At 43.8% G+C, this 115,343-nt stretch carries 89 protein-coding genes, 5 pseudogenes and 1 riboswitch (2 of these 95 cut by a window edge); of the genes and pseudogenes, 39 read left to right on the forward strand and 55 right to left on the reverse strand.

What is annotated here, in order from left to right:
* The 9 genes and pseudogenes from V5G28_RS27235 to V5G28_RS27275 all read right to left on the reverse strand — a co-directional run.
* On the reverse strand, positions 1 to 485 hold the 5' portion of the coding sequence (locus V5G28_RS27235; RefSeq protein ID WP_332996380.1) for a glycosyltransferase. 463 nt of this gene lie to the left of the window's left edge; the window shows 485 of its 948 coding nt (coding positions 1-485); the start codon lies at positions 483 to 485; its stop codon lies off the left edge, out of view.
* 87 nt (positions 486 to 572) lie between these two features.
* The gene (locus V5G28_RS27240; RefSeq protein WP_332996382.1) at positions 573 to 1,229 is read right to left on the reverse strand and encodes a class I SAM-dependent methyltransferase; all 657 of its coding nucleotides are present in this window, start codon (positions 1,227 to 1,229) and stop codon (positions 573 to 575) included.
* A gap of 29 nt (positions 1,230 to 1,258) precedes the next feature.
* Entirely contained in the window at positions 1,259 to 2,314 is a 1,056-nt protein-coding gene (locus tag V5G28_RS27245; RefSeq protein ID WP_332996384.1) for a glycosyltransferase, read from the reverse strand.
* A 19-nt stretch (positions 2,315 to 2,333) separates the two neighbouring features.
* Positions 2,334 to 5,642, reverse strand: a complete 3,309-nt coding sequence (locus tag V5G28_RS27250) for a methyltransferase domain-containing protein (protein WP_332996386.1) — start codon at positions 5,640 to 5,642, stop codon at positions 2,334 to 2,336.
* Positions 5,643 to 5,679: 37 nt separating this feature from the next.
* Entirely contained in the window at positions 5,680 to 6,381 is a 702-nt protein-coding gene (locus tag V5G28_RS27255) for a CmcI family methyltransferase (RefSeq protein WP_332996388.1), read from the reverse strand.
* A 72-nt stretch (positions 6,382 to 6,453) separates the two neighbouring features.
* Complete coding sequence (locus tag V5G28_RS27260; protein ID WP_332996390.1) at positions 6,454 to 7,791, reverse strand: ABC transporter ATP-binding protein; 1,338 nt, start codon at positions 7,789 to 7,791, stop codon at positions 6,454 to 6,456.
* Positions 7,792 to 8,059: 268 nt separating this feature from the next.
* Positions 8,060 to 8,905, reverse strand: coding sequence for an ABC transporter permease (locus V5G28_RS27265; protein WP_096562888.1), 846 nt, complete (start codon positions 8,903 to 8,905; stop codon positions 8,060 to 8,062).
* A gap of 327 nt (positions 8,906 to 9,232) precedes the next feature.
* Positions 9,233 to 10,053, reverse strand: a pseudogene (locus tag V5G28_RS27270) (Uma2 family endonuclease).
* Positions 10,054 to 10,095: 42 nt separating this feature from the next.
* Positions 10,096 to 10,863 carry a Uma2 family endonuclease gene (locus V5G28_RS27275; RefSeq protein WP_332996394.1) on the reverse strand — a complete coding sequence of 256 codons (768 nt, stop codon included), beginning with the start codon at positions 10,861 to 10,863 and terminating at the stop codon, positions 10,096 to 10,098.
* 217 nt (positions 10,864 to 11,080) lie between these two features.
* Between V5G28_RS27275 and petP the strand changes: the two genes are divergently transcribed.
* The 4 genes from petP (at position 11,081) to V5G28_RS27295 (ending at position 14,365) form a co-directional block, all read left to right on the forward strand.
* Positions 11,081 to 11,275, forward strand: a complete 195-nt coding sequence (gene petP, locus V5G28_RS27280; RefSeq protein ID WP_096562892.1) for a cytochrome b6f subunit PetP — start codon at positions 11,081 to 11,083, stop codon at positions 11,273 to 11,275.
* Between the two features lie 74 nt (positions 11,276 to 11,349).
* Positions 11,350 to 12,450 (forward strand): Get3/ArsA fold putative tail anchor-mediating ATPase NosAFP, encoded by a 1,101-nt coding sequence (locus tag V5G28_RS27285; RefSeq protein WP_332996397.1) that lies wholly within the window; start codon positions 11,350 to 11,352, stop codon positions 12,448 to 12,450.
* Between the two features lie 158 nt (positions 12,451 to 12,608).
* Entirely contained in the window at positions 12,609 to 13,649 is a 1,041-nt protein-coding gene (gene chlG / locus V5G28_RS27290) for a chlorophyll synthase ChlG (RefSeq protein ID WP_332996399.1), read from the forward strand.
* 431 nt (positions 13,650 to 14,080) lie between these two features.
* Positions 14,081 to 14,365, forward strand: a complete 285-nt coding sequence (locus V5G28_RS27295; RefSeq protein WP_442994296.1) for a hypothetical protein — start codon at positions 14,081 to 14,083, stop codon at positions 14,363 to 14,365.
* A gap of 82 nt (positions 14,366 to 14,447) precedes the next feature.
* Here the strand turns inward: V5G28_RS27295 and V5G28_RS27300 are convergent, their stop codons facing one another.
* The gene (locus V5G28_RS27300) at positions 14,448 to 15,404 is read right to left on the reverse strand and encodes an MDR/zinc-dependent alcohol dehydrogenase-like family protein (protein WP_332996400.1); all 957 of its coding nucleotides are present in this window, start codon (positions 15,402 to 15,404) and stop codon (positions 14,448 to 14,450) included.
* Between the two features lie 67 nt (positions 15,405 to 15,471).
* Between V5G28_RS27300 and V5G28_RS27305 the strand changes: the two genes are divergently transcribed.
* The 3 genes from V5G28_RS27305 (at position 15,472) to V5G28_RS27315 (ending at position 19,512) form a co-directional block, all read left to right on the forward strand.
* Positions 15,472 to 16,560: a ChaN family lipoprotein gene (locus V5G28_RS27305; RefSeq protein WP_332996403.1), complete on the forward strand. Its 1,089-nt coding sequence runs from the start codon at positions 15,472 to 15,474 to the stop codon at positions 16,558 to 16,560.
* A 569-nt stretch (positions 16,561 to 17,129) separates the two neighbouring features.
* On the forward strand, positions 17,130 to 18,503 hold the full coding sequence (locus V5G28_RS27310; protein WP_332996405.1) for a sulfatase-like hydrolase/transferase: 1,374 nt from the start codon (positions 17,130 to 17,132) through the stop codon (positions 18,501 to 18,503).
* A gap of 10 nt (positions 18,504 to 18,513) precedes the next feature.
* Positions 18,514 to 19,512 (forward strand): formylglycine-generating enzyme family protein, encoded by a 999-nt coding sequence (locus V5G28_RS27315; RefSeq protein ID WP_332996407.1) that lies wholly within the window; start codon positions 18,514 to 18,516, stop codon positions 19,510 to 19,512.
* A 319-nt stretch (positions 19,513 to 19,831) separates the two neighbouring features.
* Here the strand turns inward: V5G28_RS27315 and V5G28_RS27320 are convergent, their stop codons facing one another.
* Positions 19,832 to 20,527 carry a PD-(D/E)XK nuclease family protein gene (locus V5G28_RS27320; protein WP_332996409.1) on the reverse strand — a complete coding sequence of 232 codons (696 nt, stop codon included), beginning with the start codon at positions 20,525 to 20,527 and terminating at the stop codon, positions 19,832 to 19,834.
* Positions 20,528 to 20,890: 363 nt separating this feature from the next.
* Between V5G28_RS27320 and V5G28_RS27325 the strand changes: the two genes are divergently transcribed.
* From V5G28_RS27325 to V5G28_RS36885, 4 genes and pseudogenes are all read left to right on the forward strand, one after another.
* Positions 20,891 to 21,307 carry a hypothetical protein gene (locus V5G28_RS27325; protein WP_096562902.1) on the forward strand — a complete coding sequence of 139 codons (417 nt, stop codon included), beginning with the start codon at positions 20,891 to 20,893 and terminating at the stop codon, positions 21,305 to 21,307.
* A gap of 269 nt (positions 21,308 to 21,576) precedes the next feature.
* Positions 21,577 to 22,929 (forward strand): histidine phosphatase family protein, encoded by a 1,353-nt coding sequence (locus tag V5G28_RS27330; RefSeq protein WP_332996412.1) that lies wholly within the window; start codon positions 21,577 to 21,579, stop codon positions 22,927 to 22,929.
* A gap of 126 nt (positions 22,930 to 23,055) precedes the next feature.
* Positions 23,056 to 24,390, forward strand: coding sequence for a dihydroorotase (locus V5G28_RS27335; protein ID WP_332996414.1), 1,335 nt, complete (start codon positions 23,056 to 23,058; stop codon positions 24,388 to 24,390).
* 244 nt (positions 24,391 to 24,634) lie between these two features.
* Positions 24,635 to 24,757 (forward strand): annotated as a pseudogene (locus V5G28_RS36885) (restriction endonuclease subunit R); the annotation flags it as partial.
* Between the two features lie 34 nt (positions 24,758 to 24,791).
* Here the strand turns inward: V5G28_RS36885 and V5G28_RS27340 are convergent.
* Positions 24,792 to 26,054, reverse strand: coding sequence for an RNA-guided endonuclease InsQ/TnpB family protein (locus tag V5G28_RS27340; protein WP_332996416.1), 1,263 nt, complete (start codon positions 26,052 to 26,054; stop codon positions 24,792 to 24,794).
* A gap of 130 nt (positions 26,055 to 26,184) precedes the next feature.
* Between V5G28_RS27340 and V5G28_RS27345 the strand changes: the two genes are divergently transcribed.
* Positions 26,185 to 26,391 (forward strand): hypothetical protein, encoded by a 207-nt coding sequence (locus tag V5G28_RS27345; RefSeq protein WP_332996418.1) that lies wholly within the window; start codon positions 26,185 to 26,187, stop codon positions 26,389 to 26,391.
* Here V5G28_RS27345 and V5G28_RS27350 read toward each other — a convergent pair.
* Positions 26,386 to 27,876 carry a phytoene desaturase family protein gene (locus tag V5G28_RS27350; protein WP_332996550.1) on the reverse strand — a complete coding sequence of 497 codons (1,491 nt, stop codon included), beginning with the start codon at positions 27,874 to 27,876 and terminating at the stop codon, positions 26,386 to 26,388. The genes V5G28_RS27345 and V5G28_RS27350 overlap by 6 nt on opposite strands.
* A 122-nt stretch (positions 27,877 to 27,998) precedes the next feature.
* Here V5G28_RS27350 and V5G28_RS27355 point away from each other — a divergent pair, with 122 nt between their 5' ends.
* From V5G28_RS27355 to V5G28_RS27365, 3 genes and pseudogenes are all read left to right on the forward strand, one after another.
* Positions 27,999 to 28,781 (forward strand): ABC transporter ATP-binding protein, encoded by a 783-nt coding sequence (locus V5G28_RS27355; protein WP_332996420.1) that lies wholly within the window; start codon positions 27,999 to 28,001, stop codon positions 28,779 to 28,781.
* 412 nt (positions 28,782 to 29,193) lie between these two features.
* A pseudogene (locus V5G28_RS27360) lies at positions 29,194 to 30,845 on the forward strand (MlaD family protein).
* Positions 30,846 to 31,006: 161 nt separating this feature from the next.
* On the forward strand, positions 31,007 to 31,645 hold the full coding sequence (locus V5G28_RS27365) for a type I restriction endonuclease subunit R (RefSeq protein ID WP_336231377.1): 639 nt from the start codon (positions 31,007 to 31,009) through the stop codon (positions 31,643 to 31,645).
* A 25-nt stretch (positions 31,646 to 31,670) separates the two neighbouring features.
* Here V5G28_RS27365 and V5G28_RS27370 read toward each other — a convergent pair whose 3' ends face one another.
* A complete protein-coding gene (locus V5G28_RS27370) occupies positions 31,671 to 31,961 on the reverse strand; it encodes a DUF3288 family protein (RefSeq protein WP_332996426.1) in 291 nt (96 codons plus the stop codon).
* A 405-nt stretch (positions 31,962 to 32,366) separates the two neighbouring features.
* Between V5G28_RS27370 and V5G28_RS27375 the strand changes: the two genes are divergently transcribed.
* The 3 genes from V5G28_RS27375 (at position 32,367) to V5G28_RS27385 (ending at position 36,405) form a co-directional block, all read left to right on the forward strand.
* Positions 32,367 to 34,823: an ATP-dependent Clp protease ATP-binding subunit gene (locus V5G28_RS27375; protein ID WP_332996428.1), complete on the forward strand. Its 2,457-nt coding sequence runs from the start codon at positions 32,367 to 32,369 to the stop codon at positions 34,821 to 34,823.
* A gap of 364 nt (positions 34,824 to 35,187) precedes the next feature.
* On the forward strand, positions 35,188 to 36,237 hold the full coding sequence (locus tag V5G28_RS27380; protein WP_332996430.1) for a calcium-binding protein: 1,050 nt from the start codon (positions 35,188 to 35,190) through the stop codon (positions 36,235 to 36,237).
* 24 nt (positions 36,238 to 36,261) lie between these two features.
* Complete coding sequence (locus tag V5G28_RS27385) at positions 36,262 to 36,405, forward strand: hypothetical protein (protein WP_332996432.1); 144 nt, start codon at positions 36,262 to 36,264, stop codon at positions 36,403 to 36,405.
* Here the strand turns inward: V5G28_RS27385 and V5G28_RS27390 are convergent.
* The 3 genes from V5G28_RS27390 to V5G28_RS27400 form a co-directional block, all read right to left on the reverse strand.
* Positions 36,392 to 37,969: a rhomboid family intramembrane serine protease gene (locus V5G28_RS27390; protein ID WP_336231378.1), complete on the reverse strand. Its 1,578-nt coding sequence runs from the start codon at positions 37,967 to 37,969 to the stop codon at positions 36,392 to 36,394. The two genes, V5G28_RS27385 and V5G28_RS27390, sit on opposite strands and share 14 nt — an antisense overlap.
* Positions 37,970 to 38,270: 301 nt before the next feature.
* Complete coding sequence (locus V5G28_RS27395) at positions 38,271 to 39,368, reverse strand: AI-2E family transporter (protein WP_332996435.1); 1,098 nt, start codon at positions 39,366 to 39,368, stop codon at positions 38,271 to 38,273.
* 303 nt (positions 39,369 to 39,671) lie between these two features.
* Entirely contained in the window at positions 39,672 to 41,153 is a 1,482-nt protein-coding gene (locus tag V5G28_RS27400; RefSeq protein ID WP_332996437.1) for an RNA-guided endonuclease InsQ/TnpB family protein, read from the reverse strand.
* Positions 41,154 to 41,301: 148 nt separating this feature from the next.
* Between V5G28_RS27400 and tnpA the strand changes: the two genes are divergently transcribed.
* A complete protein-coding gene (gene tnpA, locus V5G28_RS27405) occupies positions 41,302 to 41,697 on the forward strand; it encodes an IS200/IS605 family transposase (protein WP_332996439.1) in 396 nt (131 codons plus the stop codon).
* A 181-nt stretch (positions 41,698 to 41,878) separates the two neighbouring features.
* Here tnpA and V5G28_RS27410 read toward each other — a convergent pair whose 3' ends face one another.
* The gene (locus tag V5G28_RS27410; protein WP_332996441.1) at positions 41,879 to 44,344 is read right to left on the reverse strand and encodes a transglycosylase domain-containing protein; all 2,466 of its coding nucleotides are present in this window, start codon (positions 44,342 to 44,344) and stop codon (positions 41,879 to 41,881) included.
* Positions 44,345 to 45,067: 723 nt separating this feature from the next.
* On the opposite strand from V5G28_RS27410, the gene folK reads away from it, so the two are divergent.
* The 6 genes from folK to V5G28_RS27440 all read left to right on the forward strand — a co-directional run bounded on the left by folK (position 45,068) and on the right by V5G28_RS27440 (position 48,944).
* Positions 45,068 to 45,571 carry a 2-amino-4-hydroxy-6-hydroxymethyldihydropteridine diphosphokinase gene (folK, locus tag V5G28_RS27415; RefSeq protein ID WP_332996443.1) on the forward strand — a complete coding sequence of 168 codons (504 nt, stop codon included), beginning with the start codon at positions 45,068 to 45,070 and terminating at the stop codon, positions 45,569 to 45,571.
* 72 nt (positions 45,572 to 45,643) lie between these two features.
* Positions 45,644 to 46,216, forward strand: coding sequence for an NUDIX hydrolase (locus tag V5G28_RS27420; RefSeq protein ID WP_332996445.1), 573 nt, complete (start codon positions 45,644 to 45,646; stop codon positions 46,214 to 46,216).
* Between the two features lie 124 nt (positions 46,217 to 46,340).
* Positions 46,341 to 46,514, forward strand: a complete 174-nt coding sequence (locus V5G28_RS27425) for a hypothetical protein (protein WP_332996447.1) — start codon at positions 46,341 to 46,343, stop codon at positions 46,512 to 46,514.
* A 35-nt stretch (positions 46,515 to 46,549) separates the two neighbouring features.
* Positions 46,550 to 47,479 (forward strand): alpha/beta fold hydrolase, encoded by a 930-nt coding sequence (locus V5G28_RS27430; RefSeq protein ID WP_336231379.1) that lies wholly within the window; start codon positions 46,550 to 46,552, stop codon positions 47,477 to 47,479.
* Positions 47,480 to 47,628: 149 nt separating this feature from the next.
* Positions 47,629 to 48,690: an L-histidine N(alpha)-methyltransferase gene (locus tag V5G28_RS27435; RefSeq protein WP_332996451.1), complete on the forward strand. Its 1,062-nt coding sequence runs from the start codon at positions 47,629 to 47,631 to the stop codon at positions 48,688 to 48,690.
* Between the two features lie 101 nt (positions 48,691 to 48,791).
* Positions 48,792 to 48,944 carry a hypothetical protein gene (locus V5G28_RS27440; RefSeq protein ID WP_332996453.1) on the forward strand — a complete coding sequence of 51 codons (153 nt, stop codon included), beginning with the start codon at positions 48,792 to 48,794 and terminating at the stop codon, positions 48,942 to 48,944.
* 168 nt (positions 48,945 to 49,112) lie between these two features.
* Here V5G28_RS27440 and V5G28_RS27445 read toward each other — a convergent pair whose 3' ends face one another.
* The 5 genes from V5G28_RS27445 to V5G28_RS27465 all read right to left on the reverse strand — a co-directional run bounded on the left by V5G28_RS27445 (position 49,113) and on the right by V5G28_RS27465 (position 58,058).
* Positions 49,113 to 50,312 (reverse strand): ABC transporter permease, encoded by a 1,200-nt coding sequence (locus tag V5G28_RS27445; protein ID WP_332996455.1) that lies wholly within the window; start codon positions 50,310 to 50,312, stop codon positions 49,113 to 49,115.
* A gap of 198 nt (positions 50,313 to 50,510) precedes the next feature.
* Positions 50,511 to 52,013 carry an efflux RND transporter periplasmic adaptor subunit gene (locus V5G28_RS27450; protein WP_332996457.1) on the reverse strand — a complete coding sequence of 501 codons (1,503 nt, stop codon included), beginning with the start codon at positions 52,011 to 52,013 and terminating at the stop codon, positions 50,511 to 50,513.
* A 287-nt stretch (positions 52,014 to 52,300) separates the two neighbouring features.
* On the reverse strand, positions 52,301 to 53,995 hold the full coding sequence (gene lnt / locus V5G28_RS27455; RefSeq protein WP_442994294.1) for an apolipoprotein N-acyltransferase: 1,695 nt from the start codon (positions 53,993 to 53,995) through the stop codon (positions 52,301 to 52,303).
* Positions 53,976 to 56,558, reverse strand: a complete 2,583-nt coding sequence (gene gyrA, locus V5G28_RS27460) for a DNA topoisomerase (ATP-hydrolyzing) subunit A (protein WP_332996458.1) — start codon at positions 56,556 to 56,558, stop codon at positions 53,976 to 53,978. Before gyrA ends, lnt begins: the two co-directional genes overlap by 20 nt.
* Before the next feature lie 195 nt (positions 56,559 to 56,753).
* Positions 56,754 to 58,058, reverse strand: coding sequence for a chloride channel protein (locus tag V5G28_RS27465; RefSeq protein WP_332996460.1), 1,305 nt, complete (start codon positions 58,056 to 58,058; stop codon positions 56,754 to 56,756).
* A 184-nt stretch (positions 58,059 to 58,242) separates the two neighbouring features.
* Between V5G28_RS27465 and V5G28_RS27470 the strand changes: the two genes are divergently transcribed.
* Complete coding sequence (locus tag V5G28_RS27470; protein WP_332996462.1) at positions 58,243 to 58,461, forward strand: hypothetical protein; 219 nt, start codon at positions 58,243 to 58,245, stop codon at positions 58,459 to 58,461.
* Between the two features lie 48 nt (positions 58,462 to 58,509).
* Positions 58,510 to 59,427, forward strand: a complete 918-nt coding sequence (locus V5G28_RS27475; protein WP_332996464.1) for a histone deacetylase family protein — start codon at positions 58,510 to 58,512, stop codon at positions 59,425 to 59,427.
* A gap of 172 nt (positions 59,428 to 59,599) precedes the next feature.
* On the opposite strand, the gene V5G28_RS27480 is transcribed toward V5G28_RS27475, so the two are convergent.
* Together V5G28_RS27480 and V5G28_RS27485 are read right to left on the reverse strand one after the other, a co-directional pair.
* Positions 59,600 to 60,223 (reverse strand): superoxide dismutase family protein, encoded by a 624-nt coding sequence (locus V5G28_RS27480; protein ID WP_332996467.1) that lies wholly within the window; start codon positions 60,221 to 60,223, stop codon positions 59,600 to 59,602.
* 342 nt (positions 60,224 to 60,565) lie between these two features.
* Positions 60,566 to 61,045: a hypothetical protein gene (locus tag V5G28_RS27485; protein WP_332996469.1), complete on the reverse strand. Its 480-nt coding sequence runs from the start codon at positions 61,043 to 61,045 to the stop codon at positions 60,566 to 60,568.
* A gap of 308 nt (positions 61,046 to 61,353) precedes the next feature.
* Here V5G28_RS27485 and V5G28_RS27490 point away from each other — a divergent pair, with 308 nt between their 5' ends.
* Positions 61,354 to 62,640: a hypothetical protein gene (locus V5G28_RS27490; protein WP_332996471.1), complete on the forward strand. Its 1,287-nt coding sequence runs from the start codon at positions 61,354 to 61,356 to the stop codon at positions 62,638 to 62,640.
* 69 nt (positions 62,641 to 62,709) lie between these two features.
* Here the strand turns inward: V5G28_RS27490 and V5G28_RS27495 are convergent, their stop codons facing one another.
* Complete coding sequence (locus tag V5G28_RS27495) at positions 62,710 to 63,855, reverse strand: SpoIID/LytB domain-containing protein (protein WP_332996472.1); 1,146 nt, start codon at positions 63,853 to 63,855, stop codon at positions 62,710 to 62,712.
* Between the two features lie 1,044 nt (positions 63,856 to 64,899).
* On the opposite strand from V5G28_RS27495, the gene V5G28_RS27500 reads away from it, so the two are divergent.
* Positions 64,900 to 67,680: an AMP-binding protein gene (locus V5G28_RS27500; RefSeq protein WP_332996473.1), complete on the forward strand. Its 2,781-nt coding sequence runs from the start codon at positions 64,900 to 64,902 to the stop codon at positions 67,678 to 67,680.
* Between the two features lie 9 nt (positions 67,681 to 67,689).
* Here the strand turns inward: V5G28_RS27500 and V5G28_RS27505 are convergent, their stop codons facing one another.
* The 7 genes and pseudogenes from V5G28_RS27505 to V5G28_RS27535 form a co-directional block, all read right to left on the reverse strand.
* Entirely contained in the window at positions 67,690 to 68,514 is an 825-nt protein-coding gene (locus V5G28_RS27505) for a DUF928 domain-containing protein (RefSeq protein ID WP_332996475.1), read from the reverse strand.
* A 269-nt stretch (positions 68,515 to 68,783) separates the two neighbouring features.
* Positions 68,784 to 71,135 (reverse strand): CHASE2 domain-containing protein, encoded by a 2,352-nt coding sequence (locus tag V5G28_RS27510; RefSeq protein ID WP_332996477.1) that lies wholly within the window; start codon positions 71,133 to 71,135, stop codon positions 68,784 to 68,786.
* An 84-nt stretch (positions 71,136 to 71,219) separates the two neighbouring features.
* Positions 71,220 to 72,188 (reverse strand): annotated as a pseudogene (locus V5G28_RS27515) (DUF1822 family protein).
* A 472-nt stretch (positions 72,189 to 72,660) separates the two neighbouring features.
* Entirely contained in the window at positions 72,661 to 75,270 is a 2,610-nt protein-coding gene (locus V5G28_RS27520; RefSeq protein ID WP_332996479.1) for a CHAT domain-containing protein, read from the reverse strand.
* 321 nt (positions 75,271 to 75,591) lie between these two features.
* Entirely contained in the window at positions 75,592 to 77,373 is a 1,782-nt protein-coding gene (locus V5G28_RS27525; protein ID WP_332996481.1) for a ShlB/FhaC/HecB family hemolysin secretion/activation protein, read from the reverse strand.
* Positions 77,363 to 77,557, reverse strand: a complete 195-nt coding sequence (locus tag V5G28_RS27530) for a hypothetical protein (protein ID WP_332996483.1) — start codon at positions 77,555 to 77,557, stop codon at positions 77,363 to 77,365. Before V5G28_RS27530 ends, V5G28_RS27525 begins: the two co-directional genes overlap by 11 nt.
* 56 nt (positions 77,558 to 77,613) lie before the next feature.
* Positions 77,614 to 78,420 carry a prohibitin family protein gene (locus V5G28_RS27535; protein WP_332996485.1) on the reverse strand — a complete coding sequence of 269 codons (807 nt, stop codon included), beginning with the start codon at positions 78,418 to 78,420 and terminating at the stop codon, positions 77,614 to 77,616.
* Positions 78,421 to 79,446: 1,026 nt separating this feature from the next.
* Here V5G28_RS27535 and V5G28_RS27540 point away from each other — a divergent pair.
* Positions 79,447 to 79,887, forward strand: coding sequence for an RrF2 family transcriptional regulator (locus V5G28_RS27540; RefSeq protein WP_332996487.1), 441 nt, complete (start codon positions 79,447 to 79,449; stop codon positions 79,885 to 79,887).
* A 395-nt stretch (positions 79,888 to 80,282) separates the two neighbouring features.
* Positions 80,283 to 81,421, forward strand: a pseudogene (locus tag V5G28_RS27545) (ISAs1 family transposase).
* Between the two features lie 213 nt (positions 81,422 to 81,634).
* Here the strand turns inward: V5G28_RS27545 and V5G28_RS27550 are convergent.
* The 8 genes from V5G28_RS27550 to V5G28_RS27585 form a co-directional block, all read right to left on the reverse strand.
* The gene (locus V5G28_RS27550; protein ID WP_336231380.1) at positions 81,635 to 83,347 is read right to left on the reverse strand and encodes a hypothetical protein; all 1,713 of its coding nucleotides are present in this window, start codon (positions 83,345 to 83,347) and stop codon (positions 81,635 to 81,637) included.
* The gene (locus V5G28_RS27555; protein WP_442994297.1) at positions 83,344 to 84,045 is read right to left on the reverse strand and encodes a hypothetical protein; all 702 of its coding nucleotides are present in this window, start codon (positions 84,043 to 84,045) and stop codon (positions 83,344 to 83,346) included. Before V5G28_RS27555 ends, V5G28_RS27550 begins: the two co-directional genes overlap by 4 nt.
* 10 nt (positions 84,046 to 84,055) lie before the next feature.
* Entirely contained in the window at positions 84,056 to 84,880 is an 825-nt protein-coding gene (locus tag V5G28_RS27560) for a hypothetical protein (protein ID WP_332996496.1), read from the reverse strand.
* Between the two features lie 964 nt (positions 84,881 to 85,844).
* The gene (locus tag V5G28_RS27565; protein ID WP_332996498.1) at positions 85,845 to 86,903 is read right to left on the reverse strand and encodes a hypothetical protein; all 1,059 of its coding nucleotides are present in this window, start codon (positions 86,901 to 86,903) and stop codon (positions 85,845 to 85,847) included.
* Positions 86,840 to 87,820, reverse strand: a complete 981-nt coding sequence (locus V5G28_RS27570) for a hypothetical protein (RefSeq protein ID WP_336231381.1) — start codon at positions 87,818 to 87,820, stop codon at positions 86,840 to 86,842. Before V5G28_RS27570 ends, V5G28_RS27565 begins: the two co-directional genes overlap by 64 nt.
* A 513-nt stretch (positions 87,821 to 88,333) precedes the next feature.
* The gene (locus V5G28_RS27575; RefSeq protein ID WP_332996503.1) at positions 88,334 to 91,081 is read right to left on the reverse strand and encodes a hypothetical protein; all 2,748 of its coding nucleotides are present in this window, start codon (positions 91,079 to 91,081) and stop codon (positions 88,334 to 88,336) included.
* Entirely contained in the window at positions 91,029 to 91,406 is a 378-nt protein-coding gene (locus V5G28_RS27580) for a hypothetical protein (RefSeq protein WP_096562943.1), read from the reverse strand. The genes V5G28_RS27575 and V5G28_RS27580 overlap by 53 nt, the downstream gene beginning before the upstream one ends.
* A gap of 14 nt (positions 91,407 to 91,420) precedes the next feature.
* Entirely contained in the window at positions 91,421 to 91,978 is a 558-nt protein-coding gene (locus V5G28_RS27585) for a hypothetical protein (RefSeq protein ID WP_332996505.1), read from the reverse strand.
* Between the two features lie 1,190 nt (positions 91,979 to 93,168).
* Between V5G28_RS27585 and V5G28_RS27590 the strand changes: the two genes are divergently transcribed.
* Complete coding sequence (locus V5G28_RS27590; RefSeq protein WP_096562945.1) at positions 93,169 to 93,504, forward strand: DUF4870 domain-containing protein; 336 nt, start codon at positions 93,169 to 93,171, stop codon at positions 93,502 to 93,504.
* Positions 93,505 to 93,537: 33 nt separating this feature from the next.
* Here V5G28_RS27590 and V5G28_RS27595 read toward each other — a convergent pair whose 3' ends face one another.
* A complete protein-coding gene (locus V5G28_RS27595) occupies positions 93,538 to 94,221 on the reverse strand; it encodes a Uma2 family endonuclease (RefSeq protein WP_332996508.1) in 684 nt (227 codons plus the stop codon).
* A gap of 544 nt (positions 94,222 to 94,765) precedes the next feature.
* On the opposite strand from V5G28_RS27595, the gene V5G28_RS27600 reads away from it, so the two are divergent.
* The 3 genes from V5G28_RS27600 to V5G28_RS27610 all read left to right on the forward strand — a co-directional run bounded on the left by V5G28_RS27600 (position 94,766) and on the right by V5G28_RS27610 (position 98,849).
* Positions 94,766 to 96,352 carry an alkaline phosphatase D family protein gene (locus tag V5G28_RS27600; protein ID WP_332996510.1) on the forward strand — a complete coding sequence of 529 codons (1,587 nt, stop codon included), beginning with the start codon at positions 94,766 to 94,768 and terminating at the stop codon, positions 96,350 to 96,352.
* Positions 96,353 to 96,553: 201 nt separating this feature from the next.
* Positions 96,554 to 98,104, forward strand: coding sequence for a GMC oxidoreductase (locus tag V5G28_RS27605; protein ID WP_332996511.1), 1,551 nt, complete (start codon positions 96,554 to 96,556; stop codon positions 98,102 to 98,104).
* A gap of 172 nt (positions 98,105 to 98,276) precedes the next feature.
* The gene (locus V5G28_RS27610; RefSeq protein WP_332996513.1) at positions 98,277 to 98,849 is read left to right on the forward strand and encodes a nucleotidyltransferase family protein; all 573 of its coding nucleotides are present in this window, start codon (positions 98,277 to 98,279) and stop codon (positions 98,847 to 98,849) included.
* A gap of 409 nt (positions 98,850 to 99,258) precedes the next feature.
* Here the strand turns inward: V5G28_RS27610 and V5G28_RS27615 are convergent, their stop codons facing one another.
* From V5G28_RS27615 to V5G28_RS27635, 5 genes are all read right to left on the reverse strand, one after another.
* Entirely contained in the window at positions 99,259 to 101,319 is a 2,061-nt protein-coding gene (locus V5G28_RS27615) for a ribonuclease catalytic domain-containing protein (protein WP_332996515.1), read from the reverse strand.
* A gap of 109 nt (positions 101,320 to 101,428) precedes the next feature.
* Complete coding sequence (gene rpsR, locus V5G28_RS27620) at positions 101,429 to 101,644, reverse strand: 30S ribosomal protein S18 (RefSeq protein ID WP_041038502.1); 216 nt, start codon at positions 101,642 to 101,644, stop codon at positions 101,429 to 101,431.
* 2 nt (positions 101,645 to 101,646) lie between these two features.
* Entirely contained in the window at positions 101,647 to 101,841 is a 195-nt protein-coding gene (rpmG, locus tag V5G28_RS27625) for a 50S ribosomal protein L33 (protein ID WP_071838423.1), read from the reverse strand.
* A 43-nt stretch (positions 101,842 to 101,884) separates the two neighbouring features.
* The gene (locus V5G28_RS27630; protein ID WP_332996519.1) at positions 101,885 to 102,427 is read right to left on the reverse strand and encodes an RDD family protein; all 543 of its coding nucleotides are present in this window, start codon (positions 102,425 to 102,427) and stop codon (positions 101,885 to 101,887) included.
* Between the two features lie 273 nt (positions 102,428 to 102,700).
* Positions 102,701 to 104,236, reverse strand: coding sequence for a hybrid sensor histidine kinase/response regulator (locus tag V5G28_RS27635; protein ID WP_332996520.1), 1,536 nt, complete (start codon positions 104,234 to 104,236; stop codon positions 102,701 to 102,703).
* A gap of 527 nt (positions 104,237 to 104,763) precedes the next feature.
* Between V5G28_RS27635 and V5G28_RS27640 the strand changes: the two genes are divergently transcribed.
* Entirely contained in the window at positions 104,764 to 106,005 is a 1,242-nt protein-coding gene (locus V5G28_RS27640; protein WP_332996554.1) for a molybdopterin molybdotransferase MoeA, read from the forward strand.
* Between the two features lie 146 nt (positions 106,006 to 106,151).
* Positions 106,152 to 106,245: riboswitch (Glutamine riboswitch) on the forward strand.
* Positions 106,246 to 106,295: 50 nt separating this feature from the next.
* Positions 106,296 to 106,694 (forward strand): arginine synthesis PII-interacting regulator PirA, encoded by a 399-nt coding sequence (gene pirA / locus V5G28_RS27645; protein WP_332996556.1) that lies wholly within the window; start codon positions 106,296 to 106,298, stop codon positions 106,692 to 106,694.
* Between the two features lie 42 nt (positions 106,695 to 106,736).
* On the opposite strand, the gene V5G28_RS27650 is transcribed toward pirA, so the two are convergent.
* The 6 genes from V5G28_RS27650 to V5G28_RS27675 form a co-directional block, all read right to left on the reverse strand.
* The gene (locus V5G28_RS27650; protein WP_096562956.1) at positions 106,737 to 107,387 is read right to left on the reverse strand and encodes an HAD-IA family hydrolase; all 651 of its coding nucleotides are present in this window, start codon (positions 107,385 to 107,387) and stop codon (positions 106,737 to 106,739) included.
* A 103-nt stretch (positions 107,388 to 107,490) separates the two neighbouring features.
* Entirely contained in the window at positions 107,491 to 108,684 is a 1,194-nt protein-coding gene (locus tag V5G28_RS27655; protein WP_332996524.1) for an NAD(P)/FAD-dependent oxidoreductase, read from the reverse strand.
* Positions 108,685 to 108,718: 34 nt separating this feature from the next.
* On the reverse strand, positions 108,719 to 109,297 hold the full coding sequence (locus V5G28_RS27660; RefSeq protein ID WP_332996526.1) for a GNAT family N-acetyltransferase: 579 nt from the start codon (positions 109,295 to 109,297) through the stop codon (positions 108,719 to 108,721).
* Positions 109,298 to 109,449: 152 nt separating this feature from the next.
* Complete coding sequence (locus tag V5G28_RS27665; protein WP_073634025.1) at positions 109,450 to 109,686, reverse strand: ChaB family protein; 237 nt, start codon at positions 109,684 to 109,686, stop codon at positions 109,450 to 109,452.
* A 149-nt stretch (positions 109,687 to 109,835) separates the two neighbouring features.
* The gene (locus V5G28_RS27670) at positions 109,836 to 110,462 is read right to left on the reverse strand and encodes a DUF1345 domain-containing protein (protein ID WP_336231382.1); all 627 of its coding nucleotides are present in this window, start codon (positions 110,460 to 110,462) and stop codon (positions 109,836 to 109,838) included.
* Positions 110,463 to 110,894: 432 nt separating this feature from the next.
* Positions 110,895 to 112,268 (reverse strand): phospholipase D-like domain-containing protein, encoded by a 1,374-nt coding sequence (locus tag V5G28_RS27675; protein WP_332996531.1) that lies wholly within the window; start codon positions 112,266 to 112,268, stop codon positions 110,895 to 110,897.
* Between the two features lie 478 nt (positions 112,269 to 112,746).
* On the opposite strand from V5G28_RS27675, the gene V5G28_RS27680 reads away from it, so the two are divergent.
* Together V5G28_RS27680 and V5G28_RS27685 are read left to right on the forward strand one after the other, a co-directional pair.
* On the forward strand, positions 112,747 to 113,916 hold the full coding sequence (locus tag V5G28_RS27680; RefSeq protein ID WP_332996533.1) for a cysteine desulfurase family protein: 1,170 nt from the start codon (positions 112,747 to 112,749) through the stop codon (positions 113,914 to 113,916).
* Positions 113,917 to 114,072: 156 nt separating this feature from the next.
* The gene (locus V5G28_RS27685) at positions 114,073 to 114,804 is read left to right on the forward strand and encodes a DUF1995 family protein (RefSeq protein WP_332996535.1); all 732 of its coding nucleotides are present in this window, start codon (positions 114,073 to 114,075) and stop codon (positions 114,802 to 114,804) included.
* A 76-nt stretch (positions 114,805 to 114,880) separates the two neighbouring features.
* Here V5G28_RS27685 and V5G28_RS27690 read toward each other — a convergent pair whose 3' ends face one another.
* The gene (locus V5G28_RS27690; protein WP_332996537.1) at positions 114,881 to 115,024 is read right to left on the reverse strand and encodes a hypothetical protein; all 144 of its coding nucleotides are present in this window, start codon (positions 115,022 to 115,024) and stop codon (positions 114,881 to 114,883) included.
* A gap of 46 nt (positions 115,025 to 115,070) precedes the next feature.
* Positions 115,071 to 115,343: the 3' end of a zinc-dependent metalloprotease gene (locus V5G28_RS27695; RefSeq protein WP_332996539.1), read on the reverse strand. Its footprint extends 2,862 nt past the window's final position; the window shows 273 of its 3,135 coding nt (coding positions 2,863-3,135); its start codon lies beyond the right edge, outside the window — the gene reads right to left on this strand; it ends in the stop codon at positions 115,071 to 115,073.

Here is a 115,343-nt window from a genome sequence, read left to right on the forward strand (position 1 = left end):
TCATAGGGCTGTGTTGTATCAAGTTTATATCCAGTGAAGTGATCATCAACAAAGACAGCACCCTCAACAATCTGATCATTTCTTAGATCAATAGCCGTAGGAGCAATTATTCCTATTAAGTAAGTATGATTATTAATAGTATGATAATGATACAAAAGCTTATTTAAGCAGTCCTTTTTTACAACACTATCTTGATCAAAAGCCCATAAAAAATCATATTCTTGTTCTATAGCCCACTTAATAGCTATATTTAGCCCTCCAGAAATACCTATATTTTCTGGATAAAATTCAACAATGACATTTTCAACGTCTATCAGAAATTTATCAATTGATTTTTTAATTGAATTATCTACAATGAGAATTGTAGTCACTGGAACTAATTGTGTTTTAATAGCTTGAACACATTGCAGAACTGCTTTTGGATCTTCATAAGCAGTAATGTAAGCAGCTACTTTATATTTTTGTAAAGAGTATATATTATTCATTGCGGCAATAGTAGCTTTCTAATAATCGGCTACTGCCAAAGTAGACTATGATTTTAAAAGCGTAAACAAAGTCCAGGATAAACCACATTACTGCTGTGCTGACAACCACTCAATTGCTTCGTTAAGCTCATTTTCTTTTATGTTTTTGCTGTTTTTTGATGGTATCAGATATCTTTCTGCAAACCGCTGCACAGCAAAGAATTTTTTAGGTTGAATAGTTTCGCCTTTATATCCACGTTTTACTTCAATATTTACACAGAATTCTTTAACAACCCCTTTGTAGTACCTAATTGCCTTATCTAAGCTGATTTTACTTTGATAAAGCTCTACTAGAATATCCGCCTCAACAATATATGTAAATTCTTTAAGTAACCATCTAGCATTGAGAATCTTTTCCCAAAAATCGACAAACCAGACGCACATATGAAGATAATGATCTTCGTTAAAAAAAAGCTTGTGATCAATAATGAATGCTGAATTTTCCCAAGTATAAGGCGTCCAAATTTCTAGCTTTGCCCCATCAACACAAACACGACTTATCTCGGCAAAAAGTTTTGTAGGATTGGTCAGGTGTTCTAAACAGTGAGACGAGTAAACATAGTCAACACTTTGATCTGGAAAAGGTAACGGTTCTGTTTCGAGGTTTAAAACATAATCAACACCCGGTTGAGCAAAAATATCAAGACCAATCGTGCCTTCTTTCTTACAAGAGCCGCAGCCTAAGTCAATCTTTAAGTAAGTCATACTTTTTTAGATGTACTCTATTTAGTTTATCAGTTCATGATTGACACAATAGCGTCTTGCCAGTTCTTCGCACAATGCTTTAAAGTTCTAGTTGAAAGGACATACTCTTGAGCCTGCTTAGCTAGTTTTTGCCGTAATGTATCATCATTGAGCAAGCACTCGAAAGCTTCTACCCAACCTCCTGTATTGTTGGAGGCTAAATATCCTGTTTCTAAATGGCGAACACTTTCTTCATAAGGAAGCACCTTACTATAGATACCAGGTATGCCTAAAATACTATAGTCAAGAAATTTGATGTCTGACTTACAGCGGGTAAAGGGATTATCTTCTAATGGGGCGATCGCCAGATCCCACTTGACAGTTTTACTCATCCAAGGCATGAAATCTGGATATTCGCCATTGTTGCCAACTTCTAATACCTTGATTGGTAAGCTATTAAAAGTTTGCATAGTAGCTTGATCGGCGATACCTCGTATGAATTGCATTTCTAGAGTCCCGATATTTTTCCGTAATATTTCACGCAAAGCTTGAAGGATCATCATCAGATCGGCATCATGAGTGTAACTTCCCATGTAACCAATCACCTTGTGTCCATTATTGACGGTGGCAGAATTTTGACTGACCACTGTGTTTCCAATCAAACGTTCATCCAAAGCATTTGGCACTACAACAATCTTTTTATTAAATCGAGTGAGACGCTCCTTGAGGCAATTGGTTGAAACAATAATGCCATCTGCCTCTCTAGCAAAATAGCGTATTGCCATGAGTTGCTCTGTCTTGAATCCTTGTCGAATCGGTTCTTCTGGCTTAAGATCCAAAAGATTGTCATCTATCGTATAAATTAGGCAAGCTTTGTCTTTGCGGATGTGTTTAATCAAATCCTCGGCTAATTTCAGCGAAATATCGCTTCTCCACAACCGTTCGACAATTACTACATCGGCACGGGTATATCTTGTTCCATAGCTTAGAATGAAAGCCCCAGTGTTAGCAGGGTGTGTTAGGGGACGTAGTAAGCGGATATGGGAACAACCGTGAGGACGCAAGTCAGGACTGTGTTCAAACAAGACATGAACTTTAAGCACCATTTGCAGATTCTCAATAAAATTAAGCGCTAAAGAGAGAATTGAGGATATTGTACGCTGCTTGCTCCGGAAAATACTGGCAAATATCAGCGATTGCCTGCCTTTGTATTTGAGTCCGCAGAGGTTCATCCATAACTAAGCGATTCAAGGTAGTCAAGCACGCTGCTACATTGCTGCTGTCTACAATCAAACTATTTTCTTCATGTCTAGCGAAGCTTTTAGAACCGCCTTCTTCAGGAACTATAACTGCAACCCCACAAGCCATCGCTTCCATAGCAGTTAAACCCATAGCTTGAAACGATGAAAAATCAACAAAAATATCTATTTCATTCAGGAGAAATGCAAGTTGGGGTCGAGTTAGAATTCCTGCATTACGCCAAGGAAAGTCATGCGGTAGCGCTTGGAAATCAGGATCGTTTGTGTCGCATCCGAAAATGATAATTTCAATGTTATCTCCGTGCGTCCGATAAATTTTCTCTAAAACTTCCATAGTCAGCTCTGGACTGCGGCGGGGACTACTAGGACGAACCATAGCAGCGATACGCAATGGTCTTTGAGGCCAACTAGGATCTCGTCGTCGGCGGGGGCAAAATAAATCTATGTTGATACTCGATCCGACGACGGCACAATCAACTCCTATCTGCTGTTTTACTATATTGCTATTCCACTCAGTCTTAGTAATGCGCACTAAGTCCCGATAGCGAGTATATGAATTCCAAGCAGTTTTATAATCCAGAGAATTTTTTGAGAAGAAATAAGGCTCAAAATCTTGGACATAGTATCCTCTGACTGGCAGTTTTGTATCTGGAGTCAATGGTTCGAGCCAATCAACAGATTTATACAAAGTAGCAATGACTGCATCATACTCTGCCAATATTTCAGTAATGTCCTGCCCTTTTTCCACATATATAACTGGTAAATCATGTTCTGGGTAACTGCGCTCAAATGTTGCTTTATGGAGATTGAGATTGGCAATCCTCACATCTGTCCCCATCTTTTGCATCGCTGCGGCTTCCTGAAACACTACGTTTCCACCACCACCAGGTTCGATAATAGGAAGAATGAACAAAACACGTTTACCCTCCCAGCGCGATTTCCCGTTTTCAATTAATTTTTGGCGTATTGCCATAACGCGGCTACGAGCACGAATTCCCTCTATCACTCTGCCAAAGCGACACACAGCGACGCCATCGCTGATGATTGGCTGACCATGCTTAGCTACTAAAGCTTGATCCGCTCGTTGGCACAAAAGCTTTCTACGTTCGTTGGAGTAGCTTCGAGATTGGCTGTGAAACACATAGGCATCATCTGCAATGGCAAGCTGCCAGCCAGCCTTACCAGCACGCAGGCAGAAATCATTTTCCTCACCATAGCCTGCTCCAAACGTAGCCTCGTCAAAGTAGCCAATTTCTTCAATGAGCCTACGTTTAATCATTAAACAAAAACCATTGAGGAATGGGATACGCGGGTAGACGCGCTCAGAGTATTCAGCTAAAAGCCTACCCATGTCAGCCACTGTCATGTCCTCGGGCAATTTATTTTGTGCCCAATCTCCTTGGTGAGCTATCTCTGGAATAGATTGCCATGAAGCCGTATTAGAAAGCGGTCCTACTATTCCAATTTGCGGATCGGATTCTCCACAAGCAATCATCCGGTCTAGCCAATTTGGTGTAACTATCGTATCGCTATTAAGCAAGATTGCATAATCTGCTACAGACAGTTGGAGTCCTTGATTAGCGGCAAACGTGTAACCTTTAGCGACCTCATTCCTAATTAGGATAGCTCCTTGGTAACGGGCGAAGTCTTTGAGATATTGGCATGTTTCTTCGTTACTGCCATCGTCTACTAAAATTAGTGAGTATGGCATACGTGAGTAACGAACTACCGATTCCAGGCAACGCTTAACGTCATCAAGAGCATTGTGGACGCAAACAATAATGTCTACACTTACAGAATGCTTGACTAAAGGTTTCTTAGACAAGACTTCTCCCACAACAATGTCAGCAGTAGTGAACTGGCTTCTGCTCTGACGAAAAGAGGATTTCTGTAACTTTAGAACAACTTTATTATTTAAGCTAAAAAAAAACTTGATAATCGGCTCTTTGAGCTTGAACCACAATGTTCGCAGTTTCCAGAACTTACTGGTGTGCATTGCAGCAATTGTAGTATTTGATTGCTCAAGCTCCGCCTGTTTTTGTTGCAGTTGTAGTTGTGTTTGTTGCAGTTGTAGTTGTGTTTGTTGCAGTTGTAGTTGTGTTTGCTCAAGCCCCACTTTTGTTTTCTGTAGCTGGGATTGTGAGCGCTCAACTTCTACCTGAGTTTGTTGTAATTGTAACTGCGAATGCTCTAATTCTGACTGTTTTTGCTGAATTTGAGCCTGCGAATGCTCTAATTCTGACTGTTTTTGTTGAATTTGAGCCTGCGATCGCTCTAATTCTGACTGTTTTTGTTGAATTTGAGCCTGCGATCGCTCCAATTCAATTTCTTTCTCTTTCAGTTGAATTTGCGCTTGCTCAAACTCTGATTTATTTTGCTGTAATTGAATATCGAAAGACTTCATCTCTTCAACCAGCCTCAAATATTTTGCATTTAGGGCTGCATACTTACCTGCTAAAGATAAAGGGAAGGCTCTAATAACAAATTGTAATGTATCTGCATCTTTATCTTGTTCAATTTGCTCAATAATTTTAATATCAAAACTATTCTTATCAATAGGTGGTACTAAATTAGAAGCGGAAAATATTGGTAATTTTGTCCGTTCTACCACATCTATGATGTATCCTGCTTGCTCAAATAATTCTTCTACTGTTTTGCTTGTAAAAAATCTGAGATGTGTGTTATCTAAAATACCTACTTCTGCATATTCAAACTGTCCCTGCAAAAAAGCCAAACGAATAGCTCCATGAGCAATGTTCGGAATTGAAGCAACCACATATCCTTCAGGTTTTAATAACCGTCGCGTTTGTTCCAGTACTCTCCATGGATCACGCAGATGTTCTAAAACATCTCCAAACACGGCTACATCAAATGCTTGCTCTGGTAGAATATCGCATAAAGACACAAAATCTAGATCGGCAACGATAACTTGTTCGCAATATTGTTCAGCTATTTTCCCTGCCTTTGAATTCACCTCAACTCCTGTAACGCGGCAGCCTTTTTTAGTAAGTAACTGAGCCAAATAACCTGTAGCACAACCAAAGTCTATAACTAGCTTGTTTTCTCCTACTAACCTAGACACTTTCTTGATGCTGTTGTTGTCATCCAAATCTGATTCCGACAGATTCGATACTAAAATATAATCTTTTTCCCAATTACTTGGCAGATTTTGCATATATTTTTCCCAACTATTACAAAGTTTATTGCTCAATTTAAAGTCGCTTCAAGTACCCATTTGGGTTGAAGGTTGATAAAAATTTATGGCAGTCTTTATCAATATAAAAATCTAAGTTAACTTTCAAAAAATCTTCTACTGCCTCCATTGGACCAGGACCAAAATCCTGATAAACAGGATGACCGTTAATATTAGTATCTTCTACTATTAAATACCCACCTGAAATAACTAACTTGCTATAATTTTCTAATTCTTGAAAAACATGATCTTTTGTATGATTTGAGTCAAGAATCACCAAGACATTTTTTCCATATGTCATCTCAAAAACTTGATTTACAACATCTGCACTAACCGAATTACCTTGAATTAGATGGATATTGTTGGAACTACTCAAGTTTTGCCTTGTTTGCTCTGTTATCTCAATATCTATACCGATTATCTCGCCTTTTCCAACTAATTTGCATATATCTGCCAGAAATGCTGTAGTTCCCCCAAAAGCAACCCCACACTCAACAATAAAATCTGGTTTCTGCCTATTAATAACCTCCTGGTACAACCATAAGTCCAAAGGACACTTTAAGGCTGGTATACCCATCCAATAGGTATTTTCCCAACTTGGTTTGCCATTAAGTACAGGAATGTGATAATAAATATGTGAGAATCTTTCAATTTCGTGGCTTAAACCCGCTACCTCATCGTTAATTGGTAATTGTTTTTTCAAATTTTCCCAACTTTGCACACTTGCCTCCAAGAAAGTAAAACCATAGTATAACTTGAATAATTTCAAGCAAAAACACTCAGGTTAATGCATCTATTTAATATCAGGTTGCAATGCTAAGTCTTGTTGATGGAAGACTTTCACATCTATTGGTTGTTGAACTAACGCACTAATTCGCTTACCTGTATCGGGAGGCAACACCTGAAGAATCATTGCATTATCAATCCAATCAAAGGTCATCGCTGTATAGTTTTCTGCACCCGCTACCGTCAAACTATAGGAACCAGGACGTAATGGTAAATTAAATTTGTATTCAATGTGCAGTTTTGTTCCTGGTTCTAACTTGCCAATCGGACAGTTTTCTTCAAGTGTGTTGCTTCCAATCAGTTCGTTGCCGTTTTTATCACAGATAAAATAGCCAACTATACAGCTTTGTAGAGGTTCATACACTTGGACATCGACTAGCAATGTTACTTTTTCATTAAACGCAAAAATGCCAACTTCTCCATCGGTATCCTCTCCTAAGTGGTTGAGCAACTTGATATTTTCAATGACTGCCTTGCGGCTGCCTCTACGAGTAGCTTTAACTTTAACTAAATTTTGCTGATGGGATTTCTGTGGTGTAGCAGTGTTGTCATGCTCTTTGTAATTATTTATTATTCTTTCTTCCTCTTCAGGAGGTGCTAATCCTAACTCTGCTTCGGTGATAAGCTTCATGTATTTTATGATGACATCATTGGGAGAACCGGAAGCGTAAATTTTGCCTTGATTAATCATCACTGCTGAATTACACAAAGTCTTAATTGACCCTGAATCATGGGAAACAAATAGAGTCGTTACCCCAGAATCCATTAAGTTTCGCATCCGCCGCATACAGCGATGTTGAAACACTATATCTCCTACTGCTAGTGCTTCATCAACAATTAAAATTTCTGGATCAACATTGACTGCTACGGCAAAAGCTAAACGGACAAACATACCACTTGAGTATGTTTTTACAGGTTGGTCAATAAAATCTCCAATATCGGCAAAACCAGCAATTTCGTCAAACTTATCTTCAATTTCCTTTTGGCTTAACCCCAACAACCGCCCATTAAAAAACACATTCTGCCGTCCGGTGAACTCCACATTAAACCCACTACCAAGTTCCAGCAGTGCCGACACCCTACCCTTAACTTGTACTTCTCCAGTTGTTGGTGTCAGTGTTCCAGCAATAATTTGTAATAGCGTACTTTTTCCAGAACCATTACGTCCAACAATTCCTACCGTTTTTCCCTTGGGAATTTCTAGATTGATATCCCGCAACGCCCAAAATTCATCAGCTCTGCTATGCCCTGGTAACAAAAGTTCTTTCAACCGCTCTACAGGATGAGCATACCGCTTAAAGCATTTCGAGACATTTTTTAGAGAAATTGCAATTTCTTCTCCCATGCTTGTGCTGTCAATATTCAAAACTCCCACACCAAAATTGAATTGTACTGTTTGAAGCTGACCTAAGGTATTGCTTCCATTTTGCCAGCAATTACCATATAAATATATAGCATTCCATATAGCATTACGATATAATTTGTGAGATTTTGCGTCCGGGTCGTCCTTTGTCCTTAAGACAATATGTTTACCTATACATATAGGAATGTCTGGGTACTCAGAAGTTCCCCTTATTAAGGTGATATTGTCTCATGTCTGAGGGCAAGGAGCTTTACAATACATCCGCAAAAGCAGGACGCAAACGTCGATAACACCACAATCCCCCGGAAAAAACGACAACTGCAATCATTGAAGCAACTCCCCACTCGCCCCAGTGTTTAACCTCTCCTCCTAAAACTAAATCACGATAAACCTCAACGATCGCTGTCATGGGATTTAACCAAAACACCCAATTCCGCCATTCCTGTGGAATTGCTGATGCTGGATAAATAATAGGTGTCAAATACATCCAAATATTTAAAAGAACTCCCAAACTTTGCGGAATATCTCGCAAAAACACTGTTAGTCCCGCAGCCAAGTAACCTAATCCCGCTGTTAGCAATAACTGCGGTATCCAAACCAAAGGTAACAGCGCTAAAGTTGTATGCAAAGTATGGGAAAACATTGCTACAAAAAAAATCAACGCCATTAAACCAAAAGAACTCTCAATGAAAGCTGATAATATTGGCACCAGTGGTAATAAAGCAAGGGGAAATACTACTTTTTTCACTAAATTCGGTTGTACGACTACCGAACTAGCCGCTTGAACCAAACCACCACTAAACGCAATCCAAGGCAGTAATCCTCCAAATATCCATAAACCAAAGGTAAAGTTGTTTTCTGGTAAACCTCTAAGGCTCAGCTTTACCTTCAGCACAATCGAGAACACATAAGTATAAATCAGTAACTGCGATAGCTGATTCACCAAGGGCCACAAATTCCCTAAAATAGAACCCTTATACCGCGCCTCTAAATCGCGTCGCACTAAAGTTCTTAGTAAATCGAACTTTGCCCACCAATTTTCGTTAATTGGTAGAATGCGCTTCAGCATCCCTGCCTTTCGGACAACTCCTCGCATTGTTTGCAACAATTCCAGCTTCCTCGCTCACTACCTACACACCAAATTTGTCTCAATGAAGCCTAACAGCTATGAAAGTTCCCATCGTACTTCTATTGCAAGAATAAGTTTTTTTTGTAAAATTGCGCTTAAATTACCTTGTAGATTATACGATTAATTGGATATTTTGCTGCATATTTTCTCTGCAATTTTTGCTAAGAGCGAACTAAGTCAAACTCTCAAAGATTAATTTCTCACAATCGTAACTGTTGAGCCAACTGTTGCCAAACAAACAGGTGCTTGTTCGCAAATTTCTGTGTTAAGTATCAAATAAGTATTGCTTCACGTTTAAAGCAAGTTATCCGGATCAATTCCCTGATTACGCAAATATTCCGCCAGTCTTTCAGCCCGTTGACGTTCTTGTTCAGCTCGTTGACGTTCTTGTTCAGCTCGTTGGCGTTCTTGTTCAGCTCGCTGGCGTTCTTGTTCAGCTCGTTGCCGTTCTTGTTCAACTTGCTGTGCAGGTGTTGGTATCCATTGATGACTCGCATCGTACCAACGCAGCCATAAACCTGTGTATTCTCGTAGGAACCTTGCCAAACTCCCAAGCCTAGCTTTACTTCTTCAAGCCACAAACGTTGGTCGGGTAAAGACAATTCCTGATAACGTGTTCCCTCTAAGCGAAAACCTCGTAGTCGATTGCTGTATCGGTCAAACACAACATAATAGGGAATACGTAAAATTTGCTCATAAACCTGCCACTTGGTTGGCGGCTGGTTGACTTCTCTGAGAGTCTGTCCTAAGTCTTCCTGTTCTGTACCAGGTGAAAGCAATTCAACAACTAAAAATGGATCAACTCCCTCTTGCCAAATCACATAACTCAAGCGCAAATCTTGTTGTTGTTGGGCACGAGGAACCCCTAAGACTAGGTACCAATCAGGGCGTTTGTACCACAGTGGATGACGGGGATCGTAGTAAAGATTTAAGTCGGTAGCAATTAAAATTTCCTCAGACGGATAGTTAGAAGGTTGGCAGGTTTCGCTGAGTAGTCTCGGTTGAAAAATATGAAATTCATCTGGCAATCCAGGTTCTCCCACTAATTCACTAGGCAAATCATACATCGTGGGTAGGACTTCCTGGGGTGGACGGGGTGGATCAGTTTGATACATAAGTGCTACCTCTACTTTCAATGCATGGACTAAGTTAAACTTTCACAGATCAATAGCCAACGATCGCAACTGCTGTGCCAACAACTGCGATCGCCCCTCAGGGCACTGCGCTTTGCGCAATCGCATTCGTTCTTGTTCCAAAAGTAATTCTGCATCCGTTGCCCGTTGCTGTGCTTCCGTTGCCCGTTGCTCTTGCTCAATAGCCGCTTGTTGTGCAACTCTCGCCGCCTCTTCTGGTGTCGGCACTAAATCCCCTTCTGATGTGAAGTATCTTAGTTTACCTGCTTCCACACCCAAATACAGACCAAGCACCTGACTCCAACGCCATCCCCGCGAATTCGGTACAATTTCTTGATATTCATTACCTACCAACTCAAAGCCGACAAACTCTAAATTCTCTGGAGAAAACCAAAAATATTCAGGAGTGCGAAATCGATTTTGATAGAGGTTTTTCTTCAAGTTCCTGTCAACATGAGCTGTACTCTCGGAAAGTAATTCAATAATCAAGTCTGGATAACGACCATCTTCCTCCCAAACGACCCAGGAATTACGAGGTCTTTTCTCAGTGTCCTTTACTAAGAAAAAGTCTGATCCTCTAAAATCCCGATTCCGCAACTGCTGGGGACTAAAATATATAGTAAGATTCGCGCCGATAAACAAATCATTCCGCTCTCGCCACAGCCACTCCAAACAAGTTACTAGCAGGAATAGCTGCATATAATGCAAAGAACTTTCCATTTCTGGCTCATCACTTAACAACCGACTTGCATCGGGCATCTGTTGTTCTAGCTGTTGCGCTGTGACAAACATTTGCTTACACCTGCTTACCTATTGATTTCATTCTAGTCAGTCGTCATTAGTCATTAGTCATTTGTAGAGACGCGCCATGGCGAGTCTCTACATCTTCATTAATCAAAAATTATTCTCCCTCATCCCCCTCATCCCCCTCATCTTCCCCATCCCCCACTCCCTCTCATGTCCCACATTCAGCTACACTGAGTCTTGGTTTGTTGTGTAGTAAGTGGGCATGGAAATCGGACAAAAAGTTAAAATCGTTCGTCTGCGCGATCGCGTATCTGCTCCTGTTGTGAAAAAGCTAGGACAAGTCGGCACCATCGAAGGCTTCAAAATGACCGATAGTAGCGGTGTTGGCGTAGTGGTCAAGTTTGAGGATAATTTTGCCACTTGGTTTTTTGAAGATGAACTCAAAGTCGTGCAGTAGGGGAGAAGCTACTAAAACAAGCCGAGTGCTAAGTTGGAGTTGAAGAAACCAGCGGTAAACATAGGAATCAAGTAATGGCCCTGATACTGACATTTTTGGGCAAAGGCGGCAGCGATCGCACGAAAATTGCGATCGCCGCAGCCAAATTATTGGCAAGTCAAGGTAAGCGTGTTCTCCTGGCTGGACAAGCAGAACCAGCATTGTCAATCCTGCTGGGAGCAACTCTTGGTCCTGATCCCCAAGAAATTGGTCCGAATCTACAAGTTGTGCAGTTCCAAACAGCAGTGCTGCTAGAACGCAGCTGGGAGGAAGTGAAAAAACTTGAGAGTCAATACCTCCGCACGCCTATCCTCAAAGAGATTTATGGTCAAGAATTGGCAGTCCTGCCCGGGATGGACACCGCCCTTGCTTTGAATGCTATTCGAGAGTACGACGAAAGCGGCAAATATGACGCGATCGTCTATGATGGCTCAGGCGACTCTTCCACCGTGCGGATGTTGGGAATGCCAGAGTCTCTCAGTTGGTATGTGCGGCGGTTTTACCAATTGTTTATCAATTCCGACTTAGGAAAAACAATTTCCGAATCGCCCTTGGTTCAACCGCTGATTAGCACCTTTTTCAACGTCAACTGGACATCAGATAACTTCTCCCAACCCACCAACAAAATTAATAATATTTTGGACAAGGGAAAAGCCGCCCTTGCTGATCCCAAACACATTGCTGCTTTCCTAGTCACTACCAATGATCCTGTGGAAGTGGCTACAACCCGCTATCTTTGGGGCGGTGCTCAACAAGTTGGTCTCACTGTTGGCGGCGTTATCCTTGTGTCTTCTGACACAACTGTTGATCTAGGCGAAGAATTTACTCCCTTGCCAGTGAGTGTTGTTCCACACGCAAAAGTGGGTGACTGGCAACCCCTGATCGATGCCCTACCTAACTTTGTGGCGCAAGCGGTTCAAGCTCCCAAGCCTATAGAAGTAGACGTTCAGACGCGTCAGGTACGCCTATTTTTGCCTGGATTTGACAAAAAGCAGGTCAAACTGACTCAGTATGGTCCAGAAGTCACTGTGGAAGCAGGAGACCAACGGCGTAATATCTTCCTACCTCCTGCCTTAAGTGGCAGATCTATCACTGGAGCAAAGTTTCAAAATAATTATTTGATAATCTCCTTTTAGGTATTACGAAAGGAATAGGCTATAGGGAAAGGTTAATAGTTAATGGTGAGTGGCACTTTTTGACAAACAACTAATGTACCAGACGTGCTATGGCACGTCTGGTACAACTAACAATTCCCTATTCCTTATTCCCAATGACCAATTAACGTGTACTCCTTATGTCTGAATCAACTCCGATTACGCCAGATCCAAATTCACCTGAAGCACTAGACTCGGTAACACCAACAGAGCCCGTCAAAGCTGCTATGACTCGTGGTGCCAAAACTAGGCAACTCCTAGGAATGAAAGGTGCAGCACCAGGGGAAACCGCAATTTGGAAAATCCGCCTGCAACTGATGAAGCCCATTACCTGGATTCCTCTAATATGGGGGGTAGTTTGCGGTGCGGCTTCCTCTGGTGAGTACACATGGACGCTGGAAAATGTATTGAAGGCAGCAACTTGTATGTTGCTGTCGGGACCATTGCTGGCGGGTTACACGCAAACCCTGAATGAATACTATGATCGCGAAATTGACGCCATCAACGAACCTTATCGCCCAATTCCCTCTGGAGCTATTCCCTTACCCCAGGTAATTACGCAGATTTGGGTATTACTTGTTGCTGGTATTGTCCTAGCATTTGTTCTAGATGTTTGGGCAGGTCATGACTTCCCCACCATTACGGTAACCGCCTTGCTAGGTTCCTTCATAGCATACATCTATTCGGCACCACCTCTGAAGCTAAAACAGAACGGTTGGTTCAGCAGCTATGCCCTTGGTGCTAGCTACATCGCCTTGCCTTGGTGTACTGGTCATGCTTTGTTTGGGGAACTCAATTGGAAAATTGTGGTTTTTACCGTGGTTTATAGTTTGGCTGGTTTGGGTATTGCCATTGTCAATGACTTCAAGAGTGTAGAAGGCGATCGCAAGTTCGGATTAAAGTCATTACCTGTGATGTTTGGTGTCACCACTGCGGCATGGATTTGTGTGGTGATGATAGATGTGTTTCAAGTGGCGATCGCTGCTTATCTCATCTACATCCACGAGAATTTGTACGCAGCAATTCTCTTACTACTCGTCATCCCGCAAATCACCTTCCAAGATATGTATTTCCTGCGTGATCCCTTAAAAAATGACGTCAAATACCAAGCAAGCGCCCAACCATTCCTAGTCATAGGAATGCTCATTGCTGGTTTAGCAATTGGTCATGCTGGTATTTAAACCCGAAAGAAGAAGATGGAAGAAAGAAGGAAGAAGGCAATTAGTGGGGGATTTAAACCACAGACACAATTCTAGAGTTTCTGGGGACTGGGGACTGGGGACTGGGAAGATGTTCAAAATTCCTTTGCATAGTCCGTCACTACCCCAATCCCGAATCCCTAATCCCTAATGCCAGTTTAGTCAGAACGAAGAAGACCTTCTTCCTTTTTCCTCTTAACCTCTTCGTTGTTAACTTATACCTCTAAAGTGAGAAGTTAGGAGTAAAGAAAAAAGTAACAGTTAAGAGTATGTAGTAAGACCAGTGCTGCGGCAGGGTTTACCGACCTAAACAACTGGTTCCATTGGGTGAGGAGTCAAAATGAAAAGCTCCTAACTCCTAACTTAAAAATTAAGACTCGTAACTTTTGTCAGGACTTACCGTGTTACAACTACTGTATTCTCTGTTTCATTTCATTCATTTTATTCAGCCTTTGATAATCCCTATTTGCTTTTTCTCTGCTTGGGCACTCATTATTATCGTTGCCTGGAGTATGTGGACAGCAGCACGAGATAGTCTCAGTACAGCGCAGCAAATGCATCAAATACCTTGTACAGGCTGCCAGTATTTTACCAATGATTACCATCTTAAATGTACCGTTCGTCCCTGTATTGCCAATACAGAAGAAGCGATAAATTGTATGGATTATCAACCAAAGACGAATTCTTTACTTTACTAGGAATTGTTACTATAGCAGTCTTAAATGATTTGTGAGCAAACAAGCTCCCCGACTTCTTAAAGAAGTCGGGGAGCTGAAGAAGTCAAGAACCAATTTCTAACAATACCTTTAAAACCCCCTTTGTTTGAGCGCGTTCAAAAGCAGCAAGCCCATCAGCGAGAGGATAGCGGGCATTAATCAGGGATTTTACATCCACCTTTTCTTGTTGTAGCAGATCTAGTGCAGGCGGAAAGGGACCACAACGGGAGCCAATGAGAGTAATTTCATCCACCACTAGAGAGGAAGCATCAAGGCTGAGGTTGCCAGCGTAGGTACTTTTAAGTACTAGAGTACCGCGTGCACGCAAGGCACGGCGAGCAAGTGCAAAGCCTTCTGAGTTACCAGTACACTCTACGGAAATATCAAAAGCTCTATCTGTCACTGTATCAGCAAAGCCAGTTTTGATACCTCGTGCCTCTAAATGAGCGAGTTTGTCTCGATGACGCCCCACGACCAAAAGGTCGCAGCCTGTTAAAGCTATTGTTTGCGCTACCAGTATTCCCAGCTTACCATCCCCAACAACAAGCACCCGGTCATCTGGATGCAACTTAACCTGCTGCTGAATTTCCAGCGCCGCTGCTAAAGGTTCGGTAAAAGTTGCGACTTCTGTGGGAATATTGTTAGGTACAGGATGCAAATTCTCTATTGGCAAACAGAGATATTCAGCAAAAGCTCCGTTACGGTTGACAATGCCAAGGACAGTGCGATTTTCGCAATGAGTTGGTTGTCCGCTACGACAGAACCTACATCGCCCGCAAACAGCATTGATTTCTCCAACAACTCGCTGGTTAACTAGGTGTTCTGGTCCTTGTTCGACAACACCGACAAACTCATGTCCTAAAATGCCAGCATATGGATAATAACCTCTCTTCAGTTCTAAGTCAGTGTTACAGATACCAGCACAGAGAACACGCACCAAAGCTTCTCCTGGTGGCGGTTCAGGAATCGCAATGTCGGTACGTAGTTGCAGTTGATTGTTTTCGAGCCAGAGTCCTTGCATATTACATCTTCGGTGTGGTGCAATCTGATGTTTATTATTATCCTTAAAGCCAGCGTGACACAGAAAAATGACAAGTTATATACGGCATCTGGTTTCGTTGCAATACACCCAAAACCCCACCCCGGCTTTGGCTAATGCCAAAACCTCCCCTCCCCTTGCCAAGGGGAGGGGTAAGGGGTGGGGTCAAAAAGAACAAAAAAGGAAAAAACTATTTTTTTGTTTTTTGCCTGTTACCTTTTACTTTCTCCTATGTACCTTGCCTGCTTATGCCGAAACAATAAACAATGCTTGTCCAGCTAAATTGGTTTTCACCACTCCTAGTAATAGAGATTTTACCTTTAAAGACTGGGATAAAACTTGTGGAGACCCTAAAAATTATATATCTACCTTTGAACAGATGCTTTTGGAATTCAAACCAGTAAATGTTGTCTATTTAGGAGAAAGTCATGATAATCCAGAAGACCACAAAAACCAGCTAAAAATAATTCAAGAACTCTACAAACGCAATCCTAAAATTGGAATTGCAATGGAAATGTTTCAACGACCTTATCAAGAGGTTATCAATCAATATCTAGCAGGAAAACTTACTGAAAAAGAACTTATAGAGAAAAGTGAATATGAAAAACGCTGGGGTTTTCCTTGGGAAAATTACGCGCCAATTATTAAGTTTGCTAAAGAAAAAAAACTTTCTATTATAGCTTTAAACACACCTTCAGAAATTACCCGCAAAGTTGCCCGAGAAGGTTTAGAAAGTCTAACATTATCTGAACAAAAATTAATTCCACCCTTGTCAGAAATTCGTACAGATAACGAGGAATATCGCCAACAGTTGCAAGCAGCCTTTCAACAACATCAAGCTGGTAATCATGGTAACAGTGTAGACGTGGAAAAGTTTTTCCAGGCGCAAGTTTTGTGGGATGAAACAATGGCAGAAGGAATTGCCAAATTTGTTAAAACTCGCCCAAATTATCAAGTTATCGTGTTAGCTGGACAGGGACATATCATTTATGGCTATGGTATCCCTAGCCGCGTTGCCCGTCGCCTCAAGGCTGAAAAATTCACTCAGCGTTCTGTCTTGCTCAGTCCGCCCGATGAGACACAACCTAAAGAGAAAAAAGCAATAGCAGATTTTATATTAGACATCTCCAGAAATTAATTGTGCGTTGTCTACAACCCTTGTAGAGACGCGCTGTTTGAAGCGTCTCTACATTATTTTTCGGAGATGTCTGTCTATTGCAGGGAGGACTACGCTGACGATTTTGTAATTACGGCAATTTTGATTTGTAGAAAGTACACCTTTTGTAAGCCAGAAGCTTGTCCACTATTAAAGTTAGAGCTTTAAGCTTGGATATTATACGTGCGAGGCTCCTCGCGATTCGGGGCAGTGGCTGAGTCCTACGGACACGCTACCCGTATGCCTGCGGCACGCTTTGCGCTTACGCCAATCGCCCACCTAAACTCCATAGCCCCACACGGGCATCGCCTACACAATTTGTTGGAAAAAACACTTGCTTCATGCGTCCTATATGTGCAATTATGTCTTCATTTGCCAAATAAATACTGTAAATTTACCAATTTGCCGTAGTTAATGATAGAGATATCGCATTAATCAATTTTTAGCCAACACATCAGAAGTGTCCAACTAGTCTGAAGTTTCATCACTCAGGCTTGAATGGCTATATCCAACGCGATCAAAATCAAAACAGTAAGTGAGGAGTCAGAGACATGAATAAACGCAAACTGCAAGCACTTGGTCGTCGCCAGTTTGTAGGGGCTGCAGTTGCTAGTACAGCCTTGACATTAGGAGGATCGAGCTTTTTTTCCGCTGTTGCTGCCAAACGAAAGCGGCCGAATGTACTGTTCATTTTGACGGATGATTTGGGTTGGGGCGATCTTAGTATTTATGGAAACACCTATCAAACGCCTAATTTAGACCAGTTGGCAAGGGAAGGTAGCCGATTCACCAATGCCTATGCAGCGCAAACTGTTTGCACGCCAACACGGATAGGCTTCTTTACAGGTCGTTATCCAGCAAGATTGCCAGTAGGTCTTCAGGAACCCTTAGCTGGGAGCGAGACTGTAGGATTACCGCCAGAACACCCAACGATCGCTTCTCTTTTGAAAGGCAATGGTTATGAGACAGCGCTGGTTGGTAAATGGCACACTGGCTTTCTTCCCAACTACAGTCCACTCAAGAGTGGCTTTGACGAATTCTTTGGCAACTACAGTGGAGCGATCGACTACTTTACCCATAAGGATGGAAGTGGCAAACTTGACTTTTATGAAGGTGAGTCGCCAGTGGAAATACCAGGTTATGCCACAGACTTGTACACTGAGCGTGCTGTTCAATTCATCAAAAGACCCCGCAACAAGCCATTTTATCTCAGCCTTCATTACAATGCACCCCACTGGCCTTGGGAAGGACCAGAAGATGAAGAGTTAAGTAGAACTTTCTACAATTCAAATCCTTTCACTGCCGGAGGATCAAAAGAAACCTATGCTGCAATACTGAAGAGCCTAGATGACGGAGTTGGTAAAGTCTTGCAAGCTTTGAATGAGTCTGGGCAAGCTGATAATACCATCGTCATTTTTGTCAGTGATAACGGGGGCGAGAGGTACTCTGATTTTGGACCTTTCCAAGGCAGAAAAGGCAATTTGTATGAAGGCGGTTTGCGAGTCCCCGCTTTTATCCGCTGGCCTGGAGTGATTAAACCAGAGCAAGTGAACAGCCAAGTCCTTATCACTCAAGACTTGACAGCAACAATTTTGGCAGCAACAGGCACTAAACCTGATCCAAACTATCCACTTGACGGTCAGAATTTACTTCCTGTTCTTGTGGGCAAAAAACCTGTTTACCCTCGAACGCTGTTCTGGCGTTATAAATCTAATGTTGGTGGGCGTCCTCCAGGACAGCTTCAAGCAGCAGTCCGGAGTGGGGATTGGAAGTACTTGCGGCAAGGAGAGAACGAATATCTATTCAATCTTGCCAATGACGAAGGCGAACAAACTGACCTCAAAAACAATTATCCGAAGGTGTTCCAGCAGTTGCGCGATCGCTTTGAGGAATGGAATGCAGAAGTCCTGCCTTACCCAGCTTAAGGAATCATTCATGCAGGAACGTACATTACGCCAAGAAGTATCATCCGGTAAATCTGACAAGCAAATTGCTGCCAAGCGCCCTGGTAAAGTACCTGATAGAGACATGGTCTGGATACCTGGCGGCACTTTTATGATGGGGTCTGACGACCATTACCCAGAAGAAGGTCCCGCTCATCTTGTCCGTGTCGATGGCTTTTGGATGGATCGCTACGCTGTCACGAACAAGCAATTCCAACGTTTTGTGAAAGCAACTGGCTACGTAACAGTGGCGGAACGTCCACCAAAGCTAGAAGATTATCCTGGAGCTATACCGGAACTCCTAGTACCAGGCTCAGCTGTCTTTCAGCAGCCCAAACATCGAGTGAATTTACAAACTTGTAGCTGGTGGGTTTATGTGCCTGGTGCTAACTGGCGACATCCAGCAGGAGCTGGAAGTTCTATCAAGGGGCGAGAAAATTATCCTGTCGTGCATATTGCCTATGAAGATGCTCTTGCTTATGCCGCTTGGGCAGGCAAATTGCTGCCGACAGAGGCACAGTGGGAATTTGCTGCTCGCGGTGGGCTGGAAGGTGCTGTCTACACTTGGGGCAATGAATTTGCTCCCAAAGGCAAGCGGATGGCTAATACTTGGGAAGGCGAGTTCCCGTGGCAAAACTTAAAGCAGCGCTTTCCTGGAGCAGAACCTGTTGGCTCCTATCCTCCAAATGCGTATGGTTTATACGATATGGTAGGCAACGTTTGGGAGTGGACAACTGACTGGTATCGAGACTCTCACCCGGAAAAGAAGACGAAATCTTGTTGTATTCCAGTCAACCCCAGAGGCGGAACACAAGAAGAGAGTTTTGACCCAAATATGGCGCAGGCACAAATACCTAGAAAGGTACTTAAGGGTGGTTCGTTTCTCTGTGCGCCTAATTACTGCCAGCGTTATCGACCAGCCGCACGTCATCCAGAAACAATAGATACATCAACGTGTCATATTGGATTTCGTTGTGTAGTCAATGTGTAGAGCCAAAATTAATATGAACAAAGAACATACAACACAGTAGTCATACCAATTCTTTGTAAAAAAAGCACTTTATCTTCCCTCAGTCTAGAAGACCTCTAGATTTTAAGGATGCTCCCGCATCCAACTTCTTGTTCCCAGGCTCAGCCTGGGAACGAGTAAAAAAAGCACTTTATCTTCCCTCAGTCTAGAAGACCTCTAGATTTTAAGGATGCTCCCGCATCCAACTTCTTGTTCCCAGGCTCAGCCTGGGAACGAGTTAAACGAGTTAGGGAGGCTCCGCCTCATTTTTTAAGAACATCTTCAGGTCGAATTCCCTGCGTTACCAGCCCCAACCTTTTCTGCTTCGCCAATACTCGGCAACTCGTTCTTCCCACTGTTTCCAATACTCTGCGATCGCTTCTGGCTCAAACCAAAATACCTCTGCTTCTGTATTTGGTATTGCTACAACTAACAAAGCATGATTCACTTGAATATCATATTCTCGATAACACTCGTTAACTGCTTCCAAATACGCTGTTAATTGCAGTGGGTGTTCGTATAAACGCTCAATTGAACCTTTAGGTTTGTCTGCTGTTTTCCACTCGCAAATGCAGGGAATACCTTTATAACTAGCAACACAATCTACTTTGCCGGAATAGCTCATGTTGTAGTGAAAAACTGAGCCTTCTACAAGTTTCACTGTATCAATTTCTTCTAAAATAGGTTTAATACTTTCCCAATAAGCAACACTGCCTTCCGGACAAACAGGGTTTTCACCAAGTAGAAAACGTTCAATTTGTTTGTGGGTTTGTGTTCCTCGACGACTCGCACCTGTGGTAATTCTCGTAGCTTCTTCTGTTCCAACACGCGCTTTCCAGTTTAATAACCTATCACGTTCCTCTTGTGGTTTGGTGGCATTGAGTATTGTCGTGACGCTGGGTAAGCGATTTCCTTGAGCGTCTACGTAGTATTGTTTACCATTTTCCCGCAAAGATTTGCCATTGATGCGAGGTAGGAGTTGGGTATTAAAGGGCATTGTATATCGGTGTCAAAAGGTTCCTTTCTATATTTGAGCAATACCTGGGAGGCGATGCCCCTTCGGGAAATTGGGCAAGCAAGACTGCCGAAGGCAAGCCTCAAACTAACCTACTTTGAAAACAAGTATGCTTAAAGGCATAATTCTCAAATTAGAGGAAAAATTTAGAAATATTTACTAAATTAAGAGTGGCTAGTAAAGTTTTGTCCATAGGAGACAACAAATTGAGCTAATACTGCTTTCAACTTGTGAAAGCGTATACTTCAATACGATTTTCTTGTGTAGCACACTCTACACTAGGAATCAAAAAGCTTTATTGTATAATACCGACCAAAAAAATAACGCAGGGTTTGGGGAAAAACAATGAAATATAAAGCATTTGCTGCTTTGGCGATAGTAGCAGCTGTTGTTGGAATAGCAACCAAGGTTAACGCACAGTCTTCAGCTACACCAAACTCAAAGGCTGGGGATTACACAACAATTCGAGGAAATTCTTTAACTGGGATAAATAATAGAACAGCTGAGGATGATTTTGCAAGATTTTTTGCAGAAAGAAATTCTCAAAATTCTCAAAATAATGTTTCACAGCAAAATGTTGGAGAAAACATTTCTCCAGCTGATGCTTGGCAACTTGGCGATCAAATCGAATTACGTCGCAGAGAACCAATCACAACTCCAAATAATCTGATTTTCCCACAAGGAGAGGATTCATTTTACAGTAATGACGGCGTGCAGGTGCAGATTGACTTAGATAACTTAAATAGAAATACAAGAAGGTAGCAACAATTCACTTTCACTCAGTTTTAACCCATAATTTTCCTAAAATTTGCCCAATAATGCCAAAAATTCAAATCCCCTCCAGATTCTAGGGCTGCAACGCCCATAAACCTGGAGGGTTATTCTTTTTGGGATTAATACACTGACTAGTGGCTTGTTTAGACTGATACCACCGCATTTAATACGCCCTTTTACTTAGGTACTTTTCTCAACAGATAAATCTGCCTACGCTTTGCAGTAGAATTAGACCTTTAGATACAGGAGGGCAAAACGTGACTCGTGTAATTATCGTGCGCCACGGTCAAAGCAGCTATAACACCGAAAAGCGCATACAAGGACGTTCCGATGCGTCCACGTTAACTGAAAAAGGTCGTAGTGATTCTAGTAAAGTAGGCAAAGCCCTCAGTAATATCCTATTTAAGGCAATATACACCAGCCCTCTGCAACGCGCTAAAGATACAGCAGATACCATCTATCATGAACTGGCAACTCATACTGATCAATCTGCTGTTCCCCAAACTTCTGATAAGTTGCTGGAAATTGACCTGCCTTTATGGCAGGGAATGCTTACTGCCGAAGTGAAAGAGAAGTTTCCTGAAGACTACCGCACTTGGCAGGAAAGCCCCCAGCTGCTGCGGATGTCTGTCAAAGATGGTGAGCAAACAACAGAACATTTTCCTGTTCTTTCGTTGTACGCACAAGCGCGGCAATTTTGGCAAGAAGTTTTACCTCGCCATAAAGGCGAAACTATACTGATTGTGGGGCATAACGGTATCAATCGGGCTCTTTTAAGTACAGCACTAGGAATTGCGCCAGAACGCTATCATTCCATCCAACAATCTAACTGTAGCGTTAGCGTACTCAATTTTTCTGGAGGATTGGGAGAACCAGTTCAACTAGAATCTCTCAATCAGACGCAACATTTGGGAGAAATTCTGCCCTCCTTGCGCCCAAATCACAACGGTGTAAGATTGTTGCTGGTGCGTCACGGAGAAACTGAGTGGAACCGCCAAACCAGATTTCAAGGGCAAATTGATGTACCGCTGAACGACAATGGTAGACAGCAAGCGCAAAAAGCCGCTCAATTTCTTAAAGATGTGGGAATTGATTTTGCCGTCAGTAGCACGATGCTACGTCCCAAAGAAACAGCAGAAGTTATCTTGCAGTACCATACTGGTGTAAATTTGGAATTGCAAGATGGTTTAAGGGAAATTAGTCACGGACTTTGGGAAGGAAAATTAGAAAAAGAAATAGAGCAGGAATTTCCAGGAGAGTTGCATCGCTGGCGAACAGTACCCGCACAAGTCCAAATGCCAGAAGGAGAAAATTTGCAGCAAGTGTGGGAACGTAGTGTTGCAACATGGCAATCAATTGTCCAGGCTGCATCTGCAAAGCAACTCAAAACCGGATTGATTGTTGCTCATGACGCCACTAACAAAACCCTGCTTTGTCATGTTCTGGGTTTATCATCAGAACAGTTTTGGAATTTCCGTCAGGGTAATGGCGCAGTTAGTGTTATCGATTACCCTTTGGGAGCAAGTGGTTTACCAGTACTGCAAGCAATGAATATCACGACTCACCTCGGTGGAGGCGTATTGGATAAAACAGCCGCAGGGGCGTTGTAGCATTTAGCAATTAGCTGTCAGCCTTTAGCCGATAGTTGATTCTAAGCTGAAAGTACACAAACGCACAGTTAAGAACATATAAAAGTTAAAAAGCTGATAGCTGATAGCTGATAGTCGGTAGCGAAAATGACAAGTGAACTGCTGCAACAAGTAAGGGTTATCGACCCTGTTTCTGGAACTGACCAAATTACTGATGTGCTAATTGATGATGGCTATATCAGGTCTGTTGCTAATAATATTTCTGATGTACCCAATGACACTCATATTAGAGATTGTCATGGCTTAGTTCTTGGACCAGGGTTAGTGGATTTGTACAGCCACTGCGGGGAACCAGGGTTTGAAGAACGCGAAACCCTCTTGTCCCTCTTACAAACTGCTGCTGCTGGCGGCTTTACACGAATCAGTATCTTACCCGATACGTCCCCAGCCATCGATAACCCCGCTGTAGTCGCACAGTTGCAGAAGCGAGGTGGGGAAGTGGGACAGATGAGGAAGACAAGGGAGATAAGCCAGACAAGGGAGAAGCAAAATCCCTCGTTTTCCTCCCCGACTCCCCCCACTCCCCCCCACCTCAACATCTGGGGTGCAATCAGCTTAGATGTTGCTGGCAAGCAAATGACAGAATTGGTAGACTTGGCAGCCGTTGGGGTGGTTGGCTTTACCGACGGTCAACCTTGGGAAAATTTTGGGCTGGTACGTCGGGTGTTGGAATATCTCCAGCCTTTGAGGAAACCAGTCGCATTTTGGTGTTGCGATCGCGAATTGATCGGAAATGGGGTAATGCGCGAAGGTTCAGATGCGATTCGTTTAGGGTTACCTTTTATACCTGCTAGCGCGGAAACCTCTGCGATCGCCGCTTTGTTGGAATTAGTCACCGCCACCAGTACGCCAGTACACATCATGCGTGTTTCCACTGGTCGTAGTGTCGAATTAATTGCATCAGCCAAAGCCAGAGGTGTCCCCATCACCGCTAGTACCTCTTGGATGCATCTTTTACTTGACACGCAAGCAATAAAAAGTTATAATTCAAACCTAAAATTGAACCCTCCTTTAGGCAATCCCAGTGACTTAATAGCGTTACGGGAGGGAGTACGGACGGGTGTGATAGATGCTATAGCCATAGACCACACACCTTACACCTACGAAGAAAAAACCGTTGCCTTTGCCGAAGCTCCACCAGGAGCAATTGGTTACGAGCTAGCATTACCCCTTTTGTGGCAGCATTTGGTAGAAACCGGAGAATTCACAGCTTTGGAATTGTGGAAAGCTCTAAGTATGAATCCAGCCGAATGTTTACAACAGAAAATGAGTACGCTTGCACCTGAGCAAAAAGCGGAACTGGCTTTATTTGATCCCCAGCAAACTTGGAAAGTCGATAAGCAAAATCTGTATACACTTTCTAGTAATACATTTTGGTTGGGACAGCAATTAACAGGTCGGGTTGTGCGGACTTGGTGTTAGTTGATTTCAACAAAAAGCCTCTTGCAATTAAGAGTCATCAAAATAAAACCACAGATGCACACGAGTTATTTATCTATGTTAATCTGTGTACCCTGCGGGAAGCCGCCCGGAGGGCGTCTACATCTGTGGTTTTAACAGTTACCACTTATCAAGTACCCGCAGTACCAGTTATCAGTTTTATCGTTGGGGGAAACACCACACTCCTGTGCACCCCCAGAGCGTTGGTGGCGGGTTTAAATCCCCCACCAAAGCTAAATATACAAAAGTTAATGCATTTTTTTGGGTATTGTTGATTGAGTCTAAAAATAGTCAGATTGATGTATCAACAGGATTGCCTCAACTGCTGACATACGCTTTTGACGTACTCCCTGGGCTAAAGCCGCAGGGATTCTCAAATGATGTTACGAGGCAGTCTTAAGACGTGCCTCTCCACCATTCTTCTTGCTTCTTCGACTCTTAACTAGACGGTTTCCCGTCCCCGCCAGACCGTCTCCACAAGCATTTTCTAACACGCTGCGTCCCAGCGCGTTGACCCCTCTGTTTCGGATCACTTGAGCGGCTGCCACATCTCGATGTGTCGTGTAACCGCATGACTGACAGACGTGAAGCCTGTCTTTTAATTCTTTTTTCCCTGTATGAGTATCACATTGGGGGCAGACTTGTGAGGTGTAATCTTTGTCTACTTTGGCAAAATACACACCACGTTTCCAGCACACCCATTTTAGGATTTCAACGAATTGTCCAAATCCAGCGTCAAGGGTGTGCTTACCTAGCATTCCCTTTGCCCACGTCCGAAAATCAATTTCCTCAACAAACACCATTCCAGCATCGTTACAAAGTTTATGAGCGAGTTTGAAATGCCAATCTTTGCGAGTATCTTCCATGCGTTGATGAAGTCGGGCAATTTTGCGGTTTAACTTATGGCGATTGTTTGAACCCTTTTTCTTATTTCTTAGCCTGCGTTGCAGCAATTTCAGCTTGCGATGCAGTGTGTTTAAAAAACGGGGTCGCTCAATTAATTCACCGTCACTTGTTGCCGCAAATTTATCTAACCCTAAATCAATTCCTCTGGGATGTCTGCTAGCTACAGTGTCAGGTACGTTAACATTACATTCCAGCGTGAACATTAAGAAATATCCCGAAGCCTTACGAACTACCCTTACTTGTTTCAACTTGAAACCATCGGGGATCTCGCGAGACTTGACGTATTCCATCCATCCCAACTGTGGTAATTTGACTTGATTACCCTTAAGAACTTGACCTTTCCCCAGTTGCGGATACACAAATGACCGCATTCTGTACTTATTTTTGAACCGAGGAAAGCCCATTTTTTTCCGACTCATATCTACAAAAGCCGTCTCCAGCTTTCTCAAAACTTGTTGGAGTACTTGAGAATGAACTGTTGCAAGTTCCGGGAATTCAGCCTTAGCACGAGTCAGCGAATTGGCTTGCTCGTAGTAATTGGGATATGGAGCCGAAGCTGGCGTGATGTATTCGGAAACGATGGAACAAGCGTTGATAGGACACTTACGAGAATTTAGCCAATCTTTGCGCTCACGCAATGCAAAATTCCAGACTTTGCGACACACAGTTAAAGTGTGTTCAATCTGCTGGATTTGCTCGTTTGTAGGCATTGCTTTGTACTCGTAAGTTAGACTCAACATTGTTCTATCACCTCCTCTTACATAATCATACACCATTTTGTAAGACTATTCCGGAATATGTGACACGGCAGGTTAAAACCTGCGGGGCGCGGCTTTCATCCCCTGCCTAAAGGACGGAGTACGGCACTGCGTGCCTACTCCTCAGGGGTTTTCAGCCAGCCATTCTTATAAAAGTTTAGACCATCAAGAATCAGTTTGGGGTTTGACAACCAATGGCAGAAGTTATCAGTTTGTGAATATCCAGCAGGGACATCCTCCAACTTATCACTTAAATTTGATGGAAAGACAGCGTTCAATCCTGTTGCTACAAGTTCTCAAAGCAATTTGTCAGCTATAAAAGTGTATTCGCGCACAAAATGCCAGACGCTGCTACCGCAGGTACACCTATTCCTGGTGTAGTGCTATCACCCACACGATACAAACCCCGTATTGGCGTGTGACACCCCGGAAACATCCCCTTACCCGCCTCAATAGCCGGACCATAACTTCCCCGATACCTTCGTAGATAATAGGCATGAGTTAAGGGTGTGCCGATCAGTTCCAACACAACACGCTCTCTGATATCTGGGATAATCCGCTCTAGGGCACGATATAAAGTTTGAGCTTTGTCGCGCTTTTTCTGTTCATACTCGCTGTTCCGTTCCCATCCTGCGTATGGTTCTAAGGTGTAGGCGTGAAGCACATGATGTCCCTCTGGGGCAAGTGTTGCATCCCACACACTGGGAATCGATATCATGCAAGTATTTCCTGCTACTGTGATATCCTTGCTGGCATCATGAACTACTACGTGATGTCCTGTAATATTTTCCAAGCCCTCGCCACGGATACCTAAATGTAAATGCATAAAACTATCAACACTAGGTGTATCCAAAGCTGCTTTGCGGTAGGATGCAGGCAAATCATCCGGATGTAACAGTTTGGTGTAAGTGTCCCAGATACTGGCATTGGAAATGACAATGGGTGCGTTGAGGATTTCACCGTTTGTCAACTGAACACCAACCACCTTACGTGGAGACGCGCCAGGTTGCGTCTCTACAAGAATTTGCTCGACATGGCATCCTAGGAGCAACTGACCGCCCCAACGTTCTAACCCACGCACCAAAGCCTTGACAATAGCTCCACTGCCGCCTACAGGATACTCAACACAAGCACGAGAGCGTTCACCTAACATAAATGCGACCTCTGGGGCAATAGTGCCATGCGCCTTTAAACCAGACAGCAGAAAGCATTCCAAGTCGATTAGCCGCCTGACCCAAGGATCTTGTACTGTTGCATCCATCACATTACCCACAGATGCTTGAACAAGGAGCAAATGAGGTAGCATCTTTAACAAAGATGGCAAATAACGTTCAACTAATACAAGAATCACCTGCCAATCTGCCCGCAAAGCCAAGGTAGGAATTCCTTTCATGGCGTCATACAGTGGTAACAAACGCTCTTCAAACCGTTTGAATTCCTTGGCACCTTGGGGAGTAATTTTCGCTATTTCCTGACGGTAACGCTCAGCATTGCCATAAACAGCGAAAGTAGTTTCGGGAAAATGGTAGTGTCCAAAGGGGTCGTAAGGTACGGCTTCTAAGGATTCGCCCAAAACATCAAAAACTTGTTTGACAGGATTCAAACTTTCGGCACTTGTCAGACCACAATAGAATGAGGGACCAGAATCAAATTCAAATCCCCGTCGTCTGAAGCTATGAGCAGCTCCTCCAGGTATTGTATGGCTTTCACAAACAATCACCCGCTTACCGTAACGAGCAAGTAATGCAGCAGCAGTTAACCCGCCGATACCACTACCGATAACAATGACATCACAAGAGCGCATTTTTGTCATTTGTCCTTTATTATTTGTTATTTGTCCTTTGTTGTTCGTCCTTTGTCAAATGCCTGTTGAATAATGACTCATAACTCATGACTAATGAAAGCGTGACTCATGACTAATGACCAATGACTGAACCGTTGATTGAACTAAAAGGCGTTTCTATATCCTTTGGTACCAATAAGGTTTTAGATAACGTGGATTTGACGATTTACCGAGGAGAAGCATTAGGAATCATCGGTCCTAGTGGTACTGGTAAATCAACAATTTTACGGGTAATCGCTGGGTTAATTGCTCCTGATTCTGGAGAAATTTATGTCCAAGGAGTGCGGCGAGAGGGGTTGATTGAAGATGCTACAAATTTGGTTGGGATTGGCATGGTGTTCCAGCAGGCGGCGTTATTTGATTCTTTGACGGTGGAGGAGAATGTGGGGTTTTCACTTTATCAACACTCAAAAATGCGGCGCTCTCGTATTCGAGAACTGGTTAATGAAAAACTGGAGATGGTAGGGTTATCAGGAATAGGCGATCGCTACCCAGCGGAACTTTCCGGAGGGATGCGAAAACGAGTTAGCTTTGCGCGTGCGATTATGTCTAACCCCGATAACCCCAAAGACACTCCAGAAGTTTTACTGTACGATGAACCAACAGCCGGGCTTGATCCAATCGCTTCTACGGTGATAGAAGATTTAATCCGGCAATTGCAATGTACACAAGGAGTTTGTAGCACCTACGCCATTGTGACTCACCAACACAGTACCATTCGTCGCACGGCTGACCAGGTGGTATTTCTCTACCAAGGTAAAGTGCAATGGCAGGGAACTGTCAGTGAAATAGATACTACAGACCATCCTTTGATTAGACAATTTATTAGTGGAAGTGTATCTGGACCAATTCATGTTGTTGGTTAATCAGTGCTGAGGAGCTACTGTGTTGAAAGATCCAGCACGCAAAAGACTGGTTTCCCGTCGCTGTTGAGGAGCGTTGGGTTCCTCCCAACTTCAACCCTCCTCGCACGCCACTTGCTATCTCCTATGTCCAGAGGACACGCTACGCGAACAAAGACGCTGAGCCTTGCGGGTACGCTACGCGAACAACGGAGGGAACCTCCAAAGCCGCAGTGGCTCCACCCTTCGCGAAACCGCTCCGCGTCTACAACTGGTAGTAACCAAAGCACGCGACAAGCTCCTCCGTGGGGACTCCAAAGCCCTTGAGGGGCGTGCAAGTGGCGTGCAACTAACGTTATTGAATGCTGAATGCTGAGTGAGAATAGGTATACTCAGCACTTGCAACTCAGGACTAATTGTTGATAGGAGAAATAAAATGCGATCGCGAACATTTCGAGAAGGTTCTGTCGGGTTGTTGCTCCTGCTAGGACTGGGAGTGTTTGGGTTAATTATTTTGTGGTTGAATAGATTCACTGCTGCTAGCAATTCATACAAAGCTATTGTTGAATTTGCCAACGCTGGCGGTATGCAAAAAGGGGCAGTGGTTCGGTATCGTGGCGTCAGGGTAGGCACTATTTCTGCTATTCGACCGCGACCAAACAACGTTGAGGTGGAAATTGATATTACCAAATCCGACCTGATCATTCCCAGCAATGTCATAGTTGAGGCTAATCAGTCCGGACTGATTGGTGAAATCTTTGTTGACATTACACCAAAAACAGAGCTTCCCCTGGGGTTGTTGTTGCTAAACCCTTGGACAAAAATTGCAACCGCGACATGATTGTGTGTAATGGCTCTCGGTTAAAAGGTCAGATTGGTATTAGTACCGATGAACTTATTCGCAGCAGCACCGAGCTAGCTACTGTATACTCTAACCCAGAGTTTTATAAAAACGTTAACAGAGCTGTGGAAAATACTGCTGTAGCTGCAGCAACTGTCGCTGAATTAACTCGCAACCTCAATGTTGCAAGCAAAAGCTTGCAACAACAGCTCAACAACTTTGCCGCGACTACCAATACAGTGCAACGAGCGACAACTCAACTCAGTACATCCTCCACAAGAACCTTAAATCAAATCGGCACCACAGCAAATCGATTCGGTAATACCGCAGACCAATTCGGTGCTACCGCTAGAGAACTTCGTTCAACTACCGGTCAAGTTAATAAGCTGCTTAACAACCTCGATACTTTGGTGACAAGCAACCGTTCTTCGCTGGTTGCGACATTAAACAATATCACTGAAACTAGCAAAGAACTGCGCCAGACAGTTAGCAGCTTATCACCTGCTGTCAATCGCGTTACCCAAGGAGAATTAATCAAAAATTTAGAAACTCTGTCTGCTAATGCTGCACAGGCTTCTACGAATTTGCGCGAGGTGACTAATAGCCTAAACAATCCTAATAACGTGTTGGTACTGCAACAAACTTTAGATTCTGCTCGCGTGACATTTGAAAACACCCAAAAAATTACATCTGATTTGGATGAATTGACCGGAGATCCAGCTTTTCGGCAAAATCTACGACAATTGGTAAATGGTTTGAGTAGCTTAGTGTCCTCTACACAGCAGATGCAGCAGCAAGTGCAAGTTGCAGATTCTCTAGATTCAGTCAAAGCTGTCATTTCCAACCACAATGCTGCAATTTCCCCAGCGAATACAAATCAACAGCAGATAAAGTTTAATCTCTCACCCACTGCTGCTAAGAGTGCCGACAATATGTTTCAACGGACCACCATTACCTTGACGAATCCTACACAAAGCAGCAATCCAGATTCGTTAAAATTTAAGACCTCAAACACTGCTGTTAAGAGTGATGACAAAACGTTTCAACCGACCACCATTATCTTTACTTCTCCCCCAAAAAGCAGCAATCAAGATCCGTTAAGATTTAATATCTCAAACACTACTGTTAACAGTGCTGGCAAACAGCCTCCTCTATCTACCACCAGCCAAGTGAGTCCTTCCTCATCTCAAGAAAACCTCTTGAGGCAATTGAGAGAGCATCGCCAGCAGCAGGAGCAGGGAGAGTAGGGATAAAGGTAGTCTAATGGAAGTGGCATTTTAATCAATAACCTCAGGTCAGAAAACTTGTCTGATAAATCTATGACTAGCAAAGAAGTACTCACAAATGTTGCTGCCCAAATCCAATTGTTCAATGATAAGTAATACTCTGATAGAGCAGGTAAAGCAGCATGACACAGACAAAAGCCATCACGGATGCGATTACCAGTCTGGCGGACGCAGAAAACCGCTTTGGGTTCGTCCGCATTGAGTCCGAGCGGTTTTTCTCAGAGTGGTGCGAGGAATTGCCAGCCCTTAGCGAAGCCGACAAAGCGAACCTCGATGTCCTGCGGCGCAGGTATCTTTATCACCGGGCTTTTGGGAATTTGTTAGAGGGGACGGTTATGCTGTTGCTGGTTTCCCCGTTACTGGCGCTTGCTGGGTTTTACGATCCGCCATTCCGTATCAAGGCAGAAGAATCAGTGGATGTGGTGGTGAATGACGGTGAAGAGATTTTACGCGGACGGATTGATGTGCTGGTGCTGCAAGATCAGTTTTGGGTGATGGTGCTGGAATCTAAAAAAACCACGCTGTCGGTGTGGTCGGCATTACCGCAAGCCCTGGCGTATCTGATGGCAAACCCAAACCCGAATCTGCCCGTATTTGGTATGGTAACGAATGGGGACGATATTTTGTTTGTCAAGATGGTACAGGCGGGTACGCCGCAGTACGATTTGTCACGGGTTTTCGCGCCGTTTACTTCTGCCAGGGAACTGTACAGCGTTTTGCAAATCCTCAAGCGGTTTGGTCAGGCAGTTACCTCTGTGTGATGAGTGCCCTATTTCTTCTTCCTTATTAATTCCAATCTTCTTCTTCTTTTTTGCCCCGGCTTTTGTAAATGCCCCCAAGGCTGTGTAAGGAGCGTGTTTTCTCAAAAAGTTCTTGTTCGCTTAGACCCCACTGTTGTAAGACTTTATCCAAGTCGCTTTGGATGTCTCTTGCACCAGGAAAGCCTTGGTAGCGGATTCGCAATCTAGCGAGTTCTGCTAAATTATAATCAGTCGCCTCACCAATTAGTAAATTCTCAACGATAGGGCGATCGCGATTGTACAGTGGATGCTGTTGGTCTTTATTTGCTTTGCTCATATAAGTCTATTTTTTTGATTTGGATTTTAGATGGGGAATTGTTAGAGACAAGCTGTTGAAGCGTCTGTACATCTGTTAGTTGTCAAAAAAGTATCACTAACCACCAAGAACTTACTACTCATCAAACACCCGTCTTTATAGCTCTGTGTCTCGACTGACGGCAAACACACCTCAACTCTTACGGCTCTCACCACTGTCACTCGATTTTGAATAAAGATACATTGTCATTAAGAAAGTACACAAATGTTAAGGTGAGGGTGAATCACCAAACAGTGCTGAGTAATGAGTGTTGAGTGAGCAGTAAAATTTCACCCAAATCGGAAATGACTCGCCAATTCACAAACTCAAATCTTAGCACAACTGAAATCACCCAAAGCCCAAGCAGCAAGGGAGCAAGAACCCGATATGTTTGAACACTTCACATCCGAAGCTATTAAAGTCATTATGCTCGCCCAGGAAGAAGCGCGTCGCCTGGGGCACAACTTCGTCGGAACGGAGCAAATTCTCCTGGGGCTGATTGGAGAAGGAACAGGGATTGCTGCCAAAGTGCTGACCGACTTGGGCGTTACTCTCAAAGACGCACGTCGCGAAGTAGAAAGAATTATTGGTCGGGGTTCTGGCTTTGTACCCCCGGAAATTCCTTTTACCCCCAAGGTGAAAAGTCTTTTCGAGCAAGCTTTTAAAGAAGCTCGCAGCCTGGGACATAACCATATAGGTACTGAACACTTACTCTTGGGATTAACTGAGGCTGGTGAAGGTGTCGCCGCGAAAGTACTGCAAAATTTGGGGCTTGATTTGTCGCAAGTCCGCACCGCAGTAATTCGTCAGCTAGGTGAAGCGACATCTGTTTCCACAGGTCGCGGTGGTAGTCAAAGACGCACCCAAACTCTCAGTTTAGAGGAATTTGGTAGAAATCTTACTAAGCTAGCAAAAGAAGGCAAGATCGACCCAGTTGTCGGTCGTGAGAAGGAAATTGAGCGTGCCATTCAAATTCTTGGTCGCCGTACTAAAAATAACCCCGTGTTGATTGGGGAACCAGGAGTAGGTAAAACAGCGATCGCCGAAGGTCTAGCTCAACGGATTATTAACCAAGCTGTCCCCGATATTCTACAAGACAAGGAAGTCATCAGCCTTGACATGGGATCACTGGTGGCTGGGACTCGCTTCCGTGGCGATTTTGAAGAACGCATTAAGAAAGTCATGGATGAAATCCGCACAGCGGGCAATATCATCCTGGTGATAGATGAAGTTCACACTTTGATTGGTGCTGGCGGCACAGAAGGTGGCATGGATGCAGCGAACATCCTCAAACCAGCACTTGCAAGAGGTGAACTCCAGTGCATTGGCGCAACTACCCTTGATGAGTACCGTAAGCATATCGAACGCGATGCCGCTCTAGAGCGTCGTTTCCAACCGATTATGGTAGGCGAACCATCGGTTGAGGAAACTATCGAGATATTATACGGTTTGCGCTCTGCTTACGAGCAGCATCATAAAGTTCAAATCTCTGATGCAGCTCTGGTTGCTGCAGCTAATTTGTCAGACCGCTACATCAGCGATCGCTTCTTACCCGATAAAGCGATCGACTTGATTGATGAAGCGGGGAGCCGCGTTCATCTGCGGAATTCTATGAAGTCTGCTAATCGCGAACTCAAGCGCGAATTGGCGTTGGTGACAAAGGAAAAAGACCAAGCTGTCAGAACTCAGGACTTTGACAAAGCTGGACAACTGCGCGACAAGGAGTTGGAACTCGACTCTCAATTGAGAGAAAAACCACAAAACGAGAACTTTGTCAATGCTCCTGTTGTAGATGAGGAAGACATTGCTCAGATTGTCGCTTCTTGGACTGGCGTCCCAGTTAACAAGATCACTGAATCCGAATCAGAGTTGCTGCTGCACTTGGAAGACACACTGCACCAGCGTCTCATCGGTCAAGAGCAAGCAGTTACCGCAGTTTCCAAAGCTATCCGTCGCGCCAGAGTTGGGTTAAAGAATCCCAATCGACCGATCGCAAGCTTTATCTTCTCTGGTCCTACAGGAGTCGGTAAGACAGAATTGACGAAAGCATTGGCTTCCTACTTCTTCGGTTCCGAAGAAGCGATGATTCGCTTGGATATGTCCGAATTCATGGAACGCCACACCGTCTCCAAACTCATTGGTTCGCCTCCTGGTTACGTCGGATACGACGAAGGCGGGCAGTTAACCGAAGCCGTGCGGCGCAAACCCTACACAGTAGTGCTGTTCGACGAAATCGAAAAAGCACACCCCGATGTGTTCAATATGCTGCTGCAAATCTTGGAAGACGGTCGCCTCACCGATGCTAAAGGTCGGACAGTGGATTTCAAGAACACGCTGATTATCATGACTTCTAACATCGGTTCTAAGGTGATTGAGAAAGGTGGCGGTGGTTTGGGCTTCCAGTTCGCTGAAGATGAAGCTGAAGCTAGTTACAACCGCATCAAGACACTAGTGAACGAGGAACTCAAAGGTTTCTTCCGTCCAGAATTCCTCAACCGTCTTGATGAGATTATCGTCTTTACTCAGCTTAAGAAAGATGAAGTCAAGCAAATTGCTGACATCATGCTCCGCGAAGTCACAAGCCGCTTGACTGAGAAGGGAATTAGCCTGGAAGTGAGCGATCGCTTCAAAGACCGTGTGTTGCAAGAAGGCTACAACCCCAGCTACGGTGCTAGACCGTTACGTCGAGCAATTGTGCGCCTCCTGGAAGATTCTTTAGCTGAAGCGATGCTCTCCGGTCAAATCGGAGAAGGCGACACAGCTATTGTTGATGTTGACGATGACGGTCAGGTCAAAATTCACAAGTCGGAGAAACCAGAGTTGTTACTCGCGAATGTTGGCTAAGATTTATCCCACGTCACTTTCTGCTGTAACATCTAAAGACACTTTAACCCCTGCCTCATGCAGGGGAGCCATAAAGGCTCTTCTCTGGGAAACATTTTGTGAAATGCTAATAGTAATTTTTTCCCTGGTATCTCTACCAGGGAATTTTTTTATGTAGCAAAGACAATACTGCTAAAATTACCATCGCTCAGGCGCTACAGCAGCTTACTTCTTGGCATCTGGGCTTTGTGGTGAAGATTGAAATTCTTTGTTGTAAAGATTTATAACAAAGAAAAAAGCTTTGCGTAAAATACACTACAGCAGCGCGAGATATATATGGGCGAAAGCTTCTGCCAACCTCAGAAAATTCTCAGGAGAATCCTAAATGGTAATAGCTCAAAGTAACACCACTTTTACTCCAGATGCAGCGATTGTCATTCAAGGAGCTAATAACATCCAAACTTTGGCGCTAGCAGAGAGAAACCTGATTGAAGGGACTGACAACCCAGATATCATTTTTGGCACACCAGGGGATGATGAAATCAGGGCTAAAGGAGGCGACGATATCATAATAGGTACCACGGGTAATGATTTACTCGATGGTGGCGCTGGGTTTGATACTGTAGATTACAGCAACTTAGGACAAGCTATCACACTGCTTCCCAGAGGTGCGATCGGCGAAGGAAACTCAAGTGGAGGTCAACTCCAAAGCATTGAGAAAATTGTGGGGGCTATTGGTCAACAAAATACGATTGACGGTTCCAATAGTACAGGAGGAGCATCCTTCGACATCAACTTGGGAGCAAACCAACTCACTGTAAACAATATCCCCAATATCGGTTCGATTAGCTTTACGGTGGAAAACTTTGTTAATGTCAAGGGAACGCCTTTTGATGACAGTATTATCGGCAGTGGTGGCAACAATACTCTTGATGGGTTGGGTGGCAATGATACTTTAACTGGTGGTCTAGGTAACGACACACTCCTGGGTGGAGATGGGAATGATATCTTACAAGGTACCACAAACGCACCAACCGTAAGTTCAAACGAGCAAGATGTCCTCACAGGCGGATCTGGTTCAGACAGATTCATTCTCGGGAATGCTTCTGGTTCCTTCTACAAATTTGCTGGTGACAATGACTTTGCTCAAATCACAGACTTCTCCTCTGGCGATCAGATTCAATTGGGAACAGGAGATGTTTACAATGTCCAACGAAATGATGCTGGATTTGACGTATTTGTGGTAACAAACGGCGTGAGAGATTTAATCGCGGATGTGACGGTCATAACAGGAACGGGAACGGCAACGAATACAAATACGGCGGCATTCTTGGCTGCTTCTGATACTACTGCTGTCTCTCTTTTGAATACTTTACCTGAAGGGAATTTCCAACTGACTTCTGGACAGACTTTAGGTAACTTTGTAGGTGCATAGCTTTGTACAGTGCCAATGTAATATTTGTCTGATGTAAAAGGGCGATTTCGCAGAGCGAGAGTCCGCTCACGGGCGATCGCCTTGAGTACGCTTTGTGCTATCAAACAAGCTTATACGGGCGATCGCTCATACCCCATCGCCCAAGCGCAATTTTTTACAACGCACTAAATAGATGTCTTGTTTCCTTCAAAATCATCCCTAGCAAAAAGCCAATAATCAACCCAGAAGTATGACCAACAAAACTAATTTGTGGCGTTGTCAGGTCAAAGATGACTTGCAGCAAAATAAGTGACAAAATTCCTCGCAAACTTCTAGCAGCTAAGCGCGTTTTTTTCCTTCGCCAATCGTGTAATAAGACAGCGGCAAAAGCACCAACAAGACCCATCACACATCCAGATGCACCGACGACAAAATCAGCTTGAGAATACCCCGTAACTGACATATAAGTCACAGCCAGCATTGAGCCAATTGCACAAGTGAAGTACAATAGTAAAAATCGCGGTATTCCTAGGGCAAATTCCACCAAGCGACCAAATAAATAAAGACCAAGCATATTTAGTAATAGGTGCAAGAAACCGAAGTGAAGAAAAGCCGCGCTTAACAAGCGCCACCAACTTCCAGTCACAACTTCTTCTGGCACTAACGCACCTAAACGGTATAAGTTATTGACGTTGGTGCTACCTCCAAGTTTTACCTCTAGGGCAAAGGCAAGTACATTCAAACTGATAATTAAATATGTGGCAATTGGATGACGTGGCTTCAAGCTGATACTGCTATATGTTGGCTCATACTCTATTTCTGTAATGATTCTGGATAAAATCTGTTGGGATTTCTCAGTAAGTACTGATTCAGCTACAACCACAGGAGCGGACAAACGCCTTGCAACTGCATTGTGGATGCGAACATCACTGCTATCAGCTATACTTAAAAATTGCTCGTGAGCGATGATGTCACCTCCAGCCGCTTGGTCAGCTGTTGCTAGCCAAAATAATTTGATGGTGTTTGAATAGTTTGCCAGTGAACCACTGAGTAATCTTGCTACCTGTTCTGTTTGACCGCAGAAGGCTAGCACCAACATACGTGCAAAATTGCGCGTTCTCAAGTTAGGTATTTTCTCCAGGCTATGCTCATAGCGCTCCCAAGCTTCGAGCATACCATTCAAGTCGCCAGTCTCACCGAGCGCTCTTATGTAGCCGCTCAGTATATCGAAATCCTTCCGCAATACTGCTTCTGGTACGTTAGCTTGTATCCACAGCAGCAGTTCTTCCCAACGAGCATCCATTTGGTAAAGGGTGACGGTTGCAGAGCGACCAGTCGCTGTTGTAGCAGTTTGATAACGGTCTAGAATTGCAGTAGCTTCAGCCATTGCTCCACGCTGACTTAATTCCATGGCGTGTAACAATTTCGGTTGCTCGCGCCAACCATCTAACGGATGCAGCCAGGAAATCAGGCTAGCCACTCTGCTGGCTTGACCAAAACGTTGTTGAGCAATAAGTTGGTCAACTTTCCTGTGACCAAGATTAGGCACGATGACTAGAATCGCCCACAAGCATCCACCAATCAAGCCACCTAGGGATGGAGTCAGATACAACAAAACTGCAACTGCAACCAAGATTAATCCTGACACTATAATCCAGCCACGATTATTCTTAGCAGAAATACGAGATGCACTCATCATCGTCGAGATGCATGATAGACACACTAGCCAAATCAGTATGTGATTGAGATCCATCGGATTGAAACTAATCAGGAAATCCCTGGTTGTAGAGCAATTACTATTATGATTGTCTTTTGAATATGCGTGTATTACACTAATACAAAAGCAGTGCTGACTCTGTGTAGCGACAGATACAAAAACTTTAGAAACAAAATATTAAGTAGAGTGCGCCTGTGCGATGTGGAAGCGACGCTTTTGGCGTCTACCTAAGCGTTACGCGCCACCCAATCATAAGATGGTGCGTTAGGGCAAAAAACAATCAAAATAATAATTAACATTAGTTAGCGCCGTAATAGACTATACACAGCTATACTGACTACTTATTTGTTAACATTTCTGGCAATTCTTTACCCTTAACAACATTGTCGGAATAACCGGATACAGGAGAAACTTGCCAACCGTCTAGCGCGTCTTTAATGACACCGGCTAAAGGTACAGCAATCAGCAACCCCAAGACTCCACCAATGTAGGTTCCCACTAGCAAAGAAATTAAAACCCATATTGGTCTAAGTCCTGTAAAACTTCCCAAGAGTCTCGGAGCAATAGCTTGGTCAATTAATTGGTCAATGACAACGGCTACAGCCAAAACCCTTGCTGCTAGCCAAAAATCATTTGACGCTATGAGGAGAGTGACTACCGCAAGACTAACAACATCACCGAAGGGAATTAAGCTCAAAATCCCTACTCCCAAACCAAAGACTAAAGCAAACTGGACTTGAAAAACTAGAAACAGTATAGTTAGTGAAATCCCCATCAGGAAAGCCAAAGCTACCTGACCTATTAAGTAATTTTGAAAATTCTGCTGAACAGATTGCCTTAACTGCTGACTAAAACTGAAGGGCAACTTCTTAAATAAACTATCCCAAATTTTCTCACCATCTATTAACAAATAAATAGTTAGTACGACTGTAATTAAAGCTTCGGAAATACTATCAATGGTGTCGAACACAATACTAAAGAGTTTATCTACCACATATTCCAATTCATTTGGTAAGTGATTGGTTATTTGAGTAAATATCTGATCGAAATTAACCTTCAAGCCGTGGCTAACTGACCACTCATTAAGATTCTGGAATTTTTGCTCACTAGAGTCAATCCATTGAGGAAGTACTTTCGCCATTTCATGAAACTGATCTAAAATAATAGGAACTACAGTCATTCCTAAAGCAAATATAATTATTAAAGTTGATAAAAAAACTAATGTGACTGCAAAATTTCTTTTCACTCCGCGTTTTTGGAGAATCGAAACAGGATAATTCAAAATGAAGGCAAGTAGAGCGGCTAAAAGAAAAGTTGTCAATAGAGGTTGAAAATATTGAAAAACTTGAACCGCTAGCCAGCCATTAAGAAAGACTAGTGGAAACAGTAGTGTCAAAATTAACCATTGCAGTAGTTTGGTAAGTGAAATATCCATATTAAAGAGTCATTAAAGAGTCAAAAATTGTAATTTGGGCAAAGTTCATTTATAATAATAAATCTAATTAATTACAAAGCACTCGGTAGAGACGCTCAGATAGTGCTTTTGAGAATCTTGCCGTCCATAGCCAACCATTGTTGTTGACCGCAGCGAATCAACTCTTACCCAGTTACGGCACACTGCTGAACGAATACGGTTCAGTTAAGGATTGTTGTTGGGAACTTCACAAGCTGTAGAGACGTTAGATATAACGTCTTTACAGCTTTTGACACTCCCCATGCCTAAAGGCAAGGGGATTCTCTAAGAGTTTCTGCCGTATCTCTTAGATACCCGATTGTCGGCAGTTGTGTACGCAGTTGTATCAAAGAGGGACAACTGAACACCCAACTGCTCAGAGGCATGGTTCCTGGACTCAACCCTCGATACGGTTGATGCTTTCTGACTAGCAGACTTCACAGGCGTGACTTTCCGAGAGTCCCTCGGTAGAGTCTTTCTTGTTTTTTGTGGGAAGACTAACCCCACTCTCTTCGCGATTGTTCGAGAAGCTTTTGTATCTGCGTGTTCAGTGTAGTTGCAATTAACACACAGAAACTTTTCACCATCACGGTTACTTTTGTCGATGTGATGACATTTTGGACACTCTCGACTACTGTATTTGGGATTGACTTTTACTACTGGTTTGCCTGCTTTTAAAGCAGTCCAAGCAATCTTACCAAACAAGTCGTTCCATGCACAGTCTTGTATGACTTTGTTTAAGCCAGACTTCGCTTTGGCTGCGTTCTTCTTGTAACCACCTTTCCCATCATGTTTGGGCTTGGCACGCTTCACCATATTGGACACGTTTAAATCTTCATGCCCAATCACGTCTGCTGTGTTGACAATCTTTTGAGCAGCTTGCCAGTTGCGTCCATCCCGTTTGTTAGTTGTTTCATGTTGCATCTTAGCAACACGTTGGTAAGCTTTCTTGCGGTTCCTGGAACCTTTCTCTTTTCGGGTTGCAGCACGTTGACGAATGGCTAAGCGTCGCGCAGATCTCTTGTTGGTAGCTGGTCGGGTATTCTCGATAAAGCTACCATCTGACAAGGCAACTAGCTTGTTGACTCCTACATCAATACCGACAATAGACGCTTGCTCTTGTAGCTTTTTTGTCTGTGGTAGGTCGGGTACATCAACTAGTGCTGAGATGTACCAGTTGCCCCCTTGACGCTTGAGTGTGCAAGCCCCAAATTTTTCAATACTAGTTAAATCACGGCTATTGTGAATCTTGATATCACCAATGCTGGGAAGGTAAATAGTGGCGTAGTTGTCTGTAGCGTCCTTAATCAATACTCTGCCAGTTTTGAACTCCATTGAATCAAGCCTGGTTTTGTATTGGGGAAATCCACGCCCATGTTGCCAGAAATTGGAAAATGCTGTATCTAGCTTGGCTAGATTGGTTTGTAGCACACACGAATCTATTTCAGCAAAGTTAGCACGGGTATGCCTTAAATCAGTCGTGATTTTTGATTGGATGCCACTGGCTGAGTCCCATCTAATCTCCCCAGTTTTCTTGTTAGCCTTTTTTGCAATATTCAAGTCTTGAGGAACTACACCATGCTTGAGAACAGGGCAGGTTAAAGGGCAGCAAGACCCGTACTCTATTCTAGTTTCAATGTCGCACAAAGACCCCCAAGCATAGGTAATTTGGGTATTCGCGTTTTGATTATTGGTGTTATAGCCTGTTTCTCTTTCCCGCAATGCGAAGTTCCGATGCTTCCTCAAAGTGTCTAAGTGACGTGACATTGTTTCGTCTTGCGTCTTGGTTGCTTTGATTTTGAAGTTCCATCTTACCCGCACCTGCTTTCACCACCTTGTTATTTAGCTTAGTGTAGTCTATTATATATCTACAAGCAGTATATTAAAAATATTTAAATGAAATAAAAATATTTAAATGAAAAAGTTTAAATCTAACAATAATGTTGTCTATTCATGCAAGTACCATGTTGTTTGGACACCCAAATATCGTCGCCCTGTATTGAAAGACGGGGTTGATGTAAGACTTAAAGATCTCTTAGCTCAGATAGCTAAAGAGATTCAGGTTGACATCATTGAAGTGGAGATAATGCCAGACCAGGTTCATTTGTTAATTGAGGTAGACCCTCAGTTTGGAGTCCATAAAGCAGTGAAACGGTTCAAAGGCGCTACTTCTAGGTATCTTCGTTCTGAGTTTCCGCACCTTAAATCAAGGATTCCTACCCTGTGGACTAATTCTTACTTCGTTTCGACGGTTGGGGGAGCGCCTTTGGAAGTTGTTAAACAGTACATCCAAAATCAGAAAGAAGTTTGACGGGGAATAAATTCCCCTACGGGCTTACCCCATGTCTAAAGCCAGGGGCTTGCGCCCTATGATTTTCGGTCAGTTGTCAGTAAGTAAATTATCTTATCCAAACCGCATTGGGGATAATGGGTAGTAGGAAGAGTACAAGAAAGAGAAATTCTTGTACTCTTCCCATCACCCCGTCCGGGCTTCAACCCTCAGAACCAGGTTCTGAGGATGGCGTCGGCCTGAGTCTTTCCCGCCAAGAACGTGTTGGAGTTGAAGAACCTGAGGAGGGCGAGGAGTTGGTTGCAGGAGGTGTATACTGTCGCCTACTTCTTCTTGGAGTAGAAGAATCAGATTCTACTCTTCTAGAGCGCCGTGGACGATCCGATGAGGATGACTCACTACTGGAACTTGATTCTTCGCTACGATAACGACGACTGTAACGCCTTCTTGGTCTTGACGTTTCCTCTTGTTGTTGCTCTTGCTGATAATAGCGTCTCCTATTTCTGCCTCTTCTAGATGAATCTTCACTACTATCATCAGAATTTACTTGTTGATTTCTTCGTCTATATGACCTGCTGTTCGTTTCTTCATCGGATTGCTGGTTCTTCGAGGTAACGGGGCGATTTATAATTCGCTTAGCCTTGACAGGTTTCGCCTTTATACTACCTTTTCGACCTTCTAGCTTGGGTCTTTCAGGAAACTTTTCAACCGGTATTTCCTTGACCACTTTTTCCATAAATTCATGCCAAGTGTCAGCAGCACTACCACTGCTACCCCAAGTAGGCTTGTTGTCGTCATTACCCAACCAAACTCCTGTCACCATTTGGGGAATATATCCAATAAACCATAAATCGCGAGCATCATCGGTGGTACCAGTTTTGCCAGCAACAGGTCTATTTAATTGAGCAGCACGACCAGTACCATTTTCCACGACGTTGCGGAGCATCCAGGTCATGATGGCAGCACTTTCAGCGTCGATCGCCCGCTTCGGCTTGAAGTCAGCAGACCAAATGACCTTACCTCGACGGTCAAGGATGCGGGTAATACCATGAGGTTCTACGTGCAAACCTTTAGTCGCAAAAGAACCATAAGCGCTGGTCAACTCGAGCAGATTCACTTCTGCGGAACCAAGCGCCAAAGAATACATGGGTTTGAGTTCCGATTGAATCCCCATTTTGTGGGCAAGTTGGATGGTTGGTTCAAATCCCACTTTCATCAGCACCCTCACCGCAACAATGTTGACTGATTTGGTGAGCGCATCCCTCATCGTCAGCCAACCTCGGAAACCCTCATCAAAGTTTTTCGGTTCATAACCATCTATCACTAGGGGTGAATCGAGGTAGTTGTCATAGGGGCTGATCCCGCTTGCTATAGCAGCAGCATAAACAAACCCCTTAAATGTTGACCCTGGCTGACGCTGTGCTTGGGTGACACGATTAAATTGGTTCTTTCCAAAATCTTTCCCCCCAACCATTGCCTTAATTTCACCACTGCGGGGGTCAACAGCAACTAAAGCCGCTTGCTTAAAGTTTTCCCAGCGCCCTTGATTTCGCAACGTTTTGGCAACTGTTGCTTCCGCCGCCTTCTGCCAATTCAAGTTCAGGCTAGTTTCCACTGTGACGCCTGCTTTGAGTGCTTCGGGGGAAACATATTTTGGCAATTCTTTTTGGATGTAGCTGATAAAGTAGGGAGCTTCTACTTCCCATCGCTTGGGCGAACTGGGTTTAATTGTAACTGGTTCTGCGATCGCTGCTTGTTTTTCGGCTGCTGTAATAAATCCATCTTCCTGCATCCGTTGCAACACCAGATTCCGCCGCTGCTTTGCCGCTTCTGCATTCACTTGTGGTGAAAAGCGATTTGGGGCGGGAGGTAATGCCGCGATCGTTGCCATTTCGCTTAACGTGAGTTGATCCACAGATTTACTATAGTAAACCCATGCTGCATCTGCGACACCGTAAGCCCCAGAACCTAAGTACACCAGATTCAAGTAGCGTTCCAGAATTTCGTCTTTAGACAATTGTTCTTCTATTTTCTGTGCCAGACGAGCTTCCTTGACCTTTCGCCAGACAGTTTTCTCTTGTTTGAGGAAGAGAATTCTTGCGACTTGTTGCGTGATGGTACTACCACCTTCTACCACGTTTTGCGATCGCACGTTATTCAAAACTGCTCTGACAATTCCTTGGGTATCAACTCCATTATGTTTATTAAATCTTCTGTCTTCCGAAGCAATAAAAGCTTTCTTAAATTTATCTGGTATTTCCTCTATCTTTAACTGTTCTCTAGTTGCTTCGCCTTGCTGTTGTATGATCGTTCCATCACCAGCTTTAATAGTCAGTGTACGCTCACGAACAATCGCGTTGAGTTCAGCTTTATCGGGTAAACTTTGGTCTATTGCTGCAATACCGTAGCCTATAGCAATCATTCCACTACTTATACCCAAGCCTGCCCAAAACCAATAGCGACGATAAAGCGGTTTATTACTGCCAGGAAGTTTCGAGAGTATCTGGTTCAATAATTGGTTTCGCTTTCCCTGCTTGATTGGTGAGCTCGTCTCATTTGTGGATTCTTCGTTGTCACTTTGATGACCAGGGGGCGGTTCTGGTTTCTGTTTATCAGCGTCACTCGGCTTTGCTGGTCGTTCCTGGAACCAGGAGTTAAACTTTACCACGTCAATTCCTCACCAAAATCAAAGGGCGGAAGCCCCGTCTTTTTAAGACTGGGGACGAAGTCCGACGGGAAAGGTACCCCGTAAGACTTATCCCTAGCTCCCGTTTCCGGGAAACCCCTTTCGGGTAACGTTTGCCTCGTTAATGTTCAGAGTCGGTAACTGTCCAGGTTGCACTGCCTAAACTTCTGTTGGACGTTTAACAATCTGGTTCTAGGGTCGCGGGACTGGCAAGCATCCCGGAGTAGGAACTTAAACACTTGCTCTGAACGTAGCCCGTCAATGGACTGAAACTGGTCAACTAGAGTTAACTACAAGCCCCTGCCTTTTACGGATGGGAATTGTACTCAACTAGAAGTCGTTGACTTCAAGCAGTTGCAATCTAACCGCCATAAAAAGTTTTTAGATTAGTGCGCCACATTCGTGATAGTATATCACTTCAAGATTAATTGAATATATTTATTTTGGCATTTTGGCAAAATTTTATTCTAATTTTGCGTTATTCTTTATACAAAATTATATTTGATTATTGCTTAAAGCAATACTACTGTAGAAAGAATTTGAAACAAAAAAGCAAAAGACGTTGCTTAAAACAGTGAACAGTGAACAGTGACCAGGCGTATAGTGTGGTTGTACTGACACCAACGCTTTCTGTGCTCTTGGTGGAGGACTTAAACATGCAAAGGATGAAACTGATAACTGATAACTGATAACTGGTAACTGTTAATGAATGTTCGTAGTGCAATTGCTCTTGGGAGTAATCTTGGTAATTCCCGTGCCATCTTGGAAGCCGCTATTGAAACTTTAGCTCAAACTCCGGGAATTCTCTTAGAAGCTAAATCGAGTTGGTACAAAACTAAAGCTGTGGGACCACCACAACCAGATTATATAAATGGCGCTGCAATACTGCGGGTGAATATTTTACCACAGTTGCTGTTAAAAACTTTGTTACAAATTGAAAATCAATTTGGACGCGTACGACAACAACGTTGGGAAGCACGCACCCTAGATTTAGATTTGTTGTTATATGATGACTTAATTTTGAATACACCAAACTTACAGCTTCCTCATCCCAGAATGCGGGAGCGAGCGTTTGTGTTGGTACCACTTGCGGAAATTGCTCCAGATTGGATAGAACCAATTTCCGGGTATGCTATTAAACAGTTGGTTAAAGCGGTAGACTGTTCTGAAGTACACCGATTGGTGAGCAACTTATTTGACCAACCATAAACACAGACAACGCTGATTTTTACATCCTCCGAAAGTGTTAGTCTGTGTCTTTTTAAACAATGGAATTCGCTTATGCCATTAGGTAGAGAATTACCCCAGCTGCTGAGAGAGCGCTTGTACTATAAAGGGCGCAAATTTAATTTTGAGGTCAATCGCTTACGTTTACCTAACAACGTAGAGGGAGAATGGGAATGCGTTCGTCATCCAGGTGGCGCTCTGGCTATACCCGTCACTCCAGAAGGTAAACTGATACTCGTGCGCCAGTACCGTTTCGCGGTTCAGGGAAGGGTGTTAGAGTTCCCTGCTGGTACATTAGAACCAAACGAAGATCCCCTAGAGACGATTCAGCGTGAAATAGAGGAAGAAACTGGCTACCGCGCCCAGAAGTGGCAAAAACTAGGAGAGTTTTTCCTTGCACCGGGGTATTCTGACGAAATCATCTATGCTTATTTAGCGCAAGATTTGGAAAAGCTGGAGAAACCACCAGCACAAGATGATGACGAGGATTTAGAAACAGTGTTTTTCACCCCAGAAGAACTGGAAAAATCTATTCTGGAAGGAGAGCCTGTAGATGCTAAATCAATTTCTAGCTTTTTCCTAGCTCGTCCGTTGTTGAACCAGTTTTATTCAAATGTAGAACAGTAGTACACTCCTTTTGGCATTGCTGAATTAAGGGATGATTCTTGTGGGGTAGGCATCCTGCCTGCCCCCAATTGTGAGGGACGGGCAAGATGCCCATCCCACAAGAAATGTTTGTTCATCCCGCAAGATGGTAGTTTACAAGGACTTGAGTGCATACGTAGAGCATCCCCGCCACAAAATCGGATCGGGTGGTGATACTGACAATATGCAGATGAGCATTGCCATTGCAGAAAAGCTCATCTCTCAACTACTGTGGACGGCAGAAGTTTTAGTCAGCAGGTTTGTCACACCCTGTTTTTGAGAAAATTACCTGATAAGTGATAGAGCGCTTTTTCCATGATAAAACTCATGCTCCGGCTGATCTTCGTCATTCTGCTGGTATGTAGATTGGTGGGTTATGCTGCTGTGGATAGCCCAGCGTCTGCTTCAGGCTGCGCCATCGCCACCCGTTCCGCCCCTATTAGCAATGGAACGTTGTCCTACAACGAGGTTGGCACCGGACAACCGATCTTACTGCTGCATGGACTATTTGCAGACAAAGAGCAGTGGAACAGTATGATGTGTCAGTTGTCTCTTGCGGGCTATCGGGCGATCGCTCCCGACTTACCGGGCTATGGTAACAGCACTCTTGTCGCAATCAGGGACTATACGCTGGAGAATCAGGTTGCACTGCTGCACCAGTTCACGAATCAATTAGGAATTCGCTCCTTTGATATAGCAGGGAGTTCGATGGGGGGAGCGATCGCCACCCTTTACAGCCAGCGTTACCCGGAACAGTTGCGTAGCCTTGCCTTTATCGGTTCACCTTTAGGTGTGACTGATTGGGCGAGGAGCGTCAGAAATTCCATCTTTGACGGCATAAACCCCTTTATTCCAACCACCAAAGAACAGTTTGACTTAGAAATTAGCTTGCTGTTTGTCACGCCTCCCACCATCCCTGATTCTGTCAAAACAGAGAAAGTGAACGACTACATCACTCGTAACCGTCACTATCAACAGGTTTGGGACATCGTGAACCTGTACGATGACGTTCTGTGTCAGGGGCGATCAACTCAGCTACCGACCCTTGCTATCTGGGGCACAGAAGACAAGATCTACGACATTCGTGGAGCTGATCGGCTGCAACGCTGTATTCCCGGAAGCAAAGTGATCCGATTACCAAAGGCAGGACATCTGCTGCTAATAGAAAATTCAGAGGAGGCAACTGCGAATTACTTAAGATTTCTCAATGTGTTTCACTCTAAAAGCACATTGCCAATGTCTTAGAAAGCAGTAATTTTTATGCGTAACTTCTGTATTTCAATGTAAAATCTACATTCTGTAGAGCGGTGTGGCAGTGAGTGCAGCATCGGTTGGCATTTCTCCAATTGTTTTATAGCCGCTAAATATTTAAGAAAACCGTTATAACAAAAACAATGGCTAAAAATTTTAATAGCAATTCACAACTTCCCTTAAAGAGTCAAACTCCTATCAGCCGCACAGCAAAGCCAAGTTCTGATTTCTACTCTATTTTTTCTGAAGAAGAACTTTTAGGGATAATTCATGCATTAGAAGTCAGACGAGAAATACCTTTAAAGTATTCTTACAAAGGTAGAGGCGCAAAAATTTGGGATGATTTTTATCAAAAATATATTATTCCTAGATGGTATCGGACATCAAATGTAGAAATTGATCTTTTAAAAAAGAATTTTGAATTCATTAATGGCAGTCATCAAAGTTGTGATAAAGTCACTATTGTAGATGTAGGGTCAGGAAATTCATATCCTGTCAAAGGATTCATTGGTAGACTTAATAAAATAGGTAAAATTAATAAATATATTGCGTTAGATATTAGCGAAGAATTACTGAATTTATCCAGTAAAAATTTTAGGAAGTGGTTTCCACTAATAGAGTATACAAGTTACACACTTGACATAGAGAATCATTGTATACCAAAAAATTGGTTAAAAAATCAGGCTAGCCTTGAAACTGACGATACAGCGAAAATATTTTTACACTTAGGTGTGACAATTGGCAATCATCAAAATAGAAATGGAGTATTCAAAAACTTTAGAGACAGCATGGGGAAGAATGATTTTCTGGTGTTCACTAACGAAATTGGTTCTAACTCTCAATGGGATGGAACAGTGAGAGGTGGCTGCAAGTATCATGCAGAACAAATCTATGCATGGATTAAAAACAAGATTGGGATTAGGTCGCAAGATTGTGAACTTGTGAGAAAGTATGATTTAGAAACAGATAGTGTAGTTGCGAATATGAAACTGCGTCAGAGCTATACTATAAATTTCAATTTTATGGAAATAGATAAGAATATTGAAATCTCTGAAGGTGAAGAGATCACTATTTGGAGACATCATAAGTACGAAATACCTGAACTTATGCAAGAAATAGAACAAGCTGGACTACAACTCGTCCACTATAGTACTAATAAATACTTCTCACATATTATGGTGATTTGTAAGGTTGCCAGTAACTAGCTTTTAAGTTAAAATACTTCCCGCTAGTAACCATCTAAAAACATAATTAAGGCAGGAAAAAAAGCTAAATTTTTATTGCATATAGCAGTCCTATTTGATTTATGAAAATTATCAACCGCCAAGACGAGCCAGCGCTGCAGGAGGGTTTCCCGACAGCAGGCGACTGGCGTCGCCAAGGACGCCAAGAAAAGAGAGAAGAGACAAGAGAGAATTTCACGAATCATTTAGGATTGCTATATCAAGCATATCGATGAGTGTGATTTTTCACAAATGATTTAGGACTCCTATATATGGTGAACGCTTCCTAGTTTGCATCTGGTAAAAGGCTCTAGCTATTTGTCTCTTCCCTGGAAAAGGGCTTTTAACAAAAAGGCGAAGATGTGATTGTCGATAAGTTAAAACGGTCCAATAAACAGGCGGCTTTATTCACTCCGCAATGCAGCAATGATATCAACCTTGGTGGCTTTGAGTGCCGGCAAGAAACTAGAACCCACCCCTACCGCAACAGCAGCTCCCATTGACAAGCCAGCATTACCCAGAGAAAACTGATAGGGGGCTTGGATGATGACTGTGGTTGCTGTTTGAGTTAAGCCATGTACGCTGATAATCGCCAAGGTACCACCAAAAATGCTCAGGAGGAGTGCTTCCAGGATGAATTGCACCATAACCTCAAATTGAGTTGCGCCAAGTGCGCGGCGAATGCCAATTTCTTCGATGCGTTCCAAAACAGAGGCGATCGTAATATTAGCAATTCCTACACCACTAATCAGTAGAGCAATGACTCCCACAACAGCAAGTGCTTGTGTAGCAGATTGCTGGAGTTCCCGTTCCTTGAGCAAATCTGCAGCGTTATCAAACGTTTCCACAACTGTTTTGGGATGACGCTTTGATAATACTTGCTTGACTTTTTCTTTCAACTGTGGCATATCATCCAGTCGATAAGGACTAATCTGGAGAGTGCTAAACTGAAAATTCCCTGCTATAGCACCTGCAAAGGTGGAAGGCAACCAGAGAGTACCAGATTTTTCCCCAAATTCTTGACCAGCCGATTTTGTTTCCACAACTCCAATTACAGTAAGACGGGTATTTGCTAGGAAGATTGCCTGGTTGAGGGGAGATTGCTTTCGGAATAAAGTTGCTGCCAATTTCTGATCGATGACTGCTACAGGGCGATATTGCTCAAAATCTACTGCCTTAAAAAACCGTCCTTGTAGTATTTGGCGTCCAGTCGTGTTGATGTAATTTTGAGACACACCGTAGGTACGTACATCTTTTGCCTCGTTTTCCTCATACTGCACAGAACCAATACCATAAATTTGGCTCACGGAACTAACTGAGCGAATGATTGCAATACTACGTTTGAGAGCAACTTCATCATCTTGCTTCAAATCGTCGCCAACAGCAAACCCATTTTCACTAATTATGTAAGGTGTGAGGTAAGGTTTGTCTCGCTCGGCTAATTTAGCTTCAATTTGAGCATTGGTAATGTCGGCAATATTCAATGTGGCGCTAATCGCAGCCACTCCCATAAACACCCCTAGCGTGGTCAATCCAGACCGTACTAAATTAGTATGAAGCGATTTCCAAGTTAGGGAAAGCAGATCGGGAATTGAGATGCTCATAAGCCAATACAGTTGGTGATAAGACCAAAACCATTATCAGGATGGCAATGTAGAGACGTTGCATGCAACGTCTCTACACGTCTGGAATCTTCATAAACAATCCTTAAATGAACCATATTGATTTATGGGGTTCTTAATTTTGAATTTTGAATTCATAATTTTGGATTAAGCGAAGGGGTTGACAGTTGATTTCCTGGCTTATTGTGCTTTTTTGTCTGTAGGATTTGGTGAAATTGATGTCTCTTGTAAGGGAGTGTTGGGGGTGATAGTTTGAGTGGGCGCAACCTGGACGACTTGCTCGCCTTGACGTAAACCAGACTTGACCTCTACCGTAGTTAAACCTTGTAAACCCAGGTTAACTTCGCGTTTTTGTGCTCTGGCTTGTTGATCCTTAACCCAGACAAAGGGTCGATCGCCTGTTTGTAAGACTTCTAGAGGAATTGTTAACACGTTCTGCCGTTGCTGTTGAACCACTTCAACACTGACTTGACTGCCTGGTATAAGTGTCCTGCTGGGCTTATCAAGTTGAACTATTGCATCCACCTTTGCCTGATTGCTGGAAGATGAACCCATCATGGATGCGCCATCGCTACCAGGTGTTGAAGTGCTTGCTTGAGGAGAAAGGCTAATCACCTTACCTGTGAACATTTTGGGGTTGGGACCGATTGTGCTTACACGGGCAACTTGATTGATGCTGACTTTGGCAGCGTTGAGTGTGGTCAGTTTTAGTCGCACAATTTCTTTTGCAGGGTTTCCCAACGTCAGCAGTTTACTTTCTGTCTTGACTCCATCCCCTGGATTTACTTCTAGGTTCAGCACAATACCATCAGTTGGTGTTTTCAGGGCGCGATCGCTCAATTGTTGCTGCAGTTCCCGTAACTTTTCTTCACCTCGTCGCACATCAAATGCTGCCTTGCGCTGTTCCGATTCTGCATCTTTCACGGCTGCACGAGCTTCATCCACTTTATCTTGATCAGTCTTTAACTTATCTTCTAAATTCTTCAGTGTCACACGAGCATTACTCACCTTATCTTCGTCGATTTGTAATTCTCTATCAGAAATGACCCCCTGCTGGAACAAGCCTTGGGATCTCTTCAACCGCCTTTGAGCGTTCTTCAAAGTCTCAAACTCAGGGGAAAGTCCTCGCTGAAATGTTTCTTGAAACTCTCGGAATCGCTTTTGAATATCTTTATACTTCTGTTGTTTCTCCGCGACAACTTGTTGACGACGAGTTAAAGTTTCTTCGTTTTTTCTGTTTTCCAGTTGTTGTTCTTGAAATTCCTTTTGAACTTGGCGATCGCGCAGCACCAATAAAGTCTGTCCTGAACGCACTTGCTGTCCTTCCTCAACCAGAACCTGCTCTACAGTGACATCCCGTGGAGCCTTGACGGTCTGCTGTCCACCTAACTCAACAGTACCTGCTTCAGTGACTGTGACTTCAACATTACCACGTTGAACTGGTATGAGACTCACTGGCACCGGAGACACTGAGTGATGAAAGAAATAATTGTAACCAGCCCATCCACCAATTCCAAACAATAGCACTCCCGCTGATGTCGCAAGCCATCTTGCTCCGACTCGATACTTGCTCTGCTTCTTAATTCCTAAAATATTTGGGGATTCTGAGGGAGAAAGGTTTGGTTTTGTGGTATATTCGCCTTGTTTATCCTGTGGCAGCCTTGACTCAAACCTCTGCTTCATAGTCCTAAGTCTCCCCAAGCGTTGTTTGTCATTACAAGCTCTCTTATCGTCGCCACTCTCAAGTTGACTTCTGCTGACGCACTCGCCTAACAATGGATGTGAGCACCAAAAGCTATGGACTCAAGTTGCTGGATATAGTTCCAAAGACCAAAGTAGCTATACTTACTAACCTTAGAACGTTTGAGATGGCAGTAATTGTCTACGTAGTTATTCTAAAAAATTTAGTAAGGCTGTCATAGTACCCGTGAGGGTACTGATACAATACCATTCGCATAAGATAATTTATTTCAGAGTCTGGCATGACGAATCATGAGACACCATGCTAACGTTCCCGCTCCCAACAATGACGGTGTCAACCAATCACCCCAACGTACGTATAAAGTCTGAGTTTGCCGTCGATATATTGTTTCTGTATGCACTTCGTACGTATTATGCCCAGATATCCATACCGTTTTGCCGTGCGGATTCACAAAAGCTGAATATCCTGTATTTGTTGCCCGCACTGCCCATCTATCAGTTTCAATTGCCCGCATGATATCTTGTGCATGGTGCTGTGCTGGCATAGCTGCACTGTAATGGGCATCATTTGATGCACTTAGCATAAATTGCCCACCTGCAGCAGCTTGACGGCGAAATTGCCCAGAAAAAGCAGATTCGTAACAAATACCAACAATAGCGCGACCAAAAGGCGTGTCAAAGACCTGATTTGGCGAACCAGGAACTTGATGTTCGTCCAAAGGCGATAAACGGCTAATGATACCACCTAAAATTGATTCAAACGGAATGTATTCCCCAATTGGAACCATCTTTGCTTTGCCGTAGCGGCTTTTTATCTCACCATCGCCTGTTATAGTAAACAAGCTATTTGTATAACTGCTTCCTTGTTTATAAAAACCTCCAATCCATGCAACCACGCCTTTTTCCTGCACAGCTGCAACCATTGAACTACCCATAATGGCATCCTGGAAAAAAGGCAAAGCACCTTCTGGGGTCAGCACTGCATCCACACCTTGATCTGCTAGTGCCAAATATCCCGCCGTGTAGCCCTCAATAGCGCGACGAAAACCTTCTGGATAAAGCTTGATTTCGTTGGGGACATTTCCCTGAACAATCCCCACTTTCAAGGCGGCTTCTGGTAGTTGGGCGAGAGGACGGCTGTATAAACTAAAACCAATGAGATGGAGAGTGATAAATAGTGCTGCAGCAGTTCCGAAATAAAAGAACCGCAGAGGCGCGGAGGAGGACACTTCCGTGCGGGGGTTCCCCCCGTTGAGGAAAGTGTCCGTTGACACAGAGAAAATCTCTGCGCTCTCTGTGTCTCTGCGGTTTATCCACGTTTCAGCAATCAAGCCATTCACCGCAATAATCGCTGCTGTCACCGCACTAGGTCCAGAAAGTTGACCAAGGTGTAAAATTACCAAATTATGCGGACTTTGAGTGTAAGAAACAGAACTCCAGTACAAAGGTCCGGCACTCCAAAGAGCTTCTAATGCGCACCATAAGGCTGTGCCAATTAAGACACGAACAAACCCATTGTGGATGGAACGGCAAAACACTCGCATCGCGATCGCCCAACTCGCAACTAACGCAGCTCCCCAAAGGCTGATGAATACCCAGCAAAAGAGAGCGATCGCTAAACTCGCCAACCAAGGAACCCCCATCCAAGTCATCGGGTGAATCCCCGTAATCCAGGATAAGGCAACGCCGTGATAACCAATACCCCAAGCGAGTGATAGGGGGATAGGGGGGAATGAGTGTTTCCGTTGTGCAGAAGAACTCACAACTAATACCCACAGGGGAGCAAGGGCAATCCACGCTAATAACCACGCGCCGAAAGGTGCGACGGTCAACCCCATCAAAACACCACTAAATAGAGCAATCAAGTAGGGGATTAAGATTGTAAACCTCTCCCCCTGCTTCCCTTGCTCCCGTTGGCGCAGCCTGTCCGCAGGACTCAGCTTCTTACTCTGCCTCTGCTGCATCACCAGTATCGGGGGGAACGATCGCCACTCCCGTAATCACATCATCTTCGTCTAAGCGCTGCACTCGCACCCCAGTTGCGGATCGCGATTGTACTGATATCGCATTCACTGCCTGACGAATGATGATACCGCGACTGGTCACCATCATAATTTCATCGTCGCTGTTGACAATGTGCAGAGTTGCTAGTTGGTCTTTGATTTTGCGATTTTTGAATTTGGTTGCTGTTAGACCTTGACCGGCGCGATTTTGCAGGCGGAACTGGGCAACTGGGACGCGTTTGCCGTATCCTCCCATTGTAATCACCAAAGCCCAAGGACCAGTACTGCCGTTGCCTGGGACTTCTGTGGATTCTTCATTTTCAATTTCTTCTGTTTCGATTTCCTCGATTTCGGCTTCTGTGTCTGTATCTAAAGTGGCAAGAATAGCAGCAGGCAGAATATCCATTCCCACCAGTTCATCACCCTTACGCAATTTCATCGATTTTACTCCACGAGTTGCCCGTCCCAGGGGACGCAGTTGTTCGTGGGTGCATCTAAAGTGAATTGCCATACCCTGACGCGAACCAATGATCACGCTGTCTTCTACTCTGGCGCGTCGCACCCAGCGGAGTTGGTCGCCTTCTTCTAAGGATATGGCAATCAAGCCGTTGGCACGAATATTGCTAAACGCTGCTAACTCGGTTTTCTTGATATTGCCGCCCTTGGTAAGCATGACCAAATATTCATCGCTGCTAAACTCGTCAACAGGGACAATCGAGGTGATTTTCTCCTCTTTGGGAATGGGTAGCATTTGCACAATTGGTGTGCCGCGACTGGTACGAGAACCAACAGGGATTTGATACGCTTTCAGGCAGTAAACAACACCTCGTTCGCTAAAAAATAGAATGCTGTCATGGTCGCAGCAAGTCAAGAAATGCTCAACGTTATCATCTTCTTTGATCTTGGCACCTGCTTTACCTCTGGTTGCACGGCTTTGCGCTTCAAAGGTATTGACTGGCATTCGTTTGATGTAACCTTGCTCAGTCAGCAGAATCAGAGCTTTTTCATTGGCAATCAGATCACGCTCATCAATTTCTCCTTCAAGGGGTGAAATGACCGTGCGCCGGGGTGTGGCGTGTTTCTGTTTGAGTTGCGTGACTTCGGTTTGAATGATTTCTAAAATCCGCTCTCGCCGTGCCAAGATATCCTGCAAGTTAGCAATGATTGCTTGTAATTCTTCGTGTTCGGAGCGGATTTTGTCTGCTTCTAGCGCTGTTAAACGCCGCAGTTGCATTTGCAATATCGCATCTGCTTGCGCTTCCGAAAGCCCGTAGGTTGTGATTAACTCCCCTTTTGCCGTCGGCGCATCAGAAGCATGGCGAATTAAGTTAATAATTTCATCTAGGTGTGCTAAGGCAATCAATAAGCCTTGCAGTATGTGGTCGCGTTCTTCGGCTTTCCGCAGTTCGTAACGGGTGCGTCTGGTAATGGCTTCGATGCGGAAATCTAAGAAGACGTGCAAAAACTCCTTCAGGGTGAGTATCTGCGGTTCGCCATTCACCAGCGCCAGCATATTCGCCCCAAAGTTAGCTTGCAGGGGTGTTTGCTTGTAGAGGTTGTTTAGTACGACACGGGGATAAGCATCACGCTTGAGCTCGATAACAATTCGCATCCCATCGCGATCGCTTTCATCCCGAATATCGGCAATTCCCTCTAGCCTTTTTTCGTTCACCATCTCCGCAATTTTTTCAATCAGCGCCGCCTTGTTGGTTTGGTAAGGCAATTCGGTGATGATAATTGCGTCTCTGTCAGGGCGTCCCCGTTGTTCAATAGTTTCAATTGTAGCCACGCCGCGCATGGTGATTGAACCGCGCCCGGTGGTATAAGCTTCTTTAATTGCTGTCGTCCCTAGAATCTGACTTCCAGTAGGAAAGTCAGGTCCGGGGATATACTGCATTAACTGAATGTCGGTTATTTCTGGATTTTCAATCAGTGCTACCAACCCATCAATCAATTCACCCAAGTTATGCGGGGGGATGTTGGTTGCCATACCCACCGCAATCCCAGAGGAACCATTCAGCAGCAACTGCGGAATACGGGCTGGCAAGACTGTAGGTTCTTGCTGCGAAGCATCGAAGTTATCGATGAAATCTACTGTTTCCGATTCGATATCTTGCAGAAGAGCATCGCTGGTTAAAGCTTCCAAGCGGCATTCTGTGTATCGCATTGCCGCTGGTGGATCGTTGTCTACCGAACCGAAGTTTCCATGCCCTGCGATCAGCGGAGATCTCATGGAAAAATCCTGCGCCATCCGCACCAAAGCGTCATAGACTGCTGTGTCGCCGTGGGGATGATATTTACCCAATACTTCCCCTACCACACGAGCGCATTTACGAAAGGGGCGATCAGCGCTCAACCCTAGTTCATGCATTGCGTAGAGAATGCGACGATGCACAGGTTTCAGACCATCCCTGGCGTCTGGTAGTGCCCGACCTACAATTACGCTCATCGCGTATTCCAGATATGACCGGGACATCTCAATCCGCAGATCTGTTGGGATAATCCTCTCCTGAGAGGTTGTCATAACCTAAAAAACTCCAAAAATTGCAAATTTTAGCCGTTATACTGAGAAAAGAGCAAAAATGTTCCCGATTATTGCTGAATAATTACCGTTATTTGATACAATTTTAACATATACTGCTGTTTTTTGGCTTGTCCATGAACAGTTAACAGTGAAAACAAACAGTTTTTAAGCTGTTAACTGCTAGCTAATAACTAATTACTCATGACCGATGAGTGCTTCTTGCCCAGACTTAAGTTGAGATGCAATAAAAGGGGCTTTGGGCGCAAGAAAAAATCCAATCAGACTGGCAAACAGGATTGGAGTCAAGGGACTAAAGTTGGTCAATTTTGACAGCAACAAGGTCGTACTTATGGGTGTGCGCGTCACCGCTGCATTGATAGCTGCCATGGTACAAATCATTGCCAGGGTGGGATTAAGTCCAGGAATCAGCGCTGCTACTGCTTTACCGATACAAGCACCAGTGAAAAATAGGGGAATAATAAATCCACCACGCCATCCACCTGTGACAGTCATGCTGATGGCAGCCATTTTAGCCAAAGCAAGCGCAAACAAGAAAAGAGCAGGAAAGCTTTGATTGACAACCTCATCTAACTCCTCATGTCCAAAATAACGGGTGAGAGGTAAAACAGTTGCTAAAATGCCCAGTCCCAACCCTGCTATGGTTGTGCGTAAATAAATTGGTCCACCAATCAAGGCAAAAACTCGGTCAGCTCCGCGAAAAATGCCCATAAAAATCCATCCTGCCACGACCCCGACAATCCCAAACATGATAGCTACGGCAAAATCATCAATGCTATCTAGGTGGTACTGAGGGAAATGCCAGGTGGGTGCAATGCCCAAATGTGTAATTGCTGCAAAGACGAGATAACTAGCGCAACTTGAAACAATAGCAGGCATCAGGGCTTCGTAATACTCCACAATATGCTGGTGGTGCAAAATCTCCAAGGCGAACATAGCACCGCCAAGAGGTGCGCCAAACAAAGCAGTAAAGCCCGCAGCCATCGCCGCCAAACTCATAGATCTAACGTCTTCACCTTCGAGTCTTAAACGGTTAGCAACCCAAGTGCCAAACGAACCTGTAACCTGTACCAGTGGAGCTTCTGGTCCAGCACTGCCGCCTGCTGATATGCTGACTAGGGAAGCAAGAATCATTGAGGGATTTTTGCGAGCATCCAAGCGTCCGCCCTGAAAATGGATGTTATCTACGATGACGCCAATTTCACCAGGATTCCCAAGGTAATGAATCACCACACCGATAATTAAACCAGCCAGTGGCATCACGAACAGGAGAGTAGGACCCTGAAATTTTTGGAGTCCATGAATCATGAGTTCTAGGATATTCCAGTACAGCCCAGCAAATAAACCACAAAAAGTTCCGACAACAACCCAGCGTAAAACCCAGCGCGAAATTATGAAAGGATTACGCCTTGCTCGTCCAAAAAGCTGAGAGAATGTCCAACGTTGAGTTTGCTCTGTGGAGGGGCGCTTGTTTGGTAGCACTGCTGATTTTCCTGTCTAAATGAAACGAAAGTTACAAAAATTTTACAATTTTTATGCTTACTTTCATCTTCCTCATCTCAAGAACTGCTCCCATCAGGGAGCATCCTCAATTTAAGCCCCAAGATAGTGTGGGCAACGCAACAGGAGAGTTTAAGCTGAGGCGTGTAAGGTTGGGTAAACAATCATGTCTAGCGAAACAACTCCTAATCAAGCCGAAAAGACAAATCCACCAAGCGATGAATCGCAATTAAGCCCGGAGATGCTTGACAAAATTAAGCATCCGCCAAAAATGGATGATGTATTGCTTGGTTTATCACCAGATGAACTTAGGGGGAACCAAGCAGTAGTACCGGAAATGCTGGATGAACCAACCGATGAAATGATTGGTTTCACTAAAGAGTAGTAAGGATACAATTTCAATCAGTATCTTGCTGCCCAATTTACTCGCCCTATGTTAAGCGTCATTTATTCCGAAGAGTTTCTGGATCATAAAACTGGGTCTTTTCATCCAGAGAAACCAGAACGGCTAACGGCGATCGCCACCGCCCTAAAAGGTGCTAAGTTTGCACAACACATTGAATGGCGCTTACCCACTCCACCCGAAAAGCGACCTCTCATGTCTGTGTTGTCACAAGCACACACGCAGCGCTACATCAAAAAAGTCCAAGAAATTGCTCTTGCTGGCGGCGGTTCTTTGGATGGAGATACCCCTATTTCCCGGCGCAGTTATGATGTTGCTTTGTTGGCGGTGAGTGCTTGGTTGGATGGAGTTGATACTGTGCTAGGAACTGGTAAACCAGCATTTGTGCTGGCGCGTCCACCAGGACATCACGCCGAAAGTGATGCAGGAATGGGTTTTTGCTTATTTTCTAATGCGGCGATCGCTGCTCTTTATGCTTTGCAACAACCAGGAATTCACCGTGTCGCCATTCTTGACTGGGACGTGCATCACGGAAATGGTACGCAGGCGATCGTAGAAAATCACCCACAAATCGCCTACTGTTCTTTGCATCAGTACCCCTGCTATCCAGGTACTGGACATTATACAGAGCGAGGCTTTCATAACAATGTGCTAAATTTGCCTTTTCCTCCTGGCAGCGATATCGGAATATACCAACCAGTTTTTGAAAAGAAGGTTGTGCCTTTTCTATCTAACTTTCAACCTGATTTACTGATTATAAGTGCAGGTTACGACGCCAACGCTGATGACCCCTTAGCTAGTATAAATTTGCAACCGCAAGATTATGGTTTATTCACAGATTATTGTCTAGGAATAACTCGTAAAATTTTGTTTGGCTTGGAAGGGGGTTACGATTTTGACGCACTTGCCAAATCTGTTTTAGCAACAATTGAGCGCTGTATTGTCTAAGGAGTCACTCGCTTTGCTCAAATTCAAAATTATCAATTCAAAATTCACCCATTAAAGACCCCATAACCCCGCGTTGAGAGCTTGTACCCTCAATTAATTAATTCAAAATTATCTATTTCTCGATGCCGTACCTTATGAATCCCAATCCCTAATCCCCAATCCCCAGTCCCCTTTACGATGACCTATTCTGTGATTGCGTAGAGCGATCGTCGCGAGTCACAACCCCACAGGCTATTCGTCCCCCGCCTGCTTCTGCTGCGGTTCCGCCAGCTTTTTGTTGATCGGTTAACTGGTGAATGATGATTGCACTACCATTGTTGTCAAACAAGGTGATGGGGCTTTCACTTAGGGTGACTCGACTCGTCAACACATTGTACGTTGCGTATCCCTGCTCATCCACCACCAGGTTTGGCAAGTCACCTAGATGGTACGGATGGTTTGCCTCTACGGGAACTTCCGAACCAAAAGGACCAGGGTCAAAATGCCCACCACTAGTGCTAAAAGGAGGTTGGGCATCGGGTTCGCACACACCCACGCTATGAATGTGGAGTCCGTGCAAACCGGGAGTCAGTGTTGCCGGGTTGCCTTGAATCGTACCTCGAATCCTCACCAACCCATTCTCTTGCTGCGTCAGAATTAAGGTGCCAGTAATGTCTGCACCTACCAGATCGACTCTTGCTCCAAGCGAGCTCTGCGCCAAGCTGACTTGCCCGAATGCGAGCCCGCAAACCAGCACTATGCAAAAGGTTATTCCGAAGAAAAACAAAGATTTGAACTGCGAAAACTTGATGACCATGACTGCCTGCGGTAATAATATTGTAGAATTTACGTATTGAAAATGAACACACCTGTTTTAAATTTTACTAGCTAATACATCTTAGCTGAGGGCAAACTTTGTTCTTTGTCTTGTGCTACGCTCAATATTTAACCAAGCACAAGTTAGGGACAGGCTTGGTGATAATCATCGTCTGTACATAAGCACACAGGTGTAGTCATAAGTAGTTGGCTAGCACAAAAAGACTTCCCTGTCTTCCTTGTCTCCCTTGTCCATTCCACCAACAGGCTTTGACCACACCTTAAGCACACAGATGTATGCACCGGGAAGCGATCCGCGATTAACCTCGGTCAAATGATCAAGCTATTTTTCAGGAGATTTCAAAGCCTGATCTAGCACCTGTCGAGCCTGTTCTGCTTTTGCTCTTGCTTCTTGATAACGCAAATTAGCTTGGGCATAATTTTTGAGAACTTTAAAACCTTCCTTCAGGCGAGTAATTTCCTCCTCAGTCACAGATTTATCTGAAAATAAAACGTCAACCGCCTTGCGAACTTCCATCGCTTCAGTGCGTGACTCCTGCACTTTCAACTTGAGGGTGGCTAGGTTGCTCAAAATCTGGACAGCCTGTGTAATGGCGTCCTCATCGCTAGCAGTCTCGCTTGACGTTTCTTTGACTTCAATAAGTTGTTGAGGACCAAATCCATCTTCCAGTTCCGTAGGTAACTGACCTTCATCCATCAGTTTCATCAACTGATCCATTGCTTTTTCACGGGCTTTGGCTGAATCTTTACCAGGAACAGAGAGGATGATTTCTGGGCTTTGAGCAAGAGTGTACTGAACCATAATTAAGCAGAAAATTTGCTAGTAAACCAAGCCAGGGTAATAATCTTAACGCGAAATCAACCTGTAAAACCACCAAATGATGAACAATGCAAGAATAACCGTTTGTTACTGGACTTACGCAGTCGCTGTGAGTTCGGGAAACAAGGACTGCAGCGCTGGCTCGCTCTTGCGTCTAAGGAGCGGTTTTCTAATAAGTAATCTTCTGGCGGGAAGGGAGTGAATACTTCTGGTCGCATCTTTCCAAGTTCTGAAAAATCAAACTTTATACTGGAAGAAGTAAGAGTATTTTTCGCTGCGAGGGAAGAGCGATGGCTCCCAATCCCACCATCATGCAAGCTGTGGAACAATTAGGTTACCGCGTCACTGTTGGAGACGTGGCAACTCAGGTAGGATTAAATGTCGCGCTGGCAAATCAAGGGTTATTAACTCTTGCAACTGAAGCTGGCGGACATTTACAAGTTTCTGATACGGGTGATATTGTTTACTTATTTCCAAAAAACTTTCGAGCAATTTTACGTAATAAGTATTTGCAATTACGGTTGCAGGAATGGTGGAAAAAGCTTTGGGGCATTCTGTTTTACCTAATTAGGATTTCCTTTGGAATTTTCTTAATTGTTTCCATCGCCCTGATAACTATCACCATTATCTTAATCATCACTGCTGCCAACTCAGACCGCGATAGCAACGATAGGGGTGGCAATTTTAGTGGTGGCTTTTTCTATTTCCCAGATTTATTCTGGTATTTTAGCCCAGATTATGACACCCGTCAGAGAGAAAGACGGCGGGAGAAAAGCAATCTGAATTTCTTTGAAGCTGTCTTTTCGTTTTTGTTTGGCGATGGCAACCCCAATACCAAGTTACAAGAACGCCGTTGGCAAGAAATTGCTACGGTAATTCGTAACAATCAAGGTGCCGTAGTCGCCGAACAAATTGCACCATATCTAGATAATATTGGAGAAGGTTCTGCAAAAGAGTACGAAGATTATATGCTGCCCGTTCTCACTCGCTTTAACGGGCAACCCAAGGTGAGTCCTGATGGGCAGATTGTTTATTACTTCCCAGAGTTGCAGGTGAGTGCTACCAAAAAATACCGTCAGCCTCTATCAGCTTATTTGGAGGAATTTTCGTGGCGCTTTAGTGCGGCAACTTCAGGACAAATTCTGCTGAGTGCGGGGTTGGGTATTGCAAATTTTGTCGGCGCATTAGTGCTCTTAAGTTTATTGAGGGATGGTACGATCGCCGCCCAAGTAGGTGGACTCGTCGCTTTTGTACATGGCATTTATTGGCTATTATTGGCTTACGGAACAGGTTTTTTAGTTGTCCCGTTAATACGGTATTTTTGGATCCAGTGGCGCAATAGCAAAATTGCTGAACGCAACCGCTCACGCCTATCCCGGGCTAGACAACTAGCAAGCGCAGACTCTGTTTTACAGCAAAAAATAGCTTATGCTCAGCAGTTTGCCGCAGAAAAAGTCCTTGGTGATGAAGATTTGGTCTACTCTACCGAAACTGACTTGTTAGAACAGGAAGTAGAACGTTCTGAACAAATTGACGCTGAATGGCAAAAACGCCTGCAGCGAGGGAGTGGAGAGTAGGAAGATGAGGGAGTGAGTCCGGGAGAGTGATGAGGAAGAGCAAAGAAATAACTTCCTCATCCTCTTGGGCTATTTCTTAACCTGAATAGGCGCTAAAGCGACACCTTTGTAATAGTAATTCAAAATTTGTAGGTGATTGTATCCCCGCTTTGCTAGATTGTAGGCTCCCCACTGGCTCATGCCCAAAGCATGACCATAGCCAAGTCCTCTGAGTGTAAAGCCTCCATTCCCGTTGCTGACGTTAAAGCGGGTGCTTTTTAGCTTTAGAGCTGTACGCACATCCTCGCCCCTCAGGACTTTCTCGCCTTTATCGCCGACAATTTTCAGAGATGTGACGCTTCCGAAAGGTGATGTACTCTCAGGAATCATTTGCTTCACATTGCCGATTTGCGGAATTTGGGCGCTGATTTCCGTAGGGGAAAAAGTTCTGATCCAGTTGCATTCGCTGATATTTTGGTCAAAGTCTGGAACAGCACGCAGGTATGGTTCGCGACTTCCCCAAACATCTTCTGAGTTTTCAGTGTGTCCGCCAGAACAGGCGTGGAAGACAGAAAGAATAACCCTATTTCTATAAGTAAGTACTTTCCCGGCTGTAGCATCAACTGCGGCTAAGGTGGGACGAGATTCACTGCTGACGCCTTTGTAAATTTGCCAACGATCGGGTGTATCACCCAAATCGTAAATGGGATTATTGCGTTGTTTTTCGCGTTCGTAAAGAGCATATGTACGGGCGGCGATCGCTTGAGCTTTTAAGGCTTCTAAGGGCCACCTGGAGTCCATTTCGCCACCGATGACGCTGTAGAGATATTCTTCCAAATCAACCCAGTTAACGACAGATAAGCCTTTTTCTGACGGAACAACAAGAGTTCTGCCCCGATACCAGCGATCGCCTATATAAACGAATCCCTGACCTGTTGGCTCAACCCAAAATAGATTAGATTGCCACTTATCCAAAGCAACTCCACCAGGAACTGCTTGGGCATAATAAGCACTCATTCCTGGCAACTGTCCCAGAGTACGACCGCTGCTATCCTTGACAACTGCAGTTGTAGAACTGCCGACTTTTACCTGTTTGACGTCTCTTTCAATCGCCACGCGCAGGATGACAGATGCTTGAGCTGGGGCAACCAGAGCGATCCAGATAACGATACCAAGCCACCAATGGCGTCCTTTGATATGGGAAAATAAAGATGCTAGGAACAGTTGGAACTTCATGCTGACAATTATAGTTACACTTGTGTACGCTTGACGCTCGCTTTTGTAGTAGTTTCCCGTAACATAGCATTTCAACTCCATCAAATGATAGATGAACTCCCACAACCTAGCAACACTTTAATGATTTAACGCTCTACATAACGTTATAATGTTTAACGACCTACATAATGTTATAATGTTTAACGACTTACATAAGGGACTTCCAAATAAAAAAATATCCCAAATTTTCTTGTGGGATGGGTGTCCCCACGCGTCCTTTGTATTCAGGGCGGGCTTTCCTGCCCAACGCCAGTCGCCTAGATCGGGAAAGCCGTCATTCGCGCTGGGTCCCCCACAAGATGGATAATTTATTTCTTGGAAATCCCTAACGTTATAATGTTTAACGAGTTACATAACGTTATAATGTTTAACGAGTTACATAACGTTATAATGTTTAACGAGTTACATAACGTTATAATGTTTAACGAGTTACATAACGCTTGTCGTTGAACAAGTGAGACCAACTAGTACTTGCTTGTCATTGTCACCGCTTACACGTACGCTATCGCTCGTCGAAATCTTTAAGTGTAGTCTACCCTTCAAGCTTTTAGCAAGCCTCCTCTACAATCTACGGGAAGCCGCTGAGAGCAAAGCACACATATCGCGAACGTGTCGCGTGTGGCGATATCGATTTATCTTGCCCACAGGAGGCATGCGTCTACGCTGCACTACTTTACGCAACTCGCTTTGCGATCATTCTGACTGCCTTTATATGTAACGCGTTAGCGTAAGCGCAAAGCGCAGGCTCAGCCTTAGCGTTCGCGCAGCGTGTCCCTTTGGGACTCAGCCATGCCCGAAGGGCTATACGCGTAGCGTCTCCGCTACTGAGAAGGGCGATAAAATGACACGAAAATCATTTTTGCGTGTAATTACTCAAGAGATTTTTTGAAGTAGGAAAATTTCGCCTCGGTCTTTAATTAGGAAGCATCGACCTTGGCTGTCTGAAAAAAATTTAGATAGCAGCCATTTAGTCTGTTTGTCCTTGTATATACATAGAAAACTGAGATGCAGCCTACAAGCAGAATTTTACAGGTTTTGACAATTGGTCAGTTGCTTTGTGAACAAGCCGAACAAAATCCTCACTCAATAGCGATCGCAGCACAAGATCGTCTTCCACTCACCTATAGTCGCCTATATACCCACATCCAATATACGGTCAAAACTTTGAATTCAATGGGTTTGGGTCGAGGCGAGCGCATTGCAATTGTGCTACCCAATGGTCCAGAAATGGCGGTAGCATTTTTGGCGGTGTCTGCGTGTGCCACAAGTGTCCCCCTAAACCCAGCCTATCTTGCGCCTGAGTTTGAGTTTTACCTCGACGATTTAAATGCTAAAGCGCTGATTGTGCAATCGGGAGTCGATTCACCCGCCAGAGCAGTGGCAAAGGCTCGTCATATGCCCATTATTGAGCTAGAGCCATTGGAGGCAGAGGCTGGAATTTTTCAGCTTGTGGGTGATTCCAAGTTGCCCGCAGTCAGCAACGCTTTTGCTCAACCAGAGGATGTTGCTTTGGTTCTGCATACATCGGGAACCACTTCACGACCCAAAATAGTGCCACTAACGCAGGCTAATTTATGTAACGCAGCTAACAACATTAGAAGAGCATTGCAACTACGGCAGAGCGATCGCTGTCTGAATGTCATGCCCCTGTTTCACGTTCAAGGGTTAATTACGGCAATCCTTTCCTCCCTAAGTGCGGGAGCCAGTGTTGCTTGCACTTCTGGATTTGACGCCTCTAAATTCTTTGTTTGGCTGCAAGCAATGCAACCAACGTGGTACACAGCAGTCCCAACCATCCATCAAGCAGTTTTGGCTGCAGCCGCAGACAACCACACAAGCCTTGCTCACTGTTCACCACTGCGCTTTATCCGTTCTGGAGGTGCTGCCTTACCAGTCAAGGTCATGAAAGCCTTAGAGGAGTTATTTAGGGCTCCAGTGCTAGAAGGTTACGGGATGACAGAGACTGGCAGCATAACATCAATCAATCCTTTACCGCCACGCCAACGCAAACCAGGTTCAGTAGGAATTGCCGCAGGGGTAGAAATCGGCATCATGAATGAAGCTGGTCACTTACTCTCACCTGGTGAAATCGGAGAGATTGTCGTTCGGGGTGGCAATGTGATGTGTGAGTACGAAAATAATCCAGCAGCGAATCAAAACGCCATTTACAATGGCTGGTTCAGGACAGGTGACGAAGGCTATTTCGATAGCGATCGCTATCTTTTCATTACAGGTCGCTTGAAAGAAATCATCAATCGGGGAGGTGAAAAAATTTCCCCTCGTGAAGTTGATGAAGTGCTGCTAGATTATCCAGAAGTGACACAAGCACTCACCTTTGCACTACCCCATCCTACCTTGGGTGAGGATGTGGGAGCAGCCATTGTGCTGCAGGAAAAAGCCACCATCACTCAAAGGGAAATTCGTGAATTTGCAGCAACCAGACTTGCTGATTTTAAAGTACCTGCTCAGGTAGTGTTTGTTGACGAAATTCCCAAAAGCCCCACAGGCAAACTACAGCGCGTTGGTTTAGCCGAGAAATTGGCTACCAAACTGAGGATATCTTTCGTCGAACCTAGCACTGAGGTAGAGAAAGTGCTGGCAGAAATATGGACTGAGGTGCTTGGCGTTGAGCGGGTAGGGCTTTACGACAATTTCTTTGCTTTGGGCGGTGACTCTTTGAAAGCTGTACAATTGTTCGCGCAAATTGAGAAGACTTTCGGCAAAAATTTGCCCTTGGATACCCTTTTGCTGGCAGCAACTATTGAGGAACTAGCCGATATTATCCGTCAGGAAGAATCGTTAGCACCCTCGTCCTCCCTGGTAGCAATTCAGCCAAATGGTTCAAAACCGCCTCTTTTCTGCATAGCTCCATTGGGCAGCAGTGTTCTTATATATCGAGATTTGGCAATGTCTCTGGGTGATGATCAACCAGTTTATGGTTTGCAAGACACAGGAATTTCCAGTACCAGAATTGAGGACATGGCAGACCACTACATCGCCCAAATACGTACTATCCAATCTGATGGTCCTTATTTTCTGGCAGGCTTATCTGCGGGAGGAGTTCTATCCTGGGAAATCGCTCAGCGCTTCGTTGCCCAAGGTCAGAAGGTGGCTCTACTAGCCTTATTTGATAGCTTCGGTCCAGAATATCCCAAACTGCTGCCACCAATACCAAGATTTTTATCAGTATTCAATTGGGCAGTGTTTGATTATCTACCAAGGCTAAGAAACTTACCCAGAAAAATTCTAACTCAGTTCAAACAACAAGCAATTAAAGAGAATGTCAACCAGGTTCTTGATGAGAAGCAAAAGCTCAACGAACTCAACAGGCAAGACCCTGTTCAGTACCGAATTGATGTCTACAAAAAGAACTCTAGTAATGTTAGTTATCTGGAAAAATGGCTCAACTTTTTAATCATCTTCATATTCAGAAATTCTTCTTGTGGTCACTACACTCTTTTATTTACTGGTGGCTTGTATCTGGATACTTTAAATAAGTTATCCCAGGAGCAGCAAAAGTTTGAACGAGCTAACAGCAAAGACACAAGAGCGTATGTGCCGCAAGTCTACCCTGGTCGCGCAATCTTGTTCCGAGCCACTCAGCCCCTCCCAGGTGTTTACCGTGACCTCCAATTAGGCTGGGATGGTATGGCTACAGGAGGATTGGAAATTTATGAGGTTCCTGGTAATCATCTATCCATAATGGCATCACCAGTTCTGGCTGAAAAATTAAAAGCTTGTATTGACGAGGTGGTACGCCAAAAAAGTCTTGTGAATTTGCGTTAGCCGCTTGGGTTAATTCTTCAGCAGAAGCGGTTTTGCAGCAATGTCATTCAAGCCGACAAAGATAAGCAAATCCTGCCACTCTTGCTGAAGAGTTGCATCTTGGGGACTGTTCTGACGCAGTTGTGCTAGTGTCGTTAATGCCTCATACCATATTCCATTGCTGGCATAGATAGCAACTTGCTGTCTTGGCTGTGCGTATTGGAGTTGCTGGGCGATCGCCGGCTTCAAGTTGACTCGTTGTATGACTCCTTCAACATAAATAGGGGCTTGTTGCTTTTGGTTCTCGCAGTAAATATTAAAGAACCAGCGGTATTGTTTGCCTAGATTCAGTTTGGGAGCAGTAGTAGGTAAAGAAACGCTGATCACTCCGGGTTCACTCGGTAGGACAATATCCTGGCGGTAGATCGGATTTGATTCCTCATCAAGCAGCACAAAATCAGCGGGGTAGCTAGAACCTTTGGCGTAGGGTGTGTAGAACCAAAAAGTCGGGTGTTCTACTGTAGTCAATCCCCAGACATTCATTATCGAGGTTGGTTGCTCTGTTAAAGGGACTAAAGCAGTAAGTGCAGGGTTACCAACTGGACACGCACCCCTTCTTGCTCCCCCATAACGACGACCTCCTGGAGGTTGTCCTGGCGGAAGTGGAGGTAGGACAAGGCGCAAAGGCACTTTACGAGAAGTCGTTGCTAACGGTTTTGACTGTGATAAGGAATTGGAGCGTTCAGTTGCTGTTTGTTGAGCAGACTCAGCCATAACCGACGTTGTGCTACCCAGCAAACTGAAGCAGCCGACAAGAGTCACTGCTAAAACCAGTTTCATTGGATATGAAATCATTTTTAGAAATCGCTTTTAACTGTTGACTATTAATTGTTAACTAGGGACGGAGACAAAATAAAATGCACAACCTTATACCATTTTGGATTCTAGATTATGGTATCTGGATTTTGGATTGTGTGCCTCATTCGGGAGGAGCTGAGTGCAATCATGCACACGCACTCGCGTTCGCTAACGCGAGTGCGTCTCCAACAGAAAGAATTATTGGTAATCATTTTTAGGGTTAAGAAAGCCGCAATTATTTTTCATAATTACGGGAACCCTCTGCTTTATTTTTGGAGTAGGACCAATTTTGAATTTGAAGTTTCAAAAAAAACGACACAAAACGTTCCCACTAGTGCTAAAGCTGAAGGTACAAACGGCACCCAATATCCGTGGATAAGTAGACCAAAGCAGAGTACGTAGAGAACTCCAGAGGAGACAATGACTAAGATTGTCAATCTGGGGAGCAAACGCAGCCGCCAAGCAAGAACTCCTCCTACCACAGACCAACCCCAAATCCAGATGACCTCACTCCACAATGACCAAACTCGCAACAACGGACGTTTATCTAGGACAGCACTAAGGAGTTGACTGACCATGTGCGCTTGTACAAAAACTCCTGGCATTTGCTTATCAAACTGATATTCATATGGTGTCGCCCAATAGTCACCAGGCTCTCCTTTAGCTACAACACCAATCAGGACAATTCGGTCTTTGATGGCGCTAGAATTAACCTGATTTGATAAGATTTGTGTCAGCGTCACCTCTTCGGCAATCTTGTTTGAGGAACGATAGTTCAGCAAAATTTGACCACCATTGGCATCAATTCCTTGATATCCGCCAGTACGAGAGCTCAGACGAGGAAAGATAGTATTGCCAAGCTGTAAATCTCCTTGAGAAGTTAGCTTTGGTTGAATTCCTTTAGCAGCAAGCAAATAACGAAATGCCAGCTGGGCTGAGAACGCATAAGTAGCACGACACCAAGAGACAGGTTCCTGGTTCATAAACAGCAGATGTCGCCGCACCACGCCATCAGGATCATGAATGAAGTCGCTAAATCCCAAGCGTTCTTGTGGGATTTCCGGTGGCGGCGCAATACCCTTAACAGGTATTGCGGCGTCGCTATTTTTGCAAACTCCAATCAAGTTTTCTGTCTGGTTGAGACGAGTGGTTAAATCTGGGAGTTCAGCTTTAAAATCTCGATAGAGATCCAAACCAATTGCTTGGGGTTTGTACTGCTGGAGTTTCTCCAAAAGTTTATTGAGGGATTTGTCTGAGAGAGATTTGCCATTCACATCCTCACCGTTTCGCCGCTGAGCATCAATATCTTCATCATCAATCGCCACCAGTAGCAGACGTGGATCAGGTATTTCATGGAGGATGAAGGGACGTAAGCGCATCATCTGGTCAAAAGCTTGGAGTTCACTGCTTTGCAGTAGCCCGAAAAACCTCAGCCCGCAAATTAAGGCGGTCATCACCACCGAGGACAACAATGCTACAGCAATTTTGGGTGGAGGCGCGCTTTGAGGTGGCGTAAGTTTTGGCGGTTGCAGTTCAACCTTACCTGTAATCTCCACCCAAGAAGGAGGGAGTTGTGTGAGATTTTGGCAAATCACTGGTAACCAAGTCGCACAGGGAAACTTATCCTCAAGACCTTGCAACCGTTCCCGAGAATCCCGCACTGCTTGGTAAAAGGACTCACCACCAGCAAACCCTTCTAAAAAAGACTTCAAGAATTCCTGTGCGACTAAGTCTGGAACGGGTTCGCGCATGACGATCATCTGCGGGATTTGTAAATCAGCCAGATCTCGCGCCAGTCCTAATCCATCGCAGGAGTTGAAAATTGCCAATTGTAACCCACGTTCCACGGCTTTTCTAAGAGCGTACCTTAATTCGCTAATGGTGAGGCTATCAGTTTGATTCAGGTATATGCGCCCAGTTCCATCTTTCCCCTGACTCGAGCTGTGTCCAGCGAAGAAAAGAATATCCCAGCTTTTCCCCCACAGATGGTCAGTTAATTCCTTGCGCTGGGGTTCTACCAGAAAGCGAAGATCTGCATTGGGTAAGTGTTGTAGCAAAGCACGGTCAGCCTCAGTGTCAATCTCCTGACTATTGCCGAAAATTGCTAAAATATTTACCTGCTCGTTACGTGTTTTTCTCAAAGAAATTTGTTCGTATGTTGGCGATGCTAAGGCAAATTCCGCTTTATAATAGCGTTCTAGCAAGTCCCAGAGATGCCAGGGCAACCGCTGCAATTGACTATCTTCTGTTTGCAAAATTACCCGTATTTCGTCCGTAGGTAACAATTTTTCCAGCCATTTCTCCCGAATCGGGCGAAACTCTTCCGTTAGCAGCCAAGTATTGAAGCGCGATCGCAAAATATGGGCAATGTTATCGCAGTCTTGGGTAATGGATACATTTGTTACCTGCATCTGGTCAGCAGACAAGCGGTAACGATTGCTCAGCCTTCGATAGCTAGACTGCCAGTGGCTATAGTACAGTGGCATTTCTACCGCAGCAGGTAACTTCCCGGTGATTTCAGTTGAGGGACGCTCACCTTCTTCACCAATCTGTAGCGTAACGGGAAACCCCTGCTCAAAGCTACCATCTGCAAATTTTAAAACCACTAACTTGCTCATACTTGCCCATAATTATTGTTCTTTGTCATTTGTCAGTTGTTTTTCAATTCTTTTGACTACTGTGCAATGACTCATGACCAATGACTAAATTACGAAATGTTCTGTGACACTTGCATTATTGAGTGTCACCTTAACGCTAAATCGCTCTGCGCTTTCACCTCTAAACTGTAACTGTAAATAATTATCAGCACTTCTAGCTTGAGTTTCCAGAAAAACTGCTCCAGACTCATCCAGCACCGTTAGCTGTACTCCAGGTATTAAGTAAATTTGATTACCCGTCGGGTGCAACTGCAGGCGAATGCTAGTTTGTTGGTCAACTTCTGGTCTAATTTCTACAATAAGCATGACCGGTTGGTTGGCAATTTGGATTCCCAAATCAATCAACTTTGCCCGTCTGGTGAATACATCATTTTGGTTGGCAGCGTTTTGCTCAACAGTATCACCACTGCGAAAAGCATAAGCTGGTCTAAATTGTGGCTGGTTCCATATCGATTGAACACTCTGCCACCCGCTATCCAAGATACCAGTAAACCACTGGCTCAAATTCACTAAAGTCCTGACTGGGGTCTGTTTGAGTTCCCCAAGGTGGTCGATTAAATCTTCCAAGGGTTGCAGTTGACTCAAAGGTAGTTCTTCAGTTGCCATACTGCGAACAAACCCCAAAAGCTTTGCTTGCTGAAGCGATTCATCCACTTGGACAACGACATAACCAACTCTTTCTTCCCAGGTTTCTGGAGGAATGTAACACACCTGTTGAGAAAGATTCACGGGGCGACACTCTAGACGACCACTCCTGGCAACTCCAAGTCTGCTATATTGGCACACAAACGTATAACTGGGTTCCAACTGTCACTAGCTGTTAGGTTAGTGGGAATAGACATAATCTCCAAGTAGTCATTCACCACCCACACGCAGAGCGTATTCAGCCGGACTTGTTCAGCTTTTTCTAGGAGTAAGCTGGTTTGAAGCAAACTGCTGCGCAGTTGTGCGAGCTGCCTGGGTAATAGGCAACGTTAAGGCAAAATCCTCTAGCTCATAGGTGGTGCGCGTCATAGTTTTCCGTCCCCGGTGTTGAATTATTCTTCTTAGATATTTATCGCTCGGAGCCATGAAATTTATGCAATATTAATTAATTATGATTCATTAGTGATTAGTTAAAAAAACTAATCACTAAGAAACTGTTGCCAAAGAATTTTGGATAATATAACTGCCTAAGTACAGCATTTCATTAATTCGTAACGTTTTTAAACGCACCAGGTAGCTCTCGGTAAACGCAGCGAAAAGTTCTGCAGGAGGTGAGACCAGTGCTGCAGGAGGGTTTCCCGACGGCAGGCAACTGGCGTAAGCGCAAAGCGTGCCGCTAGGCATACGCGTAGCGTCTCCGTTCGCCCTTGGCGTGCCGCAGGCATAGGAGATACCCGAAGGGGTTTTCCGACCTAGGGGCTCTTTCGAAGACAAAGGTACACAGAGTCTTTGTTCAAGTTTTCGCTATGAACTTATGGAATCATGTACTAAGGAATGTGGATTAAAGCCAATTGCCAATAAGTACATAGGCAGACCAAAAGCTGGGTGTGTTGTAGTTGGGATGTTTTAACAGTTGTAGCTGAGCAAGGCGAAGAGCTTCAGCTTTGGTAATATTGCCATTCTTCAACTGTTTATAAAAAGTACCAACAAACTGTGCTGTTGATTCATCATCAATCTGCCACAAAGATGCTAGGGTACTGCGTGCTCCCGCTTTGACAGCTGCCCCAGCTAGACCCAACGCTGCACGGTTGTCTCCTGCTGCTGTCTGGCAGGCACTCAAAACTAATAATTGCACTGCTTCTGGTCTATTTTCATCCCGGCTGCGGAGGATACTGTCGAAATCAACGACGTTGATTGGACCATTGGCAGCCAAAATAAAGGTTTTATCAGCGCGCGAACTAAATTGACCGTGGGTTGCCAAATGCAAGATATTGAAGGAAACAGCATTGACTTTGCTTTCCAAAGCTTGTTTGGTGAATTGCTGATCCAAAAGGCTAGTTGTTGAGACTCCGGCTTGGGTTATCAGGTTTAATTCTCTCTTAATGGCAGGCAAAGGTGCAAATTCGCTGTACCCTGGGGGCGGTTGAGTTAGCCCTGCGGTGAGAGCATTGAGCTGCCGTGGCACTAGTGGTTTGGGGTCTTGAAGTTGCAAACCTATGCTGAGGGCGATCGCATATTTCTCGACCAAGTATTCCTTACCATTGTAAAGGGCGGAAGGCGGTATATTGCGTAACGCTCCATCCAGTACAAATACCAAAGTCTTTACCCCACTTGTTTGCAGTTCGGACTCAATTGGTTTTATCAACCAATTGTAAACCTGTTGCGACTGTGTTCTGAATGCTTTAATGGCAGATGGTTGGACAAGATTTTGCCGCATTCCGCCGACAATCTTTTCTACTTCTGCTTGGCTAATTTTGGTGCTGTAGTGCCGCAAGGGTTGTTTAGGAATTTTAACAATAACTTGCAATTCGTCGGGAAGAATAATCGGGTAAAGAATGGCAGCAGTGGGGTTATCTTGGTCTACCACTTTGTCAAGCAGCACTTTTTCACCTTGTAAGCAAGCTTCCCGGAAAAAGTTGTCTAGTTCTGCCAGTTGCAGTGCTTCCATCCGCTGACGAGCTTTTTCTAAAGTTTTTTCATTCTTTTGTCCTTGTTGCACTTGCAGCAGTAATTCCACTGATTCGCGATAAACAGGTTCTACACTATCTCGGAAAGAGAATTGTACATCTTGTTTAACCGCCACCAAGTCACTTCGCAGAGATTGCAGAGTGTCTACAGCAGCATCATATGCCGCGATCGCTTCTTTGACATCTCCTTGTGCTTTTCGTAACCTTCCAAGTTGCCATTGCCATCGATAAGCAATCTCCGGTGCATTGCTTGCTTGTGCCAATAGTAACGCCTGTTGGGTCAGGTTTTGCGCCTCCGACCACTGCCCAGTTTTTTCGTACAAACCACCTAAACTTCCCAAAGCATATGCTTCTGCTTGCTTGTCACCCAAATTGCGGGCTTGTTGGACGGCGGTGGCGAGGAGTTGGGCTGAGGGAGTGGGGGAAGCAGGGGAGGGGGAGAGGTTTGTTGGAGAATTCTCTTGTCCTCTTAATTTGCCGAGACTATGAGCAAAGTTAATCCGGGCGTAAACAGCAGAACGACTGGCGGGGAGTGTGTTCAGTTGGGATTGAATTAAAGGTATGAGAGTTTGGGCTTGTGCGGATTGTTGATCCTCAATAAGAAGGTCTAAGTGATTGAGTTGCGCTTGGACTTTTGTTAAAGGTGAGGGGGAAACTTTAACTGTTTGTTGATAAAAGTCAATCGCTTGTTGTTTTTGCTGTTGTGTACGAGCATTATTTCCCAAACTAAAAAGACTTGCACCAATATCTGCTGGAGATTCCAGGCGTTGGGCAATTTCTAGACTTTGCTGTAGGGCACTTTGGGAATCTTTCAAGTTACCCACAAGTTGGAGGATATCACCAAGCGATCGCAACCCCACTGTCTTTTCTAAGGAGTCTGGTTGTGATTGTAAAATTTTATAAACATCTTGTAGTGTTTTTTCTGCACGACGGTAGAAGCCTTGGGTTCGCAATGCTTGTGCTTGATTGATGTGCGATCGCACTACACCATTCGCGTCACCAGCCTTACTATAAATCTTTTGAGCCTGCTGCCAAGTTGTCAAAGCCTCTTGTGTTTGTCCCGTCGCCAGTTGCAAACGACCTTGTATATCAAGGCTTTGGGCAAGAACTTGGGCTGTAGAAATTTGCTGACTCGTCTGGTGCTGTTGATATCCCAAAATATTTAAACTCTGGGCGATCGCCTGCTTTGCCTCACTCCACGCGCCGAGTTGCTGGTAAGCAAGGGAAAGATTACTTAGGGTTGCAGCAAGTCTGAGGGTATCCCCTTGCGTTCGGTATTGCTGAACAGATTGCTGCAAAACCTGCACCGCTTCGGCATATCGTCCAGCGTCGTACAGCACTTTCCCCTGTTGCTGTGGGGACGAGGAAACGGGGGGCGCAGGCGAGGGAGGAAGTTTCGCCAGCACAGGTGAACCAAGGACACACAACAAAGTGGTAACAACAGCTAGAACTAAGTAATACCGTATTAAATTGTGTCTTTTCATATATTTTCTTTATTAAAAACGCATTATGAGCGAGTAATATCAAGTTTGCTTAATCGCTTATAAATACCGAAGAACCCCACCCCGGTTTTGTCTTGCGCCAAAACCTCCCTGCCCCTAATCCCCAGAGGGGACCCCAGTTCCCCGCAAGCGGGGAGGGGATTAAGGGGAGCCAGCGCTGCAGGAGGGTTTCCCTCCGCAGGCGACTGGCGTGTGGGGTTGAAATATCACGGAAATCATAACTAATTAACCAAACTTAATATCAGGAAGAGAAAAATTTTTTTGACTTTTGACTTTTAACTTATTACCTTCGCTTTTAACTTTTTAAAAAGGATTGAAAATGATGGAAAAATACAAACCGTTTTCCTGCCATGTGTCTTTATCCCCAGAGATGGAAATGATTGGAATACCCCAGTCCAAGCGGGCAGTAAGGCGGTTTTCTAATTGTAGGCGCAATCCTAAGCCTGCAGAAACAAGTGTATTATTATCTAACTCGGAACTCGGGCTGGTTTCTCTACCAGAACGGTTCCAGCCTGTGCCAACATCGAAAAAGGGCGTTACTTGTAAAACGCTGTTGCGTTCAGAGAAGCGGACAATCGGAATTCGTACTTCGGCAGAAGCAAAGATGCCGTTATCTGTGAGTAAGGCATCTTGGCGGTAGCCTCGCACACTTTCCAAACCACCTAAACCAAATTGTTCAAATGGCACAAGCGGTCGATCTGCCAACTGCACATCTGCTCTGAGTAACAGTAGGGTATCACGAGCCAACAGGCGCACCCACTGTGCTTGTCCTCTCCAAGCAACGAAACTCTTGGAATCAAAAGCGTCAAGTCCGAAACTGAACTGAGAACGCAAGGCAAAAACTTGCTGGCTATTGCGTTGCGTCCAGTCTTGAAAAAAACGCAAAGCGGTGACTTGCGTTTTTCCTTCTTCATCTGCGCCGAAAGCCGGAAAGGGAATTTCGCCATTGAGTAAACTGGCTTCGCTTTCCCGGCGAGTTGCACTCAAACCCAATGCTAATTCCTGAGTTGGAGATTGTATGATGGGCTGGCGTAGTGTGAGTTCATAGTAGCGAGAGTTGGACTGGATATCAAGCACACTAAAGGGTCTTTCAATCACATCGCTGTCAGAAATTCCAAAGCTAAAGCTCACAGTGCCATTGCGGGGATTAAAGGGAACAGAGTAGCTAAAATCGAAGGTATTGCTGCCATCAGTATTGGTGTAAGCAGCGATAACGCTATCTCCCCATCCCAACAGATTGGCTTCGCTGAGTTGGATTTGGCGGCGAAAACTCCCTACAGCAGGAGAACGCCCATTATCTAGGGCTATCTGTAGGTTAAAAGTATCTGCTTCTGTGACTCGTATTTCTAGCAAACTCACCCCTGGACGCGAACCTGCGGAGAGTTCGGCTGACAGGTTTTCAATCAGGGGATTGAGTTGTAAGATTTGCAATGCTTCCAGCAGGCGATCGCGATTTAAGGGTTTGCCTGTGGCTAGGGCAAGGCGGCTGCGCACATAGCCAGGATTAAGTCTGCGTGTGCCTGATACTTTGATGTCTTCCAGTGTACCCTCAACCACCTGGATTTCTACGACACCTCGTTGAAGCTTCTGCGGTGGGATAAAGGCTCCGGATGTGATGTATCCTTTGCTAACATACAAGTTAGAGATTTCTGTACGTATTTGGTAAAGTTCTGCAAGTGTTATCGGTCGTTTCGTATAAGGTGCGGTGATTTTGGCAAAATCTTCACGACTAAAGACACTGCTGCCTGTGATTTCAAATTTTTCAACAGTGATGGTTTGGGGAGTTTCCTCAAATGGGGCTTGTTCGGGACTGGGGGGTGTTGTGGTGGGTGGAGGAAGTAATTCCTCTAGTGGCGGTAGGCGGGAGGGAGGTGGCTGTTCTGGCAGTTGCTGGTTAGAAGGCGGCTGGTTCTCCCGCCGTGGAGTGGTTTGAGCAGGGGTTTGGGCGCGCTGCGTAGATAGTTGCGTTGTATTAATGACTTGCGCTTGCAGTGGTTTTACTGCTATTGTACTCATGAGTGCAACCAAGCTCAAGCAATGCCAGTGTTGATATAACCCTGAGTTTTTGCGAAGTTTACCGAGCATGACAAGAGAACACAGGTATAGGATTTAGCGTCGCTGCTTGAGCAACAAGGATGACATCACCGTTAGCATCGACGATCCATCCTTGCGCTTCGACAATTTTAGGGGAATCTGGGCTTTTGGGCAAAAAATTAGAACGATAATCGTTATTTAGCGAGGAATTTCTCGAATTTGCGCGATTTTTCATCTCATTGTGATTTTCATTCCCAAAATTCCCTACTTCTGCTTGTTTCCTTGTCCCCTTCACTGATAAGGTTTAAAAAATTCGCTCAAATTGAAGAATGTTGGCTCACCTCTACCAAAAATTAACGGTAGCTTCCCATCCCATTTATCTAATGCTCGATTTTGCAAAATTTCTGGAGTTAAAGTTTCATGTAGCACCTTATGTGCTTCCGCCTCTCCTCTTGCCAGATTAACCTTTGCCTCTGCCTCTTTTGATGCTTTGAGTGCGACAAACCCTGCCCGTTTTGCTTCCTGTTCAGCAATTTGTTTCGCCTCTACCGCCTCATCAAATCTCTGAGAAAAGTGAACATGCACAAGGGAAACATCATCAATAGCTACATGATAATTTGCCAGTCGTGCAGTTAATACGTCATCTACTTCAGCTTTCACTTCTCCCCGTTTAGTAATTAATTCTTCAGCAGTATAATTTGCCATAACCGCCTTGAGAACTTCTTCAATTGCTGGATTGATAATTCGGTCTACAACGTTTTTTTCATCTCCTATCTGTTGAAATATCGCATTTGCCTCATCTGGAATGATATGCCAGTTGAGCGCTACATCTGTGAAAATATCCTGTAAATCTTTTGAAGAAGCTTCAGCAGAAATATCCTGTTTTTGAACTCGAATGCTTAATTTCTTAACTGTATTAACGACAGGAATAATAACATGAATACCTTCTCCTAATACCGTGCTTTGCACTTTTCCAAATTCCATCAACACTCCCCGTTCTCCAGCATTAACAACCACAAAAGGTGTAAGAAAAATAGTGATAAGACATAAAAGTGCAGTGAGTTTACTAGCACCGTTAAAAGCTTTATTTTTTTTCATAACTGACTTGAAAACGGCAACGTTTTAATAGTGTTCAGTAAACAAGAGTTTAAGAAGATCGCAGAGTAGGAACGCAGAAATCAGCTTGATCACATAAACTTTTATGGGCAAGAAACACCTAACGATTTGTGGTCTAATCATAGAATAAGCGCTGGAAATACCTGATAGTTTCATGTCAATATGGTGTCTGCTTTCTCAGAGTAGCAAAATATTGTTTTTAAGTAACATTACTATATTCAGCAGGGGTTTAATGTAACTTTTTGCACAATTAACGTATTCACTCAGATAAAATTTGAACTTGATTGTATGAAAGAGCAAAAAACTACAGTACATTGGGAAGCATACCGTATTTCATAGTACATCAATAGGAGTATGTTATTGCCGCACCTTGCAAACAAGTTTATCGAAGGCAAACCACAGACGAGTGCAAAGAAAGCCGACAGCCTATACTTTGCTACCCAAACTTAAGCAGGAAGCAAGGTCACAGTGCCTTCAATACGGTACGGGAACGCCATGTTCATCCCTCAAAGATCCCCGCTAGCCTACCGAAGATCGGGGAAATTAGCCCTTAATTTTACATTAGTCCACGGAGGTGGACTTTGCTTGTGTAGTAGCGAATTATATTCGCCAATGACTTTTCTTTCTCTTTCTCTTTCTCTAAAGTTCAATACAGTTCAGTTAAGGATTGATCCTCCCTAGCCCTCCTTAAAAAGGAGGGGACTAAGCCCCCTTTTTAAGGGGGTTGGGGGATCTTAACAAAACTAAACACCACTAACTGAACCGTATTGCTCTAAAGTTAGGGATTTCCAAGAAATAAATTATCCATCTTGTGGGGGAGCCAGCGCCCTGCAGGAGGGTTTCCCGACAGAGGCGACTGGCGTTGGGCAGGAAAGCCCGCCCTGAATACAAAGGACGGGTGGGGACACCCATCCCACAAGAAAATTTGGGATTTTTTTTTATTTGGAAGTCCCTTATACAAATCTGTTACGAAATCGTAAGATTTGAAAAGCTGATGTTCTTCCCCAAATGATAGAAATTTCCTCTAAAATCAAATATTCTTTATTGGCGCTGCTAGAGCTGGTTAAATGTTATGAGCAGGGAGAATTCTTGCAAATAGAGCAAATAGCATCTTCTCAGCAAATACCAGACCGCTATCTTGGACAGCTTTTGATGCAACTGCGCCGATGTGGAATTGTCCGCAGTCAACGCGGAGTTAAAGGGGGTTATCAATTGGGCAAAGCACCTGACGAAATCACGATGTTGGAGATTTTGACTTGTCTGGAAGGTTCTGGTGTCCAAGAACACAGGGAGCAAACCCAATCAGCGACAATGGAAAATATGATGATCCAAGAAGTATGGCAGGAAGCAGCAAAAGCAGCAATGGCAGTTTTTGGACGTTATACCCTCAAGGATTTGTACGAGAAACAACAGGAGAGGAAACGGTTGAATCCAATGTATTATATTTAACTTACAATGCTCAGATTCCCGACTTCTTTAAGAAGTCGGGAATCTTGTATCTGGGAAACCCGACCCGGATAAGTGGCTACACCAAAGTTCCCCTCCCCGCCAGCGGGGAGGAGTTAGGGGTGGGGTTCTGTAATTATGGCTGATTTACCAGACATCATAATTACAGCAATTTTCAATTAATTAGACTACGCCAAGAAACCTAACCCCCCAACCCCCTTCCCTACTAGCGTTGGGGGAAAGATTCAAAGCCTCTCTCCTTATAGGACAATACAGTTCAGTTAAGGATTGATCCTCCCTAGCCCTCCTTAAAAAGGAGGGAACTAAGCCCCCTTTTTAAGCAGGGCTGTTTCATTCCCTAAAACTAGTAAAATTGCAAGTGTTGAGGGGAAAAAATCATGGATGCAAATCTGATTGAACAACTGCGGCTTGTTGAAGATTTTAGAACGACTGATGGTCGAAGACATCCACTGTGGCTAGTGTTGCTATTTGTAATAATGGGCACCATGAGCGGATATATCGGATATCGCGCATGGGGGGATTTTGTCAAACGGCATCGTCGTGCGCTCATAAAAACATTTGGAATAGAAAAACATGGTGTTCCTTCTTACTCAACTATAAGACGAGTAGTGATGGGTGTAGACTTCGATAAACTTGCCGCAATATTTAATCAGTGGGCTAACCAATACGTTGATTTGAAGGCTCAAGAGTGGTGTAGCGTCGATGGTAAAAGTATTAAAGGTACAGTTGAAAACTACGATTCATGCGCTCAAAACTTTGTCAGTATTGTATCTGTGTTTGCTAGTAAAAGAGGACTAGTTTTAGGTATGCAAAAATTTGATAACAAGAAGGAAAGTGAAATTGTAATTGTACAAAATTTAATTGCAGCATTGGATATAAAAGGTGCGGTATTTAGCTTTGATTCACTGCATTGCCAAAAAAAACTTGCAAGCAAATCATAAGTAGTAGCAACGACTATGTGATTGCTGTTAAAGATAATCAGCCCACATTACATCGCTATATTAAACGCATTGCTGCACTGAGAAAACCAGTCAGTCGTCATCTTGAAACGGAAAAAACTAGAGATAGGTTTATAACACGTAGCGTCGAAGTTTTTAATGATTTAACTGGAATTAGTCCGCAGTGGACGGGTATTAAGTCTTTAATCCGAGTTGAAAGAGTCGGAACTCGCACGGGTAAAGCATATCGTCAGGTAGTCCATTATATTAGCAGTATTGTGAGCACAGCGAAAGAATTCGCCTGTGGTATTCGCGGTCATTGGAGTATTGAAAATAACCTCCATTGGCTCAAGGATGTGGTTTTGAATGAAGATAATTCGACTATACGTATGGGTAATGCTCCTGCAAATCTTTCAGTTATGCGAGCGATTGCCCAAGGGGCAGTGCGCTCCGCGCAATCGCACTCAATGTCCTGCGCCGAAATGGTCATACTTCCATCACAACTGCTCAAAGATTTATCTCTCATGATATTGACAAACTTCTTGCCCTTGTGGAATGAAACAGCCCTGCCTTTTTAAGGGGGCTGGGGGATCTTAAGAAAACTAAATACCACTAACTGAACCGTATTGCCTTATAGGAGAGAGGAATGGAAGCGAGGTCACAAATGTGGTTCATTTACCTAAAAACCGCTATATACACATTCACCTTGCAAAGGCGCAGCTAACAAAGTGCTCTAGGGAATAGTCATTTTTGATAATAAATGGTCTAACTTAATTACTACAAGACATAACTTACAACCGCGTGATTTTATTGGCATAGACTTCAACTTCTGTACCAGCCTCCAAGTGCCAAATATTACTTTTCATCATCTCTTGGGTGGCTTGTTGGTTGCGCTGGTTAAGCTGAGGTACGATCGCCTTACTAGCGCCTTCTAAAACTGCAGCAGGGATGTTTCTTTGTTGTTCGGTTTGGTTACAGTAGTAGTCACTATCGCTACCACCAATACGACCACAGGGAACAAGTTTTGTCTCAGGACGGTTAAGTATATCTCCTACTTGACCGAGACCCCCCAACAAACCTGAAAATGTATCATTGGCTGCTATCTTTCCGGATTTATCAGGATATTTTCTAGCAAGTAACGGTCTTCCTCCAGGTTTGCGAATTTTTATTGCATCCGGAGGTAGGCGAATTTCTGTGATATTGCCGTTATTTTGGAAATTCACTGCAACTACAGAGAGTTGTACCCATCCGCCTTCGGTGATTTGCTTAATTTGAGTGACTAATTCAGTATTTTTAGGAAGTGCGATCGCCCCATCTACAGATTTCAATGGTTCCCTCAAACGCACCACAAATTGACTGTCATCTTTATTATTATTGTTATTACTACTACTATTATTAGTCCCTGGTCTATTTGCTTCTCCAGCGATATCAGCCGCTAGAACAGCTTTAGCCTTGGTTCCTATTGCGATCGCTTTACCACCATACTGTTTTGTCTGGTTTGAAGCTAGTGATTGTTCCTGAGGAGTAGTTGTTGTATTTGTTCTATTTGGAAGAGGTTGTCTTGCCCTGGTATTCAGTTCAGAAGCTAAAGGAGCTGGAGGAGAACTGGCTACCTGTGGTACGGTTGGTGTTGGAGTTATTGATCTATTTGCTGATAAAGCTTCTCCTACATCCGATGGCATTGGGATTGGGGTGAGTTCTGGTACAGAGGTGAGCTCAAATGTTGCGCTTGGAGTAGCAGTGACTGTTGGTTGAGGAGTCGGAGTCGGAGTAGCCCGAGGAGGCTGAGGAGACTGAGTAGGAGTAGGTTGCGCCTGCGCTACACGCTGAGGAACTCTGACAATTCGTTCAACAACGCGAGGTACGTAAACAGTTCGTGGTGGAGTAGGTACCCTTTGTACCACCACGCGTGTTACTGGTTGTGGCTGAGATCTTGTTTGTGTGGGAGTTGGCGTCGCCCTTGGAGGGCGTACAGTTCTCAACTGTAGTTGCGCTTCTTTCACTGCTTTTGCTTGTTCAGCTAATGCAAGTTTTGTTTTTAGGATCTCAATTTCTTGTTCCGGTTTTAATTGTTCTGTTTTGTTCGATTCATTCGTATTCTGGGTTATCGTCGGCGCAATTTTTCGCGGCTGTTGGTTATTTCCACTCATTAATTGAGAGAGAAAAATACCAGCTATCACAACCCCAGACAGGGTAGCAGCACCCACCACAGCTACTTTGGCAAAAGGATTAGATGAGAATCGTTGTTGTGTGCGAAGTGAGGATGGATGAGACTGCGGTACTTCGTCATTACTACTAGCATTACTATTACTAGCAGTCTCAGAAGCACTGCTTTCTTCTTTGGATGGAGGAATTTCTTCTTCTAAACCAACCAAATTTGCCATCCGCTGATGCCAATCTGATGATTGTCCTTCTTGCGGTTGACGAAATTTTAATTCAGCGTCTAAATTTTCATAATTGGAGGAATTGTTAGACGGTTTCTTAGGGCTTGGTAGTTGAGTCATTTCTGTACTTCCATCATTTTCTTGGAACAGTTGTTATCTTTGATATCGCAAATATTAGAAATTTCTAGCCTCGCTTCGTTGAGGCGGTATATTGCTGAGTCTAGAGGATTTTGTGGATTGGGTATGCTAATTGCTTGTGTATCTAATGCTCGAATAAATATTTTTTTATTAAAAGGAATTGCTTCCCCATTTTTGTTATTATAACCTGCAAAAATCAATCGATTAGCAGCTATCTCTACTTGCCATTGACCATCAGCTATTTTCTCTGGCTGAGAAATACTGCGAACTAATAATACACTTTCTGCTCCCACGGGATTCACCAAAACATTTTTAGGAATTGCCTGACTCATCTCTGCTTGAACTTTTCGCCTAATATCACCCGTTAAAAGTTCTGAAGTTGTTTGCCAAACTGTTTGTGGTGGTTGTTTGTCTGACCAAGTAAACATCATGGTCATTGTTTCACCAACGAAACGCCGAATTGTTTCTGGATTGCGTTCTAAATTTTGTTGGGAATTTACTGTTATGGCACGACCATCAACAAGTTGCACTAAACTTTGTGGTAAATTACCACTCAGCCTTTTCAACAGAGAACTATGAAACATCAGCAACAATATGGTAAACACATGCAACCCAAATGTTGCGACAACGAATATGGAAAGAATATTAGTTTTGTTGTTTTTTGGAGTAAATAACATTATTCTGTCCTACCTATCTTGTAAAGCTGCCAGAATTGGGAAGGTCGCTACAGCGTTGTAACCGAGTTTGTGGCGAAGAATCATAAGGATTGGTTAAACATAAATCGCTGACTTCATAAATTTCTAGCTTTTGGTCACGGACACTATAAATAGCTTTTTGTACTGGAGTAATACTGTTTGCTAGGGGATGATCAAAAGAATCTACTGCGCGTACTAAAAAATCTTTATTAAAAGGAGTTAATAACTTTTTATTATCACTACGTCTCACCTGTACTATATTAGCAACCATACCAACTCGCCACCGACCAGGCGCGATTTTTTCAGGAGGATAAACCCGCTGGATAGCTAACTGCGCTGTTAACGCTTGGTTCTTGTTTTTAGAAAAAACTTCTGGCGGCGTCATATCCGCAATAAGTGCCAAGAAACCTTGACGAAAATCTTCTGAAAGTCCAAAACTTGCAACCCAACTACTTGTAGAAACTCTTTTTGTGAGATTTTGTGACGTACTAATAAGTATTCCTGCATCAGCTTTGGGGTTAGTCACGTCTTCAACCGTTGCTGCTGGAAGTCTTCCAGACCAGTCGAACATAGCAGCCATTGTCTTACTAACAAATTGGCGAATAGCTTCAGGTTCTCGTTCAAGAGTGTTGGTTTGAGGTACTATTTTACCATCAATAACTTGCACGAACGTAAGGGGCTTTCTTTGACTGACTTCGTAAATACGCAAGCCTTGAAATAATAAAAAAATGACGGTCACAAAATGCAAACCAAAAGTAAAAATAGTAAATATCGTTAAAAGATTGACTGCTGATTTTCTTTCTTGTAATAGCTTAGTCATACTTTCAGTCACCTCCGGGTTATTTTATTCTTCCTTTATTCGTCAAGAACTCAAGTTCCACAGTTTCTAGCTTAAATCGATTTTCAATTGAATGGATTACAATTTAATTTTCTTGTGAGATGGGCGTCTCGCCCGTCTTAGATTTAGGGCGGGCAAGATGCCCACCCCACAAAAACTATATTCAATTGCCTCGTTCCCAGCCTGAGGCTAGGAATGCCTACTGAGAGGCTTCCTGCCTTAAGAGCGTTACTAGCCGCTTTAAGGGCATTTCCAGGTGGAACCACCGCGCACGAGATTTTAAAAGGGTTTTAGCTTAAGTTGACACCAATGGCTTTCCGGCCCACCTCACAAAAAGTATATTCAATACTTATGAATGTAGGGTGGGCACTGCTAACAAGGCTTGAAAACAATGAAAGTCTTTATGTCCAGTGCCCACCCTACGGTTATTGAGAATGGTGCGAGATGTCAGTTAAAACGGAATTCGGCTATTACTCAGATCTTGCACCCAACAAGAGCCAGAGGCTCTAATATCTCGTTACCAGGTTGAACCTGGTAACGAGGGTTTGGAGACTTCGCCGACTCACTGTTGCAACAGGTGGAAGATCTCAGATTAGACTCCTTGCAAAAGTATGATATAGAGATAGACATAACAACAGATGAACACAGATTAACATAGATAAGTTATCTGTGTGCATCTGTGTCCATCTGTGGTTTTATTTTCATAAATTTGACTTTTACAAGAAATTTATTAGCCCTACAATTTCTTCCAAAGTTTGTCCATAAGGTACTTCCAAAAAATAAATTATTCAATATGAGTGGGGTGGGCATCCTGCCCGCCCTGTTTATAGGACGGGCTAGAAGCCCATCCCACAAGAAAAAATTGCATACTTTTTAATTTGGAAATCCCTAAAATGAAATCGCCCTACAATTCACCTCCTGACATTTTAAACTTTTGTACAGACATCTAAACTCTTTCCTGCACCCACACAGCAGTATTGCTGATAGCATTAAAAACTGCAAATCCTCCCGCAGCAGCTAAACCTAAAGACATAATCGGTGCTAAAATTCCTAACAGAATCATAAACCACATTAAATCTGGATCAGCATCAAGATTTTGCGCTGGACCATTCACAATCACAGCCGCTGATACCGCAGCAACAATATTAAAAGAAATCTTGGCAATACCAATAGCCAACAATCCAGTCAGCCACGCAAAAATCGGTTTACCAGCCACAGGGAGCAAATATCCTCCAACAGCTAAAGGTCCTAAAGCTGCTATCAGTAGCATTGTCACTTCTATTAAATTTTGAAAAGCCGATTGTAAAGAAACTAAAATATTTTTGATAATAGTTTGGGTTGTGGAACCCAGCAAAGAATTAAAAGCTAATTCCGCTGAATTACCATTAAAAGCCAGTATCTCATTGACTTTGAGATCAAGTCTGTCTATCCAAGGTTGTCCACCGTAAGAACCTCTGTATTGCCCCAAGAGAACATCAACTTTTTCCTTTGCTTTAGTGAAACAATCAAGCTGTTGTTGACCAATGAGGGACTGACAAGGACGCAGTAAACCACCAACAACATCTTCAGCAATACTCATATTCAGTGCTTGCTGATAAGTTTGATTGACATCGGCTGCTTCTACAACTTGCTGATTGATTGTGTTGACAAAATCTCGTAATCCCAAAGTTAAATTAGATAGTACAGTGCCGTTACCAGGATTAGCTAATAACAACACGACTACGAAGGGCCAAATTAAAGCAGAGATGGGACGAGAATATTCATTATCAAGCACATCTTTTAGCCACTGCGCCATGAAAAAAAGCAAGGTTCCTACCGCAAAGAAAATACCCAGGTTTGTAAGCGCACCGTATAAATTAGTGTTAGTGTTAGTTTGCAACAAATCAATCCACTGCTGATCCCAACCATCAGCAATGCTTTGTGCAGTCTGGACACCATTCGTTAAAACATCATTGGTGCCATTGGTGCCAATTTGAGCAAAAATATTGAAACCAGAAAACCACATTTTTCTACCATTAATTTATCTTGATTACTTTTCTGGCTTAGCACAGGAGGAGGACTATTTTCTGAGTCAGGAGGATTATTTTCCGAGTCAGGAGGGGTGCTTTCCAAAGAAGGAGCGGCACTGCCTTTTCTAAACAAATCTGTTTGAGAAGTCACTCGCAAAAGTCGTGCGACTTCTGCCGCAGCCTCTACTCTTCTGGCACGGTTGGAATCTTCATTCTGCTGAGAAATGTTTGCCAAATTCAAGTTGGTATACTGCAAATCATTTTGTGATTGGATGCTTCTCCCTAGCATTTCTGCCATTATCTTGGATTGGTCTTTTTGAATTTCTATACTTTGAAGTTGTAATTCTGCTAATCCTTGTATTGCTCTAACTTGGCTATTCATAGGATCATTGCCCTGAAAAGTAGGGATATTGAAGCGTTGTATCTCCACGTTTTTCCTTTGTGCTTCTTGGTAAGATTTCTCGGCATTCCTGACAATATTCTGAGTCGCTTCCAACTTATTTTTTAAACGAACTTGTCCATCTGCGCCTAAAAGAGTGTCAGCAGAACCACGGATAATATAACGGTTAACTTCATTACTAACAATCGAGCCATATATTGCCGGATTCGTTTCAAACTTATCTGAAATCGAATATTGAAATATCTGATTGCGGATAGATTCAGGTGCAGAAACAGGGTTGGGAAGATCAAGGCTCCCTGAAGAATCTGTGATACCTAATTGTATCTGCACCTCAAGAGGCTGAAAAGTTTTAACACTATTGTTATAATTTGTCAGATAATCTCTTAAATTAGCCGCATAAGAGTCAAAATCATTCTTAATTTGTCCCAGATCTCCTGTTCCCAACACTTCTTCCAATTGTTGTGCTATGGCTGGCAAGGTTCCTAAAAATGCCACAGCAAAAAGAGAAGTCATGATGATTTGAGCTTTGCCAAATTTACGCATAATATCAGCTTCGGTTGATGACTTGCTATTTCCTCGGAACCCCACCCCGCCTACGGCACCCCTCCCCGCAAGCGGGGAGGGGACGTTCTTCCCTCGTTCCCAGCCTCAGGCTGGGAATGCCTAGTGGAAGGCTCTGCCTGCCTTAAAAGCGTTACTAGCCGCTTCAAGGGCATTTCCAGGTACAACCTGGAAACGAGATTTTAGAAGGGTTTGCCTCGTTCCCAGCCTCAGGCTGGGAATGCTTACGGGAGGCTCTGCCTCCCTTAACAGCGTTACTAGCCGCCCCCACCGCATTTCCAGGTTCTACCTGGAAACGAGATTATTAATTTACGAGGCTTGAAAATCCCATTTTTACATGCCTCCTCCCTTTCCTTATAGGAGAGGGAGGCTGGGAGGGAGAGGTTAGAGGTGGGGTCTTGGTATATTATTATCAATCTCTCTAAAAGAATTTTGATAATTTTTTTGGAATTTTACCCCCTTGCTTTAATGCCCACGAATTGAGCCTATCAATTGACGTGCAAAATGAGCAACTGCCTCAAATTTATCGCCATATTCCTGCATTGCTTGATTACGTGCAGCTTGTTCATCAGGGTTGTTCGCAACAACTGCCAATTGTTCATAACCTGGATAGTAACGGCAATAAGTAAAAACGCCGTTGTCATCAAGCAGCCATTGGCTGTAGATATCTTCTTTACGCGGGAAAAAGCTTTCTGATGCGTTGCGAGCGATAATTTCGCGGGGATATTTCAAGATTTCTACGAAACTATCAACCGCAACCGGTTGAATGCGCCCGATTAATCTTGTTGATAGGTTTTGCAGAATTTTAGATGAGGCTCTGGATTTGGCAATGGTATCGGGGTCTTGGGCTGATAAGATAACTCTTACACCTGCTTTCGCTCCGTTCGCGCAAAGTCTACCCACCAAATCAGAAATTTGGTCGAATTCAAACAGAATTGGTGCTTCATCGATAAAGAATATCGAAGCCGGACTACTCAAAGCACGTCGCAGTGCTGCGGAATAAGCACTCAAGGACAGCAGCGCCGCATCTTCGCTATCTGACAAGTTTCTCAGTGCAAAAACCAATAGTTGAGCGTCAGTTGGAAAGCTCGAAGGTGCAGAAACGGCTTGTCCTACTCGGCTTTCCAGCCAGAAGCGCAAACGCAGATTTATAATTTCGAGTGCATCATCAATTCTGTCACCTGCGCTATACAAGTTCAGCTGCTCTCGCGAACAGAAGTGCAGAAAATCTCTTAAAGTCGGGGTTTTTTGCCACGCTTGGGTACCAAATCCTCCTTCTATAGCTGCTTTGTATCGCTTTTGAATCCCCTCGTCAGCAAAGAAGGCATTCAAAGCCAAGTTGACAACAGAACGCACGGTTTGCGTCAGCAGTTGATTGCCGCTTGAGGAACCGAGTACCATTGTCATCAAGGCAGACTCCAGAAATGCCACGTAATCTTGCAAGCGTTCGCGCTGTTCTTCGTAACTTAAAGAACGCAAGTCTGGCTGTTCAAATAAGTTATTTGATTGTTTGGAGATATCAAAATAAGCTCCTTTATCCCCAACAAAAGCCGTATAGTCGGTGAAAGTAGAAGTACCATCGGGTTTAGGGAAATCTAGCGCGACTACTGGCATATTATGTGCCAAAGCCTGGGTTAAAATCCCTGATACCAACACTGATTTACCAGCTCGAGTTGTGGCAAACAACGCGAGATTCTTGTGCTGGTTAAATAAATCTAAATGTATTGGTGTCCCGCCTTCGTCAGCGATGAGTTCAAAGCCTCTCTTATCGCCTGCTCTAGTTGTCACCAAAGGTATCAATCCCCACACTTCATTTGTGAGATACAATTGACGACGGTTAAAGGGTTTCGCTAACAAAACGTCCCAAACAATTGGCAGAGTTTGCAACCAAATTTTCCAAGCATATTCCGTTTCTCTAATAACTTGTGCCGGACGTTGAAAACAGTTTTCTATATACCTGCATGCTTCGTCTAATTTTTCCAAGCTTTGACGATGCACCAAAATAGCCGTTGCCGTATTAATTGGCAACGCACCTTCATAAATTTGTTCTTGCGCTGCGACAGATTTCCTCAATTTTAATTGGGCGGCAACATCAATAGTATTCCCTTTTTCTTGTGCTACCTTTGTTGTCACATTCGACTGCTTAAGTACCCGCTGTAACGTCGTTTTCACTATCGCCGGATTCGCCGCCGTCAACTGACAAAAAATTTCCGTATCCACAATTGCATCCCTGGCAAGAAGTTCCCACAGATAACGCAGTTGTGAGGTTTTATTCTGCCAACCTCCCGGTTTTTCTAGAAATGTCATCACGCCAACATAGCGATTTTTCAAATTCACCCATTGACGATCAGCAACAGGTACGTTTGACTCCATCAATAATGTCGTGCTGTGGATATTTTCTAGCAGTAGCTTACAACTCGATAAGTCTGAATAAATTTTTTCGTGCAGTCCATTTTCATCGAAAACAAGTAACTGGGGAATCTCTATTGCTTCAGTCTGGTTAAATCGTCCCCAAACTTCTTGCCACAGTTCTGTAGCTGTCAATGCTTTGATATCTAAACCCCATTTGTTAGATAAAATTTGTTCCCAGCGCCGAAATCCCTCAGTATAAGCATTAGAAATAATAGTTTCTAGTCGCTGATTTCCCCTTTCTGCTGTTTCTCCCTTAAATTCATGCCACCAAGATTCTGCTTTTGCTAAGAATTTCTCAATCCAATCATCAGCCCCTTTCGCATCTGGTTCTACTGTATAAGTCACGTACACGCGCAGAAATTTCGGTTTACGGATACCAGCGCGAGTCAGCTGTTGTATTCTGGCTCTCTCAGACGTGAGCAAATATTGTATGCTGGGCGATGAGGTTTTTTGTACAAGCGATGCAAGTTCGTGTTGACGCTTTGTATCTGAAGAAAAAGACCCCAAATGAAAAGTCACTCTCTCCTCGCCGGGAAGGTCTTTTAAACCAGCTTCTATATTGTTACAAATTGTATCTATTTGCTCGCTTCTTAAAGTCGTATGAATGCCTTTGCAGTCAAATCCAAAAACAAAGCAAAACCTATCTCTTTGACCCCCTTTTGTCAAAATATATGCACCAACATCCCTGCCATCAACTGCAACACGCAGCATTGTGGCAAGATTGAGAGCATCTTCAAAAGGTGTTAACCTATTTACTTGACCTGCGATGCCTACGCTTTGTTTTCCTATTTTGTCTTTCATACCGAAACTCTAAAAAGCTTTTATAACGAGCAGTGCCTCTTGTCCAGGTCGGAACACCCATAAACTTGCTCAAAAATCGCCAACTTCTGCCGCCACTTAATATCCACCAAGTTGCCATTCCCCAGCCAGCAATTAAAATTGTCCACAACCATTTCTGCCATTCATCGGCAAAGAAACTTCCAAAGAAACCATTCACAATGAAGTAGGACGTTAGGGCAATGATTGCCCAAGGAAAGATTTGATCAGCAGGAATTGGTCCTAAGGAAGGTTGGGCTCCCAGTATTTGATTGACGGGTCGAAATTCTTTGTCTCGGTCTTCAGCCATATGAATTCTCCGACTTAGCCAATGATAAAAGATGTCAACACATCAGCGATGGTAACAGCAATGACTACTAACAAGGGTGTTCTGGCGACGACTTGCCAATCTTCATCTTTACGAACCGCGTTAATAACACCGATCAAGGCAACAGCGATATAGAGTAAGTAAAGCGCTCGTAGAACGTTAAACACCAAACTTATTGCGGCAGTAGAGGCAGCCCCTTGTTGCGAACCCTGAGTCAATGTGTTTTTGAAAAAGTTTTCTGCTTTGCCGAAAAATTGAGCTGCTGCTGGATCGCTAAAGTAGTCTAGCCAAAATAAACTGAGAATTGCTGATAATGCCAGAGTTTGCAATAAAATCAGCCACTGTTTCGGTAAACCTATCTGTTGTCCTATTCGCCCAATAACTGCTACAGTTATGCTTCCCACAACCAAGCAAAATAGCAGAGTGGGACTTTTCCAACAAATAACTGTTAAGAAAACAGCACAAGTCAGCAAAAAGAACACAGATGCCAACAAATCAGTGAACAGGTCTTTTACTCGATACAGTGCTTCCCTAGATGTAGATTTCACAGGCATGGACTAACTTTCCTAACTTTCCTAAGTTTCCTAAGTTCTTTTAAGAGAAACAACTTGCGCTCTTTCACTGCTATAACTCTTTAGATAATGTATCATTTAACTCCAGGATACTTTTGCCTTGCCACGATTGACTATCACACCCTTGCTAGTGTATAATATTATACAATTATTATTAAAAATAGGAAGAACCAATGGATAATATAACACACCTAAGAATAATTGTGTGTTGATGAATACGATTTTTGTTTTTCAATCTTACATGAAATAATAAACAAAATATAGGTATGTAGCATAAGCTAGGGAACGATTTTCATCAATTCACTTTTCATTTTATCAAAAATGACTCTTTTTGTTAAAAAGCATACAAAAATACTGTTATTAATTCTTAGATTACCTTGTCTTAACTTAAACGTTATAAGTAGGTCATAAAAATAAAGTTAACTTGTTAGGTTCGCCATTAGTCTTGGACGCGAGTTTCAGGCGTTTTTACATTTCTTAGCCTAGTTCTGTTTATTTCTACTTATCTATTTACATTTTCATCTTTCTCTGTATTGTACGAATTTTGCTTAAAGGGTTTTTAAGGCAGAACTCGTGTTTACAGCAATTCTCTTTTCATTTTATAAGTGGGAAAAATTTAATCATTGCCTAGAGTTTTGTGGAAAAATTTTAGGGCTTGTTTGTACTTTGTTTGTCTCATAGGACAACTTACAATACGGTTCGGTTAGCTTGTTTATCGCGCTGGGATCTTCCTAACCCCCGATGAATTGGGGGGCTATTTTCCTTCTTTACCCCCTGTTTTAAGGCAATACGGTTCAGTTAGAGCTAAAAACCTGATTTTGCATACATTAGATCTCTTGCATCTCTTTGATTCCATCTGTGTCCCATGAGTGCCCATTTGTGGTTAATTATTCTTTTTTTTGGAATGAATCCAAGAAATCTATTGCGTTGAGGAACCAAACCCAACCGCGGCTTTGTTAGGTAGAGCGATCGCTCTACCCAAGCTACAATTATCCTTAACTGAACCGTATTGCTTTTTAAGGCAGGGCTGTTTCATTCCCTTGAGCATCACTCGGTTTTTGCACCCTAATCTATAAGACAGCAGAGGACATCTGTGGCACAAGAAAATTAGAATTAAGTAGTCGTCAACAGTAGATGTAATTCATCACGTCTACATAACAGGGGGCTATGGTATGCAACAGGTTACCCAACGCAGGCTTTTATCAGCGTTATGTCACGGAGCAATCTTTTTTAGCTCGACAATTGTCTCTATTGGCATACCCATTGCAATTATGTTGACTACCAACGACTCAGTTGTCAAAGCAAATGCCAAAGAATCGCTTAATTTCCACATAAATCTTTACATTTATGCAATTGTATTTGCATTGCTGATTCTTGTGGCGATTGGTATTCCACTGCTGGCTATATTGGCAATTGTGAGTTTTTTAATGCCACTTCTTGCCATTCTTCACGTTCTTGATGATCCTAACGTGCCGTACCGCTACCCGTTTATTTTCCGCGTGGTGTAGTGGAGAAGCTAAAATACATAATTTTTCCTTTCATCATTGCTCTGGTAATTCCCCAAATTGCTCTCGATAACGAGCTAGCATCGATTCGAGTTGGGTAGCACGTTGGCGTTCTTGTTCTGCTTGTTTCTCTGCTTCTCTAAGCGCCTCAACTAACTCATCAGGAACTAACAATTTCTGTCCATTATCTAAGCGGTAAAAGCCAATCAATTTTCCTTCCACTGCTAAACGTAGTTGCAAGAATTCGCTTTGATTATCGGTGATGGCTACATAACTATCTCCCCGCAATCGATACCCCTGCAACTTCTGTTCAATCCACTCTCCCTTGGGGTCAAATAACCAATATTCCTGTACTTCTAATGCTTCGTACAGGTTTTTCTTAGTGTTTTTGTCCTCGTCCTGAGTACTTTTTGATGTCATTTCAAAAATGACCTTTGGAACTTGTTTTTCTTCCCAAATTTTGTAATTGTCTCGTCCCCCTGGTTCTACGTCATAAATAATCATTACATCAGGAGCAACACGCAATTTTGGAAACCCTTCGGCATAATACAAAAATTGGTTTGCTAAAACTGTAGCTCGACTACCAAGTAGGTATTGTCTGAGGACTTCTAGGGTAGTTAATATGGCGTAGAGATGGTCGTATGTTTCTGCCACAGGCTCTCCATCGCTGCTCGGGTAAACAATTCCAGATTTGGAGGGGGTAGGGACAACAGCGGTCATAGTTGCACTTCCTCAGTGTTATTTTCCTATTTTAGGAAGAAGAACTCAGAACTCAGAACCCAGAAATCAGAAGAGTATAAGAATTTTAAAGATTGCTCAAGGGTTTGATTTAGTTTTTTTCATGACTTTTTTAGGAAATAAATGCGCTCAGATGGTGTGATGAATGCACCTGTCGCAGCTGAGTTTTTAAGTTTTATGGAAAAATTGATTAAGCCTATATTAACTATACCTTTGCTAAAAATTAATGTTTGAATGGTAAGTTAAACTCGGCAAAGGAACAGTTGATACCTTCGAGTGGCAAACAAATCTGATAGTTTCGGTACTTTCGACGGTAGGCATAAATATGCTCAATACAACTATAACAAAGTAGCTTAGCTGTGGTATTGAATTGCAAGTGCAAGGTTTAGTTATTTGCGTAACACTACATAATTCAAGCTTGAGTTGTGCTATTAGGTATGAGTTATCAAGTTTACCAAATATCACCCTGCCTTTTTTGTGTCGCCTGTTCCTCTGCCTTGATTTGTTAGTTAGTCAGGGAGTAACGATGTTAGACTACCAGAATTTTGAGCGGTTTTTGTACAGTCGAATCAAGCGACGCAACCTAATTATTGGAGCAGGAGCATTGACTGGTCTTTTGGTCGCCAGCCAATTCCAGCAACGAGCGATCGCCCAAGTTCCATTCTCCAGTTATCCTTTTACGCTCGGTGTGGCGTCGGGTGAACCGTATCCAACGAGTGTGGTACTCTGGACGCGTCTGGCTCCCGAACCTTTGAATGGGGGTGGGATGCCAGCTGTCAATGTGCCAATTCGCTGGGAGGTGGCAACTGATCCCAATCTGAACAATATAGTAGCAAAAGGCACCGAGATTGCAATTCCAGAATTAGGTCACTCGGTTCGAGTTGTTGTAAATGGGTTGAAGCCCGACACATGGTACTGGTATCGTTTCACATCAGGCACGGAAGAAAGCCCGATTGGTCGGACTCGTACGGCTCCTCAACCAAATAGCGACTTGAGTAAATTTGCCTTTGCATTTGTCTCCTGCCAGCACTATGAGCAAGGGTACTACACGGCATACAAATACTTGGCGCAGGAAGATATCAGCCTGGTGGTGCATACAGGTGACTACATCTATGAGGGAGGAATCACAGCAGGTCGTGTCAGACAGCACAATGGTCCTGAAATTCTCACTCTGGAAGATTATCGTAACCGTCACGCCCTCTACAAGACTGATCCCAATCTGCAAGCAACTCATGCGGCGTTCCCTTGGATTGTCACTTGGGATGACCACGAGGTGGAAAACAACTACGCTGGTGCTATCTCGGAAGTTGATAATGAACCGGATCAAGACCCCCAAGTCTTTCTACAGCGGCGGGCAGTTGCTTATCAGGCTTACTACGAGCATATGCCGCTACGACCCTTCTCCAAGCCCGAAGGACCGGATATGCAACTTTTCCGTCGGCTTTCCTTTGGGAACTTGGCAACCTTCCATGTGCTAGATACACGCCAGTATCGCACGGATCAGCCTTGTGGAGATGGCACTAAGGAACGCTGCCCAGAGAATTTTGACCCAGAAGCAACAATTACTGGTAAGCGTCAAGAAGAATGGCTGTACCAAGGTCTAGATCGCTCCAAGGCTCGTTGGAATGTTCTTGCACAACAGGTTCCTGTTGCACAGAGAGACTTGACACCAGGGGAAGGTGCAACTTTCAGCATGGATAAGTGGGATGGGTATTTGGCTTCGCGCGATCGCCTACTGGGTTTCTTGGAACAACGCAAACCTTCTAATCCCGTCGTTTTGACAGGCGATGTGCATTCCAACTGGGCAATGGACCTCAAGGCTGACTTCAATAAACCAGAATCCGCTACAGTTGGCAGTGAATTCGTTTGTACCTCAATTACCTCAGGTGGAGATGGGGCAGATACGAGTCCCACAGTTGAAGCCTACTTGCCAGACAACCCACACATTAAGTTTTACAACGGTCAACGCGGATATGTCCGTTGTGTGATAACTCCCGCAAGTTGGCAAACAGACTATTTAGTCTTGTCAGACGTGACAACCGAATCTGGCACAATTAGTAACCGTGCTTCATTTGTGGTTGAAAACGGTCGTCCAGGAATACAGAAAGTCTAGAAGAATTGCTGCTTTTTGTTGGGATCTGCCGCTATCACATCTCGAAGGGATATGATAGCGGCTTTCTTTCTTGCAAAATATTGGCAAATTGGCAACCTATTTATTGCAACTGGTGCGATATCTAAATATACCTAATTTGAATAGGTAATCTAAGCTTCAAGCTATAAAAAATTTATTTTTGAAAATCGCAGGAGATTAAGTATGTCCCGGGTGCTGAATCGTCGTCGATTCCTTCAGGGTTCGCTTGCGGCTGCGGCGAGCGTAGGTGTGTCTGCCGTTCGTGCTTCCGCTGTTCGTACTAAGGAAGATTATGTTGAGGCAATAGTTATCGGCAGCGGTTTTGGTGGAGCAGTCGCATCACTGCGCCTTGGTCAGGCAAGAATTGAGACAATCGTATTGGAGCGAGGGCGACGATGGCAAATCACCGACGCTGGTGACACTTTCAGCACATACCAGCAACCAGATGGCCGCTCTACCTGGCTTAGCCCTAGTACAATTGTATTCAACAAGGTTCCTATTGACATCTATACTGGCGTCCTTGATGTCAAGATAGGCGATGGCATCATTGCCTATCGGGGAGCAGGCGTCGGGGGAGGTTCGCTTGTCTACAACGGTGTCACCTATCAGCCGACTCGAGAACTTTTCTACCAAGTCTTCCCACGCACCATCAACTATGAGCAACTCGATTCTGTCTATTACCCACGGGTGCGTTCCATCCTCAACCCTTCTCCAATCCCGGACGACATTTTACAAACGAACTACTACTTGTCAAGCCGCATCTTCTTAGAGCAAGCAGCCAAGGCTGGTCTCAAAGCTCGCAAGCTTGACATCGCTGTTGATTGGGACATCGTGCGTCAGGAAATCCTAGGTCAGAAGGTTCCTTCCGCCATCACAGGTCAAGTCTATTACGGTATCAACAGTGGGGCGAAAAACAGTTTAGACCGCAACTACCTGAGCATGGCAGAAGCGACTGGAAAAGTCGAAATCCGACCCTTGCATGTGGTCACTTCTATAGAGGAATTCGAGAAAGAGCGTTTCCGAATCACCTGCAATCAAATCAACGAGCAAGGGGAAGTGCTTGCCCAAAAGTCTTTTGTTTGTCGCTATCTGTTTTTGGCAGCTGGTTCGATTGGAACCACTGAATTGTTGCTGCGTGCCAAGGCAAATGGCACATTGCGCCGCCTCAACAATCAGGTAGGGAAGTTTTGGGGGACTAATGGCGATGCGGTCAGCGCTGTCATCACCAATGGTCCGACTAATCCTACGCAGGGTGGTCCAGCAGCAACAGTGATTGAGCATTTCGACAATCCAATTGCCCCGGTGGTCACTGAGCAACTCCCCTTTCCGATTGTTCCAGAAGCTGTCATTACTTCTGTTGGTCAGGCAATTGCTAAACCAGAAGGGTATCTCACATACAATGCTTCTACGCAGTCAGCTGATCTTTTTTGGCCCAGCGACTCAGCTAATAATCAGAAAAATACTCAGGCTCTGCAGTATACCTACCAACTGCTCAATCAAGCCAATGGTACAACTTTGACTCAACCGCTTGACTTTAGTGCCACAGCTCACCCTCTTGGCGGTGCAACAATTGATGCGGTGTGCAACACTTACGGGCAGGTCTACGGCTATCGTAACTTGTTTGTTGTGGATGGTGCTCTGATCCCAGGCTCGACAGCCTGCACTAATCCCTCGTTCACCATCGCTGCTTTAGCGGAACGGAGCATGGAGCGCTTTCTCAACCGGAGTGCTTGAGATCAAAAAATACAGCAGAATTCAGGAGTCAGGAGTCAGAAGTCAGAAGTAAAATTCGCTCTATATCTGGCTCTTGAGTTAAAAAGGTGTACCTCATTAACTTACAAACCGCTGTATAAGTTTCAAAAGGTCGTGGCGGCGAAGTTTCGAGTTTTGAGTTATTTTGTAGTTTATGAATACTGCCACTCGCCTACAAATACTCTTAGCCGATTCCCCTATCGGCACTGTATTACCTGCGATCGCTCAAATGAACCTTCCTCACTGGTGGTTAGCAGGTGGTGCTGTACGAAATACTGTTTGGAGAAAGATCTTTGGCGATTGCGCTGAGCGCAGCGCCCTTACGGGCGATCGCTGTCAATTAATCATCAAAGATTTTGACATTGCATTTTTTGATGCCGAGGGAGACCGTTCCCAAGAATTAGCAGCCAAGACAAGCCTGAGTGAACAATTTCCTCATTACCTATTCGATGTCAAAAATCAAGCGAGTTTTGCTCGTTGGCGTTCTGGTCGCAGAACATACACCAGTACAGAGGATGGCATTACAGACTGGTTGCACACCGCTACTGCTGTGGGTGTGAGGCTGGATGCACAAGGGGAATGGCAATTTTTCACCCCTTATGGCTTGGATGATTTATTTGCTGGCATTATTCGACCCACACCAGCACATACCAATAACCCAGATGCAGAACGCAAGGCGGCTGAGTTTTTGCAAAAATGTCCTTGCTTACAGCGCTTATTCTTATAATTAGACCACAAATCGTAGGGTGGGCATAGCCCGTAAAAACCCGGTGTACATTTGAGATATTGGTGAGCAATGCCCACCTTACAAAAAACCGGTGTAACGCTGGCATAAGTCAATACGCTTGGTGATAAGGCAAGATCCCCCCTAACCCCCCTTACTTAAAAAGGGGGGGAATGTAGCCCCCTTTTTAAGGGGGTTGGGGGATCTTTAAGGATTAAGACCACTAACACCAACCGTATTGTGGCATAAGTGGTTTTTGTTGATGCAAGCGTTAGCAACTTAGGAAAAAACTATCTATCCCGCAAGCGGCGTCACCCAGGCAATGTAAAGACGCGCCATGGCGCGTCTCTACACCAAATATCAGTAAAAAACCTGAATTCAAGCGTATTACCCTATACTGATAGAAAGCAGCTTAATTCGCCGCAGGTTGTGCTTCTTGATAAATGATTTCCTGAAACTGAATCACATCTTTATGTGGATCAGCGTGAAAGACCTTAACTAACAGCTGTTCGCCCAACTTCACAGAACGTTTAAATAACATTGGCAACTGTAAGCCCAAATCTTCTAGCAAGATAAGAGCTAAGCCACTGTCTTCTCTCAACCACATCAGCACTGTTGCTTCCCAAATTTCCTCAGGATGACGGCGCAGATACTCTAAAGCCCAATATCTATTCGTTTGCCGTTCTACCATCGTCACTTCTTGGGTGATTGAAGAGACGGTCATCATGACTTCTTTCAATTGTTCTGCGGAAAAGGGCAGAATTTCACCGCGTAGATGAGCTTTCAGTTGAAAGTGAGTGAGCAAATCACTATAGCGACGGATGGGGGATGTGGCTTGGGTGTAAGTCTCTAAACCTAAACCAGCATGACGCACGGGGGTGATGCTCATTTCGCTTTTGGGCATACAACGCCGCATAGCACAGGCGCGAACGAATCCTGCTGGCAGCTGTAATAGTTCCTGCTCAGGAGGTAATTCCGGCTGTGGCTGACCGCGAAAGGGTAAGGGAATGTTATGCTTTTGACCGTAACGAGCAGCAACTTCACCGGCAACAATCATCATCTCGGCTACCAATTGCCGTGCTGTGGAGTCTTCTAAGACTTCAATACTAATATCGTCGCCTTTGACTTTGATCATTGCCTCCGGCATATTGATACTGATTGCTCCTTGGGCATACCGCCAAGTTTTCCGTCTTCGTGCCCAATTGGCGATCGCCGCAATTTCTGATTCCGTCTGCAACCCCAAATCCAACATTTCATCGACATCTTCGTAGGTTAGGCGATACGTTGGTTTAATCAAACTTGGATGAATGCTATAATCTGCTACTGCTCCAGTGTCATCTAAAACAATCCCAAAACTCAGAGCACAACATACCTTTCCCTGCACCAGACTCATTGGTCCTGTTGCTAGAACCTCAGGGAACATAGGAACCATACCTGTGGGCAAATAAACTGTACTGCCTCGCTTACGAGCGTCTAAATCTAACTCGTCTTCTGGCATCAACCAGCGCGTAGGATCAGCAATATGCACCCACAACCGCTCTGTGCCATCGGGAAGTAATTCCCAACTTAGACCATCATCTATCTCGGTAGTACTTTCATCATCGATTGTATACACCTTCAGATGGGTCAGATCCAAGCGGTTGACATCTTGATCGGGCGGATGTGATTCCAATCGCTGTTGCGCCACTTCTAATACCTTGCTAGCAAATTGTACGGGAATTGACGAACGACGCACAAATAAGTTCTCATGCGGACTCCACCACCCCAAGTCTACTAACAATTGAAAGGATCCTTGGGGGGTTGCGGGGCGTCCCAGCATATTCATCGTTTCCAAGACTAACGCTGGGGGAGGATAGGCGCGAGCGAGAGAGTCATAGTTTAACCCCACACGTATAATATCAGCAAGTAGCGCCGCATATTTTTCCAGGGCTTCCAAGCGGTGGCGGTCGTGGCGTTGCCACTCTACTGGTTCACCCCTGAGCGCTTGTTCTACTCTAGCGAGAAATTCTTGCTGTCCCTTAGCTTTTAGCGCCTCTATCTCAAGCTGGTGTTTGCGTTCCGCTACTTGAGATGCACTCCGTGGCTCGTAAGCCTCTCCCTTCTGCTTAAAGTAAATTTTATCGTCTGATAACAAGTAATACGCTGCGTAGCGATGAGGTGCTTCTGATTCTGAAAACAGGAGATTTGCCATTTCGGCTGGCGTCACTGTTTCCCCGCCTTCTACCAGTAATTCCCAAGCCACCTCTAAACTGGAGGGGTCTAAATAAGGCTTTACCTCCTCCAGAAACTCCGGGATCTGCGAAGGCTTGTAGGCTTCCCCGGTCACTGCGTAGCTGATTTGCCGAGGTGCGAGACTGTGGGCTTGACCCCGTTCATCTACCACAAACATACGCGCTTTGCCGTCTGGACGGTCTACTACACCCAAACGGCGATCGCTACCAAGTCGAAATTCAACTAGCGTCCCCTTCTCCACAAGCCTTGCAATTATTGATATGCGTGAATTTTGATTTTTGATTTTGCTGTTGAGTTACGAGTTAGGAGTAAATAACTCATCACTCTTAACTCATCACTCTTAACTATTATTAGCCTTCGGCATTGATAAACGGCAACAAAGCCACAAGCCGAGCGCGTTTAATTGCTAATGTCAAATCTCGCTGTTGCTGAGATGTCAGCCCAGTAATGCGCCGAGGTAGTATCTTACCCCGCTCGGTGACAAACTTACGCAACAAATCTACATCTTTGTAATCAATTGGTTCTCCCGGCTTAATCGGGGATAGACGACGACGGTAATAGCTCATTGTTACTTAATTTCCTTGTGAACGGTATGTCTGTTGCAGTGAGGGCAGAACTTTTTCAGTTCTAGTCTGTTGGTTGTGTTCCGACGATTCTTCGTACTTGTATAACGCGAAACACCGGGAGAGCGCTTGTCTACGTTAGTCCGACACTCAGTACACTCCAGTGTCACTATTATGCGGACACCTTTACTCTTAGCCATAATCTTACAAAAATCGGATGAAGAGAATTAACACAAATACCTATTATCTCATATTAATGCGTGCTTTTTCAACTAATTTTTTAATTTTAATGTCTAGCGAATAGCCACGACGCGACGAAACGACCATAGTCTTGACGTAGCGGTCATGCAAAGCTTGCCGCAGTTGGGTATCAGAGAAAGCTGCACCACAGTCAATTGCTAAGGGAATCAATAGCAGTATAGCAGTGGGATTACGTATGATGTTACTCAGGGCGATGGAAACGAGAAGCGCCCCAAGCCCAATTATTCCTTCTCGCTTCAAAAGAGATTGCAAATCAGGAAGTTTGCCCGCCTCGACTTCCAGCACCTTGATATCAACAGCATAACGCCCTAAACTCTGCCCTTGATTGTTATAAGGCACAATGACCCGCAAAATCACCCAAAAAATTGCGAAGACCAGTATCTGAACAACTTGGACACCGATTTGGGAACTTCCCAATAGGGAACTTACTATCCACACACAAAGGAAATCAATCCCTAATGCGATACCTCTGCGCCCAAACTCAACTTTAGGATAGTGTTTCGGGGTAACTCGTTCAATCGACATAATAAAATACGTATTTTATATAGATTTTGGAAGCTAGTTTTGTTTTCCCTCTACCTTAATTTAAATTGAATTGGGGATTGGGGATTAGGGATTAGGGATAGTCAACAGTGAACAGTGAACAGTGAACAGTACCAGCATGGTACTTGATAACTGAAAACTGGTAACTGATAACTGATAACTGTCGCCAGTCCCCAGTTCCCAGTCCCCAGTCCCCAGAGACTTTTTTATTCTAAGTTCTGACAACTGTGTTCTCTCGTTCTTTCTTGGTAAATTTTAGTAACTTTCAACAAGTTCCAAAGACTGTGCATGGTGATGATTCAAGGGGAGTTTCACTGTAAATGTTGTCCCTACTCCCACTTGGCTTTGTAAGTAGATCTGACCTTGATGCAAATCTACACACTTTTTGACTATCGACAGCCCTAGTCCCGTTCCTGGAATACTACCCACATTGCTGGCGCGATGGAAAGTTTCAAACAAACGTTGTTGGTCTTGCAATGGAATACCAATCCCAGAATCTTGGATTTGGAAAGTGGCGGTATCATCTTGACATAAGACGTTAAATACAATTTTACCGCCTTGAGGAGAATACTTGATGGCGTTGGAAAGTAAGTTAGTCAAAATGTAACGCAGCAGGTTTTCATCCACTTCAACTGAGGTCTGTTCCCCTTGAAAGCTAAAGATAATTTGGTGTTTACCATTAGCAGCCAGTTGCAAAGTTTGTGTGAGTTCGCTGCAGAAATCTTCTAAATCTAGCGGTGTCGGTTCATATTGTAGTTTGCCTGCATCACTTCTACCTAAAAATAAAATTTGATCTAATAATTGCAGCATCTGACGAATGGCAGTTTGAATTTTGCCAAAGTATTGACTTTTTTGCTGGTCACTCAGCTGATGGTTGTATGATTCGAGCAGTTCTACTGCTGTCCGAATCACAGTCATCGGATTGCGGAACTCATGAGAAACCATCGAAACAAAGTTAGATTTCATTTCGTTGAGTTCTCGTTCCTGTACCCATGCGTTGACAAGTTCTGCTTCAGCGCGTTTGCTCTCGCTAATATCCCGACCTTCGACAATCAGCAGCACTGCTTTCCCTGTTTCGTCTTTTAATGGTTTGACGGAAAAGTCAATCCACACCATCACATTATTTTCGCTGGGTAAGAGCAATTCATGGCGGACAAATTCACCATCAGCAGCTTTGGCAATAATACTTTTCAACCACTCCTGATTTGCACAAGAGAAATTCCAGCTTTCAAGTTCCCACAACGGTTTGCCAACACAATCTTGTTGTTGACTACCCCATAACTTAAGGGCAGGTTGGTTAATTTCTAGAATAATTCCCTCAAGAGTTAACAGCGCCATCGATTGGAACGTCTGTTCAAAAACTGCCCGCAAACGATGCTCACTTTCTTTGAGTTGCTTAAGAATTTGTCCGCGATCAATAGCATAGCGAATAGTACGCCGTAGTAAGTTGGGCGTGATTTGTCCCTTGATCAGATAATCTTGTGCCTTTTTTGCCACTGCTTGTAAGGCGATGTCTTCATCGTCAAACTTTGCCAATACCACAATCGGGATATTTGGTGCTGCTGCGTAAAATTCTGCTAAGGTGTTCAATCCTTTAGAATCAGGCAGAAAAAGGTCTAATAAAACTATGTCAAAGGTACTTTTGCTACAACTATCGATTGCGTCACTTAGCCGTTCAAAATGTACCACCTGCCATCTTTCCCCGCCTAAGTGCCAAAGTGTTTGCTGTAGCAATTTGGCATCACTGGCACTATCTTCTACTAAAAGAATATTAATTGATGCCGTGTCCATAAAAGAAATTTATTTTGGTGGGAACTTAACTGCTGCTAGCCAAAAATCATGAATCAACTGCCTAAATCAGCTATGAAAATCTCTTCTTCCTGTGTGTTCCACTCTCAGTTCTAATCGGAGGTTCCCTGAGATATCACTTGTCTGTCCGAAGGCATACAGTTTATTTACTAAAGGTCTATTTCAGAAATTCGAGAAAACTGCTATACGAATAAATTAATAAATATCAATCCGTTTGTTAACTTAGTAGTTAACATTTAGCTGATAAAACCTTAATATACTCTTGCTTATCCACATAAGTTGTGACAACGACCACTGGAAGTTGTGTCAACGATCACTGTTGGTAAGAGATCATGGATAATGGTGGCATAATCTTGTTGTCGTATTCATGCACCTACTCGTAACTGATAAGGACTCAAGGCGAGGCGCGAGAGTCATTGCTGAACCTCTACACAGGTTGACCTTGGCGTAGATTTGCAATATTTTTAGCACCATAAAAATGAAACGTTAGAAAGTCAGAGGCGATACTACTGCTGTCAGCAAGCGATGCAGAAGCAATTATTTTAAATTTGGTGCAACCCCTGAATACTGAACAGGATACAGAATTTGTTGATTTGTTGACAGCTAGCGATCGCATTCTGGCATCTCCCGTCACGAGTCAACTGGATTTTCCTCACTGGGACAACTCAGCGATGGATGGCTACGCAGTACGGTACGAAGATGTGCAGGGCTGTAGCGAGGAAAAGCCAGCAGTTTTAGAAATTGTTGCAGAAATTCCTGCTGGGGTGCAACCTCAATGTACAATTCAATCAGGGCAAGCAGCGCGGATTTTGACAGGTGGGGTAATGCCTGCGGGTGCGGATACAGTTGTGATGCAGGAAAGAACACGCACAGAAGAAAACTGTGTGTTCATCCTTGCTGCCCCAAAACCGCAAGAATTTGTTAGGTATCAGGGAAGTTACTACAAAGCTGGGACGCAATTACTACCAGCAGGGATTCGATTGCAACCTCCAGAAATTGCTGTCTTAGCTGCAGTTCAGTGTACGCAATTGAAAGTTTTTCGCCGCCCTCGTGTCGCTCTTTTGTCTACAGGTAATGAACTAGTCACACCTGACAAACCGTTGCAACCAGGGCAAATTGTGGATTCAAACCGATATGCCCTCTTCACTTTGGTCAAGCAGAGTGCTGCCCAACCCTTAATGTTAGGAATTGTTAAGGATGAACCAGAAGCACTCAAGGAAGCGATCGCCAACGCCATAAGTCAAGCTGATGTGGTTCTCTCTTCCGGTGGTGTCTCTGTGGGAGATTATGACTATGTTGAGCAAATTCTAGAGTCACTTGGAGGCAAAATTCACGTTCGTGCTGTTGCGACCAAACCTGGAAAACCCTTAACAGTTGCCACATTTGGCAACGATACACGTCCAGTTTTGTACTTTGGTTTGCCAGGAAACCCTGTTGCTGCTTTGGTGACATTTTGGCGGTTTGTACAAAGCGCCATCAAAAAACTTTCAGGGCTTGCAGAAAGTTGGGAACCAGCGTTTGTCAAAGCACTGGCGCGTCAGGAGTTGCGATCTGATGGTAAGCGCGAAACTTACGTTTGGGGTCAGTTGCGCCTCTTAGATGGAGTTTATGAATTTCAGCCAGCAGGTGGGCTGCAAAATTCTGGGAACTTGATTAATTTGGCTCAAACCAACGGCTTAGCTATTGTACCAGTCGGTCAGACACTTATTTCTGCGGGAGTTGAGGTGCAAGTGTTACAGGTAGGGTCTTAAGGAATTCAAAATTCACGCATTCGCTCATTCAAAAATGTAAAAGCCAATGGTAAGGTAATACAGGTATAATATTATATTCTTTTCATTAATTTATATTACATCTTTCCTATTGTTTAAAAAAAAGTTACAATAGATACAGAAATAAAACCGTTCATCTTTAATAAGCCACTGAAAAATTGATTTTTTCAGTCAGAAGGCTTGTGAAGACGGAAGTAGGGAAATATCCCCAAGGAACGCGCCTCATTTCATTCATAACCTTAGACAATCAATTTCTCAAAGAGGCGAAGCAAATGAAACTCACATATCGTGGTGTTGATTATGAACACAATCCCCTGATCCTTGAACCCACCGCTAGTGAAATCAGCGGAAACTATCGGGGTGGGACATGGAAACGCAACTACCCCAGACATATTCCTCAGACTCAACCAACTGCTGAGTTGAAGTATCGTGGTGTGTCTCATTACATCGGCGATCCAGTACAGGTGGAGTTCATGATTTTGTCCAAGCAGCATAGCGATGCAACAAGTGCTGCACAGGTTGGTAAACCAGAAAAAATGGGCGGTGAGTTAACTGAAACTCATCTCACCAATATCCGCCGTAATTTAGAACGTCGCCTGCTAGCAGCAAGAGAAAAAGGGGACCAACAACTCATTCGTTTACTAGAGGATGAGGCAAGGCAAATTGCATGATGGTTAGTTGTTAGTTGTTCCTCGTTTGCCAACAACTAACAACTAATTCTGACGATTGATCCAAATCCCTCTGAGTCCGGCTGCCCTAGCTCCGTGATAATCTTCTGTGATACTGTCACCAATATGCCATGCAGCTTCTGGTGAACAATTATGTTTTTCCAAGGCTGTGGCAAAAATTTTGCCATCAGGTTTAGCGGCACCTGCTTGGGTGGAAATGGTGATAGATTTAAAAAAGTCTCTGAGTTCCAGACTTTGCAAAACTGAGTAAATACGGGAATCGAAATTGGACAGTATCCCCAGTTCAATTCCCAACCGCCGCCAGTTGACCAAAGCTGGTAGGACATCGGGATAGATAAACCACGCCTCAGCAGTGCCGAAGTGGATGTAGAGTTCACTGAAAAAAGTAGAGAAATCGGAAAATTTATCGAGAACGCCTGCACCTTCAAAGGTGTTTTGAGCAATGTTAAACCACCAATCAAACTCGCGTTGGGGAATATCTTGTTCTTCTGCATCTGGAAATATCGGTGGTGGTGCAGCTTTAAAACTTTGGATAAATGTTTGATTCAAAGTATCGGCTGAAACTTCGACGCCAAATTCCTGCGCTATGTGACTATAAATTTCTCCCACACTGCCTTTGACTCCAAAGAGTGTGTTAACAGCATCTAAAAAGATAACTTTCGGTTTTTCCTTCATAAATTATTAGTTACTAGCTATCCGCTATCAGCGTTGACCAAAACAGCCTGAGTGCTGAGTATGTAATATTTACTCAGCACTCAGTACTGATGAAGGCTGACTGCTATTCAGACAGTGCCTGTATAATAGGGCGAGCGAGCCAGTTAAAACCAACTTTAAGTTTGTGGTCTAAGGTTGGCAGCCGATAGAGATAGGCAAGACGACGCGCTACGTATGCCAAAGAACCCTCTAGTTTAACGCCTAAACCAGTGAGGGTGGCGCTGTCTATTCCCAGTGCCATCATCTCACCTAAGAACTGATAGTGGAAGGGAAGCAGAGGACGATTGGTCAAACTTGCCCAGATGTTCCAAGCAGCATAATCTGCTTGTTGGAAAGCAGCTTGTGCTGTTGCAGGGACTTGCTGACCTTCAGCATCAAGACAATCTGCTAAATCTCCCAAGGCAAAAATTTCAGGATGGTCATGGACTTGCAGAGTTGATGTGGTGCTGATTTGACCGCGCTGGTTTTGCTTTACAGGAAGGTTTCTCACCACAGGCGATACTCGCGTTCCGACTGTCCAAATTACCAAATCGACAGGAATCGTATCTACTTGATTTTTGTACTCTAATGAGATGCTGTCTTGAGCGATCAATTCGACCTTGGTTTCTAAATCGATAAAGACACCCCGTGCTTCTAAAGCTTTGGTGGCTGCTTCTCTGTTGAAGTCTGGGGAGGTTCGCAAAATTTGGTCGGACACTTCAATCAGCCGAAATCGTCCTCTTTCCCCTAGTCTGTCTGCTAGTTTGCAAGCTAACTCTACGCCACTGTAACCAGCACCAACAATTGCTACCCTGATTTTATCTGCATCCGATTCTTCTAAAAGTCGCAGGCGTTCTTCCAAACGATATGCATCTGCGATCGCCCGGAACGGATAAGCATAAGATGTTGCCCCAGGCACAATATCCAGTGGTGTTTCACCACCCAGCCCCAACACCAAGCGGTCATAGGAAATTTCTGGTCCATCGTGTAAATGTACCCGTCGCTGATCTATATCAATTCCCGATACAGCACCTTGACAAAAACGTACACCTGTGTTATTTAAAAGTTCTTCATAGGGTGGGGCAATTTCCCAGGTTTGCAATTCCCCAGTAAGGAGTTCGTAGAGGAAGGGGGAGAAGAGAAAGCGATCGCTTTGATCCACCAGAACCATTTCGGGTTTTTGCAAAGGTTCCCAAGGAAGCTGGCTTAAGCGTAGGGCGGTGTAGAGACCACCAAAGCCTCCACCAAGGATACAAATTCTAGCAGGTTGTTCAGTCATCGGTCTATGGGAACGTCGATCCCAGCAGGGTAACTTAATATAAGTGTACTGATTTCTTTCGTTCAATTGCCATTAACCAGCAATTCCAGTACTTTCCCTCGTGCAGTTCATGTTCGCGCAAGAGCTTTATCTTAGCAAAACCACATTTTTCGTAACAGCGGATAGCACGAGTGTTCCACACCTGTGGATCTATGACAACTTTAACAGCTTGCAGTTGTTCAAAAAGATAGTTGACAACCGCTGAAATCAGTTTTGTACCAATTCCCTGGTTCCAGTATTGGGTTTCGCCTATAAATAAATCCATTGCATAGACATTATCTGTTTCTTCCAGACAATACATTTGTCTGTCGCTTTCAGGTAAGTCATTTAACGAGTAATACTGTAAGTAACCAATAGGGGTATTTTTATAGTAGAAGAGGCAGGGAATGGCTGGATCATTTCCTCTAACTATAGGCTGGTACGATTCTATAATTCTGTCTAAAGGAAAGGGATTATCTCTACCTTCATAATATTTCAATACTTTATCGTCAGTCAGCCATTTTGCCATCAACTGATAATCATGTATATCATCTTGCATAAGACGAATAGAGATTTCGTCTTTTTCAAGCAGCATATAAAATAGCAGTTTTTTTTGATGAAATCAAGTTGTTTGTGGCGACAATCACTATATATTGTAAGAAATATGCATGAAAAACTGCAAATGAGTAAAAGGCGGTTTGTACAAACTACAAATCGCCTTTAATTTAACATTTAGTTAAAAACGAATTAATAACCGCCAATGGTTATAGGTTTATTAGGATTGGCAGTTTCGTCTGCCTTGATGTGCCATTTGCCATCATCACCTTGCTTGTACTGGTTCTTGACGCTGTTCCAAGCAACTTGACGAGCACCTTCTTCACTTAATCCATCGCTGTGGGCAGCATTGAATGCCGCAACGAAAATCTGCTGGGCTTCTTGAGGTAGTTGTTCTTTTACATCTTGACCTAATTCATCTATCTTCATAAACCCACTCCGATTATTTAGACTTGGATTTATATTAAGAAGTTCAAGGCAGATTTTCCTCTTTCTGTAAGCAGAGATAAAAAATTACCATACCTTTGGCAGAGACTGAAACAGGAGAGCCAAATAATAGCACGCTTTAGCAAAAATCTTCAAATCAGCGCGGCAATAATATTGATGCTCATAGCCAAAATTGTGGTATTAAAAAAGAAGGATAATACTCCATGTACTAGAGCCAAACGCCTCATAGAACGTGATATGGTCTGCACATCTGAAACTTGGCTCGTCATGCCAATGATAAAAGAGAAATATAAGAAGTCCCAATAATCTGGTTCTTCGTCATTAGGAAAATCTAAACCACCAGCTATTTGCTCTGTATTGCTATTGCTTAGTTGATAATAAGTGTGTGCGTATAGCAGGGCGAATATAGTATGTACTAGTAACCAAGAACTGACAATCGTCATGACAGCAAGCATGACGTGTAGGCTGAGGAGAATTGTTGATAGATTTTTTTTATTATCACTGAGTAGGAACCCTATTGCCAACACGCTGGCACAAGCAGCAGCAACAATGAACGTAAAGATAGCTACACGTCCTTGATATTCGACTCGCGCAAAACGGCGCATTTTTTCTGGAGTCGCCCTGATCATTATCCACCAAGTCAAGCCTAGGAAACAGTCAGCGCCTGAGTTCCAAGCACAGAGAATGCGCAAGGGGAAACGCAGCCAAGACGGCAATAGTACTGAGACTAATGCAGCAAAGCCGATAGAAATAATCAATCGGTGCCGAGAATCAGAATTTTTGAACAATTTAGGTGCAACCCAGAAATTATGAATCGTAGTTGAACGCTACAAATTCACTTTATCATTCAAGTTTGACTACATTGAATTAACCGTCTCAAGTCCATTCCATCTTCCATCTCAGTCTTGTAATAGCTTAACTCTGTTAAAACTAACACATTGCACTATAGCAATCCTCCGCTTTGTTTGTGAGAATTCAAAGCCAGAGATCCCCGACTTCTTTAAGAAGTCGGGGATCTTGTTTCTCACGAATGATTTATGATTGCTATATTTTCAATAGAATTCTTGCAAAAGTCCTTATTTAGAATTTAGAACCATAGGTTAACACTCATGGAGTACAGATAATTCATCTGTGTCCATCTGTGTCCATCTGTGGTTTAATTTTCATTCCAATTCACTTTTGCAACAGGTTTATTCTTCCTGATGAGATGTATCGAGCTTTAGTGATTGAGAGTTATGTTCTGCGTTTTTTAAGTTGAGCAATTCGCACTTTTGGGCTGATGGGAGAGTTTTCAACCCTAACTTTGCTGTTGCATAAAGCCGACTAAACTCTTGCTCATAATGTGCGGCAACGGTAGGATTTTGTATAAACACCAAAGTTTCATCATTCAAGTAATTTCCTGAATTAGACCAGTTGTGACTACCAGTGATAATTAACATTTTATCCAAGATAGCCATTTTACTATGAACGCCGCGATCGCCTATTGAACTTGTGGGAAAACCAACAGTAGTTATTGGGTGCTTCCAAGGTTTAACTTTAATGAAGCTATTTTTCTTACCTAGTCGGGGACAAACACCCATAGCATCGTATGCTTTTGAGTAAGGTTGTCTGAAAAAATCCGGGTCTATCAACACTTTGATATCTTCAACTCCTTGATCATGTACACTACCAAGAGTGTCGCTAATCTTTTGATCTGAATAAACAAATACCGCAATATGCACGCTCTTTTTAGCTTGCTGCACATAAGAGGCAATAATTCCGTTACTGGTTGTTGCTATATCGTCTTTTGTGCTGGCTGGCGAGAAGTTAACCGTAATAGTTCCTGTACCAATTGGAATCGTTACGGGATATCTTTTTGGCTTACGAGATTTAAATAAACCCTGCCACATAGAGTTAAATTCATCAGTTAAGGTTTTGCCAAGTTCGGAGTTATCAGGAACAACAATCATATTGTTAGGATTGCCACGACTTTCAAAATTTCCAAAATCTCCATGCATATCAGATGTCGTAAAGTTGCCGCTAGATATGATAGTTGTCTTGCCATCTATAACGACAAATTTATGGTGCATGAGTCCACTACCTTTAGTTGTACCGCCAGATGTGTCATCTTTTATCTCAATCCCATTTGAACGCAACATAGCTAAAGCATCAGCAGGATATTGCTTTAATTCTTCATATGCTCGTTTATCATGCCGATTCATTCGTGCAATTTCTTCTTGTTTATATTCTGCTAAAGTTTTGTTGTACTTACTATCTATTATTACCCTCACTTTTACCCCGCGCTTATGAGCAAGGCTGAGTGCTTCAGCAACTTTGGGAAGCCTAAACTCCATGACTGCTATATCCACAGTTGAGTTTGCTTGGTTAATAGCATCAATAATTTGCTGTTCTAAGTTGTCCCCTTTGCGGATAAAATGTCGGTATGGGTCTTCGTAGGAAGACGCCGGATTTTGGTTAAAATAGACTTGAATCGCAGGGTCTTGAGGTAAAGGTTGGACAAGCTTGACTTTTGCTGAAGGTTTAAGAATGTTAACGAGAACAACACCACTGCTTAAAAGCAGCAATATGAAGATTGTTCTTCTTAAAAATTTAAAATTTTGTTGAGCAGAAGTAATAAAATTGAAAAGGAGTTTCATTAAAGAATTAGGAAGTATAGCGCATACATTTTACTCAGTTGGAAAACTGAGTTATATCTTTTCTCAGTATTCTTTTAAAGAGATGTTATAACAAGACGGGTATTACGGAAATTCATTTTATTGGCTTGCAATTACTTTAAGTAATGGCACTACATCGAAATTGTTGCTTTCGGCAGGTAATTTATTAACCGTAATTTGGACGGTTAATAGCCTCACGTAAAGATACAAAGCGTTAAAACTAACTAAGTGTTTTTCTTTAGCTGTACAAGCAGGGCAAAATATCCAACTATATATATCTATATATATAGAGATAGGTATCCACAAAGTTGTAAGAATTTGGCAGATTAACTATATAGTCTGAAGATACAAATAACCCGTTGCCCAACGTGTTCTCACCTAATAGGTTATGCAAATTTATCTAGATTACAGCGCAACTACTCCTACTCGCCCAGAAGCAATAGCCGCCATGCAAGCAGTTTTCACACAAGAGTGGGGCAACCCCTCCAGCTTGCATGAGTGGGGACAACGTGCAGCAACGGTTGTCGAACAAGCAAGAATGCAGGTTGCCCCTTTAATTAACGCACCTGATCCTGAATCTATTATTTTTACTTCTGGTGGCACTGAAGCAAACAATCTGGCAATTATGGGAGTTGCCCATTTGTATGCCAAGCCCCAACACATCATTATTTCTAACGTTGAACATTCTGCTGTTGCCGAACCAGCAAGGTTGTTAGAGTTGTGGGGCTGGCAAGTCACTCGCTTAGGAGTAGATGCTAAAGGAAGAGTCAATCCCATAGATTTAAAGGCGGCGTTGCAAGATAATACTGTGTTGGTGTCGGTCATTTACGGTCAAAGTGAAGTTGGAACATTACAACCAATTGAGGAACTAGGAAATATAGCCCGCAGTGCAGGTGTTCTATTCCATACAGATGCTGTGCAAGTGGCAGGACGGTTGCCTATAAATGTGAGAAATATTGCCGTAGATTTACTGAGCATTTCTAGTCACAAAATTTATGGGCCGCAAGGTGCTGGGGCGTTGTATGTGCGTCCTGGTGTCGAGTTGGTTCCCTTGCTGAATGGTGGGGGACAAGAAAAGCGACTGCGTTCTGGGACACAAGCAGTACCCATACTCGCTGGGTTTGGAGTAGCAGCAGAATTGGCAACTCAAGAAATGCCGACAGAAACGCCCCGGCTGATGAAGTTACGCGATCGCCTGTTTGCCCAGTTAAGAGATATTCCTGGTTTGATCCCCACAGGCGACTGCACCCACCGCCTACCTCATCATGTAAGTTTTTGCCTAGAATATGCTGATGGAGAAAAACTCAGCGGCAAAACTTTAGTGCGACAGATGAATCTAGCAGGCATTGGCATCAGTGCCGGTGCTGCCTGTCATAGTGGTAAACTGAGCCCTAGTCCCGTATTATTAGCAATGGGTTACCCAGAAAACGCTGCTTTGGGAGCTATTCGTATGACACTTGGGCGCGAGACAACAGAAGCTGACGTGGATTGGGTTGCAATGGTGTTCAGACAGATTTTGCATCGGCTATCACCTGTAGAATTGGTTGTTAGTCGTTAGTTAAAACAGTACCAGCCGCAGTGGTAACTGGTAACTGGTAACTGGTAACTGATAATGTACCCTACCCCTGACTTTTAAAATATAAAATTGCAACCGCTATCTGCGTTTATCTGCGTCGAGGGTGCGGTTAAAATCTCAATTTCAAAATTATTTAGCATGACTGAACTTCCAAACACTCTAGAAGATGCAATTGCCCAAGCCCGTGAAGCAACCAAAGCGGCACTCGCAGAAGGGTATAAACGGTTACAGATTGAAATTTTGATTCCAGAACTCAAGCCTATGCTTGTGGCAGAGCAATTTCTGCCAGTTTTTGAAGAATACGGTTCCCGACTCAAGGTTTTCTTCCCAGATGCTGGTGGCGCTGCGCTTGCTGTGCGCGACTGGGCAGATGTGCCGTTTAAAATTCTTGATATTGGTACAGGAAAATTACCTCTTGAGCGCAAAATTGAACCAGAGGATGAAATTTTCTTTCTGGTAGCCCCCACAGCGGTGGAAGTCGCAGAGGTGGAAAAGATGGCTCAATTAGTAGGCGATCGCCCGATAGTCATCTTAAACCCCCGCTTAGAAGATTTGGGGGCAGTGGGTATTGGTTATGCAGCGCGTCAATTACGTGAACGTTTCGTCAATACAATTGAATCTTGCTACTATCTCCGCCCTGTAGATGACGAGACTGCTGTATTTCGCTTTTACCCCAGAATGTGGGAAGTTTGGTTGGAAAAGAGCGGCAAGTATGAAAAGATTGCCGAATTACCGCAAAAGCCATCTGGTGACGATTTGGATTTCATCATAGCTAAGGCACAGTCTACTTCTGGCACACTGGATACACCAGCAAAAAAACCCAATGTGTTTAAGGGTTTGCAACGTTTCTTACGGGCGTTGAGGAAGTAACACTTTTACTAGCAAAAGTCAAGTAATCTCGCGTCAAACTTAACGCCAGAGGGTTAAGGACTGGTTCGGTGAATTTTTACTTGTCTTGAACAACTTCGGCAATTTTTCGCAAAACAGAGAGTTCCACTTTTAAGTCTGCTATTTTTGCCTGTGTGGTAGCCCGTTCAGTGCGACGGGCTTCACTAAGGCGCAAAGGTAAAGGTTTTGAAAATAAAAGCATGAAAATTTCATACCCTACCCGCTAAAGTTGGCTCCTAAATATTTAACTAATTCGCCTGCAATTGAGCATTTAAAGTTTTGTTAATGCGATCGCGTGTTTCTAACAAATGCGCCTTAGTGTACTCGTCGTTTGAACTCACTCCATCCAGTTTCTCATTAAGTTGTTTAAGTTTATACCAAGCTAGCGTGCGAGCATCTTCCGGAACGCGTTCTTTTCGCAAAACCATGCGAGTCAATAAGTCTACATATTGCCGCTGTAAGCCTCGACGAAGACTCGAAATGACCATCGGCTTGCCGTTTGGTTTCAGAACCTCAGTCCA

The organism is Scytonema sp. PRP1, from assembly GCF_036697665.2.
Classification (GTDB): domain Bacteria; phylum Cyanobacteriota; class Cyanobacteriia; order Cyanobacteriales; family Nostocaceae; genus Kalymmatonema; species Kalymmatonema gypsitolerans.

Coding starts and splice junctions, on each gene's coding strand:
- V5G28_RS27240 (WP_332996382.1), bottom strand. CDS start 1,229: ATGACTTACTTAAAGATTGACTTAGGCTGCGGCTCTTGTAAGAAAGAA.
- V5G28_RS27245 (WP_332996384.1), bottom strand. CDS start 2,314: ATGGTGCTTAAAGTTCATGTCTTGTTTGAACACAGTCCTGACTTGCGT.
- V5G28_RS27250 (WP_332996386.1), bottom strand. CDS start 5,642: ATGCAAAATCTGCCAAGTAATTGGGAAAAAGATTATATTTTAGTATCG.
- V5G28_RS27260 (WP_332996390.1), bottom strand. CDS start 7,791: ATGGGAGAAGAAATTGCAATTTCTCTAAAAAATGTCTCGAAATGCTTT.
- V5G28_RS27265 (WP_096562888.1), bottom strand. CDS start 8,905: ATGCGAGGAGTTGTCCGAAAGGCAGGGATGCTGAAGCGCATTCTACCA.
- V5G28_RS27275 (WP_332996394.1), bottom strand. CDS start 10,863: ATGTTTGTCACAGCGCAACAGCTAGAACAACAGATGCCCGATGCAAGT.
- petP (WP_096562892.1), top strand. CDS start 11,081: ATGGAAATCGGACAAAAAGTTAAAATCGTTCGTCTGCGCGATCGCGTA.
- V5G28_RS27285 (WP_332996397.1), top strand. CDS start 11,350: ATGGCCCTGATACTGACATTTTTGGGCAAAGGCGGCAGCGATCGCACG.
- chlG (WP_332996399.1), top strand. CDS start 12,609: ATGTCTGAATCAACTCCGATTACGCCAGATCCAAATTCACCTGAAGCA.
- V5G28_RS27300 (WP_332996400.1), bottom strand. CDS start 15,404: ATGCAAGGACTCTGGCTCGAAAACAATCAACTGCAACTACGTACCGAC.
- V5G28_RS27305 (WP_332996403.1), top strand. CDS start 15,472: ATGACAAGTTATATACGGCATCTGGTTTCGTTGCAATACACCCAAAAC.
- V5G28_RS27310 (WP_332996405.1), top strand. CDS start 17,130: ATGAATAAACGCAAACTGCAAGCACTTGGTCGTCGCCAGTTTGTAGGG.
- V5G28_RS27315 (WP_332996407.1), top strand. CDS start 18,514: ATGCAGGAACGTACATTACGCCAAGAAGTATCATCCGGTAAATCTGAC.
- V5G28_RS27320 (WP_332996409.1), bottom strand. CDS start 20,527: ATGCCCTTTAATACCCAACTCCTACCTCGCATCAATGGCAAATCTTTG.
- V5G28_RS27325 (WP_096562902.1), top strand. CDS start 20,891: ATGAAATATAAAGCATTTGCTGCTTTGGCGATAGTAGCAGCTGTTGTT.
- V5G28_RS27335 (WP_332996414.1), top strand. CDS start 23,056: ATGACAAGTGAACTGCTGCAACAAGTAAGGGTTATCGACCCTGTTTCT.
- V5G28_RS27340 (WP_332996416.1), bottom strand. CDS start 26,054: ATGTTGAGTCTAACTTACGAGTACAAAGCAATGCCTACAAACGAGCAA.
- V5G28_RS27350 (WP_332996550.1), bottom strand. CDS start 27,876: ATGCGCTCTTGTGATGTCATTGTTATCGGTAGTGGTATCGGCGGGTTA.
- V5G28_RS27355 (WP_332996420.1), top strand. CDS start 27,999: ATGACTGAACCGTTGATTGAACTAAAAGGCGTTTCTATATCCTTTGGT.
- V5G28_RS27365 (WP_336231377.1), top strand. CDS start 31,007: ATGACACAGACAAAAGCCATCACGGATGCGATTACCAGTCTGGCGGAC.
- V5G28_RS27370 (WP_332996426.1), bottom strand. CDS start 31,961: ATGAGCAAAGCAAATAAAGACCAACAGCATCCACTGTACAATCGCGAT.
- V5G28_RS27375 (WP_332996428.1), top strand. CDS start 32,367: ATGTTTGAACACTTCACATCCGAAGCTATTAAAGTCATTATGCTCGCC.
- V5G28_RS27380 (WP_332996430.1), top strand. CDS start 35,188: ATGGTAATAGCTCAAAGTAACACCACTTTTACTCCAGATGCAGCGATT.
- V5G28_RS27390 (WP_336231378.1), bottom strand. CDS start 37,969: ATGGATCTCAATCACATACTGATTTGGCTAGTGTGTCTATCATGCATC.
- V5G28_RS27395 (WP_332996435.1), bottom strand. CDS start 39,368: ATGGATATTTCACTTACCAAACTACTGCAATGGTTAATTTTGACACTA.
- V5G28_RS27400 (WP_332996437.1), bottom strand. CDS start 41,153: ATGTCACGTCACTTAGACACTTTGAGGAAGCATCGGAACTTCGCATTG.
- tnpA (WP_332996439.1), top strand. CDS start 41,302: ATGAAAAAGTTTAAATCTAACAATAATGTTGTCTATTCATGCAAGTAC.
- folK (WP_332996443.1), top strand. CDS start 45,068: ATGAATGTTCGTAGTGCAATTGCTCTTGGGAGTAATCTTGGTAATTCC.
- V5G28_RS27420 (WP_332996445.1), top strand. CDS start 45,644: ATGCCATTAGGTAGAGAATTACCCCAGCTGCTGAGAGAGCGCTTGTAC.
- V5G28_RS27425 (WP_332996447.1), top strand. CDS start 46,341: ATGGTAGTTTACAAGGACTTGAGTGCATACGTAGAGCATCCCCGCCAC.
- V5G28_RS27430 (WP_336231379.1), top strand. CDS start 46,550: ATGATAAAACTCATGCTCCGGCTGATCTTCGTCATTCTGCTGGTATGT.
- V5G28_RS27435 (WP_332996451.1), top strand. CDS start 47,629: ATGGCTAAAAATTTTAATAGCAATTCACAACTTCCCTTAAAGAGTCAA.
- V5G28_RS27440 (WP_332996453.1), top strand. CDS start 48,792: ATGAAAATTATCAACCGCCAAGACGAGCCAGCGCTGCAGGAGGGTTTC.
- V5G28_RS27445 (WP_332996455.1), bottom strand. CDS start 50,312: ATGAGCATCTCAATTCCCGATCTGCTTTCCCTAACTTGGAAATCGCTT.
- V5G28_RS27450 (WP_332996457.1), bottom strand. CDS start 52,013: ATGAAGCAGAGGTTTGAGTCAAGGCTGCCACAGGATAAACAAGGCGAA.
- lnt (WP_442994294.1), bottom strand. CDS start 53,995: ATGCAGCAGAGGCAGAGTAAGAAGCTGAGTCCTGCGGACAGGCTGCGC.
- gyrA (WP_332996458.1), bottom strand. CDS start 56,558: ATGACAACCTCTCAGGAGAGGATTATCCCAACAGATCTGCGGATTGAG.
- V5G28_RS27470 (WP_332996462.1), top strand. CDS start 58,243: ATGTCTAGCGAAACAACTCCTAATCAAGCCGAAAAGACAAATCCACCA.
- V5G28_RS27475 (WP_332996464.1), top strand. CDS start 58,510: ATGTTAAGCGTCATTTATTCCGAAGAGTTTCTGGATCATAAAACTGGG.
- V5G28_RS27480 (WP_332996467.1), bottom strand. CDS start 60,223: ATGGTCATCAAGTTTTCGCAGTTCAAATCTTTGTTTTTCTTCGGAATA.
- V5G28_RS27485 (WP_332996469.1), bottom strand. CDS start 61,045: ATGGTTCAGTACACTCTTGCTCAAAGCCCAGAAATCATCCTCTCTGTT.
- V5G28_RS27490 (WP_332996471.1), top strand. CDS start 61,354: ATGGCTCCCAATCCCACCATCATGCAAGCTGTGGAACAATTAGGTTAC.
- V5G28_RS27495 (WP_332996472.1), bottom strand. CDS start 63,855: ATGAAGTTCCAACTGTTCCTAGCATCTTTATTTTCCCATATCAAAGGA.
- V5G28_RS27500 (WP_332996473.1), top strand. CDS start 64,900: ATGCAGCCTACAAGCAGAATTTTACAGGTTTTGACAATTGGTCAGTTG.
- V5G28_RS27505 (WP_332996475.1), bottom strand. CDS start 68,514: ATGATTTCATATCCAATGAAACTGGTTTTAGCAGTGACTCTTGTCGGC.
- V5G28_RS27510 (WP_332996477.1), bottom strand. CDS start 71,135: ATGAGCAAGTTAGTGGTTTTAAAATTTGCAGATGGTAGCTTTGAGCAG.
- V5G28_RS27520 (WP_332996479.1), bottom strand. CDS start 75,270: ATGAAAAGACACAATTTAATACGGTATTACTTAGTTCTAGCTGTTGTT.
- V5G28_RS27525 (WP_332996481.1), bottom strand. CDS start 77,373: ATGCTCGGTAAACTTCGCAAAAACTCAGGGTTATATCAACACTGGCAT.
- V5G28_RS27530 (WP_332996483.1), bottom strand. CDS start 77,557: ATGAAAAATCGCGCAAATTCGAGAAATTCCTCGCTAAATAACGATTAT.
- V5G28_RS27535 (WP_332996485.1), bottom strand. CDS start 78,420: ATGAAAAAAAATAAAGCTTTTAACGGTGCTAGTAAACTCACTGCACTT.
- V5G28_RS27540 (WP_332996487.1), top strand. CDS start 79,447: ATGATAGAAATTTCCTCTAAAATCAAATATTCTTTATTGGCGCTGCTA.
- V5G28_RS27550 (WP_336231380.1), bottom strand. CDS start 83,347: ATGACTCAACTACCAAGCCCTAAGAAACCGTCTAACAATTCCTCCAAT.
- V5G28_RS27560 (WP_332996496.1), bottom strand. CDS start 84,880: ATGACTAAGCTATTACAAGAAAGAAAATCAGCAGTCAATCTTTTAACG.
- V5G28_RS27565 (WP_332996498.1), bottom strand. CDS start 86,903: ATGTGGTTTTCTGGTTTCAATATTTTTGCTCAAATTGGCACCAATGGC.
- V5G28_RS27570 (WP_336231381.1), bottom strand. CDS start 87,820: ATGACTTCTCTTTTTGCTGTGGCATTTTTAGGAACCTTGCCAGCCATA.
- V5G28_RS27575 (WP_332996503.1), bottom strand. CDS start 91,081: ATGAAAGACAAAATAGGAAAACAAAGCGTAGGCATCGCAGGTCAAGTA.
- V5G28_RS27580 (WP_096562943.1), bottom strand. CDS start 91,406: ATGGCTGAAGACCGAGACAAAGAATTTCGACCCGTCAATCAAATACTG.
- V5G28_RS27585 (WP_332996505.1), bottom strand. CDS start 91,978: ATGCCTGTGAAATCTACATCTAGGGAAGCACTGTATCGAGTAAAAGAC.
- V5G28_RS27590 (WP_096562945.1), top strand. CDS start 93,169: ATGCAACAGGTTACCCAACGCAGGCTTTTATCAGCGTTATGTCACGGA.
- V5G28_RS27595 (WP_332996508.1), bottom strand. CDS start 94,221: ATGACCGCTGTTGTCCCTACCCCCTCCAAATCTGGAATTGTTTACCCG.
- V5G28_RS27600 (WP_332996510.1), top strand. CDS start 94,766: ATGTTAGACTACCAGAATTTTGAGCGGTTTTTGTACAGTCGAATCAAG.
- V5G28_RS27605 (WP_332996511.1), top strand. CDS start 96,554: ATGTCCCGGGTGCTGAATCGTCGTCGATTCCTTCAGGGTTCGCTTGCG.
- V5G28_RS27610 (WP_332996513.1), top strand. CDS start 98,277: ATGAATACTGCCACTCGCCTACAAATACTCTTAGCCGATTCCCCTATC.
- rpsR (WP_041038502.1), bottom strand. CDS start 101,644: ATGAGCTATTACCGTCGTCGTCTATCCCCGATTAAGCCGGGAGAACCA.
- rpmG (WP_071838423.1), bottom strand. CDS start 101,841: ATGGCTAAGAGTAAAGGTGTCCGCATAATAGTGACACTGGAGTGTACT.
- V5G28_RS27630 (WP_332996519.1), bottom strand. CDS start 102,427: ATGTCGATTGAACGAGTTACCCCGAAACACTATCCTAAAGTTGAGTTT.
- V5G28_RS27635 (WP_332996520.1), bottom strand. CDS start 104,236: ATGGACACGGCATCAATTAATATTCTTTTAGTAGAAGATAGTGCCAGT.
- pirA (WP_332996556.1), top strand. CDS start 106,296: ATGAAACTCACATATCGTGGTGTTGATTATGAACACAATCCCCTGATC.
- V5G28_RS27650 (WP_096562956.1), bottom strand. CDS start 107,387: ATGAAGGAAAAACCGAAAGTTATCTTTTTAGATGCTGTTAACACACTC.
- V5G28_RS27655 (WP_332996524.1), bottom strand. CDS start 108,684: ATGACTGAACAACCTGCTAGAATTTGTATCCTTGGTGGAGGCTTTGGT.
- V5G28_RS27660 (WP_332996526.1), bottom strand. CDS start 109,297: ATGCTGCTTGAAAAAGACGAAATCTCTATTCGTCTTATGCAAGATGAT.
- V5G28_RS27665 (WP_073634025.1), bottom strand. CDS start 109,686: ATGAAGATAGATGAATTAGGTCAAGATGTAAAAGAACAACTACCTCAA.
- V5G28_RS27680 (WP_332996533.1), top strand. CDS start 112,747: ATGCAAATTTATCTAGATTACAGCGCAACTACTCCTACTCGCCCAGAA.
- V5G28_RS27685 (WP_332996535.1), top strand. CDS start 114,073: ATGACTGAACTTCCAAACACTCTAGAAGATGCAATTGCCCAAGCCCGT.
- V5G28_RS27690 (WP_332996537.1), bottom strand. CDS start 115,024: ATGCTTTTATTTTCAAAACCTTTACCTTTGCGCCTTAGTGAAGCCCGT.